Raw genomic sequence first — 115,343 nt, 5'->3', positions numbered from 1 at the left:
TGACCGAACGCTATACCATTTTGACGCGCAACCGCGCCGAAGTGCGTCAGGCGCTCTACTCCGGCAACCTGCTGTCGGAACTTCAGCGCAATTCCATCGTGCCGATCCTGTTGTCGCGCGATCCGGTTTTGGTCGGTGCGCTCAATTCCAACGATTTCGCCCAGACCTCGCAACATCTGATCTCCTACATTCAGGAAATTGGCGCGGCGGGGATCACGCTTTTGGACGAAAGCGGGCGGGTTGTGGCGGCCACGGATCGCTCGCTGTTGGGGACCAACAATCGCCAATCGTCCTATTTCGTCGATGCGCTGCGCTCCAATGATACGATTTTCAAAACCACCCAGCTGAACAACGGGGCTTATGAATTCACTTACAGCCGCCGGATTGATGTCAATGGCGCGCTGGCCGGGGTGATCGTGGTGCTGGTCGATCTGGCGCGATTTGAGAAAACATGGGCCGGGATTTCGGACGCGGTGGTGGTGGCCAATTCGGAAGGCCAGATCATCCTGTCGACCGAGCCGCGTTGGCGTTCGAAAACCGAAACCGAGGCCTTGGCGGTCACCGACGCGCCAACCGCGATTGAGCGCGCGTTTCAGATCACCACCGATTGGTCGCCGGACCCCGCCGAAGTCTATTTGGGCGGCGAGGCCTTGATGCGTTTGGAAAGCCGTATTCCGTTTCGCGGCTGGCGGATGACCTCATTCACCGCCTATTCTTCTGTGCGCGAACGGGTGAACGGGTTCTTGGCGCTTGAGATCATGGGTTTTGCCGTGTTGCTGTCTGGTGTGTTTTACCTGACCTCGCGGCGCGCCGTATCGCGTGCGGGCCTGTTTCAGCGCGAAAGTGCCGAATTGCGGCTGTTGAACGCGGCCCTTGAACGGGAGATTCAAGAACGCAAGCGGGCGGAGAAAAGCCTTGAGGTTGCCGAGCAAACCTTGGCACAATCGTCGAAATTGGCCGTGCTGGGCGAAATGTCGGCGGCGGTCAGCCACGAATTGAACCAACCTTTGGCGGCGATGAAGACCTATTTGGCCGGCGCGCGGCTGTTGATCAAACGCAAACGATCCGAGGAGGCTCTGGCCTCGTTTGGGCGGATTGACGATCTGATCAACCGCATGGCCGCGATCACCAAACAGCTGAAATCCTACGCTCGCAAAGGCTCCGATCAGCTTCAGCCAATTGATTTGCGCGAGTGCGTGTCCTCGGCGCTCTCGATGATGGAACCCCAGCTCAAACAGCGCTCGGTCGAGATCATTCGCACCCTGCCGCCCGAGCCGGTGATCGTCGATGGCGACCGGGTGCGGTTGGAACAGGTCTTGGTCAATCTGCTCAGAAATGCCTTTGATGCTTGTAAAACCGCATCGGAACCCCAAATCGAAATATTGGTCACAGGCGGCACCCAAGCCGCAGTGACCGTGCGAGACAATGGCACCGGGATCGAGGATCTCGATACGCTGTTTGAACCGTTTTATACCACCAAGGCGCCGGGGGATGGCGTCGGGCTTGGGTTGGCGATCTCGTCGGGGATTGTCGCCGAACTGGGGGGGAGATTGATGGCGCGCAACCGTCCGGTGGGCGGTGCGGCCTTTGAAATGGTGCTGCCCCTGTCGCGCGAAAGCAGACACGCGGCGCAGTAACGCCGCATCTTAAGAGTGGCCCAGATTAAATAGGCCCAGAGTTTGGGCCGAAAAAGAAGAGGAAAGACCATGGCGACGGCAATGAAAATCGCGATCGTCGATGACGAACAAGACATGCGCCAATCCATCAGCCAATGGCTTGCGCTGTCCGGATTTGACACGGAAACCTTTGCCACGGCGGAGGAGGCGGTGAAAGCGCTTGGGTCGGATTACCCCGGCGTTGTCATCACCGATATCAAAATGCCGGGCATGGACGGGATGCAGTTTCTCAAGAAACTGATGAGCGTTGATAGCGGCCTGCCGGTGATCATGATCACCGGGCACGGCGATGTGCCGATGGCAGTCGAAGCGATGCGCATCGGCGCGTTTGATTTTCTGGAGAAACCTTTCAACCCGGACCGGATGACGGAACTGGCGAAAAAGGCCACCAACGCGCGGCGGCTGACGCTTGATAACCGGGCGCTGCGGCGCGAGTTGTCCGATGGCACCGGGATTATGAATAAGCTGATCGGCGCAAGCCCGGTGATGGAGCGTCTGCGCGAGGATATTCTGGATCTGGGCCAAGCCGACGGTCATGTGTTGATCGACGGCGAAACCGGCACCGGCAAAACACTGATCGCCCATGCTTTGCACGCGGTTGGCGCGCGGGCCTCGAAAAAATTCATCACCTTTGCCTGCGCTGGCCGGGATGAGTATGATCTGTCGAAACGGTTGTTCGGTCCCGACCCGGATGGGCAGATTCAACCGCTGTTCGAAGAGGCGCGTGGCGGCACCTTGGTGCTGGAAGACATTGAGGCCATGCCAATGCCGCTTCAGGCGCGTTTGCTGACCCTGATCAACGAACAGGGCACGCCGCCGGAAACCCGGATCATCGCGATTTGCAACCTGCAAGAACAAGGCCGGACCTGCGAGTCCGCGATGCGCCCGGACCTGTTTTACCGCTTGGCGGCGATGAAAATCACCACGCCGCCCCTGCGCGCGCGCGGCGAAGACATCCTGTCGCTGTTCACTCAGTTGAGCCAACAATTTGCCGAGGAATACGGCTGCGACGCGCCGGAAGTGTCGGCCCAGGAGGCGGCGCAATTGTTGCAAGCACCATGGCCCGGCAACATCCGGCAATTGATCAATGTGGCGGAGCGTTCGGTGCTGCAAAGCCGGCGTGGGTCGGGGTCGATCACCTCGCTGCTCTTGTCAGAATCGGACGCGCCGGAACAGCAGACCATGACCACAGAGGGCAAGCCGTTGAAGGAATATGTCGAAGCGTTCGAGCGGATGCTGATCGACAACACGATGCGCCGTCACAAAGGCTCTATCGTCGCGGTGATGGATGAACTTTGCCTGCCACGTCGGACGTTGAACGAGAAAATGGCCAAATACAGCCTGCAACGCGCCGATTACCTGTAACCGCCTCTGGCCCCGCCCGTGATCTGCCAATCATCGGGCGGGGCTTAGTCACAGACCTGAAAGTCAACCACACCTTCGCCGGGGCCAAACCGCGCCATGGTATTGACCTCGATGTCGACCAAATAGCCGTCACCGCCGAGGTTTTTGGTGCAACAGCCGTCACAATCCGCATCTGAACAAATGTCGATGGCCTGAGCGGTGATCTCATGCCCGCCTTGGCGCAGGCGCAGTGTCTTCATCCCCAGCCAGCCCCAATCCTTTTCATGCACCGCCACGATGTTATGCGCGGCGACCCATGCCTCGGTCTGAGCGTCCTCCAGGCCGTAAAACTGGCCCGCCCAGGTACAGCCATTATAGGCCAGGCATTCCTCGCTGTCGGGGGCGGGGTAGGAGGTGTAGTTGGTCAGATTGGCCCGATGCCATTCAGGCGCACAGGTAAGCGATTTGGCCTGACAGAATGTTGGGAGAAGGGCGATGATGAGGGAAAAGGTGGCTGTGATAAGCAGGGGGCGGGACATTGCGGGTTCCTTTGGGCACAGCGAGATTGGCGCGTGAGATTGGGACGGTGAGATCAGCAAAGCGCAGATGCCTGAGGTGTGCAAGAGCGGAGGCAGAGAGCCGGGATCAGGTGAGTATTTATTAAGCTCTGGCGGGTAAAAGGTGAAAATTATAGGGTTCCGCCGGGCGGCTTGGATGTATAGACACACGGATGGGCACATGTTTTCCGCGATTTTCAACGTGAAATGTCACTTTGCAAATTTGCGTGTTGTCATAGAGGTGCGGGATCACTACTGATAGGAGGACGCAGGTCTGGCTTGGTGTCCCTTTGAGGTCCATTGGGTCCTTTGGGAAAACGCCGCCCCGGAAACCGCGTGAGACTCATTCGCTGCATGCGAGAGCTGGAGCCGCCTGTGAGGTCCTTGATCCATCTGAGATCAGTGAACCCCATCGACGCCGCCCGCCCGTAGTGCAGACCGATGCCGCCGCTGGGCAGACAAGGTCAGGCATGACAAAGCCAGACGTGATACATCCAGCGGCATGAAACGCCCCTGACGTCCAAGCCGGACAGGGGGATTTGTATGGGGACTAGGGCAGGGCCGAAGGGCGCGCCTGATGTGCCGGAGAAGAACCGCGATGCAACGCGACGAGGCAAGATTAGAGCACAGACGGGACGCTTGCGTCCCCGCGCCCTTGCCCGCACGATCGCTCGCCTCAAAACATCACCCGCAAACCCGCGCGTCGCTCCGAAGGGGAGGCGCGTCTGTTGTGGGTGCCGAAAGACAACAATGGCTAAAAAGATGCTTATCGATGCCACCCACGCGGAAGAGACCCGCGTTGTGGTGGTGGACGGAAACAAGGTCGAGGAATTCGATTTTGAGTCTGAAAACAAACGCCAGCTTGCTGGCAACATTTACCTTGCAAAAGTAACGCGCGTCGAACCGTCGCTTCAGGCGGCTTTTGTCGATTACGGCGGAAACCGTCACGGTTTCCTGGCCTTTTCGGAAATCCACCCGGATTATTATCAAATCCCGGTTGCGGATCGCGAAGCCTTGATGGCCGAAGAATTGGCCTATGCGAAAGCGCAGGAAGAGGAAGAGGACAAGCCGAAGCGCCCCCGTCGCCGCTCCCGTTCGCGCACGCGCTCCAAGGCCGAAGAGGTGACATCCTCTGATGCGGTCGAGACCCAGGAGGTCGTGGGCGAGGATGCGGATCAAGACAGCGCCACAGAAAACGGCGCTCCCCAAAGCATTTCCGGCATGGATGTGATCGAACCGGAGGCTTCCGAGGCCGACGACATGATCGCGGACCCCTCCGGGCACAGCCCGGTCGAAGAGGGCACATCGCCCGCCTTTGCCGTACAGGACACGCCGGTGGAAGAGCCTGCGGAGGAGGACGACACCACCTCTGATGACGTGGCAGACGACAGTGCTGACGATCAAGGCGATGACAGTGACGATCATGGCGACGATGATGGCGACGAAGACGACGCCGAAACCGCCGCCGACAAAGACGACAGCATCGAAAGCGTGGCCGACGATGACACGTCGGATGATTTCCGCCCGGTGCGCAAACCGCGCCCGCGCAAATATAAAATCCAGGAGGTCGTCAAAGTCCGCCAGGTGATGTTGGTGCAGGTCGTCAAAGAAGAGCGCGGCAACAAGGGCGCGGCTCTGACCACCTATCTCTCGCTGGCCGGTCGCTATTGCGTTTTGATGCCGAACACCGCGCGTGGCGGTGGTATTTCACGTAAAATCACCAATATCGCAGATCGTAAGAAACTCAAAGAGATCGCAGGCGAACTTGAAGTACCGCAGGGCGCCGGTCTGATCGTGCGCACCGCAGGGGCGCAACGCACCAAGACCGAGATCAAACGCGACTATGACTACCTCAAACGGATGTGGGAACAGATCCGCGCACTGACGCTGAAATCGACAGCGCCTGCGAAAATCTATGAGGAGGGCGACCTGATCAAACGCTCGATCCGCGACCTCTATAACAAAGACATCGACGAGGTGTTTGTGGAGGGCGAGGCGGGGTTCCGTGAAGCGAAGGCTTTCATGGAAATGATCATGCCGACCCATGCCGAGAATGTGAAACATTACGCCGACAGCCTGCCGTTGTTCGCGCGCTTTCAGGTCGAAAGCTACCTGAGTTCGATGTTCAACCCGACCGTGCAACTCAAATCCGGCGGCTATATCGTCATTGATTTGACCGAAGCTCTGGTCGCGGTGGACGTCAACTCCGGTCGTGCCACCAAAGAAGGCTCGATCGAGGAAACCGCGCTTAAAACCAACCTTGAGGCCGCCGAAGAGGTGGCCCGCCAAGCGCGTCTGCGCGATTTGGCCGGTCTGATCGTGATCGACTTTATCGACATGGAGGAGCGGCGCAACAATGCCGCCGTCGAAAAGCGTCTGAAAGACAAGCTCAAAACCGACCGCGCCCGCATTCAAGTGGGACGCATTTCGGGCTTTGGCCTGTTGGAAATGTCGCGCCAACGTCTGCGTCCCGGCATGTTGGAAGCCACGACCCAGCCGTGCCCGCATTGTCACGGCACGGGTCTGATCCGTTCGGACGATAACATGGCGCTGACGATCCTGCGTCAACTCGAAGAGGAGGGCACCCGCAAGCGCTCCCGCGAGGTTTTGGTCAAAGCGCCGGTGGCGGTGATCAACTATCTGGTCAACATCAAACGCGAACGTGTGGCTCAAATCGAGGCGCGCTACGGCATGGCCGTGCGTCTTGAGGCCGATCCGTTCATGATCTCGCCGGATTTCACCATCGAACGGTTCAAAACCGCAACCCGGGTGATTGTCGCCGAACAGAGCAACGTGATTTCGGCCTCCGCCGATTTGATGGCCGACTATGTCGAGCCTGAGGAGGATCAGGTCGACGCCGTGGGTGAGGAGGCTGAGGCTGTCGAGGTGTCAGAGCCGCGCAGCGTGGATGCCACCGAGGACACGGGCGAAGAAGAGAAGCCGAAGAAACGCCGTCGCCGCCGTCGTCGTCGTCGCAAACCCGGCGATGCGCCTGAAGGGCAAGAGGGCGAAAACGGGTCGGATGAGGACAGTGAGTCCAATGACGACACCGGGTCTGATGAGGGCGAAACTGCGCCGGCTGAGGCCACTTCGGAGGCGCCTGAGACGGCTGAGGACGCTCCGGCTGAAAAGCCGAAGCGCACCCGCACCCGCTCGCGCAGCACCAAAACAACGCCGGTGAGCGAAGAGGTCACAGAGACGAAAGAAGAGACCAAAGACGAGGTCGCACCGGAGGCTGAGGCTGCCGCTGAGGAAGCCCCCGCTGAAAAGCCCAAGCGCACACGGACAAGCCGGGCGCGCAAACCCGCTGTTGTTGCGGAAGAGGGTGCGGAAGCTGCGGCAGAGGCTGAGACTAAGACTAAGACAGCGGCAAAGCCTAAAACCACACGTTCGCGGGCCAAAAAGCCTGTGACCGAGGGGGAAGGTGAAGCTGCGGTTGCCAAACCGAAGCCCGCACCGCGCAAACGCAAGACCAAAGCCGAACGCGAGGCCGAAGAGGCCGCCAAAGCGGCGGAGGCGGCAGCGGTTCAAGCGGAGGCTCCTGCGGCGGAAACGCCAGTTGAGGCTGTGCAGGTTGAGGCCGCGCAAGTTGAGGCTTTGCCTGAGGTTACTGCGGAGGTCGTGCCAGAGATCGTCGCCGAGGTTGCTGTGGAAGCCCCCGTTGCCGAACCTGTGGCCGAAGCTGCGCCAGAAACGGCACCGGAGCCCGCCCCGGAGATGGTTGAGGCCACCAGCGCGCCCGAGACCGCATCCGAGCCAGAGGATGAAGGTCCGAAACGCCGCGGTTGGTGGAGCATTGGACGCTAAATCCACCTAATATAGATCAAAACGGCCGGGTCAGTCCTGGCCGTTTTTGTATGCCTGCGCACCGCACCAACGCAAAAGTGAGGGGGCGCGACATAGCGGACGCTTTCCAGATGCGCCCGGACATGGCATGAGCAGGATATGTTTGGAATCGATCTCTTTGACGCAACCCTCTTGCCCTCCATGCTCGTGGCCTTGGCCGCTGGCATGGTGTCGTTTTTGAGCCCCTGCGTGTTGCCCATCGTGCCGCCTTATCTGGCCTATATGTCTGGCATTTCGATGAATGAACTCACCGGTGGCGGACGCGGATCACGCAAGGCGATCGTGCCCGCGATCATGTTCGTTCTGGGCCTGTCCACCGTGTTCTTGTTCATGGGCTTCACGGCCTCGGCGTTCGGCATGTTTTTTCTGAAAAACCAGGAGGTTTTCGCCAAAATTTCCGGCGTTGTGATCCTGGTTTTGGGCCTGCATTTCCTGTCGGTGTTTCGCATTCCGATCTTGGACCGCGAAGCGCGCCTTGATGCCGGCGACAAGGGCGGCACGGCATTCGGTGCCTATATCCTTGGTCTGGCCTTCGCCTTTGGTTGGACGCCCTGTATCGGCCCGCAATTGGGGGCGATTCTGTCCATGGCCGCCTCCGAAGGCTCGGTCTCGCGCGGCACCATGCTCTTGGCCACCTATGCCTTTGGTCTGGGCTTGCCGTTCCTGTTGTCGGCGATTTTCATCACCCGCGCCGTGGGTCTGATGAACCGGCTCAAACGCCATATGGGGGTGATCGAAAAACTCATGGGTGGGTTGTTGGTCTTGGTCGGACTGATGATGCTGACGGGAGCATTTTCGCGTCTGTCCTATTGGCTGCTTGAAACCTTCCCGGCGCTGAGCCAGCTTGGTTAACTCCGCCGTTTTCGGGCTTATTTTCATCATATTTACCCGCTAAGATGCTTGAAAACCAAAGGGTTCGGGCATGACGGTTCAAGTCAGTGAGTTGGGAGACCAAGAGGTCAGGCGGCGGCGGGTGTTTTACATCCCCGGCTATGACCCGATCCCGCCGCGCCGCTACCGCGAACTCTATCGTAAGGAAAGCCGCGCGCAGGCGGAGATTTCCGGTTATAAGATCGACCTGTCTGCCAAAAAAGGCAGGCGATTTGGCTGGTCGGTGTGCAGCCTTATCAAGGGTGCGCAGACCGAGAGCGAGATCGACGTGCTGGTCTGGTCGGACATTGTCCAAGACAGTATGGACGCCGGGATTTTGCGCACTTATCTGATCCTTGCCCGCACGGCCTGGACCTATATTGGCTCTGGCGCGTTGTTTCGATTGATGAAATTGCGTCGCGGCCCCGTGTTGGCGGCGCTCTATCCGATTGGCGTCTTGCTGTTGCAACTCGGTGTTGCGCTTGGCCTGTTTTGGGGCGTGAGTGCGGTGGCGGGGCGGTTTGGGACGTTCATACAGGGGCTTGGGATCGCGGCGGGGCTTGGCCTCGCCTATGCGCTTTTGACCTGGTTCAAACGTCAGGATGGCAAGTTTTTCGCCTATTATCTGATGCATGATTACGGGTTTTCGGCGCGTTGGCGCGGCGCGGATCCGCCCGCGCTGGTCACTCGAATGGCGGAATTTCGCGCCGATATTGCCGAGGCCTTGCGTCAGGACTGGGACGAGGTTTTGATCGTCGGTCATTCATCGGGCGCGCATGTGGGCGTGTCGATTTTGGCGGAGCTTATCCGCAGGGGTGATGTGCCGGACAATGGTCCGGAATTGTCGTTCGTCTCGCTGGGGCAGGTGGTGCCAATGGTGTCCTACCTGCCCGAGGCCAAGGCCCTGCGCCGGGATTTGGCCTACCTGTCTGCGCGCGAGGAGTTGTTTTGGCTCGATGTCACGGCGCCGGGGGATCCCTGTTCCTTTGCACTGTGCGATCCGGTGAAAGTCTCCGGTGTCGCACCCAAAGATCAAAAATATCCGCTGGTGATCTCTGCCGCTTTCAAGAATACGCTCTCGCCCGCGCGGTGGAACGCGCTCAAGCGGCGATTTTTTCGCCTGCATTTTCAATATCTTTGCGCCTTTGATCGGCCCGGCCCCTACGATTATTTTCAAATCACCGCAGGAGGGCACACCCTTCGCACCCGCTTTGCCACGCACATGCCCAGCCCCAGCCGGATCGACATCCCGGCCAACAGATATACGGACATGGCCCCATAATGCCCCCAGATCTAAAGCCTGATATGATCCCGCCGAAACCGACCCCGCGCCCGGAAAAAACGACCCTGCGCCAGTATGTGAAACTGTTTCGCAAAGACATCCTGTCGGCCCAGCCCGCCAAGCTTTATCGCGCATGGATGGCCGAATATAAAACGCCGTTTTTCCGCTCTTTTCTGGTCAATCAACCCGCGCTGGTCAAACGCGTGCTCAATGAAGAACCGATGAATTTTCCAAAGTCGTCACGCATCGCCGAAGGGCTGCGACCGCTTTTGGGCCATTCGGTGTTTTTGACCAATGGTGAGACCTGGCTGCGGCAGCGCCGGATCATTGACCCGGCCTTTGAAGGCGGGCGGCTCAAAGACACGTTTCCGGCGATGTTGGCGGCGGGGCGGGGCATGGTCGAGCGCCTGAGCACGGAGCACGGCGCGTTTGACATCGAACCCCATGCCTCGCATGCCGCGGCGGATGTGATTTTTCGCACCTTGTTTTCCATCCCGATCACCCACCATGTCGCGCGCGACGTGTTTGACGAATTCCAAGCCTACCAACGCGCCCAACCGATCCTCAACATCGCGGCCTTCGTACCGTTGCCGAAATGGATGCCGCGGTTTCATCGCAAACACACCCGGCAAGGGGCCAGGGCGATCCGCCGGTTGATCACCGATCTGACCGTCGCGCGACAGGCCGAGATCGCAGCGGGGCAGGCGCCTGATGATTTGGCGACCAAGATCATGACCACCAAAGACCCGGTTACGGGGCAGGGGTTTGATACCGCTGAGATGGTCGATCAGGTGGCGATTTTCTTTCTTGCGGGCCATGAGACCTCGGCGTCTGCACTGGCATGGGCGCTTTGGCTTTTGGCCGCCAACCCTCAGGTGCAGGACCGGGTCGCGGCAGAGGGCGCGGCATTTGGCGATCAACCGACGTTCTCGGATCTCTCCAAATTGCGCTTTACCAAGGATGTGTTCCGCGAAACGCTGCGGCTCTACCCGCCCGTGCCGATGATGGTGCGGGAGGCCAAATGCCCGGTGCGGTTCCGCGAACGCGACGTGCCCAAAGGCGCGCAGATCGTGTTGTCGCCCTGGCATTTGGGGCGGCACGAACGGTTTTGGGACCGCCCCGACGTCTTTGACCCGGATCGGTTCAAAACCGAGAACGGCAAGCAATGTCTGCGCGATGCGTTTATCCCGTTTTCCTCCGGCCCGCGGGTCTGTACCGGGGCGGGGTTTGCCATGGTCGAGGGACCCTTGCTTTTGGCCATGATGGCCCGCGCTTACCGCATCACGGTGGTGACGGATAAAACGCCGATGCCCGTGGCGCATTTGACCGTGCGCTCGAAAGACGGGATTTGGCTGCGACTGGAACCGCGCCTTTCGACCTGATCGCGGATGTGAGCGTTTGGGGGATGGCCCGAGGTGAGAAACGTGCGTTCTGAAGGAGTGGCAAAAGCGCGAACAGGCTCCCTGACTGATGGCGCGAGGCTTGAGTTCGGGGAATGCGCGTTCTACACATTCAGGGACTGCTATAGTCTTTCGCGCAAATCTGTGTCGCAGGTTTTTCGCGAAACACTTGAGATAAAAGGACGAAACACATGTCTGCGCCTTCCCCGATCAAACGCGATCTGATTGAGACCATTGGCAACACGCCGTTGATCCGCCTGAATGGCCCGTCAGAGGCCACGGGCTGTGAGATTTATGGCAAGGCCGAGTTCATGAATCCGGGGCAATCGGTCAAGGACCGCGCGGCGCTTTACATCATCCAGGATGCGGTGGCGAAGGGTCTGTTGAAACCCGGCGGCACGATTGTCGAGGGCACGGCGGGCAACACCGGCATCGGTTTGGCGCTTGTCGGCTCGGCGCTTGGGTTCAAAACCGTGATCGTGATCCCGGAAACCCAGTCGCAGGAAAAGAAAGACATGCTGCGGCTCGCAGGCGCTGAATTGGTTCAGGTGCCCGCCGCGCCCTACAAGAATCCGAACAATTATGTGCGTTATTCCGGTCGCTTGGCCGAAGAGCTTGCTATCAGCGAACCCAATGGTGCGATTTGGGCCAATCAGTTCGACAATGTGGCCAATCGTCAGGCCCATATTGAAACCACCGGACCGGAAATTTGGGAACAAACGGGCGGTCAGGTCGACGGCTTTATCTGTGCGGTTGGATCGGGCGGCACTTTGGCGGGCGTGGGCTTGGCTTTGCAGCCCAAGGGCGTCAAAATCGGCATCGCTGATCCCATGGGGGCCGCGCTTTATAGTTTCTACAAAACCGGAGAACTGACCTCTGAGGGCAGCTCGATCACCGAGGGCATCGGCCAAGGCCGTATCACCGCCAATCTCGATGGCTTCACCCCGGATTACGCCTATCAGGTGCCGGACGAAGAGGCGCTGCCGGTCGTGTTTGATCTGTTGGAGAAAGAGGGGCTTTGCCTTGGCGGCTCCTCCGGTGTGAACGTCGCGGGGGCCATGCAGATGGCGCGGGAGATGGGGCCGGGGCATACGATCGTCACGGTGCTGTGCGATTATGGTACGCGCTATCAGTCGAAACTGTTCAACCCGGAGTTTTTGAAGGAAAAAAATCTTCCGGTACCGCAGTGGCTGGACCGTGGACCGCGCGATCTGCCTGACGTATATGAAGGTGTATGATCACACGCATATTTGCCCGCCTTCTTTTGATCCTCTCCCTCGCGCTGCCGCTCGCCGTCAGCGCGCAGGAGGCTGCAGCCCCAGATTATAAAGCCTGGGCGAGCCAGGCCAGTGCCGCCGAAAAGCAATTGGCCGATACAGGCACAGCCAATGCCACATTGGAAAATCTGCGCAATGAGTTGGTGGTGTGGCGCACGCAATTCTCGGAGGCCCAAAGCACCAACAGTGCGCGGATCGACACGCTCAAGGCCCAGATCGCGGCCTTGGGGGCGGCACCCGCCGAGGGCGAAACCGAAGCACCCGAGATCGCCAAACGGCGCAAAGACCTCACGTCGCAATTGGAGGCGGCACAGGCTCCGGTCAAATCCGCCGAAGAGGCCTATACCCGTGCCAACGGTTTGATTTCAGAGATCGATTCCGAACTGACCTCACGCCAAACCGACGCCCTGATGAAACTGGGCAGCTCTCCGATCAATCCCACATTATGGCCCGAAGCACTGGCCGCGATTACCCAAACGGGCGTGACCGCATGGACCACGATCTTGGACAATGCCCGCTCCGAAACCGGGATTGCCAAACTCAAAGCCAATGCCGCCACGCTGTTGCTTTATCTGGTGATCGCGTTGGTTTTGGTGGCGCGCGGACGCTATTGGTCGGAACAATTCACCCGCTTTGTCCGGTCCCGCTTTGTCGGGGCCGCCGGGCAGGGCGTGACCGGGTTTATTGCCTCGCTGTCACAAATCATCGCCCCCGTTCTGGGGCTCGTGGCCATTTCTGCCGGGGCTCAGGCGTCCGGGCTTTTGGGGCCGCGTGGCGTCCTTTTGTTCAATGCGGTGACCGCTGTTGGCCTGTCCTATTTCATTTCGCGCTGGGTTGTCGGGCGTACGTTGTATGCGGGCGGGCATGATCGGCCTATTTTTGATCTGACAAACGGTCAGCGCGCCGAGATGGCCGGGCATGCCGCCTTGATGGCGGTGATGATTGCGGTGCAAGTCACCTTGACCCAATTGGCCGATCTGGATGGCTATAGCGACGACACCCGAGCGGTTCTGTCCTATCCTTTGGTGGTGCTGACCGCGATTTCCCTTTATCGGTTTTCGTTGATTTTACGCAAAGCCTCGCAAGCCCCGACCCCCTCTGAGGGTGGCGAGACCGAAGACGAGGCGGGGCCGCAAAGGTTCACCGCGCTTCTGTCCAATCTGGTTGCACGTCTGGTGCGGCTCGTGGCTGTGGCGGCGGTACTTTTGGGGGCTGTTGGCTATATGTCGGCGGCGGTATCTGCGGTCTATCCGACCGTGATGTCCCTGGCGCTTTTGGCGCTTTTGACCGTGCTGTCGCGTTTGGCCTCTGATGTCTATGCGCTGATCACCCGCCAAAAGGATGATGAGGGCGACGGTTTGGTCCCGGTGCTTTTGACCTTCGCACTCAGCCTCGCGGCCCTGCCGGTTCTGGCGTTGATTTGGGGCATGCGCAAAGAACGGCTTTGGGACATTTGGGCCCGGATGCGCGAAGGTGTGCCGGTTGGCGGGGTCGATCTGTCCGTGTCGGTGTTTTTGACGCTGATCCTGGTCTTTGCCTTTGGCCTTGGGGCAACGCGGCTGTTGAAAACCGCGCTGTCCACCGCCGTCCTACCCAAGACCCAGCTCGACAAGGGCGGCCAGAACGCCATCGTCGCGGGGGTCGGCTATATCGGTGTGTTCCTATCTGCGATTTTTGCCATCACCTCCGCCGGGATCGACCTGTCGGCGCTGGCGATTGTCGCCGGTGCGCTCTCCGTCGGGATCGGGTTCGGCCTCCAGAACATTGTGCAGAACTTTGTGTCCGGCATCATTTTGTTGATTGAACGGCCGATTTCGGAGGGCGATTGGATCGAAGTTGGCGGCCAGATGGGATATGTCCGCGACATCTCCGTGCGCTCGACACGGGTCGAGACGTTTGATCGCACCGATGTCATCGTCCCCAACGCTGATTTGATTTCCAATCAGGTCACCAACTACACCCGCGGCAATATGATTGGCCGGGTCATCGTCCCCGTTGGCGTGGCCTATGGCACCGACACGCGCAAGGTCGAAACGATCCTCAAAGAAATTGCCAACGCCCAACCGATGGTCTCGGTCAACCCGCCGCCACAGGTGTTGTTTCTGAATTTCGGTGCCGATGCGTTGGAGTTTGAAATCCGTGCGATCTTGCGCGATGTGACCTTTATCGTGGCAGTGAAAAACGACATCAACCATGAAATCGCCCGCCGTTTTGGCGAAGAAGGCATTGAAATTCCCTTTGCCCAACGCGACATTTGGCTGCGCAATCCCGAGGCACTGACCCCGCGCAGCCGGGCCGGGGCCGTGGCCGCCACAGAGGCTGAGATTACGGCGATTGAGCCCAGCGACTTTGAGGCGGGCGACGGGGCCGGCGAGGCAGACGGAGACAGCACATGACGCAACCGCTTTTTCGCGAAGATGCCTATCTTCAGGATATCGAAGGCGTGGTCACCGGGCATACGCCCGAGGGCGGGGTGATTTTGGATCAGACGATCTTTTACCCCACCGGCGGTGGACAGCCGGGCGACAGCGGGCGATTGATCTGGGGCGACACTGGGCTTGCGATTGCCACGACCGTGAAGGGGGAGGGGGCCGAGATCGTTCTTGTGCCCGCCGAACCCGCGCCGATGCCGGAGGTTGGCACCAAAGTGATCCAACGGCTCGATTGGGTCCGCCGCCATCGCCACATGCGCATCCACAGCGCGCTGCACCTGTTGTCGGTTGTCATTCCTCTGCCGGTTACGGGGGGCTCGATCGGGGCCGAGAAAGGCCGTCTGGATTTTGCCCTGGACGCGCCGCCCGCCGACAAACAGGCATTGGAAGACGCGCTCAATGCCTTGATCGAACGTGATTTGGTGGTCACGGATGACTGGATCTCCGATGAGGCGCTTTTGGCCGACCCGTCGATTGTCAAAACCATGTCGGTGATGCCGCCGACCGGGCAGGGCCGGGTGCGCTTGGTGCGGATCGGGCAGGGGGCGGATCAGGTCGATCTTCAACCTTGCGGCGGCACCCATGTGGCGCGGACTTCCGAGATTGGGCGCATTCGCTTTGGCAAGATTGAGAAAAAAGGCCGGATGAACCGGCGGGTTACGATTATTCTTGATTGATCACGCAGTTCGGCGCGCTTTTAAACCGTTGTTTTCGCAAAAATGGCCTGCCTGCGTGGTTTCTTTTCCTTCGCTGCATTTTTCTTTGAGAAAATAGAGCAACAGGTCTTGCATAGGTCGCGCGCTTCGCGCTATTGAGCGCTCCACGGACAGGTGGCCGAGTGGTCGAAGGCGCACGCCTGGAAAGTGTGTAGGCGGGGAACCGTCTCCAGGGTTCGAATCCCTGTCTGTCCGCCACAATCCCCCTTAAATCTCTGTTATTCATAAAAATTTAAGGGATGATTGTTGCTTTGATTCGACTTAAGCGCGGAACGTTTTAGGCGCGGATGATACGCCGCAGAGGCGTCGCGAACGTGTCTCGAACTCCTTTAATACATCTCAATACATCAAAGACTTCTATAACCCGCATCGCCGACACTCAGCCTTAACTCATGGCTTTCGCGTGTAAGTTTGAGTAAACACGCAGTGGGTTCGGCCCTAAAGGCGATAGATCCAAAAGGATCAGGCGAGCAAGGGTGGGGCGCGGATCGGCCCGCCGGACAACAGCCGCAGCACGACGATGGCAGCGGGCGCGTCAATGGACGGGAGATCATGGACCGCAGCAAAGGGCAGGGCAAGCGAGACCGTCAGTTCCGGGGTGTCAAATCCGCATACGCTGGCAGAGACGCAAACCGCGCAGCTTGAGGATGAGGACCCGGACGTGTGGTTTTGACCCTGTGCAGGACCCGTGGTGGACGAAGGGACAGAGCCCACCGGGATCAAGACGATACCTTCTCCGGTACAGATTTCGAGAAAGCCGATTTTCTCTCCCGGTGCCGCATGTCCCATGGCGCGCACGGCGCTTGCTCCGGCATGTTCGGCGAAAAACAGCACTTGAAGCAGCATGGCAAACATCGCGACCGTCCGGGCGAGATGGCCCGGTTTGACGGCGGTGGACATGTGCCGAAATGCGCTCATGGGTCTCTGCGGTTTTGGACGCAGCATCTGGGCCACGTCGATGGGAAAGAGAAATCGTACGTACAGCGTCGCGGAATGAATGGACAAGATCAACTGGCCAACTGGTCGCATCTCACCGATGCTTGGCGGGACCGTGACCGGCGTTTTAGAACGTCGATATCAGGTCTTGAGAGGGCTGATCTTTGCTCTTGTGCGTTGCGTAGAGTGCGTTGGCTGCCTCGGCGCTCATCGGGCGGGCGTAGAGAAAGCCCTGATGCAGATGCAGCCCGAGATCAAGCAACATATCGCGTTGGGCTTCGGTTTCGACGCCCTCGGCAATGACCTCGAATTCTAACGCCTCTGCGAGCCGGGCGATTGACCGCAACGCCTCGCGTGAGCGACGGTCGATGACGATCCGGTCGATGAGAGATTTGTCGATTTTGACGATGTCGATCGGCAAATGGGTGAGGCGGTTGAGGTTTGAGCCCTCTTTGCCAAAATCATCCAAGGCGACACGAATGCCGCGCGCTCGCAGGATGGCGATTTCCACCATCACCTGATCCATATCGATCCGGTCGGTGATGGCCTGTTCGCCGATTTCCAAAACGATACTATGCGACAGCTCGCAGAGCGGTTCGAATTCGCGCAAAATTGCCTGCGCCGCACCTTGAAAGCCCAACGATTCCAATCGCGTGTTAAAACAGATATAGGTGCCGGGGCAGGCCATGAGAGTGTTCAACAGGCTGCGCCGGATGCGTGATGGAATATGGGCATATTCTTCCGCGAGCACCACATTTTGCAACTGAGGCAGGAATTGACGCGGCAGCACCACCTCGCCCGAGGCCCGTTGCCAGCGCATCAAAGCCTCAAACCCCACGATTTCTGCGCGCGTGACATCCCAAATCGGTTGCACATATTTGTTGATTTCGCCCGCTTCGAGGGCGCTGATGATGTCGCGGTGGGTGGTCAGTTTACCATCGTCACGCAGCTTTTGCGAAAAGCCCTCGTCGGCGATCACAATGCGGTTGCGTCCGCCTTCTTTGGCCTCGCGCAAGGCCCAATCGGCCCAATTCATCCCGTCCTCCAACCGCATGTCTTGTGTCAACCGAGCCACGCCGATCGACACGGTGCGCGTGACCGGACCAGAGGCCGTGGTCACGGCTGTCTCAGAGATGGCGCGGGCGAGATCTTCGGCAAATTTACGGTTGGGGCAGCCCTGTGTGGCCGTGCGGATGATGGCAAATTCTTCGCCACCAATCCGTGAAGCGCAGCCATGAGCGCGGGTTTTGTCTTTGAGAACCCCGGCCACTTTGCGCAACAATTCGTCGCCGGTTTCGTGGCCATAAGCGTCATTGACGCTTTTGAAATGATCGACGTCGATTAAAAACACGTCGACATCCTGCCTGCGCTTGCGGTCGGCAAACCGACTGTTAAAGCCACGCCTGGAATAGAGCCCGGTCAATTCGTCATGGTCGACCAAATGCTCCAGTTTTTGCCGCGCCACCGAGATGTCGGTGATATCGATCACCATGATGATGTTGAGCCAGCGATCTTCGTTTTCTTCAATCACGCTGCGCAGCTCAACGATCCGGGGTTCTCCTGATTTTGTAAGCAAAGTCAGGGTATTGGATATGGTTTCCTTGTTGCGGGTATTGGCCAGAAGATGGCGCCTAAAGGATTTGGACAACGCTTGATCCTCCACCGGCATAAAGTCGATCAAATCGCGCCCGAGGGTTTCTTCGCGTGTGTAGCCAAAATGCGCGCTCCATGCATCGGAGACGGAAAGCAGACGCCAATCGCGGTCCTGTGACAGAACAATGGCAGCGTTCCGGTTGAGCAAGGTTTCGGTCAGGCTGCGCTGTGCTTCGAGTTCGGTCACATCGGTCAACAGGATCACATATTTGGGCTGATCGCCCTGCGCATTCGGGTCGATGATCCGTCGTTGCGCCGTCATTTTACGAACTTTGCCGGATTTGGTGGTCAGTTCCAGAACCTTATTGCCTGGCGGTGTGACTCCATCGCCAAACGCGCGCATCTGATCGACAAAACTGCGGGTGTTGGGGGAGGTCAAATCGGCAATGTCGTGACCTATCAAGTCCGCTCGGTCATAGCCCAGACTGTCACACAGGGCGGGGGCGACGTTTAGGGTCAAACGGCGGGCGTCCTGAACCAAAAGCAAGGCAGGGCCTTCTTCGAGGGTCATTTTATAGAGCCGACTGTTGCGGTTCATCTCGGTGATGTCGGTGAGTTGCACCAGATAGGCATAGGGTAGCCCTGGGTTGGTGTTTTTGCGCACAGCAGCCAATACCATGCGCAGGGCCCCGGAGCGCTGTCGGATTTCAAGTTCGAGGGTGAAATCGGTCTCGGGCGTGTGTCGCATAAAGGCGCGCATATTGGTCTGAGATGTGTCGGGCAGGCTCAAAAATCCGTTTTCAGAGGCAAACAGCCCAATAAGCTCGCGGCGCTTGACTCCCAGGTAGCGACAGACCTGATCAGAGGCGGAGGTGATGCGAAACTGACTGTCCAGAGTGACGATCATCGTTGGGCTGTTTTCCAAAAGCGCGGTGCGATACAGCCGGTCACGCTGACGCAGCTGTTTATAAGCACCGGCAATGAAGACGAGGCTGGAGGTGAGCAGCACGAGAAAAGCGGCTTCGACATAGGTGCGATGGTCCACAAGACCGGCCCCGATCAGCAGGGCGGTGGAGACGACGGCATGGGCCGCGCCGATCTGAAGTATGGAGGGCAGGGCGACGGTGGCGATCAAGAGCGTCATGCTGACGGCGACAGACAGAGAATGCGAAATGCCGAAATATTCGACCGGGAAATAGGCACAGACAAAGGCCAAAAAGGCGAGCATCAGGGTCATCAACAGGCCCGGCAGAGCGGCCATTTCAAGCCGGGTCATGCCAAAATGCATCTGCCAGATCAATCCCGCCGCGATGGGCGCGACTTGAACGAAGCCCAACACGTTACTGAGCCAGCGGGCGCGCACAGTTGGACCCAGATTTTGCCGGGCAAGAGTGTGCAATGTGGCCCCCGCCAGCAGTGACACGGTGAGTACGGTAAAGAGGATGGCGACAATCAGGCTGGCCACGGCCAAAGGATTTACATCGCAAGATTGAAAGGTCCGCCCTGACAGTTTGATGTCGAACACGAGCCGCGCGATTCCAGCGATCAAGGCCGCTTCGATCCCGTCGAACCCCATATTGATCACCGTAAAATCGAAGGGGTGCCCCATGGAAATCCGCGCCAATCCCATGGCACAAACCCCGGTTAAGAGGACGAGTGGCCAGCGCTTGAGCGGATGCAAAACCAGAGCATAGGCCAAAACGGCATTGCCCCACCACAGTTCAGGAAACCAGTGCAAAAACAGCGAAAATCTGGTTTCGGATACCATCGACAGCGCAAAGAGCACACAGGCGAGGGGCCACAGTCTTTGGGCGGTGTCGGCCTGAAATGTAAACCATTGGTTTGGACGCAAAAGACGCGGCAGGGGGGCGAAGGAGAGAGGGGCGTGAGCCTTTTGTGATGCAGTGTCGTTGTTTTGAATCGCCGATCCGGCACTTTGGAGGGAGGGTGTCAACCCGGCGGCGATGACTTGACGTTCGAGCGGTCTGAAGCCCTTTTCGCAGACAAAGCACAGGAGCAGAGAGGAGACGACGAAAAACGGCATCTGGAAGGTGGAGAGGGTCAGGGAAGTTAGGTCAAGCACCAAGAGCAGACAGATTGTCACAAACAGCCCCCACATCAGCAGATTGGTGCGCGGGGTTTTGGGATGATACAGCAGCGGGCGGGCCGCAGACACGTTGAGCGCCAGTGCAGTGAGGCACAAAAGCACGAGGCTTTCGCTGAGGTTGAGTGCCAGAAAAACCTGGTTTTTGAGGGGTATGCTCTGTTGTGCCAATTGGCTAAAAGCCATGCCGAAAACCGTGATGCACAGGGCTAAAACGGCCCAGGCTCTGAACCAGGATGCGGGTTTTAAAAGCGGGACGACGAAAAGTGCGCCAGAGCCGATCAAAGAGACCAGACTGACATGGCGTGGGTCCGTCAAACTGCCGATCAAAGGCAGGGTTCCGGCGATGGGGCGGCCTTGCAGGTCCGCTAGACGCAAGATCAAAAGGACCAAAAGCGCTGCGGCGCCATAGAGGACCCGAGAATTGGCGGGCTGGTCGCGGTCCCAGCTTAGGTTTTGCATGATCAAAGAGCCACCGAGGACATAAGATATGACAAGGGTGGTGGGGTGCATGGTTCCCCATCCGGGCAGAACCGTTTGTGGCATATGCGCCAAGAGGATCACGGTTTCGCTGATCAAGATGGCACCCAGGACGGCCGCGAGACACAGCACGAACGGTGACAGGCTGATCCTCCACCTCTGTTTTGTCCGGGCCAATTGAGCCTCATACACGTCACTATATTTCTTCACGGGGACTTCTTTTTGAGAGGACGGTTTTGCGATGGAAACCCTATGTATTTGGGGGGTGGGACCAGTCCTGTTGAGTGATGCGTGCGAGGTTCGTGGCTGAGTATCTGTGCTAAATTTTCTACGAATACCTTTATCAAAAGGTTAATGAAGCAGAGGTTTTGGAACTCAGCGGAAAACTTTTGTACGCCGATCTCCGAAAAAGCCGGCTATATCGGCCAGGGTTCGGTCGCGCACGCCTTGGCATTGAACTGTAAAGGTTTTTACGATTTTGGCCCGCGCTCATACCCGTGACCCCATAAAATTCTATGGATTGTGTGACGCAAACCAGGGCGACTTAAACGAATCTTCATTTCTTCGAGGCATCCATCAACGGGTGTAGGGCAACTGTGCCCGTTTCACGACCGTAATCTGCTCAAGACCACCGCCATTGAATAAGGGCGTGAAGACGATGCCAGGAGAAATGAAATGAAGTATATTATGCGGATCAAGCTGGCGAAAAAACTCCCGGCGATCATGATCGGACTGACTATTGTCACCATCGCGGTCGCAAATATGGTGGCCTATCGCAACGCATCAAGCTCGTTGCTCATTGAGGCCGAAGAGGCCCTTGTGACCGTGGCTGAAGCGCGCACACTCGAACTTGAAGCATGGTTGAATGGTGTCGACATTGACCTGAGCAGTCAGACCGAAAACCCAACCGTGATTTCGGCCCTTCGCGGTTTTGGAGAAGCATGGGAGACACTAGGCGGCGATCAAACCGAACATTTGAAAAAATGGTATATTGAGGACAATCCGAATGAAATCGGTCAAAAACAAGCCCTCGGTTACGCCGAAGATGGGTCAGCCTACAGTCAGGTTCATAAGCTCTATCACAGCTACTTCCGAAAGTTGGTGGAGGAAAAAGGCTATTCCGATGTCTTCGTGTTCTCGCTGACAGGCGATTTGATTTACTCTGTTTTAAAAGAACAGGATTTTGCAACCAATTTTGTCGATGGCGAATACGCCGATACCGGCCTTGGAAACGTTGTCAAAGCCGCGCTGGATGCCACCGGCCCTCAGGTCTATTTTTCAGATTTTTCTGCATATGCTCCGTCTCATGACGCGCCTGCCGCTTTCATTGCCGCGCCTGTCCTCGACCGGCGTGGCGTCAAACGCGGTGTCATCGCGTTTCAAATGCCCGCCAAGAGCATTGATAAAATCACGACCCGTTTGACCGGTCTTGGTCGTACGGGGGATTCTTATCTTGTCGGCTCCGATTACCTTTTGCGCACAGATACTATTCACGGCTCGGGCGATGAGACTTTAAAGGTGAAAATCACGTCTCAATCCGCGAAGAATGCTCTTTTGGGACAGCATGGATATCTGCGCGAACCTGACGCTTTCACAGACTACGGCACCAGCCGCGATCAAATTTCGGCCTATTTTCCTGTGACTTACCATGGCGTAAAATGGGGGCTGATTGCAGAGCAAACAATCGAAGAAATCCTTGAACCGGCTGCGGCATTGGCAAAAACAATGGCATGGCAGGGGGCCATGATGACCGCGATCGTGGCGCTCATTGCCTATTTCATCGCTCGTACAATCGCGCGACCTCTCACCCGCGTAGAAATGGCAATGCGCACCGTATCCGAGGGCGATTATAGCGTGACGGTACCCGGCACCGAACGAGGCGACGAGATCGGCATGATTGCGACCGCTCTCGATGAATTCCGTCACTCTTTGGGGCGTGCAGAACAGGCCACGCGTGACGGCCTCTTTAAAGGTGCTGCATTCGAAGGCTCTTCTGCTGCACTGATGATGATTGATACCGATTTCAACATCACCTACATGAACGGTGCCGCCCGTACATTGATGAAGGAAAATGAAGACAACTTCCGAGTCATGTTTGGAGACTTCGATGCCGATACAATTGTTGGATCGAATATCGATATTTTCCACAGAGAGCCTGGCCGCATTCGTGCCGTCCTGTCTGATACCTCAAAGATGCCCTTTTCAACCGATATGCGGGTGGGTGATGTTCACTTCTCCTTGGTCGTAAACTCAGTTGTCAGTCTTGAAGGGGAACAGATAGGGTGTGTTATGGAGTGGCAAGATGCCACGGACATTCGCACCAACCAAGCGGTGATTTCCGCCTTGGACAGTATCCAAGTCAAAGCGGAGTTTAGCGTTGATGGCCAATTCACCAAGGTCAACGAAAATTTTGCCCGCATGGTTGGTATGGAGGTTGATGATTTGGTCGGTGTCGGCCAAGATTCAATCTTCAACTTTGATGCATCGCTTGCAGAAAAAAATGGAGCGGTTTGGGGTCGTTTGATCCGAGGTGAAAATGTCCAAGGGCGTTTCAAACTCTTGGATCAAGAAGGCCATACCTCCATTCTCGACGGTACCTTTAGCCCGGTCACCGACGCCTCAGGCCGCCCGTTTCGAATTATTCTCCTCGGCACAGATATCACTGAGAGCCAAGCTACGATCATCGCCGCCGAAGCCGAACGTGAACGGATGCAGGCAGAGCAGGATCGCGTTGTTGAAGGATTGCGCGTCGGTCTCAAAAAGCTGGCCAGTGGTGATCTGACATCTCGCATTGACGATAAATTTGCCCCTGAATATGAAACGCTTCGCTTCGATTTTAATGAAGCCATTGAAAACCTTCTGACTGCGATGCGCAGTGTTGTTGAAAATGCCGACATGATCCGCGGCGAAGCCTCCGAAATATCTAATGCCGCTGATGATTTGTCGCGTCGAACAGAAAAACAAGCTGCAACCCTTGAGGAGACGGCGACAGCATTGGACCAATTGACGTCCTCGGTTCGTTCGGCGGCTGAAGGGGCCAATCAAGCCAGTGACATGGTGGAGACGGCGAAAGCAAATGCTGAAGCTTCAGGTGTGGTCGTGCAAGAAGCCGTTGAAGCGATGAGCCAAATCGAAAGTTCTTCCAATCAGATTTCCAAAATCACATCTGTGATTGATGATATTGCCTTCCAAACCAACCTTCTGGCTCTGAATGCGGGGGTTGAAGCCGCAAGAGCCGGAGAGGCGGGGCGTGGGTTTGCCGTGGTTGCTTCGGAAGTCCGAGCGCTCGCGCAGCGATCTTCTGACGCGGCGCGGGAAATCAATGATTTGATTTCTAAGTCGGGTACTTTGGTGAAACGAGGTGTTGGTCTCGTTGGTGAAACAGGTGAAGCTTTGCGTGGCATTGTGAGTTCGGTTTCCGAAATTTCACTAAACGTCTCCGAAATCGCAGTTTCTTCCCGAGAGCAATCTTCCGGGCTCGCCGAAATTAACGTTGCGGTCAATCAACTGGACCAAGTGACGCAACAAAACGCTGCCATGTTTGAACAAACAACGGCTGCGAGCCATTCGCTGACACGCGAAGCCGAAAACCTCATTGTGACAACATCTCGTTTCTCGATTGGAGCGAGCTTAAATACAAAAAAAACTGTCCGCGCACAAAGTGTGGATCAGAGAAAAGAGGCAGTTCCGACCCCAATCGCAAAACCAAGGCCACATGACGTCCCCGTGAAGCAGGTAGTGAATGCCGCACCGCGTCCAAGTCAGCCTGTGGTCGAGGACGACTGGGAAGATTTTTAAGCAAGCAGATTGGCCTCAGGCCTTAGAACGCGCCAATGCATTCAACAATTGGTTCAACGGGAGTTATGTGTGAAACCGCTACGTGTCTTGATTGTCGATGACTCAGTGACCATGCGTCGCCTCATTCGGTCTATCCTCGAAGCCGACCCCCGCCTTGAAGTCATCGCGGAAGCCGGAACCGCGCGTGAAGCGCGGGATGCTGTAAACACCTATAGACCAGATGTAATGACGCTTGATATCGAAATGCCCAACATGAGCGGGCTTGAGTTTTTGGATCGGCTGATGCGGCATCGACCGATGCCAGTCATAATGGTGTCCACCTTGACCCGCAAAGGAAGTGATGTTGCGGTTGAAGCAATGTCTTTGGGAGCAATCGATTGTGTTGAAAAACCGAAAGTTGGGGCCAGTGAGGATACGTTTTCAAAGTTGGCTGATACTGTTGTCCTCGCTGCAAGAGCAAGAGTGTCCGGACCACGTCCTAAAAACCAGACGATAACGCCGCGCCAAAATCGAACATTTCAACGTATTTGTTTGATAGGGGGATCGACTGGGGCTGTCGATGCAATTGAACGCACTTTGCAGAGCTTTCCCTCTGATTGCCCCCCTACGCTTATCACTCAACATATGCCGGAGCCGTTTTTGGTAAGCTTTGCCGCACGCCTCAATCCCTTGGTCGCACCAGAAGTCAGACTCGCGGTCGATGGAATGCCCTTGATCCCGGGACAAGTTCTGATTGCGCCAGGGGGGGCGTATCATCTCAATATTGAGGGAACTACCACTTTGCGCGTCAGTCTTTTTGAGGGACCCCTTGTGTCAGGACACCGACCTTCCGTGGATTCCATGTTTCTGTCTGCCCGTCACATGGCTCACAAAGTTGTCGCGGGTATTTTAACTGGCATGGGCCGGGATGGGGCCGAAGGGATGCGCGCACTACGAGAGGCAGGCGCGAAAACCATTGGTCAGAGCAAAGAGACATGCGTTGTCTTTGGAATGCCTCGCGTTGCCGGAGAATTGGGCGGGGTCGAAAAATGGGCCGACCTTGACAAGTTTGGACAAGAGATCTTGCAACTTGCCGAAACTCCTATTGGCGTGAGGGCAGAATGACTACAATTTCTCAAAAAAAGACCTTAGAGAAATCCACATATATTGCTCAAGGCGAATACGCGATTGGCGATACGGAAGACACTGTCATTTCGACGATTCTTGGTTCGTGCGTTGCCACCTGCCTCTGGGATCCAGTCGCAGGTGTTGGTGGTATGAATCATTTTCTACTTCCTGATGGTCCGTCATCGCGCAATGACATCAGCTCATTTGGTGCAAATGCTATGGAGCTTTTGATAAATGCTCTTACGCGAGCCGGCGCAGTCCGTGGCCGTATTCGCGCCAAAGTTTTTGGCGGTGCCGAGATGTATAAGGGGTTGACCAATGCGGGGAATGAAAATGGAGTTTTTGTGCTTTCTTACCTACAGCGCGAGGGCATTCCATGTGACAGTCAAAGCCTTGGAGGTGTGCAAGCCCGTAGGATTGAATTTATGCCGGCCCTAGGTAAGGCGAGGCAAAAGCTCGTCGCCGATTCTCGCGTGATTGAAGCGGTTCCAAAACCTGAAAAAACGAATGATATTGAATTGTTTTAGGTGTCAGACATCCACGCCCATGGGAGTCATTCGAGGCATTGAGCAACAGAGGATGTCTGGTTCATCTGATCGCTTCTGAGACCGAGATGATGAAGAATCCCAAAACTTCGAAGGAAGTGGCAGACAAGCTGTGACCTGCCACTGGATTTTTCCTCCACCGTTGATTGTTGATGAGAGTCCGGCGCAACTGAATGGATCTGGACATACAACAACCAGCGACCCAACATGGGGATCGGCGGCATGACCCTCGCCAGAAAACTGAAAACAGCCGCATGAGCTCTACGGCTGGACCCCATTCAAAATGGGGGGATTACCGGACAATGAAGTGACCGCGATTCACCGACGAGCAGATTATCGGCATCCTGGCTGACCACGAGGCGGGCGCGAAGTGCGCGAATTCGTGTCGCACGCATGGCATGTTGGAAGGCGCTTTCTACTACTGGAAGGCCAAGTTTGGCGGCATGACGGTATCGAAGGCCAAGCGGCTGAAGGCGTTGGACGATGATCGTCCGAGACTACGGCACGGAACTGACCAGTAACGCAATCTTGACCTTCGGCGCCGCGCAGCGGATCGAGTGGCACTACATTGCGCTGGGAAAGCCGATGTAACGAGCCTTTGTCCGCCATTGGGTCGAGGACAATGGTGAGTGGCGTCATCGAGAGTGGATGCGTGACGCATTGTTCAATCTGCGCCGATCAGCGTAAATACCAACCGGGCTCCGGTCGCGGCGGCTTGACGAAAGTTCGGTGGTAGGTCACTTAGCGTAGCATTCTGCCCTCTCCGGCATCGGCCCCCTCCACTCCCGACAGGTCTGGTTTTACTCCGCCGCTGTGGCCAATTTTGCTCCACGGTTGACATGCTGTGCGGGCGTCAGGAGCGGAGGTCTCGGTGGAGCATCTCCGTCACAAGGGTTGTAAGCTTTCACATGTATGATGATAACTTTTAGTTGTATGGTATAATCTTTATATTATATTTTTATATTGTGCCGAAACTCGATCATGCCCCGTCAAGAGGGGTAAGAGTTTCGCCCTGTACCAAGTGATCGTCTTTTCCTCTTTTATCGTTTCGGCGGCGTATTTCGCGAAGGCACCTGCAAATTCGGCGTCAGGTGCAGCGGTGTGAAAAACGCCAAAGCAGTATGTGTCGCGCCGACGGCACACCGGCGATGCATCTCGCAGGGTAGGTGGAGCGTCATATGCACAAAGTATTCCCCACAAATCTGCGTCGGCTCGTGCACCATTATCCGAGTACCTCGCGTGCAGCCGAAGCCCTCGGCATCAACCGCCAACAACTGAGCAAATACCTAAGCGGGCTCAGCATGCCGTCACTGGCGACGTTGCGGAACATCGCCGCGCATTTTGAGCTGGAGCCAGACGACCTGCTGCTGCCAGCAGAGCGGTTTGCGGCGCGCTGGCGCCCGCCGATGCGGATCAAGGGCCTTCCGACCCAGATGCAGCAGGTGATCACGGCCTTGCTGCAAAACACAGTGCAGACCCGCAGCATCCTCGCGCGGTTCTGTGGCTGCTATCACGTCTGCACCCCGCTGCGCAGCAACCCCGACAGGATCGGGCGCGCCTATACCGTGATTTCGCAGGAAGGCGATCTCACCCTGATCAAGACGATCATGTATGCGACTTCGCAGGGCGCGCTTGTGCGAAGCCGGCACCCCATCAAGGTCAATGGTATCGCGCAATGGCTGTGGGAGCGCATCTATATCACCGATGTGCAGAACGTCGGCCACCCCAATGCGCGACTGCAGTCGATCGCGCTTTATCCTCCCGCGCTGCCCTCCACGCCCTTCCTCACCGGCATGCTGATGACGTCGAACAATGCTCTCACGCGCCCGATCTATTCGATGCCGATCGTGTTCAAGCGGCTGCCCGGAAGAATCCCGCAGAAGGCGGACCTCGCGGCCTGTGGCGTCTTTTCCAGGGATGATCCGCGACTGGACCCTGAGATGATGGCTCTGCTCGACGCCGATGCTTCGCCGCGCTAGGGCCGCTTCTGCCGGGCCTGCGACCGCCCGCCGGGCCACCAGCCGGGCATCAACCGGGGCTTCGGCGCTTTCCCGACACCTGATATTGTTTTGGCTGCGGTGCTCGCAGATGGCGCGACATGGCTTCACCCATGACGCTCAGAAGAGAAATGGACCGAATCGCAGGGCTGGTGCTTTCGTCAAAGCTTGTTCAGGCCTGCTTAATGGTCCCGAGATGCAGGCAGTCGCATGGGGTCTGTCCATTCTCTGGGCAGACTTGTTTAGGGTGTTTTGGTTATAAGGAAGAGTACGAATGGCTGACATCAACGGCACCAACGGCAACGACAGCTGGACCAATGACGATACCAACGATCGGTATTTTGGTCATGATGGCGACGATACGATGCGCGGTGGCAACGGCACGCAGGTGCTGTACCCGGGTACGAATCCCACTGCCAATGGCGACTGGATCTATGGCGGCAACGGCAACGACCTTTACTACGGTAACGGCGGCAATGATAACCTGATCGAATACGAAAACACCACCGGTCGCGACACGATGTTCGGTGGTAACGGCAACGACACGCTGAATGGCGGTGCCGATAATGACAGGCTGTTTGGTGATGCCGGGAATGATGCCGTCGTTGGTGGCAGCGGGAATGACCATATCGAAGGCGACAACGCCAGCATGACCACCAGCGGCGGGAATGACACCCTGTCAGGCGGCTCGGGTGATGACTCAATATATGGCCAGCTTGGTTCCGACATAATTAGCGGCGGAACGGGGAATGATCTGCTCTATGGCGATCGGGCTGACGGGCTGGGTGTCGGCGGCAATGATTCCATCACCGGAGGCGACGGCAACGACACGATTTGGGGTGGCGGTGGCAACGACGTGCTGGAGGGCGGTGTCGGTGACGACGTGCTGCAGGGGGAGGCTGGCGCAGATTCCCTTGAAGGCAACGATGGACACGACACGCTTTGGGGCGGCGACGACAACGATACCCTGATTGGCGGGGCGGGCAATGACGCGCTGCTCGGTGACGCTGGCGATGATTCGCTGAGCGGTGGTGACGACAACGACTCGCTCTGGGGCGGCGACGGCGACGACGTGCTGGAGGGGGGCACGGGCGATGATGTGCTGCAAGGCGAGCAGGGCGCGGACACGCTGTTGGGCGACGAGGGCAACGACGTCCTTTGGGGCGGCGATGACAACGACCTGCTTGACGGCGGCGATGACAACGACTGGCTTGAAGGGGAGGCGGGCGACGACACGCTGACCGGCGGGCTTGGCGACGACATCTTCGTGTGGGATGAGGCCAGCAACGACATCATCACCGATTTCGGCACCGACAGCGGCGGGCCCTATACCGATGCGGATCAGTCGAACAATGATTTCGTCGATCTGAGCGGCATCTTCAATGACGCGACACTGGCGGCCTACAACGCCGCAAACGGTACGAGCTTTGTCCATCCGATCGCGGCGATGAACGACGACCTCGCCGATGGTGTGATCAGCTTCAATGGCACCGACATGACCGGTCCGACGCTGACCATGACAGGCGTCACCGGCGGGCTGACCTGGGACCAGACCAATGTCATGTGTTTTGGCCCCGATACCCGGATCGTCACCCTGCAGGGCGAGTTGCGCGCCGCCGATCTGGCGGTGGGTGACAAGGTGCTGACGCTCGACAGCGGCTATCAGCCGATCCGCTGGATCGGTCGGCGCACATTGTCGGCGCGTGACCTCACGCTCTCGCCGAAGCTGCGTCCGATCCGGATTCGGGCAGGGGCCCTGGGCAAGGGCATGCCGGAAAGCGACCTGATCGTTTCGCCGCAGCACCGCGTTCTGGTGCGCGGCCCGGTGCCCGAGCGCATGTTTGGCGCACGTGAAATTCTTGTGGCGGCGAAACAGCTTCTCGAACTGGACGGGATCGAGGTAGCGCAGGATCTGCCGCAGATCGACTATATCCACTTTCTCTTTGATAAGCACGAGATCGTCTGGTCGAACGGCACACCGACGGAATCGCTGTTCACCGGCCCTGAGGCGCTGAAGGCGATCCACCCGGACCAGATCGCCGAGATCTTCGCGATTTTCCCTGAACTGCGCACTGCAGATGTCGAGCGCGATGAGCGCTTTGAACCTGCGCGACTGCTTGCCCCTGGGCGGCGCGCGCGCTCAATGGCGGGCCGGCTGTCGCGCAATGGGCAGCTTCCTCTTCAGCAGTATTCGGGGGCGCAGGTCAATGAGTCTGCGAAGATCAGCGCATGATAAAATGAGAGAGATTCATGGCGGGGCAGAGCTGACTCCGCCTTACGCCTGTTTCAGGAAACGGACAAAATCCATGCCCTCAAACCGCCCCTGCCGCCTGCGTTAGGGGCGGTTTGAGGCGTGTGGCGCATCGCGAGTGTGCGGACATCTCGAGGATGGAGCAGAGACCGCAGAGTGGCTGCCGCCATGAAATAGTCCACCTTCGACGCTGCATTTGGAACTGTCTTTAAAAGTTTGGCGGCCCTGGAGCATTCCGTGTTGAGTTTTAGTCAAGGAATTGAATTTGAAACTTGAATCCGCATGAGAAAGATAGAGATCACCTATGCGACAGCTGCCTTTGAACAAGATCAGACCTTTAGAAATTCTTTTTGTTCATCAGAACTTTCCCGGTCAGTTTCTATATCTGGCACCTGAACTTGCGCGGCGTGGCCATGTTTGCCGCGCATTGACCGATGTAAAGAATAAGCGCACAAGCTCAATCCCCACCTGGTACTATAAACATGATTGTCAACCTGTCGATCCGCGTGCCGCCCGGCTTGGGCGCAGCTACGCCATTCACTCTGATCGTGGAGCAACCGTGGCCCGGGCCGCGCTGAAGCTGCGCGATCAAGAAAACTATGTACCCGATGTCATCATCGGGCATTCCGGATGGGGCGAAACTCTGTTTCTTAAGGAAATTTGGCCAGAGGCACGATTGCTTTCTTATGCCGAGTTTTACTACCGTGGTGAAGGGGCGGATGTTGGTTTTGACTTGGAGTTCCGATCCCCGAAATTTGATGATCTCATAATAGCGCAGGCTCGCGCAGCCTATCTGGCTCAAGCGCTCTTGCATGCCGATGTGGGGCTGTCTCCAACGGAATGGCAAGCTTCAACTTTCCCCCCCTCTTTGCGCTCTATGATCAAGGTCGTCTACGATGGAGTGGATTGCACCAAGCTTGCGCCTAACGCCGAGGCCAGCCTGACATTGCCGAACGGAAAAGTTCTGAGACCCGGTGACGAGGTGCTGACTTTTGTGAACCGCAACCTCGAGCCGTACCGAGGCTATCATATCTTTATGCGAGCGCTGCCAGATGTCATGGCCGCTCGGCCACAAGCACAGGTGGTGATTGTCGGCGGTGATGAGGTCAGCTACGGCTCCCCCCCCAAACAAGGTGGAACCTGGAAAGACATTTTTTTGTCGGAAGTCAGCGATAAAATCGACCTGAACCGTGTGCATTTTCTTGGAAAAGTTCCCTATTCGACTTTCACTAATCTCCTTCACGTAAGCCGGGTCCATGCCTATTTGACCTACCCTTTCGTACTATCCTGGTCGCTGGTTGAGGCGCTCGCTGCCGGTGCGATCGTCGTAGGCTCGCGCACACGTCCGGTGGAGGAAGTGATCGAACATGGCGAAAATGGTTTGCTTGTCGATTTCTTTGACGTTTCAGGATGGAGTCGACAGTTGATCGAATGCCTCGCAGAACCGGAACATTTCTTAGCGTTGCGGCAGGAAGCCCGGCGCCGAGCCATTGCTCATTATGATCTGCACAGCGTGTGCTTGCCTAGGCTGGTGAGGCTTGTGGAAGGGGGGTGATGAATCCCCGGGCTCCTGTGAAATTCCAAAGAGGCGGGCGCCCGCTGTGTAACCGCTGTCTCGGCTCCACGTTGTCGGCGGGGTCCGCGACGGCGAGGTGATACCCGTCTTATGATGGGGAGTAGTGCATTTCGCAATATGCGCGAGGCATTCGTTTCTTAAATCTCTGGGCGGCGAGTCTCCGCATCGGGTCACCGACGCTGGCTGGCCGATGCGAAGGTCGGGGGCTACGTTCCCGCCGATCTCTTCGGATAGGGTGTTTTGAACGCAAGAGGTTCTGATGAAATCGTCACCATCACAGTTCAATTCAACCAGGTCAGGATGGCCGAGCATACGACCGCGCTGAGCGGCAGATAGGGTGCATTCAAGGCGGTGTAATAGAACGGCTTGGGAAAGTTGGGATTTATCGCGATCATCATGCACATCGGCAGCAGGAAGCCGTGATATCAATGGCGTGGTTACGCTGGACTGAGAGATGTTGTAGGATATTCTCCGCCGAAAGCTCTGAGGTCAGTTTGGAAAACTGAGTACGCCATCGGTAAAGAATCTCGCGGCATTCGATAGCCTGGCTGTTCTGGCGTTCGGTTGAACAACGCAAGGAGAGTCCTCGACCATGGCCTCTTGGCCCCTGATCAGGCCTATGACAGCAAAACAAAACCGATGAGACTTGCAGCCTGAACTGAAACCATGATCCACCTTAATCAGGCTGCAAACGGGTCGAAAATCTAGGGCCATCTCTCTGAAATGCCTTCAAAACCAAGCAATCTCGCCAGAGTCATCCTCGGAGAGAGCGAAGGGGGCATCAATGTTATCGAAAAGTTTATGCGCAAGGTGACGGAGGCGTATAACGTCGCTTAACGGCTCTATTTTTACGGCTTGGTCGCCATTCGCAGATGCGAGATGTCCCATGACTCTCTGGAGATCATCCAGCGTTTGGTGAAGACGATCGATTGCCTGGAGGCTGCGCTGGACAGCCGGCGAGAGCGTTTTTGCTTCTGCCAATGTGGGGCCAAGTGCGATCTGGACCTCGGCGGCGAGAATAACCAAGGCGACCATTTCATCTTGGATGCGTTTGTTGAGAGTCGCCATTGGAATGGCCGCCGCCTCTTCGACGGTTTGAGTGATGCCAGCGATTGTTTGGACTGCTTTCATCACAGTTTCCCCACAATCGCTTCCATTGCCGCTCTTAGACCGGCTGGATCGAAGGGCTTTTTGAGGAAATTGTTCATTCCCAAACGTTTGCCCATGTCAATGATCTCTCGATCTGCGCGCCCAGTTATAAGGAGGAAACCAACACCTCTCGTCGCGCTATTGGAACGAAGCGCGTGCAGCAATTGTAGCCCATCCATTCCTGGCATGTTGTAGTCGGAAATGACAAGATGTACTGGAGCTACGGCCAGTTTTTGCAAAGCAGAAGGCCCGTCAGCGGCACTTGCGACATTTCGAATGCCAAATGAGTCAAGCGCATTGGCGATAAGGCCTCTACTTGTGGACATGTCATCCACGACAATGACACGAAGTTGATCTCGAAGTGCCATTAGTTGGATCCTTTGCTATTTCTACCCTCAACTGGGCTGGATGGGGTCTCGGTACGAACAGTTTGATAAGTTGTTACACCGGCATTCTTGAACAGAGAGGTGACGCTATCGTTAATGCGTTCAGAATGTCCGAGCATCAGCCAACCGCCTTCTTCAAGCGCTTGTGCATATCGACGATAAAGACGGACTTGAGTTTCCTCATCGAAATAGATCACAACATTTCGGCAAAAGATTGCGTCAAACCTTCCTTTCATTGGCCATTCGGCATGTAGGTTCAGTTGACGAAATGAAATCATATCTTGGACATCTGAATTCACAGTTAAAACAACTTCACCGTCTTGTTCGGATTTTCTGAAATGTTTCGCGATGATTTCGTCCGTCAGTCCCGTGGTCAGGGAGCCTTTGTACTGTGCCGATTTTGCCAAAGTTAAAACTTCGGGATCAATATCGGTTGCAAGGATTTTAAGGTTCTTCCGTGCTAAGCTTGGGTCCGCATTCAACAATGTCATGGCAATTGAATATGGCTCTTGACCGTTTGAACACCCGGCTGACCAAAGACGGACTTTCCCCCCATTCGCGAGTTTTTGTTGAAGCGATGGTAGGATGACTTTTGCCAAGAAATCGAAGTGATGGTTTTCCCGGAAAAAATGGGAAACGTTCGTCGTTAACGCTGAAACGAAGTTGCCCATCTCTGACTGATCGGTTCCGGCCTCGACAATGTCTAGATATGAATCAAAACTGGACATGCCAAGAGCGCGCAAACGTCGTGTTAAACGAGACTTAACCATAGAAATTTTCGAGGGCGCGAGCACAATGCCTGCTTCTCGCAGAGCAATTTTAGCAATTCGAGCAAATGCTTGGTCCGAAATTGTGCTTTCGATCGCCGGGCGGCCTTTTATGATGGATAGCTCGCTCAAGCGACCTCCTCTCCTTGGGGCGGCATCACTGCCTCCAAGTCAAGAATGCGGATCATCCGGCCATCAACGATCGTAAGAGCAGAAACAAATGTGCGCGCGTCATCTGCCGCCAAATCTGGCGGCGGTTGCATTTCTTCTGACGGGATCGCAAGGATGTCCGAGACGGCATCGACCATCAAGCCCGCGGTGCGACCTCCGAGGTCAACCACGATGATCACGTTGCGCTCTGTATCTTCACCGGTTTGCAACCCAAGTCTTGCAGCGAGGTCTATGATCGGAAGAACTGTGCCGCGTAAGTTTATGACACCTTTAACAAAAAAGGGCGCATGCGGTAGGGAGGTTGCTCTGGCAGATCCTCGAATTTCGCGAACCGACATGATGTCGACAGAGTAATCTTGGCCGCCAACGCGGAAGGACAACAGTTCGATCGAGGTTGCGTCAGTCTGTTTTTCGTTGTCAGTCATTGTCTTATCCTACAAGTGAATGCTGGGGCTGGCGGATTTTGGTTCGACCGGAAGCTTGGCTAACAAGATCCATGGGATCGAGGATCAACGCGATTTGTCCATCGCCGAGAATTGTGGCGGCGGCGATGCCAGGGACGCGCCCATAGCTTCCCTCTAAACCTTTGATGACGACTTGCCTCTGATCTTCGATTGCATCGACAGCGAGCGCTGCCCGGTTTCCGTCTTCTTGACCGATCAACAAGACAATTCCTCCGACATAGCTGTCCAATGGGGAGCGATAGCCAAGTTCTGCACCAAGGTCGAGAAGAGGGACAAAGCCGCCACGGATTTGGACAACATGGGTTTCTGGGCCGAGCGCTTTTAGATCTCCATCGGTCAGGGTGAGCGTTTCGAGAATGGCATTTAGGGGAACGACAAGTGTTTCATCGGCCACGCGCACCACCATACCATCGAGAACGGCGAGAGTGAGAGGGAGGGAGATTGAAAATGTTGTGCCCTTTCCCTCCTGAGAGGTGATGTTGATGCGGCCGCCCAGAGACTGGATTGAGCTTCTGACGACATCCATGCCGACGCCGCGACCGGACAGGTTGGAAATGGCTGAGGCCGTCGAGAAGCCGGGCAAGAACAGCAGGTTGTCAATGTCGGACTCTGAGAGCTGTGCATCGGCAGGAATGAGTCCTTTTTCGATCGCTTTTTCTTTCACGCGCTCACGGTTGATGCCGGCACCATCGTCGGCCACCTCAATGACAATGCGACCCGAGCGATGCTGCGCGGTGAGGGTCACGTGGCCTTCACGAGGTTTGCCTGCTGCGAGGCGCGTTTCCGGGCTTTCCAAGCCATGATCGACGGCATTGCGGATCATGTGGGTCAGCGGATCCGCCAGACGTTCGATAACGGTTTTGTCGACTTCTGTGTTTTCACCATCGGTGTGAAGTCTGACCTCTTTACCGACAGAGGCAGAAGATTCACGCACGATACGCCCCATGCGTTGAAAGAGCGATTTAATCGGTTGAGCGCGGATCATCATGACGGATTCTTGGATGTCGCGCGTCAGTTGAAGAAATTCTTCCAACCCCGTTGAAACTGGAGAGTTCGGAGGCAGGCCCGCTTCTGCGACAGATTGGCTGAGCATCGCCTGATTGATGACCAATTCGCCGACCAGATTGACAAGGCGATCAATTCTTTCGAGATCGACACGAACAGTGGCGCGCGGTTGTGTGGGCGTGCCGGTTGTTTTCGTTGAGCCGCTCGTCGCGTTGGGGGATGAGAGCGAAAATTCATCCTCGGCGTCGTCGGACACCGAAGCGATTGGTGCTGATTTTACGACGGGGGCCGCAGGTGCGTTGGGCATTTCGATGTCGGGGATGATTGGAGGCGACGGGACCAAGGGCGTAGGAGCGGCCTGTTCCGGCTTGGGGGGAGTGGCCGGCGCGGATATCGCCGGAGGCAGGTCTGGAAGTGCTGCTGGCGCGCGCCCAGAGAGCGGCGATATTTCGAGGAGGCACAGGCCGTCGACAAATTCGAAGACTTCGCGCACAGAGAGTTCCGCTTCCTCAGTGTGAACCGTTACCACCCACGACAGATACCCAGTGTCCGGGTTGAGGTGATCGAGATCGGGAAGAGCGCTACATTTACAGACGACAGAGATGTCACCCAAGTCACGCAGGGCGCGGAACAGGTAGAGAGGTTCGTTGCCAGAGGCGTAAAGGGAATCCTCAGGTTTGAAAATCACCTGAAACCCTTTTGCGCCGCCAACAGGAGAGAACTCCGTGATCTCATCTTCTGTCTCAGACGCGGTTGGGAATGTGCTTAGATCAGGGAGGTCCGGCAGGTTGGGCAACCCGCCCAGATCGCCACCTATATCCAGATCAAAAGAGAGGGTGGCCGGGGTGAAGTCGAGCTCTTCCTCCTCTTCTTCCTCTAATCCGACCAGCACGTCGATTTTTTCGAGCGCGGGTCCGGTGATATCCTCTGAGACGGTTTCCTCATCGCGTGCGGCGCGCACCAGGTCGCCCAGAATATCGGCACAGGCAAAAAAGAGACGGATGGCTTCGGCATCGGGGACGAAACGTCCTGTGCGCACCTCATCCATGGCTGTTTCAAACCGGTGTGCGAACCGCACGAGGTCATCGAGCCCAAAGGCACCCGCACCGCCTTTGATGGAATGTACGGCGCGGAAAACGACGTTGATCGTCTCCGAGTCTGTATCGCCGTCATCCATCATTTGAAGGCCATCCTGAAGACTTTCCAGGAGTTCTTCACATTCGATGAAGAATGAGGCGCGGATTTCTGCCATTGGGTCGGACATGAGGAACCTCTTAACCAGCAACCATTTGAAGGGCCTTGACGAGCTTGGCGGGATCAAATGGTTTTACAATCCAACCGGTCGCCCCTGCGGCGCGGGCTTTTGCTTTGAGCTCATCGGCGCTTTCGGTCGTCAGCACGAGAATGGGGATGCGGCTCCATTTTTCCTCGGAGCGCACGGCGTCGATGAAGCCAAACCCATCCATGCGGGGCATATTGATGTCGGTGATGATGACATCCGGTTCGATGTCTTCGAGAACTTCGAGGCCATGCACGCCATCTTCGGCGAGATGGGCGGTAAAGCCGGCAGAGGAGAGGGCGAGATTTAGCATATCTCGCATGGTGCGGCTGTCATCGACAGCGAGGACTTCAAGGCTCATGTCCAGGCCTCCGGTTGGGTCAGGGTTTCAGGAGAGAAGCCAAAAAGGCTCAAAATATCGACGCAACCGTCGGAGGCATTGGCCAAACGCGTGGTTTTGCCCTCGGCGGCACGGGATTTGACGCAGGACAAGATCACCTGAAGGGGCAGACTGCCAAGATGGCGCACATTGCTTGCGTCAATCACCAACTCAGCGTCGGTGATGGATTTCAATTCGCTCAAAAGCGGAGCCACGGATTGATAGTCGAGCCGGTCGTGGAGTTGAACATGCGTGGTCATGCAGGCGCTCCTAATTTTCGGCAGTGGAAAGACATCTAAAAATTCCCTTACATCTGCGGTCACATCGACTGGTGTAAGGGCAAGGGAGTTAAAACGAAGTTACGTTGTTCCATTTTTATCAGATCACGCAAAAAGGCTCCGAACTTTGACGTTCGGAGCCTTTTTATAAATTTTAACAGGTATTTACGGGTAGATATTGTGCACATGAGAGGCGCATCCGGTCAAGGCGGCATAGTCGTCTTCAATCACGGAAACCGAAAAGTTTTTCATGAAACCGGCAAAGCGCCCCTTGTCGCGGAAGGCGTCCGAGAAACCGAATGGCTCAAGATAGGGCGCGATGTGACGGGCCACACCACCGACAAGATAGACGCCGCCAAAGGGCAATTGGATCAGTGACAGGTTGCCCACCACAGTGCCGAGAATTTTGACAAAGAGCCGCGCGGCCTCAATGGCACGGGGATCAGAGCCATCTTCGACACCGGCCATAATTTCGGCAGCAGATTTTTCATGCGCGTCCCCCGCCTGCGTGCCCAAAAACAGATAGACCCGTTCAAGTCCGCGTCCGGACAAAACGTCCTCAACGGCCGGGAATCCATGCGCGGTTTCGACGAATTGGCACAGTTCAAGCTCATGTTCATTGCGGATCGGCAGGTTGGCATGACCGCATTCAGAGGGGGCGACAAACCGGCCTGTATCGGTTTCAAACACCGGCGCGGCGTTGAACCCGGTGCCGACCCCCACCACAAGGCGCACCGCCTGAGGCGCAGCAGGGGCGGCGGCAATCACCGGGCGGATATTGGCCTCATCGACAAAGCCCAAAGCGTGACCCTGCGCTTGCAGGTCATTGAGAATGGCGACATGTTCCGCCCCGGTGGCGCGGTGCAACGTGTCGCTGTCAATGGTCCAGTCCAGATTGGTCATCGTGCCAACGCCGTCACGCACAGGGCCCGCCACAGCCACACAGGCGCCTTTGCAATCCACACCGTCTTCTTCGCCGATATATTGCCGCAATACTGTTTCCAGACCGGGGAATTTGCGGTTGGAATAGCGCCGGATCGTGTCTGGCAAAAGATCGACCCCATCGGCCAGTGCCACACGCGTGTTGGTGCCGCCAATATCGGCCACAAGGGTTAGGGTGTCGGCAGGATGTCGGCTCATGGGTCAGCTCCGCGTCAGGATGTCTTTGAACATGTGATAAGAGGCTTTGGGGGTGCGCTGCAATGTCTCAAAGTCCACATGGACGATACCAAAGCGTTTTTCATAGCCAAACGCCCATTCATAATTGTCCAAAAGCGACCAATAGAAAAAGCCTTTGAGATTTGTGCCGTCCTCAATCGCCTGTTTCATCATGGCAAGGTGGTCTTGGATAAAGTCACAGCGCTCTGGGTCATTCACCACACCGTTTCGGACATGATCCTCCCAAGCCATGCCATTTTCCGTCACATAGATCGGCAAATCTCCGACATAGCGCTCCGAGAGCCATGTCAGGAAAAGGTGCAATCCCTCCGGGTAAATTTCCCAGCCCATCTGGGTGGTGGCGCGGTGTCCGGCGACCTCTTTGGTGTGCGGCCAGGCGGCGGCCTCGGGATCATGGGCGTGGATGTGGCGGGTGTAATAATTGACGCCAAGCCAGTCGAGCGGCTGATGGATCAGGGTCTTGAGATCGTCTTCCCAGCCGGTTGGCATATGCGGGGCGAAGCCTTCGAGTGCCTCGGCGGGGTAGGTGCCTTTGGTGATCGCTTCGATGAACCAGCGGTTGTAGATCGCGTCCTGAACGGCTGCCGCTTTGATGTCCTCGGGGGCGTCTGAGGCCGGGGTCGGGTATTCGAAATTCAACACGATGCCCAAATTGTCCCGGCCCTTGGCACGCAGCCGGGTCATCGCCTCACCGTGGGCTTTGAGAATATGATGCATGGCGCGGGAGGTGGCGCGGATGTCGCGTTTTCCGGGCGCATGGGCGCCGATGAAATGCGACAGGTAGGCGACGCACCACGGTTCGTTGATCGTGGCGATGGAGGCCATGCGGTCGCCGATTTTGGCGTCGATGATCTCAACATAATCGCCGAACCAATTGTGCACATCCGGGTGGGTCCAGCCGCCCAGATCGGCCAAAGCCGAGGGCATTTCCCAATGATAGAGCGTCTGATGCGGCTGCAACCCACGCTCTAAAATGGCGTCGGTGAGGCGGTCGTAATAATCCAAGCCCTCTTGGTTGACCTGCCCACGCCCCTCGGGCAGCACCCGTGCCCAGCTTGTCGAAAACCGGTAAGCGTCGAAATGCCCGGCCTGCAACAGGTCCATATCCTCACCATAACGGTGATATTGATCACAGGCTTTCGCGCCGTCTTCGGCGTTGATCACATTGCCGGGAGTGGCGGCAAACGTGTCCCAATGGGTCGAGCCCGCGCCGCCGAATTGATGGCCTTCGACCTGATAGGCGGCCGTGGCGGCCCCAAATATAAAGTCGTCCGGGAAATCTTTTCGGGTCAAAAGCTGCCGTGTTTTTGTGCGGCCCATCATGGGGAGTCCTTTCGGGGGTCGTGTTTGGTTTCGGCCTGCCTGACACCGGGTCGCCTCAAATTTAAAGGAATCTGAGGTGAGGTGAGTGGCCATTTCAATGAGTCTATAACGTTTTAGGTGGAGTTCACGGGATGTCAAAGCGCTTTGATGATTTGTTTTAAAGATTCTTTGTCTGGATCAGGGCGTTTGGCGAAAGGCGCGGTTGTGTGGAGGCTCAGCCCTGCGGTGCGGGACCGGTGGTGTGGCCGATAATCAACTCCGCATCCAAAAGCACATGCTGCGCCGGACGGTTGGGATTGACGATCATATCCATCAAGATTTCGGCGCAAATCCGTCCGGCTTGCCGCACAGAAGACCGGGTGGCGGTATAAATCGGTTCGCTGTTGCCGTTGCGCAGGTAGGAGAGATCGTCATCATGGATGATCAGCGAAACGTCTTTTCCAATTTTCAAATCCGCCGCATCAAGCGCGCGGCGCACGCCAAAGCCGACGATGATCGACGAGGCCAGCAAAGCAGTGGGTGGGCTCTCCAAGGCGAGCATTTTCGTCGTCGCTGAAAATCCATATTCCTCTGTCATTTCAGAGGAGTAGCAGAGGGCGTCGTCTTCGGGCACACCAGCCTGTTCAAGCGCCGCGCGATAGCCGAGGCGTCGTTTGGCGGCGAAATCCATCGTTTCCAAGCCGTTCAAAAGGCCGATGCGCCGATGGCCGAGATCGAGCAAAAACTGGGTGGCCCGTTCAAAGGCGCGGGTGTTGTTCATGTCGACCCAGGAATATTGCTGCTCGTCCGTCGAGCCAGATCGGCCATGCACGACAAAAGGCATCCCGATCTCGCGCAACAACTTGATGCGCGGGTCGTCGTCTTTCGGGCCATGCACGATGACGCCATCGACCGAGCCTTTGGCGGCGATTTTGCGATAGGCATCTGATTCAGAGGCATCGGGCACAACCGTCAAATGCATGTCATAGTTTTCGCGCGAATAGACCTCTGAGGCCCCGGCGATAAAGTCGGTGAAGACCGGATTCACCACCTCATGTTCGGTGGAGAGGGGAATCACATGCCCCACCGCATGGTTGCGCCCGGTGGCTAGGCCACGGGCCCGCGTATTGGGCGTGTAATTGTGCTGTTTGGCTGCGGCTTCGACCTTTTTTCGGGTTTTCTCTGACACCTCGGGGTAGCCGTTCAGGGCGCGTGACACGGTTGTCTGAGACAGGCCAAGCAGTTCTGAAAGCTCTTTGAGATTCATGGGGCATCCATTTATTCGTAGTATTTTATTCGTAGTGTTTGGTTGGCTGACTGCCACGCTAGAGGGTTCTTTGGCCACAGGTAAAGCGGCTTTGGGCAGTATTCCGATATGCCATTGGTCGTTTTTATGTCGTCACATCAGAGATCTGCCGTAAGGGAAACCTTATACGGGGTATTTTCGCACAGTGAACCCCGAAAGGTTGATCGTTGTCATTGACTCTTAGGATAACTTGAGGGAATCTACGGTGTGTCAAAGCGCTTTGGGTGTTTGGAAACTGTTTGATTTCTCACCTGATAGCGCTAGGCTTAGTGTGCCCATGTCGGGGTATGAAAACTGGGAGGTTTACATGAAAAAGACACTTCTTACGGGGGCGGCCACTCTGGCTTTGCTCGCGGGTGCGGCGCAGGCACAAGACCTTGCTGGCCAACAATTGACGATTGCAGGCCCTTGGATCGGTGCTGACCAGGAAATGGTCGAAAAAGTGCTCGCCATTTTTGAAGAAAAGACCGGCGCGGATGTGCGTTACGTTGGGTCTGACAGTTTTGAACAACAAATTATGATCGACGCCGAAGCCGGTTCTGCCCCGAACGTCGCTGTGTTCCCACAGCCGGGTCTTGCGGCAGATATGGCCAAACGCGGCTTCCTCACACCGCTGCCTGCAGGCACCGAAGAGTGGGTGAAAGAAAATTATGCGGCGGGTCAATCCTGGATTGATCTGGGCACTTACGCAGGCCCTGACGGCAACGACGCGCTTTATGGCTTTTTCTACAAGGTCGATTTGAAATCTCTGGTCTGGTATGTGCCGGAAAACTTTGAAGATGCCGGATATGACATCCCGACCTCGATGGAAGAGCTCAAAGCCCTGACCGACCAAATCGTCGCCGATGGCGAAACGCCGTGGTGTATTGGTTTGGGATCCGGCGGTGCGACCGGCTGGCCGGCGACTGACTGGGTCGAAGACCTGTTGCTGCGCACCCAAACCCCGGATGTCTATGACGGTTGGGTCGACAACTCGATCCCGTTCAACGATCCGCGCATCGTTGAGGCGATCAAAGAATTCGGCTGGTTCGCCCGCAATGACGCTTATGTGTCTGGTGGAGCAGGGGCCGTGGCCTCGACCGATTTCCGCGACAGTCCGAAAGGTCTCTTCACCTCGCCGCCGCAGTGCTACATGCACCGTATGGCGTCCTTCATTCCGGCCTTCTTCCCGGAAGGCACGGTTGTCGGCGAAGACGCGGATTTCTTCTACTTCCCATCCTATGCTGAAAAAGACCTCGGCAATCCGGTTTTGGGTGCTGGCACCTTGTGGGCCATCACCAATGACAGCCCGGCGGCACAGGAGTTCATCAAGTTCCTTGAGACTCCTGAAGCCCACGAAGCCTGGATGTCCCAAAGTGGTTTCCTGACGCCGCACAAAGGCGTGGACGCGTCGAAATTCGGCGATGCGCCGACGGCGGCGATGAACGAGATTTTGCTCAACGCGACAACATTCCGCTTTGACGGGTCTGACCTGATGCCGGGTGGCGTGGGCGCAGGCTCGTTCTGGACGGAAATGGTCAACTACGCCGGCGGTAAATCGGCCGAAGACGTGGCGGACGATATTCAGGCCTCTTGGGATGCCCTGAAATAATCAGACAATGTCGGGCGATCCGGGGAGATTGGTTCTCGGGTCGCCTTTGCTCTTGCGTATTTCTCTTTGCTGCCTGTGTGTTCAGGCCAAGGGCAGGGGAGACCACAGTCTGTTTTCATGGCCCCGGAAACAGATTTCACATCGCAAGACGCAGAACTCCTGTTACGGTTGAAAACACCGCAGCAGATGGAGCGCGGCAGTTGCGCGAAATCGCCTTTTCGTGTTCGATGGATGTAGAGAACCATCGACCCCGAGACGGAACATAAGCGAAGCTCAGTGCACCACGATGTGCTGAGAAACGACGGATTTGGAGCTCAAAGAGGCTCTCAAAGCAAAAGGAGGGGCACATGCATCCAGCAGTCCAAGGTCTTTTGACCATTGCTATCGGCGTCAGCGCCTGCATCGGCTATTTCTATTTCTCCAATATTCTCTTGGACAAGGTGATTTTTCCGGCCCGTGGCACACACGCAGGCCGAAACATCAACCGCGCCAATTTGATCCGACCTTGGTTGTTTCTGTTCCCCGCACTTGCGGCGTTGGGCCTCTATCTGGCCTATCCGGTGGTTGAGACGCTGCGCCTCTCGCTCACAGATCGCGACATGGGCGGGGCGTTTATTGGGCTTGAAAACTACCGAAAAATGTCGATCGACCCGAAATTCTGGGAGGCGATGCGCAACAACGCCTTGTGGCTTTTGGTCGTGCCTGCCGCCTCCACTGCCATGGGGCTTTTGGTGGCGCAATTGACCGACCGCATCCGCTGGGGTGCGATTGCCAAGTCTTTGATTTTCATGCCCATGGCGATCTCCTTTGTCGGCGCGGCGGTGATTTGGAAACTGGTCTATGACGCGCGCCCGTTGGGCACCGAACAGATCGGCATTCTCAACGCGATCCTCGTCGCTTTGGGCGGTGAGCCGCATACGTTTTTGACCCTGCCGTTTTGGAACAATTTTTTCCTGATGGTGGTGCTGATCTGGATTCAAACCGGTTTTGCCATGGTGATCTTGTCCGCCGCCTTGCGCGGTGTGCCCGAAGAAACGATTGAGGCCGCGATTGTCGATGGCGCCAACCCGTTTCAGATCTTTTTCAAAATCAAAATCCCGCAAATCATGGGCACGATTGTGGTGGTCTGGACGACGATCACCATCACTGTGCTCAAGGTCTTTGACATCGTCTTTGCGATGACCAACGGCCAATGGGAAACCCAGGTTTTGGCCAATTACATGTATGACAAATTGTTCCGTGCCAATGACTGGGGCGTGGGCTCCGCCGCCGCGATGGTGATCATGCTTTTGGTCACGCCGATCTTGGTGTGGAACGTCTACAACGCCCGCAAAGAAATGAAATAAAGGACAGGACCTATGGACAATATTGCCGGCAAAAAGTCCTCCTTGACCTGGGCCGTCCACATTTCGGTGGCCGTTCTGGTCTTTCTTTGGATGTTCCCGACCGTGGGGCTTTTGGTCTCCTCATTCCGCTCGGCGGATCAAATCTCCGGCTCCGGCTGGTGGAAAGCCCTGTTCCCGCAAGAGCAGAATGTGATGATCCGCACCGCCGATCCGGCGCTTCAGCAACAGATCGACGGCGCCTATGTGATCGAAGGCAACCTGTTTGAACAGGATGGCCTGCCGATTGGCACCGTTTCCGTCTGGGGCACCTCCTCGCGCGACATCAATGCTTACAAGCCCGGCGACACTGCCGATCTGGGTGAGGACGGGCAATTGACCGTCACGGAAAATGGCGATTACACCCTGCTTAAAACCACGGAATTTAGCGGATCGCGCGGCGAACGGGTGTTTTTGACCGCCAAAACGCCGCCAACCTTCACCTTGCAAAACTACAAAACCGTGCTGTTTTCTGGTCAGGCCACCGACAAGATGGGCAAGGCCTTTCTCAACACGTTCACGGTGACCATCCCGGCCACGATCATCCCGATCCTGATCGCGGCCTTTGCCGCCTATGCTTTGGCGTGGATGGATTTCCCAGGACGCGCGCTGTTGATTGCGGCTGTGGTGGCGTTGCTGGTCGTGCCTTTGCAACTGGCGCTCATTCCCTTGCTCAGTTTCCACGGCGCGGTGGTGGAGGCGACGATTGCCTTTTTGGGCACCCCAGACCCTGACAACCTACGCCGCTTTGCCACCGTCAACGGCCTTGGACGGCTGTTGGGGTTTGAACCGGGTGAGGCGGTGTCCTCCAAGGGCTATCTTGGCGTTTGGATGGCGCATACGGGCTTTGGTCTGCCGCTGGCGATCTACCTGTTGCGCAACTATATGGTCGGTCTGCCGAAAGACATCATCGAGAACGCCCGTGTGGACGGCGCGACGGATTTTCAGATTTTCACCAAAATCATCCTGCCGCTGTCCTTCCCGGCGCTGGCGTCTTTCGCGATCTTCCAATTCCTATGGACATGGAACGACCTTTTGGTCGCCCTCGTGTTCCTGATCGACAGTTCCGGCGACACCACGGTGATGACCCGCCAGATCGTCGAACTTCTGGGCACACGCGGCGGCAATTGGGAAATCCTGGCCACGGCGGCCTTCGTGTCGATCGCGGTGCCGCTGACCGTCTTCTTCTTTATGCAAAAATACCTCGTCCGCGGCCTGCTGGCCGGGTCTGTTAAATAATCAGCGAAAAATCAAAGAGCATCTTGCATGAACGTAATCTCCTCCTCCCCCATGAAACCCTTTACGCGCGAAAAAGATTGGTGGCGCGGCGCGGTGATCTATCAGATCTATCCGCGCTCATACCAAGACAGCAATGGCGACGGTATTGGCGACCTGTTGGGCATCGTCCAACGCTTACCCTATATCGCCTCGCTGGGCGTTGACGCGATCTGGATTTCGCCATTCTTCACCTCGCCGATGAAGGATTTCGGCTATGACGTCTCGGATTACTGCGACGTGGACCCGATGTTCGGCCATCTGTCCGATTTCGACGCGCTGATCGACACGGCGCATCAATATGGTGTCAAGGTTCTGATCGACCTCGTCCTGTCGCACACCTCGGATCAACACCCGTGGTTCAAGGAAAGCCGCAGCTCACATGACAATGACAAGGCCAATTGGTACGTCTGGGCCGATGCCAAACCGGATGGCACGCCGCCGAACAACTGGCTGTCGATCTTTGGCGGCTCTGCCTGGCAATGGGACGCGGGCCGGATGCAGTATTTCCTGCACAACTTCCTGACCTCGCAGCCGGATTTGAATTTCCACGAACCGCAAGTGCAAGCCGCGCTTTTGGACGTGGCCGAATTCTGGTTGCAGCGTGGGGTGGATGGGTTCCGTTTGGACACGATCAACTTTTACACCCATGACGCCGAGTTGCGCGACAATCCTCCTTTGGCTCCCGAACGGCGCACGGCAAAAACTGCGCCAGCGGTCAATCCGTACAACTGGCAAGAGCATATCTATGACAAATCCCGGCCTGAGAACCTTGTGTTCCTGCGCAAGCTGCGCGCGGTGATGGAGCCGCACAATGCGGCGGCGGTTGGCGAAGTCGGGGATGAACAGCGCGGGTTGGAGATCCTCGGCGAATACACCAAGGGCAATGATCTCATGCATATGTGCTATGCGTTCGAGCTGTTGTCTGGGGACACACCGTCGCCGGAATACATCAAAGAGGTGATGGACAACGTCGCCGAGGCCGCCCCGGATGGTTGGGCCTGTTGGGCTTATTCCAATCATGATGTGGTGCGCCACATGACGCGCTGGAATCTCAGCCCGGCGGGCGCGCGCGCCTTTACTACCTTGATGATGTGCCTGCGCGGATCGGCCTGTATCTATCAGGGCGAAGAGCTGGGTCTGCCGGAGGCCGAACTGGCCTTTGAAGACCTGCAAGACCCCTATGGCATCCAATTCTGGCCGGATTTCAAAGGCCGCGATGGCTGTCGCACGCCGATGGTGTGGGAACGCTCGAACCATCACGGTGGTTTCTCCAACTCTGGACAAACATGGTTGCCGGTGAGCGCCGATCATTTGCCGCTGGCGGTGGCGCAATCGGAAGAAGAACCGGGTGCCTTGCTGCATCACTACCGTCGCGCGATTGCCTTTCGCCATGCGCATCAGGCGCTCAAAACCGGTGAGATGGTGGATATGCGGGTCGAAGATACCTGTTTGATCTTCACCCGCAAGAATGACGAAGAAGAGCTGTTTTGTGCCTTCAACCTGTCGGATCAACCGGCCACGTTGGAGACGCCAAAGGGCGATTGGTATCAGGTCGGCAGCGAATTGAATTCCGCCTCGCCGATGGAGGACGGAAAACTGCATCTTGGACCGTGGCAACCGGCAATCATGCTGCGCGAAAACATCTAAGAGGCGAGGGGAGAGAGACTATGGCAGATCTGAAACTGGAGAATGTCGCCAAGACCTATGGCGGCAAAGTCGAAGTCCTCAAGGACATCAATCTCGACATCAAAACCGGCGAATTGATCGTGTTCGTCGGCCCGTCGGGCTGCGGCAAATCCACGCTTTTACGGATGATTGCGGGCCTAGAAAAAATCTCTGGCGGCACGTTCGAGATTGATGGCGAGCGAATGAACGATGTGCCGCCCGCCCAACGCGGCATCGCCATGGTGTTTCAATCCTATGCGCTTTACCCGCACATGACGGTCTATGATAACATGGCATTTTCGTTGAAAATTGCCAAGAAATCCAAAGAAGAGATCGACGCGGCGGTGACCAAAGCCGCAAAGATTTTGCAGCTTGACGACTATCTGGACCGCCTGCCAAAAGCGCTCTCGGGCGGGCAACGTCAACGGGTCGCCATCGGTCGCGCCATCGTGCGTGACCCGAAAGTCTATCTGTTTGACGAACCGCTTTCCAACCTGGACGCCGCCCTGCGTGTCGCCACCCGGTTGGAGATTGCCCAGCTCAAAGAGTCGATGCCAGACAGCACCATGGTTTATGTCACCCACGATCAGGTTGAGGCCATGACACTGGCCGACCGCATTGTGGTTTTGGCCAACAAAGGCATCGCACAGGTCGGCAGCCCGCTTGATCTTTATGAACGTCCTGACAATGAATTCGTGGCCCAATTTATCGGCTCTCCGGCGATGAATCTCTTGCCCGGCGAAATCATCGAGACGGGGGCGCAGACCAAGGTCAAACTCGACGGCGAAGGCATTGCCATTTCCGCGATCCCAACCCAAGCCTCGGACATGGGGCGGCGCGTCAATGTCGGCGTGCGCCCGGAAGACATGGTGCTGACGGATGAATTGGCAATCCTGAACGGCACGGTGGATATTATTGAGGCCTTGGGCGAGGTGACGTTGTTGTATTTCGTGCCCGAGCGGGGTCAAGAACCGCTGATCGCCAAACTCCCCGGCATCCACAACAATCTGCGCGGCACTGAGGTCAAACTCACCGCCGATCCCGCAAAGGTCCATCTTTTTGCCAATGGGTTGAGCATGCGGCCAAAAGACTAAGCCATCGAACATGAGGTAAGGGCAGTTCCTCGGGGGCTGTCCTTAACCTCATATTTAGCCCGCGACAACACGGCGCTGCGCAATAGCTTCCTCTGAGCCGGGCAGGGTGGTATTCATCCCCTGCAATATCTGCGCGAAAGGCCCGAACATGTCGCACACTCCGCCCCGCATCATGCCCAAACCGTTCAACACGGCCCCAAAAGGCATTTGGCGCGCCACGCCGCCGGCGATTTTCCCGCCGATCATGGGGCTCTTGGGCCTTGGTCTTGCCTGGCGCAACGCGGCCAAAGTCATGGCTGGGCCCGCGTGGATCGGGGAAATGATCTTGGGGGCGGTGTCGCTTTTGTATGTTTTCGCGCTCGTGGCCTATTTCGCGAAAGTCGTGCGCCGTCCGGGCGTTGTTGCCGATGATCTGCGTATCTTACCGGGTCGGGCTGGGCTGTCCGCCGGGGCGGCGAGCGGGTTTTTGTTTGCCGCCGTGCTTGTGCCCTATTCGGTCGCATTCGCCAAAACCGTCCTGGTCTTGGCTCTCGCGGCCCAAGTCATCGTAGCGATCTTGACCATTCGCTCCTTTGCGCTGGGTCCAGTCGAACAACGCCGGGTCACGCCGGTGTGGCATCTGACTTTCGTCGGCTTCATCATCGCACCCTTGGCCGCCGTGCCCTTGGGCTGGATCGGCCTGTCGCAGTTCATCTTTGCCACCACCTTGCCGATAGCCGCCGCGATCTATGTGATCTCCGCCGTGCAATTCGCCAAATCCGATGTGCCGCCGCCGTTGCGCCCGCTCTTGGCCATTCACCTGTCGCCGCTCTCGCTCTTTGGCATCGTGGCGACGTTTTTGGGCTATACCACGCTGGCCGTGGCCTTTGCCTGGGTGGGTCTCTCCGTTTTCATCGTGGCGCTTTTGGCGATCCGATATTTGACCAAAGGTGACTTCTCGGCGCTCTGGGGAGCTTTCACGTTTCCCCTGGTGGCCTTTGTCAATCTGATGTTTGCCGCCGCCACAGTCTCGCCCACACCGTTTCGCGTGATTGGCGGTCTGGTCCTGGTCGCGGCCTCCTTGGTGATCGTCTACATTGCCGCCAAAATCATGCAGATTTGGACCAAGGGCAAACTGTCCAAAGCCACCAACGCCGCCTCTGTCTGAGGTCTTAACAGCTTTGAAATCGACGCTATAGGGCCGTTTCCAACTGGAGTGCGGCCCTAAATATTGCGTGGTGCGTCACGAAAAACGGCAAAACGCCCTTTCCATAGAGGGGCATCCATGTAATAGGGACGTGCCAAACCGTATCCCCCATGGAGAGACCCGATGGAGATTCGCGAGGCCCTTACCTTTGATGATGTTTTGCTGGTTCCTGCGGCCAGTTCTGTCCTGCCCTCAACGGCAGACACAGGGACATTTGTCACCAAATCAATCCGGTTGAACATCCCTTTGATGTCCTCAGCCATGGACACGGTCACCGAAGGCCGCATGGCCATCGCCATGGCGCAGATGGGCGGGATCGGTGTCATTCACCGCAATCTCGACATCAAACGGCAATCCGACGAGGTGCGCCGGGTCAAACGCTTTGAAAGCGGGATCGTGTATAACCCGATCACCCTGACCGCCGATCAAACCATCGCGGATGCCAAAGAGCTGTGCGCCCAGTATAATTTCACCGGCTTCCCGGTGGTGGATGCGGATCGCCGCGTGGTCGGTATCGTCACCAACCGGGACATGCGCTTTGCCACCTCCGACAACACGCCTGTCTCGCAGGTGATGAGCTCGGACAATCTCGCGATCCTGCACGAGCCTGCGGATCGAGATGAGGCGATTTCGCTGATGAAAGCGCGCCGGATCGAGAAACTTTTGGTCACCGATGCCAATGGCCATCTGACCGGGCTGTTGACCCTCAAAGACACCGAACAAGCCGTGCTGCACCCGTCGGCCTGCAAAGACGACCTTGGTCGGTTGCGCGTCGGTGCTGCCACCACCGTGGGCAACGAAGGCTTTGAGCGCTCCGTGGCGCTGATTGATGCGGGCTGTGACCTCATCGTCATCGACACGGCGCATGGTCACTCTGAAGGTGTTGCCATGGCGGTCGAGCGCTTGAAAAACTACCGTGAAGACGTTCAGGTCATCGCCGGCAACGTCGCCACAGCCGCAGCCACCAAGGCGCTGATTTCGGCGGGGGCGGATGCGGTCAAGGTCGGCATCGGTCCGGGGTCGATCTGTACCACGCGCATGGTCGCGGGGGTGGGTGTGCCACAACTGACCGCCATCATGGATTGCGCCAAGGCGGCGGGCGATGTGCCCGTGATCGCGGATGGCGGCATCAAATTCTCCGGCGATTTCGCCAAAGCCATCGCGGCAGGGGCTTCGGTGGCCATGGTCGGGTCGATGATTGCAGGCACGGACGAGTCTCCGGGCGAAGTGATCTTGTATCAAGGCCGCTCTTACAAAGCCTACCGTGGCATGGGGTCCTTGGGGGCCATGGCGCGCGGCTCGGCGGATCGATATTTCCAAAAAGACGCGGCCTCTGACAAACTCGTGCCCGAAGGCATCGAAGGCCAAGTCGCCTATAAAGGCCCGGCGGGCGCTGTGATCCACCAAATGGTTGGCGGTTTGCGCGCGGCCATGGGGTATACCGGCTGTGCCACTGTGGCTGAGATGCGCAAAAACTGTGGTTTTGTCAAAATCACCGGTGCGGGCCTGAAAGAAAGCCATGTCCATGACGTGCAAATCACCCGCGAAAGCCCGAACTACCGCGTCGGCTGAGGTGGGTTTGACCAAATACAAACGGGGGCTTGGCGCAGATCGCGGTAAGTCCCCGTTGCTTTTTCATATGGAACCTGTTTTCGCTACATCATGACACCAGCCGCTCGCCTTTCCGCCGCAATCGAAATTCTGGATGATGTTCTCGTCGGCGAAAATGCCGAACGGGTGCTGACAACATGGGCGCGCGGCCACCGCTATGCCGGGTCGAAAGACCGCGCCGCGATCCGCGATCTCGTGTTTGATGCAATCCGTTGCATGCGCTCTTATGCCTGGCTCGGTGGGGCGGGCGAGCGCCCCTCCGGTCGGCAATTGATCCTGGGGGCGTTGCGTGCGGCGGGCACCGATCCCGACACGCTTTTTTGCACCGACCGCTTTGCGCCGCGCCCCTTGCATGAGGGCGAACGCGCGCTACCCGCGCCGCTTTCGAGCGCGCCGCGCGGTGTGCGATTGGATTGCCCGGACTGGCTTTTGCCGCTGTATGATGCGACTTTGGGCGCCGATGCGGATGCTGCCCTTGAGCTGTTGCGCCATCGCTCCGAGGTGTTTTTACGGGTGAATCCGCGCAAGGCAACTTTGGACACCGCCCGTGAGGCTTTGCACAAAGACGACATTGACGCCGTGCCGCATCCTCTGTGCGACACCGCGCTCAAAGTCACCCGCAATGCTCGTGCTGTGGCCCGGTCTCAGGCCTATCTCACCGGACTGGTTGAAATTCAGGATGTTGGATCTCAGGCGATCCTTGATGTTTTGCCGCTGGAACCCGGCCAATCGGTTTTGGATTATTGCGCTGGCGGCGGGGGCAAAGCCTTGGCCATCGGTGCGCGCATGGATGTGAAATTGACCGCCCATGACATTGATCCCGCCCGGATGCAGGACATCGCCCCACGCGCATCCCGCGCCGGGATTGACATTGCTTTGGCCCGCACATCCGAATTGGCCAAGGCCTATGATCTGATCCTCTGTGATGTGCCCTGTAGCGGGTCTGGTGCGTTTTCACGCAGCCCACAGGGCAAATGGGCGCTAACCGAAAACCGGCTGTCGCATTTGGTGCAAATTCAGGCGGATATTCTGGACGAAGTTGCGCCGCGTGTACGACCCGGTGGCCATCTGGCCTATGCCACCTGTTCGCTTTTCAAAGTCGAAAACGACGATCAAGTGGCCAAATTCGCCGCGCGCCACCCCGAGTTCTCCCTGCGCATGAGCCGCCACGTCAGCCCGCTTGAGGGCGGTGACGGATTTTTCATCGCGGTGTTTCAGCGCGCTGTTGTGCTCTGAGATGACCTTTAAAACCCTTTTCAGGGGCAATAAAGGTTAACAATACAACTTTACCGATAGTTCTTCGACGTTTATCCTCATCCCAACCTCCGCTCTTAAAGCGTCATTAACCAAATTATCGCACAAGAGAGGAACGGATCGGGATGACACGATCCACCGGACAGCCTGGGGCATTCTGCCCCAAAAGTCGCGTGTTAAGCGCGTTTAGAATGGCGTGCACTGCACGTTTAGAATGGCGTGCACTGCACGACGAGGGGGGATTTGTGACGAGCGTCAGCATGACAGCGGGCCCATTGTCTAAACAAGCCGAGCGCCTTGCTCCTTATAGTATGACCATTGCCATTGGTGGGCTTTTGCTTTGTGGCGCGGCTCTGGTGTTGCCGCTGCCGCGGTTTGGTCTTTTGGCTTTTGGTACGGGGGCCGTTCTGCTTTGGGCCGCCATTCTGGTGCGTGTGCTGACCCATCTGCGCAAAATCGCGCGTAAACGTGTGCACAACGCTCTGGCCCAATTTGTGGCCAATGATGCGGCGCCTTGTTTCACCACAGATCTTGATGGTGTGATCGGCTATGAAAACCGGGCCGCCATCAAGCGGTTTGGCGGGCGGGGCGGAGAGACGCTTTTGGCGGCCCTTGAGGATCTTTTTGCCGCTCCAGCCACCACTTTGGCGCGGCTGCAATCGCGGGCTTTGGCCAAGGGCGGCGCGCGCGAAGATGTGGTGATGCGCCACGGTCATGTGCGCCTGGGTGTGCATATGATCGGGGAGGACGGGTTTTTATGGCGCCTGGATGATATGGTCGAAAAGGGCAGCTCCCTGGACGGCGAGGCTTTGGCTCTGCCGATGATGACCCTGAGCAAAAACAACGCGGTGCTGTTTATGAATGAGGCCATGCGCCGCTTGATCGGTCATCGCGAAAAGACCTTGGATCGGGTGGTGACCGACCTGCCGCTCCGCCATGGTGATGTGCATGTTTTGTCGGGTGCCGAAGGGCGCGTCTATGCCCGTGTGGCCCAGTTTGAAACGGGTGGCTCTGGGCGCAAGGAAGTGTATTTCTTGCCGGAAAAAACCCCCTCTGTGGGCGAATGGGACGCCTTTGATGCGCTGCCTGTGGCGCTTTTGAAAGTCTCTGTTGATGGTCGGATTTTACAATCCAACCGACCCGCGCGCGAACTTTTGTCGATCATGGCCCATGATCAACTCAGACTCGGCGATTTGGTCGAAGGGCTGGGACGGCCTGTGCAGGATTGGGTGACGGATGTGGCCATGGCGCGGGCGCGCAAGCCGGAATTTGTCCGCGCGGCGCGGCCGCAAAACGATACATTCCTGCAAATCACCCTGAGCCGGGTCGAAGGCAAGGGAGATGAGATCGAATTGATCGCGGTGCTCTCAGATGCAACCGAGCTGAAATCGCTTGAGGCGCAATTTGTTCAAAGCCAGAAAATGCAGGCCATCGGTCAGTTGGCTGGTGGCGTAGCACATGATTTCAACAACCTTTTGACGGCCATTTCCGGCCATTGTGACCTGTTGCTGCTGCGTCACGACAAGTCCGACCCGGATTATGGCGATCTCGTCCAAATTCACCAAAACGCCAACCGTGCCGCGTCTCTTGTTGGTCAATTGTTGGCCTTTTCACGCAAACAGACCCTCAAGCCCGAGGTCATTGACCTGCGCGATACCCTGTCTGATCTGACCCATTTGCTGAACAGGCTGGTTGGGGAGAAAGTGACCCTCACCCTCAGTCACGACGCGGGCCTGTTGCCGATCCGGGTCGACAAACGTCAGCTTGAACAAGTGATCATGAACCTTGTGGTGAACGCCCGTGACGCCATGCCGACGGGCGGGGAGATCAAGGTCGAAACCCGTAACGAAGTGTTGCGCCAGGCCCTGACCCGAGATCGAGCCACGGTGCCCGCAGGCGAATATGTCGTGGTCAGCGTCTCAGATCAGGGGATCGGCATTCCGCCCGAGCGGTTGCAAAAAGTGTTTGAGCCGTTTTTCACCACCAAACGGACGGGCGAGGGCACGGGCCTGGGTCTATCCACGGCATACGGGATCATCAAACAGACCGGGGGTTTTATATTTTTGGACTCCGTGGTCGGGTCTGGTACCGCCTTTACCATCTTTTTGCCTGCGCATACCGCGCGGGCTGAGGCGGTGGTCGAGGCGGCAAACAAACCGATTCCTGACGCATCTGTGCCCGCCGAACGCGGCTCCGGGGTGATTCTGTTGGTCGAAGACGAGGCACCGGTGCGTGCCTTTGCCTCGCGCGCCTTGCGGTTGCGGGGCTATACGGTGATCGAGGCGGAAAATGCCGAAGAGGCGTTGGAAACGCTCGAAGACAGCAGCCTGCATATTGATGTGTTTGTCTCTGACGTGATCATGCCGGGGATGGATGGGCCAAGCTGGGTCTCGGAAGCCCTGAAAACCCGGCCGGATGTGAAAGTGGTGTTTGTCTCGGGCTATGCCGAAGACCATTTCACCGAACAACAGGCGCGCATCCCCAATTCGGTGTTCCTGCCCAAACCGTTTTCCCTGTCGGAACTGACGGCCACGGTTCAGGCGCAGTTCTACTAAAGATGAGACGGCGTCTTTTTTGGTTATCTGGAGGATTTCCTTTCATAAACAAAGGCATATTTGTCTATAGAATTATTTTTCAGCAGTTCTTTCACGGTAAACGATTTGTTAAATATTAGCAGTGCAATTTGTCTTTAAATTGGAATGTTAAGAATTGAGTTGAAATGTTCTCTTTTTGTCCTCATAAAGATCCGTGAGAACAAGAGGCGAACAAGAACAGTCCCAGACCGCCGCATGAGGTGACTTATTTGCACCCGTTGCCGTGCGAGATTTGGTGTGAAATAAGGAAGTGAACAATGGCTACGGCGGCGAACATGACCAAAAAAGATGGCGAAAAGCAAAAGGCGCTCGACAGTGCGCTGGCGCAAATTGAGCGGCAATTTGGCAAGGGGTCGATCATGCGCCTTGGCGCGGACAACCCGGTGCAAGAGATTGAATCCACCTCGACGGGCTCGCTTGGTCTGGACATCGCGCTTGGCATTGGCGGCATTCCGAAAGGCCGGATCGTTGAGATCTACGGCCCGGAAAGCTCCGGTAAAACCACCCTGACGTTGCATTGCGTCGCTGAAGAGCAAAAGAAAAACGGCGTTTGCGCTTTTGTCGACGCCGAACATGCGCTTGATCCGATCTATGCCCGCAAACTGGGCGTGAATCTGGATGAGCTGCTGATCTCCCAACCTGACACCGGCGAACAAGCACTTGAAATCGTGGACACTTTGGTGCGCTCCGGCGCGGTGAGCCTTGTGGTTGTCGACTCGGTTGCGGCCTTGACGCCGAAATCCGAACTTGAAGGCGATATGGGCGACAGCTCGGTCGGTGTACATGCGCGTTTGATGTCGCAGGCGATGCGCAAACTTACCGGCTCGATTTCACGCTCCAAATGCACCGTGATCTTCATCAACCAAATTCGGATGAAAATCGGCGTCATGTTCGGCTCGCCCGAAACCACGACCGGTGGCAACGCGCTGAAATTCTACTCTTCTGTGCGTCTGGACATTCGCCGCATTGGCGCGATCAAGGACCGCGACGAGGTGGTCGGTTCCGAAACCCGCGTCAAAGTCGTCAAAAACAAAGTCGCTCCGCCGTTCAAACAGGTGGAATTCGACATCATGTATGGCGAAGGCATCTCCAAAACCGGCGAGCTTTTGGACCTTGGCGTCAAGGCGGGCGTGGTCGATAAATCCGGCGCGTGGTTCTCCTACGGCGATGAGCGCGTGGGGCAGGGGCGTGAAAACGCCAAACGGTACCTGAAAGAAAACCCGCAAATTGCGCTTGAGATCGAAGATAAAATCCGTGCGGCGCATGGGTTGGATTTCGATCTGGGTGCGGAATTCTCCCATGACGACATCGTCGATGACGAGGCTGACGAGGTATAAGAGTGCGGGATCGGGCTTAGACCGCCGAAGAACCCAAAGGTTTTCAAGGGAAGAGGGGCCGGAACCATCGCGTTTCGGCCCTTTTCCTATGCGCGGTTATGGACAGGATCGCACAGGGGCGGTAAACCGTCCTGAACGCCAGATCTGGCGGCCCCAAAACGCCTGTAAGGATGAGCCCAACATGCCCAGCGTGAACGATATCCGCTCCACCTTTCTCAACTATTTCGAACGCAACGGTCATAAGGTTGTGGACAGTTCGCCGCTTGTGCCGCGCAACGATCCGACGTTGATGTTCACCAACTCCGGCATGGTGCAGTTCAAAAACTGTTTCACCGGGGTGGAGAAACGCGATTATGTCCGCGCAACCACGGCACAAAAATGTGTGCGCGCCGGCGGCAAACACAACGATCTCGACAACGTCGGCTACACCGCGCGCCACCACACATTCTTTGAGATGCTGGGCAATTTTTCCTTTGGCGATTACTTCAAAAATGAAGCAATCCCCTTTGCCTGGGAGTTGATCACCAAGGATTTCGACATCCCGAAGGACAAACTCTACACCACGGTCTACCACACCGATGACGAGGCGTTTGAGATTTGGAAAAAGGTCGGCGTGCCGGAAGAGCGGATCATCCGCATCGCCACCTCCGACAACTTTTGGCAGATGGGTGACACGGGACCGTGCGGGCCGTGTACAGAGATTTTCTACGACCACGGCGATCATATTTGGGGCGGTCCTCCGGGCAGTCCTGAGGAAGATGGCGACCGGTTCATCGAGATCTGGAACGTTGTGTTCATGCAAAACGAGAAGTTCGCCGATGGCACGATGACCGAACTGGACATGCAGTCAATCGACACCGGTATGGGGCTTGAGCGCATTGCGGCGCTGTTGCAAGGCAGCCATGACAACTACGATACCGATCTGATGAAGGCGCTGATCGAGGCTTCGGCCCATGCGACTTCGGTCGATCCCTATGGCGATAAAAATGTCCATCACCGGGTGATTGCCGACCATTTGCGTTCGACCTCTTTCCTGATCGCAGATGGCGTGATGCCGTCCAATGAGGGCCGCGGTTATGTACTGCGCCGGATCATGCGCCGCGCCATGCGCCATGCGCATCTGTTGGGTGCGAAAGACCCGATCATGTACAAGCTGGTGCCCGAACTGGTGCGCCAGATGGGCGAGGCCTACCCGGAATTGCGTCAAGGTCAGTCGATGATCGAAGAGACTTTGAAACTCGAAGAAACGCGCTTTATCAATACGTTGGATCGCGGCCTGAAACTTTTGGACGAAGAATTGTCCGGCCTTGAAGAGGGTGCCAACCTTCCGGGCGAAGCGGCGTTCAAACTCTATGACACCTATGGTTTCCCACTCGATTTGACCCAAGACGCGCTGCGTGAACAGGGCCGTGCGGTCGACACCGCAGGCTTTGACGCCGCCATGGCCGAACAAAAAGCCAAGGCCCGCGCGGCCTGGTCCGGGTCGGGTGAAACGGCCGATGCGACCGTGTGGTACGATATTGCCGAAGAGCATGGCGTCACCGAGTTTTTGGGCTACGACACCGAGAGCGCCGAAGGTCAGGTGTTGGCACTGGTCAAAGGGGGAGGCTCTGTCGGGTCTGCGACAGCGGGCGACGAGGTCATGGTCGTGGTCAACCAGACGCCGTTTTATGGCGAAAGTGGTGGCCAAGTCGGTGACATGGGGCTGATCCGCGTCGAGGGCGGCACTGTAAATGTGACCGACACGAAAAAGGTCGCTGGCGTGTTCATTCACATCGGCAAAGTCACCACGGGTGAGATCAAAACCGGACAGGCGGCTGAGCTGATCGTCGATCATGCTCGCCGGACCGCGATCCGCGCCAACCACTCTGCCACGCATCTGTTGCATGAGGCGCTGCGCGAAACGCTGGGCGCGCATGTGGCGCAGCGCGGGTCACTGAATGCGCCGGATCGGTTGCGGTTTGACTTTAGCCACACCAAAGGCCTGAGCGCGGAAGAACTGCGTAAGGTTGAAGAGGATGTGAACGGCTACATCCGCCAAAACACCCCGGTCGAAACCCGGATCATGACGCCCGATGACGCCCGCGCACTTGGGGCGCAGGCTTTGTTTGGCGAGAAATACGGCGACGAAGTGCGCGTGGTCTCCATGGGCCGCGCTGACACCGGCAAAGGCGCGGATGGAATGACCTATTCGCTCGAACTGTGTGGCGGCACCCATGTCAAACGCACTGGCGACATCGGCCTGTGTGTGATCTTGGGCGACAGTGCCTCCTCAGCCGGTGTGCGCCGGATCGAAGCCCTGACGGGCCAAGCCGCACTTGACCATCTGGCCGAGGCCGCGAACCGGGCGGAGGTGATCGCAGCCGCGCTCAAAACGCCGGTGAGCGAAGTCGTTGAGCGGGTCAAAACGCTGGCCGAGGAACGCAAGAGATTGGAACAAGAGGTGGCCAATCTCAAACGCGAATTGGCCATGGGCGGCGGCGCCAAAGGCGCGGTCGAGGCCAAGATGATCAACGGCATCCCCTTCCTTGCGCAAGCGCTTGAAGGTGTGTCGGGCAAAGACCTGCGGGCTCTGATTGACGCCCATAAAACCAACCTCGGCTCGGGCGTGATCTTGTTGATCACCGAAGAGGACGGAAAGGTCGCTGTGGCCTGTGGCGTCACCGATGATCTGACCGCGACAGTCTCTGCGGTCGACGTGCTCAAGGCCGCCGTGCCTGCCGTCGGCGGCAAAGGTGGCGGTGGTCGACCGGATATGGCGCAGGGCGGGGGCAAGGATTTCTCCGGTGCTGAGGCTGCCATTGCCGCCGCTGAAACTCTGTTGAAAGGATAAGATATGCCAGCCCTTTGGATCGCCCATGTGACCGTCACGGATGAGGAAGCCTATGGCAAATATGCCAAGCTTGCCGGTCCTGCCATTGCCAAACACGGCGGCAAATTCATTGCCCGTGCGGCGCGCTATGTGCAGCTTGAGGGCAAAGATCGCCCACGCAATGTTGTGGCGAAATTTGACACGGTTGAAGCGGCGGTCGCCTGTTACCATTCGCCCGAATACCAAGAGGCGCTGAGCCATGCCAAAGGCGCGTCCGAGCGCGAGCTTTTGGTGGTTGAGACCGAAGAGTAATCGGATCAAAGTTTATGAAGCGGCGCGGGAGAGATTCCGCGCCGTTTTATGTGGAATACGGGTTTTTCGGCCCGCGATCCTCAGAAAGCGTGTTTGTGCGCTCGGTGACCAAGGCCTCAATCGCATCGGCCAGATGTTCGGTGTCGATGTGATCGTCTCCCGCCGCCACGCGGATCAGATGGGCGCGGTGCAACACGTCGGTATGGGTGAACCCCAATGGCGGCTCAAAGCGGTAGCTGGCCAATTCCACCAACATGCCATTCGGGTCGCGGAAATAAATGCTGTCCATAAAGCCGCGATCTTTCGGGCCTGAATGGGTGATCCCGCGCGCATTGAGCCGCGCCACGATGTGATCGAAACTGACTTTTGAAACATTGAACGCCAAGTGATGCAAGGAGCCGGGGCCTTGATCAATCCGGTGCCGACCTGGTGTGCGGTCCTCTGAGGTGAAGACGGTGATCAACCGTCCGTCGCCGGGATCGAAATACAGATGGCCTTGTTTTGCATCATCCAGATTGGGCTGTTCAAAGACAAAGGGCATGCCCAACACACCTTCCCAAAAGTCGATGGAGCTTTGCCGGTCCGCGCCGGTGATGGTGATGTGATGCACGCCTTGGGTTTGGATTTTTTTCATGAGATGATCCTCCGTTTGATCACCATATAGGAAGTTTCGCGCTTTGGCGCAGTCCCCGTGGCCGCACAGAGTCTGCGCGCCAAAGCAAAAGGCCCGCGTTTTCACACGGGCCTTTGTCATCAGTCTGAAACGTCTGAGCTGTTTAGGCTTTGGACGATTTCGCGTGGCGCTTGCGCTCGTTCGGATCGAGGTAGCGCTTGCGCAAACGGATCGCTTTCGGCGTCACTTCGACCAGTTCGTCGTCGTCGATATAGGCAATCGCCTGTTCCAAGGTCAGTGTCACCGGGGTGGTGAGGCGCACGGCCTCATCGGTGCCCGACGCACGGACGTTGGTCAACTGTTTGCCCTTGAGCGGGTTCACTTCGAGGTCATTGTCACGGCTATGTTCGCCAATGATCATGCCCTGATAGACATCGGCCTGAGCGCCGATAAAGAAGTGACCGCGATCTTCGAGTTTCCACAAAGCGTAGGACACGGCCTGACCGCTATCCATGGAGATCAAAACGCCTTGGCGACGGCCCGGAATGTGGCCTTTATAAGGGGCCCAATCGTGGAACACGCGGTTCAAAACGCCCGTGCCACGGGTATCGGTGAGGAATTCGCCGTGATAGCCGATGAGACCGCGCGACGGCACATGCGCGATGATGCGCGTTTTGCCGTTTTGCTGTTTCATCTCGGTCAGCTCGCCTTTGCGGGCGCCGGTCAGCTTTTCAATCACAGCACCCGAGTATTCGTCATCGACGTCGATGGTGACTTCTTCGATCGGCTCAACTTTGACGCCGTCCAATTCGCGCATCAAAACCTGCGGGCGAGAGATCGACAGTTCGAACCCTTCGCGACGCATGTTTTCGATCAAAACGCCCATCTGAAGCTCGCCGCGACCGGCAACCTCAAAGGCTTCGCCGCCGGGGGTGTCGGTGACTTTGATCGCCACGTTGACTTCGGCTTCTTTCATCAAACGGTCACGGATGACGCGCGATTGCACCTTTTTGCCATCGCGGCCGGCAAGCGGGCTGTCGTTGATGCCAAAGGTGACGGTGATGGTCGGCGGGTCAATCGGCTGGGCTTCGAGCGGGGCGTCCACTTCGAGGGCGCAGAGCGTGTCGGACACGGTGGCTTTCGACATGCCCGCGATGGAGACGATGTCGCCGGCGATGGCTTCCGGGATTTCCTGCATGCCAAGGCCACGGAAGGCCTGAATTTTCTTGACCTGGAATTGTTCGATTTTTTGACCGTTGCGGGTCAGCGCCTGAATGGTCGCGCCGGTTTTGAGCGTGCCGCTTTCCACACGACCGGTCAGGATGCGGCCCAGGAACGGGTCGGCGCCCAAGGTGGTTGCAAGCATTTTGAACGGCTCGTGCTGATGCTTGAGCTGACGCGGGGCAGGGACGTGGTTGAGCACGAGGTTGAACAGCGCGTCCAGATTTTTGCGCGGCCCGTCGAGTTCGGCGTCACACCAGCCAGAGCGGCCAGACGCATACAGATGCGGGAAGTCGAGCTGATCGTCATCGGCATCAAGCGAGGCGAAGAGATCGAAACACTCATCAAGCGCGCGATCCGGCTCTGCATCCGGTTTGTCGACCTTGTTGAGAACCACGATCGGACGCAGGCCAAGAGCCAGCGCTTTCGAGGTCACGAATTTGGTTTGCGGCATCGGGCCTTCGGCGGCATCGACCAACAACACAACCCCGTCCACCATGGACAGGATGCGTTCGACTTCGCCGCCAAAGTCGGCGTGGCCGGGCGTGTCGACGATGTTGATGCGATGGCCTTTCCACTCGACCGAGGTGGCTTTGGCGAGAATGGTGATCCCGCGCTCGCGCTCGAGGTCGTTGCTGTCCATGGCGCGTTCAGTGGTGGCCTGATTTTCGCGGTAGGTGCCCGACTGTTTCAGGAGCTCATCGACGAGTGTCGTTTTGCCGTGGTCAACGTGGGCGATGATGGCGATATTGCGAAGATCCATAGGGTGCGGTTTCCGTGTGAGGTATGTCTTGCGCGGGGGCCTACCCGGCCCGGCGGCAAAACACCAGCTTTAAAGCACCAGAGCGGCGAAAAACCCGCATTTGGCGCGTAAAATGCTCATGGGGTGGGAGGGGTCAGTGGGTCACGGTTTTTGAGAACACATTGATCACGAGAACCCCGGCGAGGATGAGAGCCATGCCAAGGAGGGCGGGGAGGTCGATTTTTTGACCAAAGGCGACAAGGCCGATGAGGGTGATGAGAACGATGCCCAGCCCGGACCAGATGGCGTAGACGATGCCGACGGGCATGACTTTGAGCGTGTGCGACAGGAAATAGAACGACAGGCCATAGCCGATGACCACGATGACCGAGGGCACGAGTTTGGTAAACTGATGCGAGGCATTGAGTGCGGTTGTGCCGATGACTTCGGAGACGATGGCCGCCAGAAGGAAGAGATAATGTTTGGGCATCTTGGTTCCCCCTTACATTGCAATATAGCGGTCGCGGCGATGGTTGATCGCGATCACAAGGTTGACGACGACCGCGCCGAGCAAGGAGTAGAGCACCTGCGGTAACGGCAAGATGAAGGCGGCAACGGCAAAGAGGCAGGCGTCAAAGGCCAGTTGCACATAGCCCGCTTTGAATTTGGTCGCGTCTTGCAGATAGAGCGCCAAAATGCCGATCCCGCCCAGCGAGCCGCCATGCCGGAAAATCGCCATCAGCCCCGCGCCGGTCATGAATCCCAACATGATCGCGCCGAACACCGGATTGAGCGTTTCAAAGGAGACGAAATGCGGGAAGACCTCGGAAAAGACCGAGATCAGCGCCACGCAGGCAAAGGTTTTCAGAACGAATTTCAGCCCCATGCGTTTGTAGCCAAACCAATAGAACGGCAGGTTCACCGCAAAGAACACCCAGCCGAAGGGCAGTTTGAACATATAGGAGATCAACAGCGCCAGACCGGCGGTCTGCCCGGTCACCAACCCCAGATCGCGCAGCATCACAAGGGCAAAGGCGCACATGGCGGTGCCGAAAATAAACCCCTGCGCATCTTCGAGCAGGCTGTGGGTGTCGGCTTTTGGGTCTGCGGTTTGCATGCGTGTCCTCGGGGCTTTTGACGGCCCTGATGCGGACCTCAACTGGCGATATATCTGTCGCGGCGGTGATTAAAGGCGATCACACCATTGAGGATCACCGCGCCCAAGAGGGAATAGAGCACGCGGGACGGTTCGAAAAGGAAGAAAGCCACGGTGAACAGCACAGCATCAAAACAAAGTTGCACAATCCCGGCGCGGATGCCGTATTTGTCCTGAGCATAGAGCGCAACCACGCCCAATCCGCCCAGCGAGCCTTTGTGACGAAACGTGCCCAAAAGCCCGTATCCGGTGAGGATGCCAAAGGCGACGGTGCCGAACACCGGATTGAGCGTGTCAAACGACATCCATTTCGGAATCACCGCGACAAGGATCGACAGCGCCGTGACGCAAAGCGCCGATTTGATGGTGAATTCCTTGCCCATGCGAAACCACGCGAGGGCATAAAACGGGATATTGATCAGCCAAAACACCCAAGAGAAGGAATAGCCGGTGAGATAAGAGATCACCAAAGCCAAGCCCGCCGTCTGGCCGGTGATGAACCCGAGCTGGGCGATGATGGTCAACCCGATGGCGGTGGTGATCAGCGCGATGGAGAACCCTTGGAGGTCCTCGAACAGCGTGTGTTTCGCCGGGTTTTGCGGAATGGGAAAGGGTGCGGGCATAGCGGGTATGTAGGACAGGAATGCTGACCTGTCTAGCGTAAAATGCAGAGCCGCCTTGTCCCAACGAGACGGGGCAGGGAGGCTGCCCTAAAAAGCGGCAGTTCAGCCAGACTGCGCCATAAAGCCAAGCAGAGATTGCGCCAAAGCGGGCGTCGGCGCGGCGCGGGACGGCACAGCCTGTGCCTTGGCCCGATCCGCTTGGGCTTGCGCGTGGATCTCCTCAAGCCGATCCAGGCTCTTTTGGGCAAATTCGGTCGGATCTCCGGCGCGCCGCGACATTTCGATCTGGAATGTGAACGAGGCAATGACATCGCTTTTCTGCGCACCGTCGAAAGAGCGGCTGTTGGTGATCCCAGCCTCATAAAGGCAATCGCACAGATGTTGTTGAAACCGTGTGCCACGGGTTTCGAGCATCATCATGTCGCTAAATTCATAGGCTCCGGCCTCGCGCAGCCGGTCGGCCATGTCGTCGATCTCATCGGGCGAAATATTGGTGAAATCGTAGTCTGCATAGATCGCCTCAGCCGTGGGCGCAGACGTTTGAGCGGTGAACCCGCGGCGCTCCGTTGTGTGTGTGACTGGGGCCTGCGGCCCTGACGTGGCGCTGGCTGTTTGTGTGGTGAGGCTGGTTTGGGGGATATTGGGGGCGATCAGCATGGGCTGCCTTTCTTCTACAGGGATCCGTCAAGAGGGGTCATTCAATCCAAAGTCGCTGGGCCTGAAACAACACAAGGGTTTCGGCCATTTGCGCCGAAGGCCCGGCCGGGGCTGCGGCAGAGGGGCGATTCATATGCGCCGCCTCCAATTTGGCCAACTGGCTGTCGAGCCGTTCGGTGGTTTGGCCATAGCGATGGGCCAAATCGCGTTCGGAGCGGGTTTGGGCCAAAAGGTCCATTGGCGCAGCCGCGTCGAAACCGCTGTTCGTCTCATAGCCCGGCACCGTGGCGCGGGTTTCCATCTCGGTTCGGTAGGTCGCGCCCTGCCGTTCCAGGCTCATAAGAAAGCCAAGATCGTCAAACCCCGCCGATTTCAGTTCGGAGGTCATCTGATCAATCTCGGTCGCCGAAATCTGGGTCAGGTCATAGCGGGCAAACACCGCATTCGCGCCCGCGGTTTTGGATTTCACGGCGCTTTTGGCCGTCTCCGCCGCGTTTTCAGCCGTGCTTTGTGTGATCGCAGGTGAGCCAGTTTGGGATGGCTTCCCACGGGTCTTTTGATGTTGTGTTGGGGCCGCGGTTTGGGCCGTGCTGTCACGCGCGCCAGTGGCCCCGTTCCCTTCCGGTGAGACGGAAGGCGAACGGAGCGCCTGTTGCTCTTGCGTGCGACCGGTGAGGGCCGCAGATGTATAGGCAGATGCCAACTGCATGTCGGAAACCTTCTGTTCTCCGTTTGAGACAGGGTTTAGACACACAGGCTTAAGGGGGCGCTAACATCTAAAATTGTGCAGAAATTTAGGGCCTTACCCGAAGACGAGCGACAGGCCCAGAAGCGCGGATGCCGTCCCCAAAGCGCGGGGCGCAAAAGGATGAGCGCGGGCCATATATTGGGCCAAAATGACACCAGAGCCATGCAGCGCGGCCGTCACAAGGATAAAGCCTGCGCCAAAGGACCATGCTGTGGCGGCCCCCAGTTCGGCACCATGGGCATGGCCATGAAACAGGCCAAAAAACGCCGCCACTGCCACGCCGCCCCAAAGGCCCGGACGCAAAGCCAGCATCACAAGGACGCCAAAGAGGATCGAGGAGGCGAGGATCATCGGTTCGACAAAGGGCAAAGCCATCCCCAACCGCGCGCCAATATAGCCCAGTGTCATCGCGCCGACAAAGCCCGCAGGCACAGCCCAGATCGCCCGCCCGCCGATCTGAAGCGCCCAAACACCGACCGCCAGCATCGCCAAGACATGATCAAGGCCAAACAGCGGATGCGAGGCCCCGGCCAGAAACGAGCCATGCTCTTCGGGCGGCAAATGCGCGAAGGCGGGGGAGGCGGTGAGGGCGATCAGGGCCGCGGCGAAAAGAGATTTTGTGAGGTCTTTCATAACTGTTCCTTTTGAGGTCAACATCGGCACCCCGGTTTGGGTCGCGCCGTGGTGCAGTCTGTCAAAGGGTGTGGCGAGGTGCAAGGCCGTGTCGAGGCAACCACAGACATAAAAGGCCGGAGCATTGCGGCTCCGGCCCTGTTGTCATCGCGAAAGTGCAGTTTAGCCGCCCAAAGCCTTATTCAGGTTTTCGTCGATTTTCTCCAAGAACCCCATGGTGGTCAGCCAGCCTTGATCCGGGCCGACCAAAAGCGCGAGGTCTTTGGTCATAAAGCCGCTTTCGACCGTATCGACGATGACCTTTTCCAAGGTGGTGGCAAAGCGCATCAATTGATCGTTGTCGTCCAGTTTGGCGCGGTGTTTGAGCCCCCCGGTCCAAGCGAAAATCGAGGCGATAGAGTTGGTCGAGGTGGCCTCTCCCGCTTGGTGTTGACGGTAGTGGCGGGTGACAGTGCCGTGGGCGGCTTCGGCTTCGACGATCTTGCCATCGGGCGTCATCAATTGCGAGGTCATCAGGCCCAGCGAGCCAAAGCCCTGTGCCACGGTGTCCGATTGCACGTCACCATCGTAGTTTTTACAGGCCCAGACGAATTTGCCCGACCATTTCATCGCACAGGCAACCATGTCGTCGATCAGGCGGTGTTCGTACCAGATGCCAGCCTTTTTGAAGTCTTCGGCAAACTCGGCTTCATAGACCTCTTCGAAAATATCTTTGAAGCGGCCATCATAGGCTTTGAGGATGGTGTTTTTGGTCGACAGATAGACCGGCCAGCCGAGATTGAGGCCGTAGTTCAACGAGGCGCGGGCAAAGTCGCGGATGCTGTCGTCCAGATTGTACATCGCCTGATATACACCGGCGGAGGGGGCGTCGTAGACGACTTTCTCGATCACAGTGCCATCGTCGCCAACGAATTTCATCGTCAACTGGCCTTTGCCGGGGAACCGGAAATCGGTGGCTTTATATTGATCGCCAAAAGCGTGACGCCCGACCACGATCGGCGAGGTCCAACCGGGCACGAGGCGCGGCACGTTTTTACAAATGATCGGCTGGCGAAAGATTGTGCCGCCAAGGATGTTGCGGATCGTGCCGTTGGGCGATTTCCACATTTGTTTGAGGCCGAATTCTTCGACGCGCTGCTCGTCAGGGGTGATGGTGGCGCATTTGACCGCGACACCAACCTCGCGGGTTTTCATCGCGGCGTCGATGGTGATCTGATCTTCGGTCCGATCGCGTTCTTCGATCCCGAGGTCATAATAAAGCAGATCAATGTCGAGATAGGGCAGGATCAATTTTTTCTTGATGAAGTCCCAAATGATGCGGGTCATTTCATCGCCGTCCATCTCAACGATGGGGTTGTCTACCTTGATCTTGGTCATAGGAATGTCCTTGGAACGGAGGAGGGTGGGGAGTCGCGGATTTCATAGCGCATTGGGCAGAAAAAGGGAAGTGGGGTATACCAATGTATACCGAAAATGAGATCTATACCTCGGTGAGGGGGGATTTGAGTGACAGTGCTGGAAAACATATGGAAAGGTCGAGGGATGCAGGCAAAGAGACGTTTTGGGCTTCCAAAAGCAGAAAAATGTGGGGTAAAATAATACCTATTTTTTAACGTGCTGAATTTGCTACATAAAATAAGATTTGTGGCGCTTGACGTGGCGCGCGAAACCGTTAGAACTCGCCCATCCGAATTCCCACCCTAAAGGGCAAGACAAATGAAAACTTTTTCCGCAACACCGGCGGACATCGACAAGAAATGGATCCTGATCGACGCTGAGGGCGTTGTTCTGGGCCGTCTTGCTTCGATCGTCGCTATGCGCCTTCGTGGCAAACACAAAGCCACCTTCACCCCGTCCATGGACATGGGTGACAATGTCATCATCATCAATGCTGACAAAATCCAGTTGACCGGCAAAAAACGCACCGACGAGCGTTTCTACTGGCACACGGGCCATCCGGGCGGCATCAAATCCCGCACCATCGGTCAGATCCTTGAGGGCAAATTCCCCGAGCGCGTCGTGACCAAAGCGGTTCAGCGTATGTTGCCGGGCGGCAAACTGTCTCGTCAGCAAATGACCAACCTGCGCGTTTACGCAGGGGCAGAGCACCCGCACGAAGCTCAGAATCCCGAAGTTCTGGACGTTAAGTCCATGAACAAGAAAAACACTCGGAGCGCATAATCATGGTTGAAGAAATCAAATCCTTGGACGCGCTGAACGCTGCTGTTGGTGAAACCGCTGTTGTTGCCGCTCCTGTTGAACCGATGCGTGACGCGTTGGGTCGTGCCTATGCAACCGGCAAACGTAAAGACGCGGTCGCTCGCGTTTGGATCAAACCGGGCTCCGGTAAGGTCACCGTGAACGGCAAAGAACAGAACGTCTATTTCGCACGTCCCGTGCTTCAGATGATCCTGCGTCAGCCGTTTACTGTTGCTGGCCGTGAAGGCGAGTTCGACGTTGTCGCAACCGTCAAAGGCGGTGGTCTTTCGGGTCAGGCCGGTGCTGTGAAGCACGGCATTTCCAAAGCCCTCCAGCTTTACGATCCCTCCTTGCGCGCCGCTTTGAAAGCCGCAGGCTTCCTGACCCGCGACTCGCGCGTTGTGGAGCGTAAGAAGTTCGGTAAAGCCAAAGCCCGTAAGAGCTTCCAGTTCTCCAAGCGTTAATTTCGCTGGATATATATCGCAAAAGGTCGCCGCAGAGGGTTCTGTTGGCGGCCTTTTTTATGGTCTTATCGTGCCCTTTTCTGGGACTGTGGCACTTGCTCTTGGCCGCTCCAAACGCCTGGGCCATATGGCCGATCGAGCCCTATATCATGAAGCGCCTGTGACCCATCTTGACGCGGATACGCCCCCTCACGGTTTTTGGCGCAGGGGGTGGTTGCGGCGGTGCGCGACCAAGGGGCCGATTATATCATTCGAAGGTTCAAATCCCCGTAGTACCGCTCTCGCCGCTGCCGTAAGCTGTTTCGCCAACGCATCCGCCAGTTTTATGATGCTTTGTGCCGCAGTATGAAAAAGAAGATGCGCGTCATGCAAACGCGAATATACCTGTTTGATGCTAGACAAAGTGGCAAATGCATTGAAATTGTCGGTCATGGAACAGGCCTGAAATAAAACTTCTTGCAAATTTGATCAAATTTGCGGAGCGTAAGGGCAATACCACGCACGAAGGGGAAATATGATGACAGCTGGGGAAAAATTGCGACGATTTTTCAGAACGGATCAAGGAGTCGGGCTTTTGCTCGTCTCGCCCACGGCACTTTACGCGCTGTTGCTTTTGGCGGTGCCTTTGATTGCGATTGTTGTCATTTCGTTCCTGACCCAGACAGGGGTACGAGATTTTGCTCCCGGCCTGTCATTGGTCAATTACAAAGAGGCGCTGTCAGATCCACTCTATCGTGAATTGATGCTGCGCTCTTTGATGGTGTCGGGGTCGGTGACGGTGGTCACCGTTCTCTTGGCCTTTCCCATTGCCTATTTCGTCTCTTTCGGGGTCAAGCCAGAGCAAAAATCGCTGTGGATTTTCCTCATCACCATCCCGTTTTGGACCTCCTACCTGATCCGCGTGTTCCTGTGGAAAGTGATCTTGGGCTACAATGGCGTGTTGAACTCCGGGCTGAAACTCGTCGGTATCATCGACGAACCGCTGACTTTCATCCTTTATAATGTCAACGCCGTGATCATCACATTGGCCCATGCCTATGCGCCTTTTGCGATCCTGCCGATCTTTGTGGCACTTGAAAAAATCGACCGCTCTTATCTTGAGGCGTCGCGCGATTTGGGGGAAAGCCGCACCATGACCTTTCTGCGCGTAACCCTGCCTTTGGCCGCCCCGGGCGTGGTCGCCGCTGTACTGATCGTCTTTATCCCCACAATTGGGGATTACGTCACCCCGAAACTTGTGGGCGGTCCGGGCGGGACCATGATTGCCAATATGATCCAAACCCAATTCCTGCGCCTCAACAACGCCCCTTTGGGAGCCACTTTGGCGGTCTTGGCGATGTTGATCGTCGCCGTGATCGCGATTGTGTTCCTGATCGTAGGCTACCGGGCCGCAGGCGGCGGTAAAAAAGGAGGGCGCGGCTGATGAAAACGCTCAAAACCTATGCCATTCTCTATCTGGTGTTTCTTTACGCGCCGATCTTTCTGTTGCCGCTGTTTGCGTTCAACACCTCGACGATCATCGCCTTTCCGCTGACCGGGTTCACCACCGAATGGTTCACGGCGCTGTTGGACATCACGGAAATGCACAGCGCTTTGTTCAACTCTCTCAAGATCGCAGTGACGTCAGCCGTGTTGGCGACGATTTTTGGCATCTTTGGTGCCATGGCCTCGACCCGCTATCACTTCCCGGGCCAAAAGGGCATCATGGGTTTTATCATGCTGCCCTTGGTGCTGCCCGAAATCATCGTCGCGGTGTCGCTTTTGGTCGTGATCCTGAAACTGGGCCTGTCCACCGGTTCCTGGTCGGTGATCGCCGGGCATACGCTGATCTGTACGCCCTTCGCCATCGCCATTCTCAATTCCGCCTTTGCCGCCCTTGATCCGTCACTGGAAGAGGCCGCTTATGATCTGGGCGAAACCCGCGCCTCGACCTTTCGCCGTGTGACCTTGCCTTTGGTCATGCCGGGGATCGTGTCGGCGCTGTTGATCTCTTTCACCATTTCGATGGATGAATTCATCATCGCGTTCTTTCTGACCGGCGCCGATCCGACGCTGCCGGTCTATCTCTTCTCCATGCTGCGGTTCCCAAAACTGCTGCCCGCCGTGATGGCGCTTGGGACGATCCTTGTGGTTCTTTCGATCCTGCTCATCACTATTGCTGAAATTTTCCGTCGCCGTGGCGCCAAGCGCGCAGGCCTCAAAGACACCGGGGGCTTCCTCTAATGACGATCAAAGCAAAACCTGAGCGTAAACCACTTATTTCGCTTCAGAATATCCAAAAACACTATGGTGAGTATCACGCGCTGCGTGGGATCAACCTTGAGATCGGCGAGGGCGAATTCTTTTCCCTTTTAGGTCCGTCGGGCTGTGGCAAGACCACGCTTTTGCGCACCATCGCAGGGTTCGAAGACATTGATTCCGGCTCTGTCATGCTGGCGGGCAAGGATATGATGGGGGTTCCGGCCAACAAGCGCCCGACCAATATGGTGTTCCAATCCTACGCGATTTTCCCGCATCTGACCGTGGCCGAAAACGTCGCCTTCGGTCTGCGCAAATCGCCACTGTCAAAGGTGGAAAAGGCCGAAGCCGCAGAGGCTGCGCTCAACATGGTGGGGCTCTCAGGATATGGCAACCGCGCCGCTCATGCGCTGTCTGGGGGGCAACGGCAACGGGTCGCCCTGGCGCGCGCCTTGGTGCTCAAACCGAAAGTGCTGTTGCTCGATGAGCCGCTTTCGGCCCTTGATCGCAAGATGCGCGAACAAATGCAGGTGGAGCTGATCAAGCTGCAACGTGAGGTTGGCATCACCTTTATCCTCGTCACCCATGACCAAGAAGAGGCGCTGGTCATGTCCGACCGGATCGCCGTGATGTTTGAGGGGGAGATTGCACAATGCGATGATCCCGAAGTGCTTTACCGCCGCCCCAAAACCAAGCGCGTGGCGGATTTTATCGGCGTGATGAACTTTCTGCCCGCGACCTGTCGCCACGAGGGCGGTAAGAAAATCGTCAATATCGTCGGGCTGGGCGAGACCGAAATCACCGAGGAGCAATGCCCGGAAGGCTTCCCCGAAGGCGCGGCCACGGTCGGGTTCCGCCCGGAAACCCTGACCATCCTTTATGAGGGTCAAACGCCGACCCACCGCGAAGCACCCGCGATGATCGAAGAGGTCGTCTATTACGGTGACATGACCTATTACGACGTGAAATTCGATGGGGTGGACACGCCAGTGCGCCTGTCGATGCGCAACTTGTTTGGCCGTGACGTGCTTGAGGTCGGCACCCGCGCCCGCATCAGCTGGTCCCCCGGCGCTTTGGTTGTGTTTGGCTAAACCCCATCGAACAAGCGCTTTGATCGTGCTCAGCTCAAACAAGAAAACGGGCTTTGGTCAGTGTCTCCAAAGCCCGTTTTGTGTCTCACGTTTTTATGTCTCAAAGTGAACAGATCTACCTATTTGTCCTGAGGGATCAGCCCTAGCCCCCGCAGGTAAATCCCGATGCCGGTTTCCAACAGATCTTCGGGCGGAAACGGGCTTTTGGTGCCAGGGGAGCCACGGGCAAACAACTCAACCACGCCATGCGACATCGCCCAGATATGGGCCGAAACCATTTGCGGCGGCGGGCGGTTCTCGGCCGGGATATGTTCGGACAGGTTGACGGCGGCCTGTTCCATCACGCCCAACGCGCGCGTGGCGACCTGATACAGATCGGGCGTGCGTTGCACCGAGATGCCGCTCTCGAACATCGCCACATAATGCCCCGGATATTTGCGCGCAAAGGCCAGATAGGCCCGGCCCACGGCCTCGAAACTCGCTAAGGCGGAGGGCTGTCCGGTCTCATAGGCGTAATCCAACAGATCGGCGAAGACCTCGTAGCCTTGTCGGGCAATCTCGGCGATCAGGTCCTCGCGGCCCTCGAAATGACGATAGACGGCGGCGGGGGTCACACCCGCCGTCTTGGCCGCCTCGGACAAGGAAAACCCGGTCGGGCCTTTTTCCTCAATCAGGCTCAGAGCCGCGTCAACCAAGGCCTGACGCAGATTGCCGTGATGATAGCCGCGCTTTTTGGTCATACGATGCCGCTCATTCGTCCACGTCACCCGTGATCAACAGGGCCGGACCATCGACGATCTTATCGTCGATCTCGCCCAAGCCTTTTTCGTCTTTGCCTTTATACTCAATCTGACTGAGCACAGCACGGATCGCATTGAGGCGCGCGCGGTATTTGTCATCCGACCGGATCACCGTCCAAGGCGCGGTTTCACTGTGGCAGCGTTCCATAGTCTCGGCAATCGCCATAGTATATTCATCCCAGCGTTTGAGCCCCTCGACATCAATCGAGGACAGTTTCCACTGTTTCAACAGATCGCCTTCGCGAGCCAAAAAGCGGCGCAATTGTTCGGCGCGCCCGACATTGAGCCAGATTTTGAAAAGCTGAATGCCTTCCGAGATCAACATGTCCTCGAATTCGGGAAGTTGGTGAAAAAATTTGTCACGCTGATCATCGGTGCAAAACCCAAACACCTTTTCCACCACGGCGCGGTTGTACCACGAGCGGTCAAACAGCACCAATTCACCCTTGGTTGGCAGGTGATCGACATAGCGTTGGAAATACCATTGCCCGGCTTCGTGTTCGGTCGGTTTCGAGAGCGCGACAACGCGCGCTGACCGCGGGTTGAGGTTTTCGCGAAAGCGTTTGATCGTCCCGCCTTTTCCCGCCGCATCACGGCCCTCAAACACGATAACAATCCGCTTTCCGGTCGCACGAATATCGGCCAGCAGCTTGGCCAATTCGCGCTGCAACGCGTCCATCTCGTCTTGGTAGTCGGATTTTTTCATCCAAGATGAATAGGGGTAAGTGTCGGACAGGATGTCCTTTTTACTGCCTTCCGCGATGGCTTTGCGGATGCTTTTGGGGGCTTCGTCTGAATAGTAGCGAGAAATCGCGCCATCAAAGGGCAGGTCGGTCATGTCACGGCTTTCGTGTTAATACTCTTAACAATATGGGGCTTTTGGCATGCGAGTGCAATGCAACTGCGCGGGTCAGCGGCCCGCAAGACGTGCGGTCAGTCGGTCGACGGCGGCCACAACATCCTGTGTTGCCACCTGATGCGGCATATGGCCCAGCCCCTCAAGCCGCACCAGATGATCGGAGGCGACGTCGCGGTCCAATCGAGTGGCGTGTATGTCAAGGCCCACGGTGGTATCCGCCGTACCATGCACAGCTTCGATCGGCAGCGTGAGGGAGGGGTAATCTGGCGTCATGTCGCGCAGTTGCGCCTTGAGCGTCACGCGTTGCCGGGCGTTTAAGGTCTGGGTCGTGGGGCGCAGGGACAGGCGCGGTTGGAACGAGGCGGTATAGCCCTCAGGCGCATGTTGCGGCGCAAACACCGCGTCTATTTCAGAGGTCAAGACGGGGGAGGGCACATAGGCCATGAGCATCCAGGCAAAGATGTCGCCGATCACCGGGGTCGCGAGCGTGCGGTAAAACAACGACGGGTCCCCCTCCCATTCATGCGACGCGGCGGAGACCAGCACCAGACCGAGGACATTATCCTGATCCTGCAAAGCCCATTCGAGGGCCGCCGCGCCGCCGTAAGAGTGACCCAAAACCATCACTTTGCGTGGCTCGACCGTGGCTATCGCATCGCGCAGGGTTTGCACCTGGGCCGCCAGGCTTTCGTCACTGAGAGCGGGCGAATAGCCAAAGCCGGGCCGATCCACGACATAGACGCGGTAGCGATCCGCAAGCGCCGGGGCGAGGCGGAATGTCATGTCATAGGTTGAGCCGGAGGCGCCGTGGATCAACACGATGGGCGGCGCATCCTCGGGGCCGTAGCGTTCGACATGGACGATTTGCCCACTCAAAGTGGTGACCATCTCACCCGTTTGCGGTGCCTTTCGCATCGCAACCTGACCGCGTTTTTGGGCGATTAAAACCGTTGCCGCAATCAGCGTAAGGAAAAGGGCGACAATGATCAGGGCTTTACTCACCGATCTTTGCCAAGTCGTAGGGGGTGGTTTGATAAATCTCGTTGATCCAGTTGCCGTAGAGCAAATGCGCATGTGAGCGCCAGCGGTTCACCGGACGCAAGGACGGGTTGTCATTCTGAAAGTAATGCAGCGGCGGCACAATCGGTTTTCCGGCATCGACATCGCGGCGGTATTCTTCGTTCAACGTGCCGGTGTCATATTCGAAATGGTTGAAGATATAGAGCGCGCGATGATCCGGGTCTTGTACCAGACACGGTCCGGTTTCATCCGAGCCCAACAACGGGATCAGCGCCGGAACCGCGTCAATTTCCGCTTGGCGCATTTCGGTCCAGCGGCTCACAGGGATGTAACATTCGTCCGAGAATCCGCGCAGGTAGGGCGAGGCCGGGGCAAGGTTGTTTTGACGGAACAGACCAAAGGCCTTTTCTTCCAAAACGTGTTTTTTCACCCCGTGGAAATAATTGATCATCGCCATGCCGCCCCAACAGACGCCAAAGGTCGAATGCACATGGGTTTGGGTCCACTCAAACACCTCTTTGAGCTCGTCCCAATAGGTCACCTCTTCAAACGGTAAATGTTCAATCGGCGCGCCGGTGATGATCAGACCGTCGAATTTCTCGCCCGAGGCTTTGACCTCGTTAAAGGGGCGATAAAACTCTTCCATATGTTCGGCGGCGGTGTTTTTGGTCTGATGTTCGCTCATCCGGATCAGTTTGAAATCAATCTGCAACGGCGTTGCGCCGATCAAACGGGCAAACTGATTTTCGGTCTGAATTTTCTTCGGCATCAGGTTCAAAAGCGCGATGCGGATGGGGCGGATTTCCTGTGACGCGGCCCGGCCTTCGCCCATGACCATCACCCCCTCAGCCGAGAGCACGTCATAGGCAGGTAGGTTTTCGGGCAAGGTGATGGGCATCTGTCAGGTCCTTCGTGGTGGGAAAGTCATTTAGGTTTACGAGGCTCGAAAATCAAGCGCCTCACCGATCAGCGTGTCAAAGCCTTCGGGCGTTTTGGCCGCCGCCACGTCTTCGGCGCTCACGGTCACGCCCCAGTTTTCGGCCATGGCGGCATAGCGCGGCTGACGGTGGGCGAGGGCGCGGGCATAGGTGTAGCGGATGAAATCGTCAGGGTTGACCTCGGCTTCGCTGACGCGCTTCTCGCTAAGATATTCGTCCCAGATTGCTGCCAAAAATTCCGGCTGATAGGCCATCGGTTTGGGCGCGCGGTCAAAGCGGCGGATCAACTCTTCGGTATGGGCCTCCGACCCCTTGATCCAGACCAAAAGCGCGTCTTTTGAGAGCGCTTTCAGGATCGGATCGCTTGGGTCTTTGGCATCGACCCATTCACAGATCGACCCGCCGGTGTCGCAGACGAAATGCGGATAGCCGTAGAGGTCTTGGGCGCGGCTGATGAAATGGCCCGTGTCCATCAATGCGGCCTCTTCGGCGGTGCGAAACAGTGCCTGACGGCGTTGAAATTCGACCATCGGAATGCCGCCCAACTCCGGCGCGCCGGGTTTGCCGAGAAAATAGGAGACCGGGGCCAGATTGTTAAAGGTGATGTTGGATTTGATATAGATGCTGTCAGACAGGAATTGATCGCGCAAGAACGGATCGCGCATGGCGACCTTTTTGAGGTTGTCGTCAATCGCCTCGCCCAGGTAGCGCGTGCCGATCCGGTAATCGACCGAGTAATGATACCAGGCTTTGGTGTCCCGCAACATATTGGAAATATGAGTTTTTCCAAGACCTGACATGCCAAAGAGAATAACTCTTTTGGCGGCGCAGCCGTGCCAGTCTTTGCCCGAGGTGTAACGCATCTCGCATCCTTTGTTGATCCACCCTTGGGTGCCATGTGGGCGCGGCTGGAGCAAGGGGTTTTGGCCAGGGCTGTGTTATGTTTGCACCGGGTTGATGCGCTTGAGCCGCGCCAAAATCCGACCGTCAATGACCAAAAGCCCAAACGCGATCAGGCCAAACCCGGCATAGGCCGAGGGGGAGAGGCTTTCGCCCAAGACCACGGCACCGAGCGCGATCGACACCGGTGCGACGATCAACGTGGTCAGCGAGGTGTTGCCCGCACCCGCCGATTTGAGCACACGGTAGTAGATCAAATAGGTCACACCTGTGGCCATCACCGAGAGGTACAAAAGCGCGCCCCATGTGGACGGCATCAGCGACATCGGCGGCGGACCGGAGGTGACAATCGCCACGGGCAGGGCAAACACGGCGGCACCCGACAGCATCCCGGCGGCGGCAACTTGCGGTTTGAGATCGGCCAAAAGCCTGCGGCCAATGACATTGGATAGGCCATAGGAAATTGTTGCCGCGATCATCGCCAATTGGCTCAGAGAGGTCAGATCAAAGGCATGAAGCGCGTCCGGGCCGATCACGGTGACAATGCCCAAAACGCCCAAAATCACCCCCGCACCTTTGCGCAGACCGAGCTTTTCATCGGCAAAAAACAGCGCTGCAAAGAGCACGCCGAAAATCGCGGTGGAGGCGTTGAGAATTCCCGCAAGTCCCGAGGGAATGCGGTGTTGCGCCCAGGTGATCAACAGAAACGGCAGGGCGGAGGTCAGGCAGCCGACGACGATGAAACGCCATAGATAGTGGCGCATTGGCGGGACCGGCAGGCCTTTGATCAGCACATAGGACCATAACACCAGCGCTGCGATGGTGACGCGTCCGGCGACGACCCAATAGATTGGCAACTCGCGGATCAACAGCGCGACAGACAGGAAAGACCCGCCCCAGAGCAAACCCATGGCGGCCAGGCCAAGCCATGCTGCGGCGGAAATGGTTTTTTGCGGGGCCATGAGATGTGTCCTGTGGATGTCCCGTCGGGACGGTGTCGATCTGTGCGGACCATGGCGGAGGGCAGGTGCGCAGGCAAACCGGAATTTGTGTAAAAGAGGATCACGAAATGTGATCAGAAGCATTAGATACATGTGAAAAGGCCCCGCGGAGGGGCGGGGCCTTTGAAACATCCATCTTTACAGGTTGTTTGACCTGCAGATTAGAACGAGTGCGAAATTTTGATGCCAAACGCGGTGGCGTCATTGCCTGTGAACTCACCAAATGTGGTGCCCGGTGCCGTTGGGTTTTCGGTTTCGGCATCGCCGATCCAAACGTAGCGCACGCCCCCCGAAATCGCGGTTTGCTCGGTGATCTGATATTTCAGGCCAAGACCCAGCGAGGCGTAGCCATCGGTTGGGCCGAGGTTGCCAGAATAGCCGCCGGTGGATTTTTCATAGCCGACCATGATGGAACCGCTCAGTTTGTCATTGAACCGGCGCCCGACACCCAAGCTGTAGGAGATCGTGTCATCGTCGTAATCGACAAGCGCATCGCCCGCACTGGCGACATAGCCGGTTGGCGAAATGTCGAACGCGGTCCATTCGGCCCAACGCACAGAGGCCATCAACAGCGTATCTGCGGCAATCCCGGTTTGAAAATCGAGATTGACCGACTGCGGCAGGCGGGTTTCCATCGGGCTGTCAAAACCGCCGTTCTCGGTCGTGGTGAAATCATGGGTGATTTCAGAGTTATAGGTCAGAGCCGCGCGCAGGGCGATGTCGGGGATCTCGTAGGCCGCACCAATCACATAGCCCCAATCGGTTTCTGTGGTGGTGTTCATCGTATAGCCGTTGGACAGCGCAACTTTGCCCTTAGAGGTCACTTCACGCACACCACCAAGAACCGAGATGCGGTCGTTGATTTTGTAGCGCAGCACTGCAGTCAGGCTGTTGGAATCGATCGAAGCTGTGGAACCAGTATAGGCGTAGGGCGCGGGGGAGTCCGCGAAGGAATAATTGACGTCAGCTCCGAAAGGCTGGTCAAAAATCAACGCAACGCTGAATTTGTCATTTAGGTCGGTTTTATAGGCGGCACCGACGGATGTGTATGACTCGACCATGTTGCCAGAGGACTGACCCAAGCCCGGAACGACCGTCGTGCCATCATTATAGGTGCCGGTCTGAACGCCCGATACCGTTGGGCTCACGCTCCCAAACGAGAATTCCAAATAGCTGCCATCTTCAAAGATCGGCGCTATGGATTGACCGGACCTGTCGATCCCGCCTGCAAATGCGCCTGTCGCGGTGACCGCACAGGCCAATGCCAAAATTGATGTGTTTTTCATAGTCTCCATCCCTAAACGAGCCCTGGGCGCGTTTCCTTTATGTAGTGGTGCCGACACGGTTTTATTTTGTCGATCTGGTGGTTCTGTGGTGGTTCAGTGGTGTTGTCACTGTTTTGTGAAGTCGTTGCGCGATTTGCCGCACATGTTGTGATTTCAGCCTAAGCCTGTGCGAAATTTCAAGCAATTCTGACGCCGCGTCATAGTTTTAAAATGACCCCTTGCGGCGCTGCAACAGCGTGATCACGCGAGCCATGTCGCTGTGCGACGGGACTCGGAGAGGATGTTGATGTAATTGGCGACAAAAATGATGCCTGCGCCGATAAAAACAAAAATATCAAGGCTTTCCCCATAGAGCAGCATCCCGACCACGCCGATCACAGGCAGGCGCAGAAAGTCTATTGGCGTGACGATGGAGGCGGGGGCGAGGCTGAGCGCTTTGGTCAGGCAAAAATGCGCGCCAAGCCCGGCCAGAGCGATCCAGATGACCCAAGGCAGGTCTGTGAGCGTGAGCCAAGCGGCGGAGCCGTCCATCATGGCGCAGACAAATCCAAACAAAAGTTGCAGCGTCACCATCCAGAACATGATGGCAAGAATCGACACGTTTGCGGTGCGGGTGAGTTGTTTGGTGAACAGGGCCGAGGTGGCAAATCCAAGGGCACAGGCCATGGCGGCGAACAGGCCGATGGACAGACCGTCCGCGCCAAATGGACGGGCCACGATCAGGATGCCGGCAAAGCCCATCAGTGCTGCCAAGGCGCGGGTCGGGGTCATTTTTTCGCCCAAAAACACGGTGGCACCTAAGCCCACGAGAATGGGATAGGAGAATTCCAGCGCGAAAAGCTGCGCCAATGGGATCAATGTCAGGGCAAAGAGCCAAAGGTTTTGACCGGCAAAATGGCCCAGATTTCGACCGATGTGGAGCGGCAAAGACCGCGGTCTGAGTTCGGACAGGCGGCCCTGAAATATCGCGACGGGCAGTACGATCATCAGGCCGAACAGAGAGCGATAGCCCAGAATTTCAAAGGTATCGAGGTTGGCCGACACCATGCGCCCGGCCACGGCCATGGAGGAAAACCCGAACACCGCGCCCATCATCCAAAAGGCGGCGCGGATCGGGTGCGTTTGCGCGTTGGTCATAGCACTCTCTTATTGAAATCTCGGGTCATATGTTGGGTGACGCGGCCCCAATCTGAGCTGTGGGTGCGGTCTTGGTGGGCGGCAAAATCGGCCTCGCTGCGAAACACTTCGCTGACATGAAAACAACACGGGTCCAATTCGTCCTGCCAAAGCTCAAAGGACAAACACCCCGGTTCGGCCTCGCTCAGACGGTGGTGCCGGGGCAAAAGCGCCACGACACTGTCGACCTCATGCGGCTTACAGCGCATCGTTCCTGTCAGCATGACTTTTGCCAAAATCGTCCCCTCCCAGTTGATCCCCAGTGCAATACCCGCCCTTGAGGCGGCTTGGCAAAAGAAAAGGCGCCCCAAAGAGCGCCTTTGTGATTTTATCGCGTGCCTGCGGGGGCTTATTCCAATTCGATCGTGCCCGGCGGCTTCGAGGTGCAGTCATAAAACACGCGGTTGATGCCTTTGACTTCGTTGATGATCCGGGTCGAGGTTTCGCCCAGGAAATCATGGCTGAACGGATAGTAATCCGCCGTCATGCCATCGACCGAGGTCACGGCGCGCAAGGCGAGCGCGAAATCATAGGTCCGCCCGTCGCCCATCACGCCGACGGTGCGCATCGGCAAGATTGCGGCGAAAGCCTGCCAAATCTCGTCATAGAGCCCGTGTTTGCGGATCTGGTCGATGTAAACCGCATCGGCTTTTTGCAGAATTGCCAGTTTTTCGCGGGTGATTTCACCGGGGCAGCGGATCGCAAGGCCCGGACCGGGGAAGGGATGGCGACCGATGAAGGAGGCCGGAAGGCCCAGCTCATGCCCCAGCGCGCGCACCTCGTCTTTGAACAAGGCACGCAGCGGTTCGACCAGTTTCAGCCCCATTTTTTCCGGCAGACCGCCGACATTGTGGTGCGATTTGATCGTCACAGAGGGGCCGCCCGAGAAGGACACAGATTCGATCACATCGGGGTAAAGCGTGCCCTGGGCCAAGAATTTCGCGTCCTTGATCTCATTGGCGTATTTTTGGAACACGTCGATGAACAGCTTGCCGATGATCTTGCGCTTGGTTTCAGGGTCGGAAACGCCCTCCAGCTCGCCCAAGAACAGGTCAGACTCATCGGCATGGATCAGTTTGATATTGTAATTGTCGCGGAACATTTTGACGACTTGCTCGGCCTCGTTGAGGCGTAGCAACCCGTGATCGACGAATACACAGGTCAGTTGCTCGCCAATGGCTTCGTGCAACAGAATCGCGGTGACCGAACTGTCAACACCACCGGACAGACCGCAAATCACATGATTGTCGCCCACCTGTTCACGGATTTTCGCAATCATTTCCTCACGGTAGGCGCCCATGGTCCAGTCGCCGGTAAAGCCCGCAAGCCGCACGAAATTCTCATAAATCGTCGCGCCATTCGGCGTGTGATGCACTTCGGGATGGAACTGCACCGCGTAGAAGTTTCGCTCAAGATCGGCGGTGATCGCAAAAGGCGCGCCGGGGGAGGTGCCGAAGACTTCAAAGCCGGGGGCTATTTCGGCGACGTGATCGCCATGCGACATCCAGACTTGTTCTTTGCCCGTGCCATCCATGAACCAGCCGTTCAAAAACTCCGGGCGGGTCTCGGTCGGCGTCACATAGGCGCGGCCAAATTCGGCGGTCGCATGTTCGCCCGCTTCGACCCGGCCGCCCAGGTCATGCATCATCACCTGCTGGCCATAGCAAATGCCCAAAATCGGTACACCCAGATCATAGGCCGCTTTCGGCGGCCGCGGGCTGCCCTCGCGCATCACCGAATCCGGGCCGCCGGAAAAGATGATCGCTTTCGGCGCAATCTCTTTCAGCAACGCCTCGGTGACGTTTTGATAGGGGTGAATTTCGCAAAAGACATTCAACTCACGCAGACGACGCGCAATGAGCTGCGTCACCTGAGAGCCAAAGTCGATGATGAGGAGGCGGTCATGGATCACTTGAGTCATGACATGCCTTTACCCGCAGCTCCGCCTCTGTGGCAAGATGGATTCCCGCCATATGTGCCCAATCGACATGGAATGCGTGTGGATTTTGCAGCTTGCGGAACTTTGCTGTGGTGCGCGGATCATTTTACACAAAAGAGCCCCCCGTTTCGGCCCCTGTGAATTTTAAAACAGAGATGGCGGAAACGGGGGGCATTGGCGCCCGGGCGGGGCGCTCAAATCAGGTTCAGGCGGCGGTTTGTTCGCGCGGCAAAAGCCGGGCCTCGCCCAAGAGCGCGATCAACACTTCGACATGGCGTGTCACATTATAGGCGGCGTCGCCCGAGCGGCGGGTCTCTTCGATCTTGGCCTCTTCCTCGATCAAAGAGGACACGGCGCGCGCTGGCGACGGGGCATTGGCGGTGCGCATGACCCGTTTCAGGTCGCGGTTTCGGTTGTAATCATTGAGACCAAAGCGGGCGGCGCGGATCAAAAGGCGAGGGCGGCGCAGCGTGTTGAGCAGGGTTGTGACATCGTTCATGATCATGGTCTCCTGTTGCATGAATGCCCGCGCTTTTGAGGGATGTCTGTGTTGGACATGCGGCCCCGGCATCACGGTTCTTCCTCACTCTGGCACAACCTAAACGTGTGTTGCGCATTGTTTCCGCAATGCGAACGGTCCTTTGCTCGGTTGTTTATGAGTTGGAAACGATAATATCAAAACAGGAAACAATTAACGTTTAGGTAACCAATGCAACTCATGGTTGTGGTCAGATTCGGGGTAATTTGTGGGATAATCTGTGCAAAGCCAGTGGATATCCTGTGGATTGGTGAAGGCTCCCAATCTGACTGTGTCTAAAATAGAAACAATGCTGAAGAGTGAACTTGGGGGAACAATGTTGGACAACGGGAAATATCCATCTGCACAGGGGCGACCCTTACCGAAATGGGTGCCTCAGGAGGCGCAACGATATCTTGCGCATACAGAGACGGGCGACACCATTCGTGAATTGGCCCGAAAGGGCGGCTGTGCCCCCTCAACCGTGATGCGTCAGGTGCGCAAAGTGGAACAAAAACGCGACGACCCGTTGATCGATGAAGCCTTGACCACCCTCAGCCGTCTCACTCCGAAAGACACAGTTCCGTTTCATGGCGCAGGTTGCCCTAAGCCCCCAGCGAAGGACATGGACACGATGACAGACCAAACGCCGTTCGATCACGCAGACGGGCAGACCCCGCCAGATGACGCCACCATTGCCCGCGAAGCGCGGCGCATCCTGCGGCGCTTGTCCGAGCCGGGGGCTTGTCTGGCTGTGGCGAAAGATATGGAAAAGGCCGTGGTGGTGCGCGACCTGCCGGATGGGCGCACCACACGCACCGCGGTCCTGGATCGACCGATTGCTCAGGCAATGGCGCTCAAGGATTGGATCACGGCGCAGGCCAAGGGTAAAATCACCCGCTACACGATCACCGCCGCGGGCCGCGCCGCGTTGCGCCGGTTTTTGGCCGAAGACGAAAGCGCGCGGGCCGGTTTTGCCGAAGCGCCGATGAAATTTGGCGATCAACACCGCGATTGGGCGTTTCGCGATGAGCCGACGCTCGCGGACGACAGGCCCAAACGCATTCGCTATAACGCGGCTGAAAGCCCGGTGATGGTCTTGTCGCGGCGGCGCGACAAGGGCGGCGAAGCGTTTTTACCGCCTGATCTGGTGGCGGCCGCTGAGCGGTTGCGCGAGGATTTTGAGCTTGCGCAAATGGGGCCGCGTGTGGCGCAGAATTGGGATCGCTTCCTTACGGGGGGCGGGCGCGGAGAATTTTCCGGCGATTCCAAGGGCTTTGGCCCCGAGTCCGCCAAGGCTCGCGTGGCCGCAGCTTTGGCCGATCTTGGGCCGGGGCTTGGCGATGTTGCGCTACGTTGTTGTTGTTATCTGGAAGGGATGGAGCAGGCCGAAAAGCGCATGGGCTGGTCGGCGCGTTCGGGCAAAATCGTGCTGCGTATCGCACTTCAGCGGCTCAAAAAGCACTATGACGATGCGGGCTATTCAAATCTGATTGGGTGATTGGCGTTAAAATCGCTCCAGTGGAGCGATTTAGCCAATCACGCGAAAACACAGAAACGCGCCAATGGCGCGTTTCTTTTGATGCCCAATGTTTTAGGTGACAGGCGCAGAGGTCACACTGGCGGCAAAAGCCCGCGCTTCGGCGCGTTGGTCGGGGCCAAAAAGCTTGATTTCGATTTTGGGAAACAGCGGCTGTATCATCCCGACCCAAGTGCCAACCCAGTTGCGGTCGGTGACGATGGACATATGATGAAACTCGTTCCAGCGACGGATCAAGGACATCTCATAGCGAAAATCTTCAAATAAAGCGCCCGCCGTGAAATCGGAAAATCCCGTCAAATCCACCATCAACCCATAGGGCGCAGGCCGTTGCAACATGGGTTCAAGCGCGGTCTCGACGACCTTGATATCGTCACTGGTGATGTTGCCCTCAAGGGTCACAGCGAGGGCAGTGTCGTTCAGCGTGTCTATGCGGATCATGGTACTGTCCTTTTCTGGTCAGTCTGTCCTGTTCATTCCTTTTAGATGGGCATCTTTTCGCAAAAATAAAGGGCCGGACTCTGTCCGACCCTTTCAAGCTTCATGTCAGGCCTGTGCGGCGGTTCAGGCGTCGAGCCTGGCCAATTCCGCCCGAACGCCTGCCTCATACTCCGGGTGAACCCGGCCCAAAACCGCCAGCCACCGCTCGCGCACAGGCATTGAGCAAGGCGCCATCGCGCCCGCCATATTGGCGTGCAACCGAGCGCGCTCATCCGCCTGCATCACATCGGCATAAAGGGCGCGGGGCTGGACGTAATCGGCATCCGCATCCTCTTGCACATATTTATCCGCATCGCCTGAGATTTTCAGCGGCGGTTCGGCCACGCTCACATCCGGCTTGGCACTCTCGGCGTATTGGTTCGGCTCGTAATAGGCATCAACATGCCCGGTGCTTGGCCCCATGAAATTCATCGCACCGTCTTTGTGATAGTGATGCACCGGGCATTTCGGCGCATTGGCGGGCAGGGCCTCGTAATGGGTGCCAAGGCGATAGCGGTGCGCGTCGGCATAGGCAAAAACGCGCGCTTGCAACATTTTGTCGGGGCTAAAACCGATGCCCGGAACCTTGTTGGACGGAGAATAGGCCGCGTTTTCAACAATTTGGAAATAGTTGTCGGGGTTCTTGTTGAACTCCAACATGCCCACGGGGATCAACGGGAATTGATCATGCGGCCAGACTTTGGTCAGATCGAACGGGTTGAACTCCACCGTTTCGGCCTTTGCTTCGGGCATGACCTGAATGTTGAGTTCCCATTTCGGGAAATTTCGGGCCTCAATTGCGGCAAACAAATCCTCCTGATAGCTCTCGCGGGTCTTGCCGATCAGGGTTTCGGCCGCTTCAGAGCTGTGGTTTTTGATCCCTTGCTGGGTACGGAAATGGAATTTGACCCAGACCCGCTCGCCATTTTTATTCCACATTGAATAGGTGTGCGAGCCGTAGCCGTGCATGTGCATCGGGTTCACCGGGATGCCGCGATCGGACATCAGGATGGTGACTTGGTGCACCGACTCGGGCTGCGCGGCCCAGAAATCAAACATCGCCTCGGGAGAACGCAGGTTGGTTTTCGGGTGGCGTTTTTGGGTGCGGATGAAGTCGGGGAATTTGAACCCGTCGCGGATGAAAAACACCGGAGTGTTGTTGCCAACGACGTCCCAATTGCCCTCATCCGTGTAGAATTTCACCGAGAACCCGCGCACATCGCGTTCGGCATCCGCCGCGCCCAATTCGCCCGCCACGGTGGACCAGCGCGAAAGGATGTCACAGCTGTTGCCAACCTTGGAAAAGATGTCGGCGCAGGTATATTGCGTGATGTCATGGGTGACGGTGAAAGTGCCCTGCGCGCCCCAGCCCTTGGCATGAACCACGCGCTCGGGGATGCGTTCGCGGTTTTGATGCGCCAGTTTTTCGATCAATTGGTAATCGTCAAGCATCACGGGCCCGCGCGGACCCGCGGTTTTGGACGTGTCATTATGCGACACCGGCGCGCCGGCGGAGGTGGTCAAACGGGTGGTCATGCTTGTCTTTTCCTTCATGTGGGTCTGTCTCTTGCGGCGAGTGTGTCACGAGATATGAATTAAATGAAATTGTACTTTTTATGATTGAGTATTAGTTTAAATTATAGAAAGGCTTGCCATGCTGACGCTCAGACAAATGACCTATTTCGTTGCCTTGGCCGACACCCGCAGCTTTTCCGCCGCGGCCGAGCGCGTGCATGTCACGCAACCGGCCTTGTCCCAGCAAATCAAAGAGATGGAGCTGAATCTGGGTGCGCAGTTGGTCGAGCGGCTGCCACGCGACATTCGTTTGACGCGGGCGGGACAGGTGGTGTTGGAGCGGGCACAGAAGATTTTGGCGATGACCCGCGATCTGGAAGCCGAGATTCGCCAGTCCAAAGGGCTGAACGGGCGGCTGAGCCTTGGGGTGATCCCGACGATTGCGCCCTATCTTTTGCCGCGCGCGCTGACCCGGATCAAAGCCGCCGCGCTTGATCTCGATCTGCGGGTGCGCGAGGCCCAGACTGCCGATCTTTTGACGGCGGTGATCAACGGCCAGTTGGATGCGGCGGTGATCGCGTTGCCATATGATGTGGCGGGGGTGATGGCGGAGCCGCTGTTTACCGATTATTTCCTTTTGGCGGGGTCAAAGTCGCGGATTGACGCGCTCAGCGCGCCGGTTGCCCCGCCGCGCCCAACCGATCTGCCGCCGGATGCGCTTTTGCTGTTGGACGAGGGTCATTGTTTGGCGGATCAGGCCTTGGATGTCTGCGGCCTGACGCGTGCGCGCCAAACCGTTGATTTGGGCGCGTCTTCTTTATCGACGCTGTGCGGATTGGTGGCGCAGGGGTTCGGCCTGACCTTCGTGCCCGAAATCGCCCTGTGTTCCGAACAGGCGGCCAGCCCCGACATGACGGTCTTGCGCTTTCCCGAACCGCAACCTCAACGCACCATCGCTTTGGTGCGGCGGCATTCGACGGAGGCCAAAACATGGTTCACGGATCTGGCCGCCCTTTTGTCTGAGGCGGGCAGCGAGTTGATGGAGGAGGCGCGGCGGCGCGGTTAACCGGCTGCCGCCAGGCATTGCATGTAGCTGTCTGGTGCAAACATTGCCCAGCCCGCCGCTTTGACGCGCTCAGAGTGCGGGGCTGTGACGATGATATAGGTCCAGGCGCCGATGTCATCGTGCCGGGTGCGATACCAATCGCCGGGTTCAAGCGCGCTTATGACACCACTGTTCGACTCTGGTCCGGCCAAAAGCGACACCCCATAGCCAGTATAGCCCATGCAAAGGAAGCCTTCGCCCTCTGGAAAGAGCGTCGGTTGCTCGACCAAAAGCCTGCGGAATTGGATGTCATCAAGGGCGAGATAGGTGCTTTGCGTGTTGAGTGTACAGCCTTGATATTGTTCGATTTCCCGCAGTTCCGCCACGCGCTCTGCGTCCCGAGATGTCAGCGACACGTTTTTGCCAGTGCAATCGGAATTGTCAAAATAGGTCTGGCCCAGTGGCGTACCAAAGCAATAGCCCGCCCGGTCCATGATCCAATTTCGACTATACCACAAATCCTCACAGGTCCCGGCATGGGCGGGCCCAGAGGGCAGGGCGAAGGGCAAGAAAGTGAGACAGAAAAGCAAAAGGGCGCGCATGGGGAGCCTTCAATGGGAGGTCTTAAATCATCAGATGTCGGCAGTTTAGAGGCTTTTTCTAAACAAGTCGTGATCAAAGCCCAAAACCCGATATTCGCCATGCGTCTCGCGAAGTCCCGCTATGCAAATGTTTCGCCATCTGTCGTTATGCTGCACATGCAAAAGGCCCGCAGGAGGATGTCCCACGGGCCTTTCCAAGACGTGTTCGACGGTCTTATGCGACGGCTTCGGCTTTCGCTTCTTTGAGGTAGGACAGCACGGTTTCAGGAGAGGAGACGCCGTAGGGGTCTTCGCCGTGGTTGTCGCACAGGCCGGGCTCTTCGAACCAGGCTTCGATGACGCCGTCGTTGACGACAGCGGCATAGCGCCAGGAGCGCAGGCCAAAGCCCAAGTTGTCTTTGCGCACCAACATGCCCATGCGGCGGGTGAATTCGCCGGAGCCATCGGGGATGACTTTGACATTTTTAAGCTCTTGAGATTGCGCCCATTTGTTCATGACAAAGCTGTCATTGACGGACATGCAGTAGATCGCGTCGATGCCTTCGGCCTGGAAATCGGCAAAGCCATTCTCGAACCCCGGCAACTGGTAGGTCGAGCAGGTCGGGGTGAAGGCGCCCGGCAGGGAGAACAACACAACGCGTTTGCCCGCAAAGTAATCGGCGGTGGTTTTGTCTTCCCATTTGAACGGGTTGTCGCCACCAATGCTGTCGTCGCGCACGCGGGTGTGAAAGGTTACTTCGGGCAGTTTATATCCGGCTTTCATCGGTCAACTCCTGTTTGGGTGTCCCGTGAAAGCGGGACGCAGTCTTCTATCGCAGCCCTTTTAGAGCGATTCTAAAGCACGCTTCAATGCGGGTGCGGCGAAAAATGCTGCAGAAGCAAATGGCGTGGTTTTCGCGAGACATTTGCGGGCAGACTGCCTATATCATGGTCCAAACGGAGAAAGGCCCTGCCATGCGTGATCTCAAGATTCCCGACCAACGCCACCCTGAAAAGGCGCATCGGGCTGACAATGCCCAGCCGAAAAAGCCGGATTGGATTCGGGTCAAGGCACCGACCTCGGCGGGCTATAAAGAAACGCATCGCATCATGCGCGAGCATAAGCTGGTGACGGTCTGCGAAGAGGCGGGCTGTCCGAACGCTGGCGAATGCTGGTCGCAAGGCCACGCCACGATGATGATCATGGGCGAAATTTGCACCCGCGGCTGTACCTTTTGTAACGTCGCCACGGGCCGCCCGGACGCGCTTGATGTGTTTGAACCGGGCCGTGTCGCCGATGCGGTACAAAAACTCGGCCTCAAACATGTGGTGATCACCTCGGTGGACCGCGATGATTTGGAAGACGGCGGGGCAGAGCATTTCGCCCAAACCATCCGCGCCATCCGTCACCGTGCGCCTGACACTACGATCGAAATTCTCACGCCGGACTTTTTGAAATGTTCCGATGCGGTGTTGGAAACCGTCGTGGCCGCCAAGCCCGACGTGTTCAACCACAATCTTGAGACGGTGCCGGGCCTCTACCCAACCGTGCGTCCGGGCGCGCGCTATTTCCACTCGCTGCGCCTGCTTCAGCGGGTCAAAGAGCTCGATCCGACGATGTTCACCAAATCCGGCATCATGGTGGGTCTGGGCGAGGATCGCCAATCGGTGCATCAGGTGATGGACGACATGCGCGCCGCCGACATCGACTTTTTGACCATCGGCCAATACCTTCAGCCGACGCCAAAACACCATGCCGTCGATCGGTTTGTCACCCCGGACGAATTCAAAGCCTATGAAAAGACCGCTTATGGCAAAGGGTTCTTGATGGTTTCGGCCACGCCGCTGACGCGCTCGTCCTATCATGCGGGCGACGATTTTGCCCGCCTGCGCGACAACCGTTTGCAAAAGCTCGGCCGGGCCTGACGTGACCGACCCGACATTTGAGATTTTCCTCACCGCCCCGCCGGGGCTGGAGCCGATGCTTATGGCTGAGGTGCAGCAGGCGGGGTTTGACGCGCCCGTGCTCTCGCCGGGCGGGGTGACGATCCGTGGCACGTGGGAGGATGTCTGGCGCGCCAACCTGTGCTTGCGCGGTGCGTCGAAAGTCTTGGCGCGGTTTGGCGAATTTCGCGCCTTTCATTTGGCGCAACTTGACAAACGTGCGCGCAAATTCCCGTGGGACGAGATTTTGGGGCAGGGCGTGTTGACCGGGGGGCTCTCCCTCAAGGTCGAAGTCAGCACCAACAAAAAGTCGAAAATCTATCACGCTGGGGCGGCGGTCGAGCGGTTTGAACGCGCCATTGCCGAGGAATTTGGCGTCAAGATTGCCGAAGGCTTGGACGACGCCGATCTGGTGATCAAAGCCCGGTTCGACGACAACAATATTCAGCTTTCCGTTGATACCTCCGGCGAGGGTCTGCACAAACGCGGCCACAAACAGGCCATGGGCAAAGCGCCAATGCGCGAAACCATGGCGGCGCTGTGTTTGCGCGCCTGTGGCTATGATGGCACGGAGCCGGTGCTTGACCCGATGTGTGGGTCCGGCACTTTTGTGATTGAGGCGGCGGAAATCGCGCGGCACATGATGGCCGGACGTGCCCGCCACTTTGCCTTTGAACACCTCGCCACCTATGATCCGGCGCGGGTGCAAAACATCAAAGCGGATTGGCAAAATCATGAGAGCGCTTTGCAGTTTTACGGTTCTGATCGCAATGTGAATGTTGTGCGCATGGCGAACGAGAATGCCGAGCGCGCGGGCGTGGCCGATATGTGTACATTTCAGCCTGTGCCTGTGTCCGAGATCACCCGCCCCGAGGGCGCGCCGGGCCTTGTCATCGTCAACCCGCCCTACGGCGCGCGGATCGGCAAGAAAAAGGACCTGTTCGCGCTCTATTCTGCCTTTGGCGAGGTGATGAAGGACCGGTTTTCCGGCTGGCGCGTCGGCATGATCACCTCTGATGATCAGTTGGCACAGGCCACCACGCTCCCTTGGTTGCCGCCCCAAGCCCCCATCGCCCATGGTGGTCTCAAAGTCCGGTTGTATCAAAGCGCCGCATTGGGGTGATCTGGATGCGAGATCAGGGCACGAGATCAGGGCATGGGGCGTTTGCCTTGTGCAAAATGTGCGTTTTGTGATTTCCCTCAAAGCACCCCTGCACGCACCCATGTTAAAATAAAGCATCACAGGGAGAGAAGGTGTCAGATGATGCAAAGGCCAAATTGGGATGATTTTCGCTTTGTTTTGGCCGTCGCGCGCACTGGCTCCGTTTCAGGCGCGGCGCGGCATTTAGGTGTCAATCACGCCACAGTGTTGCGCCGGGTCGCCGCGATTGAAGCGCGTCTTGGCGTTGAATTGTTTGAAAAATCCGTGCGCGGATATGACATCTCGCCGGAAAATCTGCGCCTGATTGAAGCCGCGCGCGAGGTCGAAACTGCGGTCAACGCGGTCGAACGCTTGGCGCGCGCGGGCGAAGCGCCTTTGGCGGGGGTGATCCGCGTCACCTCGACCGACTCGTTTTGCCACAAAATCCTGCCGCCGCTTTTGGCACGTCTGTCGCAGCGCGAAAGGGATTTGTCCTTTGAGCTTTTGTCGAACAACGCCCACCTTGATCTGTCGCGGCTTCATGCCGATGTCACCGTGCGCCCGACCTATAAATTGCCTGACGATCTGGTTGGCGATATGGCCGCGCAAATGGCCTTTGGCTTTTATGCCGCCTCACCCGATGTGCCTGCCGATCACTGGTTGGGGTTGACCGGGGCCATCGGACGTTCGCCCGTCGCGCAAAAGCTGCGCGAGGCGTTGGAGCGGCGCAAAACCACCTTTACCGCCGCCGCCGACAGTTTCCTGTCGCTGCAATCTTTGGCTGAGGCCGGATTGGGGCGGGTGATGTTGCCTGCGTTTTTGGGCAATGGGTCGGCGGGTCTGGTGCAGGTGGAGCCGGTGCTTGAGGTGCCGCCAGTGCCGATTTATGTCGCCTCGCACGCCGATCTGGCCGATGCGCCCCGGCTGCGCTTGGCCCGTGCGCGGATTTCAACAGCGCTTGAGGCCGAGCAGGAGCAGCTTTTGGGAGGCCGTTGATCCATGTTCAGGGTGGGGGGATCTGGGTGCGCGCGGCTCAGGGCACGGGCCGGACTTTGATCTTGCTCGCGCCATTGACCTGCATCCAGTCGGGCAGTCCAACCAGTTTCTCAACGCCGTAAAGCGCAACACAGACCGCGATGATCGCGAACACAAACTTTACCCGCGACTTTGACGGCGGGTTCTGCGCCCAGCGTTTGGCGCGCAGCAGCCAGCGCAATTGGCTCACGCGGATGCCTCCGCAGTGCCCTCATCGTCAAACACAACCGTGCCGATATAGGGCAGGTTACGGTTGGCTTGGGCGAAGTCAATGCCGTAGCCGACGACAAAGGCATCGGGGATTTCAAACCCGGTCCATGTCGCTTTCAGCGGCACTTCGCGCCGCGCCGGTTTGTCCAAAAGGGCAATGGTTTCCAACTTGCGCGGATGGCGCGAGCGCAACAGCTCCAACACCGCCGTCAGCGTGTGGCCGGTGTCGACGATGTCCTCAACCACCAACACGTCACGCCCTTCAATCGCCCCGCGCAAATCCTTTAAGATTTTGACTTCGCGGGAACTTTCGGTCGCATTGCCATAGGAGGAGGCTTCGAGAAAATCGACCTCCACATTCATCTCCAATTCGCGCACCAGATCGGCGATGAACACAAATGAGCCGCGCAACAAGCCGACAACCACCAATTTGTCAGTGTCCTTATACTCGTCGCGAATGAGGCGGGCGAGTTCTTCGATCCGCGCGGCAATGGCCTTGGCCGAAATCATGACGTCGATGTGATATGGCCGTTGCGACATGCTAACCCCTTGCATTTTGTGCCTCAGGCATAGACATACCGAGGGACGACACAGAAAACCAGTGACCATGCCGACGCACCAAGAAACAAAACATCTCCCCTATAGCGCCGATCAAATGTATGCGCTTGTCGCAGACGTTGAAAGCTATCCCAAGTTTTTGCCGTGGAACGCCGCCGCGCGCATCCGTTCGCGCACGAGTGTGGGCGATCACGAGGTCATGCTGGCCGATCTGGTGATTTCGTTCAAAGTGTTCCGCGAAAAATTTGGCTCCCGCGTCACGCTCTTCCCCGCTCAGAAAAAGATCGACACCGAATATCTCGACGGGCCGTTTCGGTATATGAAAAGCTGGTGGAGCTTTCAGGACAGTCCTGACGGCGGTTGTGACATTGAATTTTTCGTCGATTTCGAGTTCAAAAATGCGATTCTGCAGGGGATCATTGGCATGGTGTTCAATGATGCGATGCAACGGATCGTGCGGGCCTTTGAACGCCGTGCGGCAGAGCTCTATAAATAAGTTTTTCAGCTTTGAGAGGTGAAAAAGGCGGGAGAAACCCCGCCTTTGCTGTTTTATACCGTGTCCCTCACGAATTGTGGTCGTAGGCGCTTTCCCCATGTTGCGCGAGGTCAAGCCCGGCGTGTTCCGTCTCCGCATCGACCCGAAAGCCAACCAAAACCTTGGTGACATAGACCAATGTCACGGTCACAATAGTGGTGAACAGGCCGACAATCACCAAGGCACCAAGCTGCGCCATCCAAGTGCCCGCACCAAAGGCGGCGATCATGATCGTGCCAAAAATCCCGCCAACGCCATGGACCGCGAACACATCCAGCGTGTCGTCGATCCGCAATTTGCCTCGGATCAGATTGACCATCTCCTGACAGAGAATGCCCGCGATTGCGCCAATCAACAGTGCTTCAACCGGGGTGACATGGCCCGAGGCCGGGGTGATCGAGGCCAGTCCGGCAATGGTGCCGGTGACGATGCCGACAAGCGAGGCTTTGCCATATTTGATCCGCTCCCAAAACGCCCAGGTCATCGACGCGGCGGCCGCTGAAATATGCGTCACGGTGATCGCCATTGCAGCCCCGCCATCGGCGGCCAATTGCGACCCGCCGTTGAACCCAAACCATCCGACCCAAAGCATCGCCGCCCCGATCATCACATATCCTGGGTTGTGCGGCGGCTTATTGTCCACCTTGCGACGACCCAGCATCACCGCGATGATCAGCGCCGCCAACCCCGCGGTTTCATGCACCACGATCCCACCGGCAAAATCGCGCGTGCCCGTCGCACCGAAAATCCCGCCATCGGACATAAAGCCACCGCCCCAAATCCAATGGGCCACCGGCGCGTAGCACAACAGCATCCAAAGCCCGGAAAAGGTCAGCACGAAGCCAAAGGAAATCCGTTCGACATAAGCCCCGACAATCAACGCCGGGGTGATGATGGCAAAGGTCATTTGAAAGGCGAAAAACAACACCTCGGGCAGGGTGCCTTTTACGGTGTTGGCGTCAATGCCGAAGAGGAAGATTTTGCCCAAACCGCCCCAATAGCCATTGCCCTCGCCAAAGGCGATGGAATAGCCGACCGCGAGCCAGAGCAGGCTCATCAAACAGGCGATGGCATAGACATGCATGAACACGCTCAACACATTGCGCGCCCGCACCAGCCCGCCGTAGAACAGTGCCAACCCCGGCAATGACATGAATAAGACAAGTGCCGTGGCGACAAGAATCCACGCTGTATCCGCTCCGACCATATTCCCCTCCTAAGGCCAAAATTTACGCTTAGTGGCGCGTAAAGCGTCTTTGGTGGAGGTTAAAAAAGGGCAATTGTGGATTTTTAGGGATTAAAAATAGAGCAAAATACAAAAAGTCTAAAAAACATTCTTAAAAATAAGCGTGAGCATAAAAAATAATCGAAAAAGGAATATCAGCCCTGAGTGGGGTGCCCCAAAGCCGTTTTGAGCAGGTTCAGCGCATGGATCACCGTCTGCGCGCGCACATTGGAGCGCCCCAAAGCACCAAATTCGACTGTTTCAACGCGGCACGCCCGGCCCGTTTGCGCCAGTCCAAAACACACCCGGCCTTCGGGTTTGTGCTCCGATCCGCCCGGTCCGGCGATGCCCGTCACCGACACCGCAAGCCCCACGCCCCCACGGGTCAAAGCGCCCTCGGCCATCTCGCGCGCGATCTGTTCGGACACCGCGCCATGGGCGTCCAATGTGGCGGGGAGGATGCCCAGCATTTCGATCTTGGCGGCGTTGGAATAGGTGATGAACCCACGGTCCACCACGTCGGAAGATCCGGCGATCTCGGTCAGCGCGCCGATGATCAACCCGCCGGTGCAGCTTTCGGCGGTGGCGATGGTCACACCTTGCGCCCGCGCCAAAGCCAAGACCTCTGTCGCGAGTTCGACTGTCATCACATGATGATCCCGTGATAGACGCCAGCAAAGGCCACAACCACAATCGCGGCAAAGACGCCGGCGATCACATCGTCCAACATCACACCCAAAGCATCGCCACGGCGGTCCGCCTTGCCAATGATCCAGGGTTTCCAAATATCGAACAGGCGAAAGGCCAAAAACGCCGTGGGCCAGGCGGGCCAAAGCGCGGTTGAAGGCGCGCCTGCCATGGCCGAGCCAATCGCGACTGGCAACAGGGCAATCCATTGGCCGACCAGCTCGTCGATGACGATTTCGGAGGGGTCGTGGTTTTCCGCCCCCTTGGTCATCACGCCGGTGGCCCACAGCCCGGCGACAAAGGCGACGACGATGCCGATGATCACGCCGGGCACGCCAAGCGCCAGATCCAGCGCCCAAAACAGTGGCACAGCCGCGGCAGAACCCCAAGTTCCGGGGGCAGGGGTCATATACCCAACACGGGCGAGGGTGGCGATCAGTTCTGCAATGGGTTTCATCTCAACGATCCTTGATCAGCGCTGTGTCATCAATGCGGCTGTTGCCAATGCGGCAATGCCTTCTTCGCGCCCGGTGAACCCGAGCCGCTCCGAGGTGGTGGCTTTGACAGACACTTTATCCATCGCGATGTCCATAATCTCGGCCAAGGCCCGCCGCATCGCTTGCGCATGTGGCCCAACCTTAGGGCGCTCACAGACCAAAGTGACATCGCAATTCATCATCTCATAGCCCTTGTCGCGCGCAAGTTTGATTGCATGGCGCAGGAAAATATGGCTCTCGGCGCCTTTCCATTGCGGATCAGTTGGCGGAAAATGTTGACCAATGTCGCCCTCCGCCAATGCACCGTAAATCGCATCCGTCAGGGCGTGCATCCCCACATCGGCGTCCGAATGGCCCTGAAGGCTCCTACCATGCGGCACTTTCACACCGCAGAGCCACACATGGTCGCCCTCGCCAAACCTGTGCACATCATAGCCATTGCCAAGCCGAAATTCCATGCCCTGCGTCTCCTTCTGTCCCGCCCGATGTGCCGCCTCGCGCGCGGCCAAAAGCCGTTCTGCGCGGGCGAAATCTTCGGGATGGGTGATTTTAAAATTGTCTTCGGAGCCTTGCGTGATCGTCACGTCCATCCCGGCCTTGCGCGCCACTTCGACATCGTCGGCGGCCTCGCCACTGTGCGCCTGATGCGCGTGCAGGATGGCGTCAAAGGCAAAGCCTTGCGGCGTTTGGGCGCGAAACAATCCGGTGCGATCCTGTGTGCCTTCGACAATCGTGCCGCTCTCATTCTTTGCGCCGAGCCAAAGCGCGTCGGTGACTGCCAAGGCCGGCGCCGCGCCCGATCCGCTGTCGAGCGCCGCGATCACCGCTTGGATCACCTCACGGGGCACCAGCGCGCGCGCTGCGTCATGGATCAACACCTGATCCACGCCCTGACCGTTCAGCGCCGTCAGCCCGGCCTTGACCGAGTCGGATCGGCGGGCGGCCCCCGGCACAAGGTCCACCTTTTCAAGGGTTTGTGCCAGGACCAGATCGTCCGGGTGATGCACCACCATGATCACATCGACCAGATCGCGAAACGCCGCCACGGCATGATCAATCACCCGAACTTGGCCGAGCGGTTGCCATTGTTTGGGCAAAGCTCCGCCCGCGCGGGTGCCACGTCCGGCCGCGACGATCAAAGCGGCGCGTTTTGGAAGTCCTTTTGTCATGCGGATGGGATAATCGGTGACGCGCAGCCTTGCAATGGCGCTGTTTTCACCGTCAGATCGATTAAATTTTGTGCGTCGGCCTGTTTTCGCACCTTTTTTGCCCTCATTCCTTTGCGACTCGCATAAGTGAGCGCTACCCCTGTTTGAAATGCACAAGGATTAATCGCTTGCCCGTTCGTTTGGCGCACCTCACCCTCGATCCGCCGGTGTTTCTGGCCCCAATGGCCGGAATCACCGACCTGCCGTTCCGCGCGCTTGTCGCCTCCTTTGGGGCGGGGCTTGTGGTGTCTGAAATGGTGGCCTCTCACGATATGGTCAACGCCCGCGCCGGGTCGCGCGAAAAGGCCGAGTTGGGTTTTGGCGTCGACAACTCCGCCGTGCAATTGGCCGGGCGTGAGGCGCATTGGATGTCTGAGGCCGCCAAAATGGTCGAAGCCAACGGCGCGAGACTCATCGACATCAACATGGGCTGCCCGGCGAAACGCGTGGTCTCGGGCTATTCCGGCTCGGCCCTGATGCGCGATCTGGACCATGCTTTGAGCTTGATCGAGGCGGTCGTGGCGGCCGTGTCGATCCCGGTGACGTTGAAAACCCGGCTGGGTTGGGATGACGCGCTGCGCAACGCCCCCGAACTGGCGCGCCGCGCCGAGGCGGCGGGCATCGCGATGATCACCATTCATGGCCGCACCCGCTGTCAGCTCTACAAAGGTCAGGCCGATTGGGCCGCGATCCGCTCGGTCAAAGACGCGGTCAGCATCCCGGTGATCGCCAACGGCGACATCATTTCGACCGATGCCGCGCGCCGCGCGCTTGTGGCCTCGGGGGCCGACGGCGTGATGATTGGACGCGGTGCGCAGGGGCGGCCTTGGCTTTTGGCGCAAGTCGCCGCCAATCTGACCGGCGCCCCCGCACCCATCGCACCTGCGGGCGGTGATTTGGCCGATCTGGTGGCGGGACATTACGAGGCGGGTCTGGGCTTTTACGGCACCGAGCTGGGTGGCCGGGTGATGCGCAAACATTTGGGATGGTACATGGATGAGGCGGGCACGATGGATAAGTTGCGGCGGCGGATCTTGACCGCAAAAGCGCCCAAGGCCGTGTTGGACCTTTTGCCTGACGCGTTTTGCACAGAAGGACTTGCCGCATGAGTGATGCGCGTTTTGACACGCTCTGGCCCTCGCTGCCCGTACCGGCGCTGATGATCAACGAGGCCGATCAGATTGTTGAGATCAATTCGAGCGCCGAGTTGTTCCTCAACGCCTCGGCCAAATCGCTCAAAAACGTGCCGGTGTTTGATAAATTGGCCATTGATGCGCCGCTGGAAGAAGCCTTTTCGCGTGTTCGTCGCGACAGCTCGCCGATGTTCATCAACAATGTCGATGTCTCGGGGGGCAACGCCGCCCCGGTGCAATGCAATATCCAAATCGCGCCACTACAAGGCGTCGAGAACTGGCTCATCCTGTTGATGGAGCCGCGCCAGATCGCCGATCGTCTGGGGCGATCGCATCAGGTCAAAACCTCGGCGCGCTCTGCCATTGGCATGGCGGAAATGTTGGCGCATGAGATCAAGAACCCGTTGGCGGGGATCACCGGCGCGGCCCAGCTTTTGTCGATGAGCCTGAGCCCCGAAGATTTGGAACTCACCGATTTGATCGTCGCCGAAAGCCGTCGGATCGTCGCCTTGTTGGAGCAGGTCGAACAATTCGGCAATCTGCGCCCACCCGAAAAGCGTCCGATCAACATCCATGACCTGTTGGACCGTGCCCGTAAATCCGCCGAGCTGTCCTACGCCGCCTCGATGAAATTCGTCGAGGAATTCGATCCCTCGCTGCCGCCGACCTATGTCGATGGCGATCAATTGTTGCAGATTTTCCTGAATCTGTTCAAAAATGCATCAGAAGCTGCGGGAAAATCCGGTGGGACGATCCGTTTGCGCACCTTCTATGACCTGTCGCTGCGGCTGCGTCGCAAGGATGGCTCGGGGGCGGCCCTGCCGCTTCAGGTCGAGATTATTGATGATGGCCCCGGCCTGCCGCCGGAGATTGCCGCCGATATTTTTGAACCTTTCGTCTCGGGACGTGAAAATGGCACCGGGCTTGGCCTTGCATTGGTCTCAAAGATTATTTCCGACCATGAAGGTTGGATTTCCGTGGACTCCGTGCCCGGCAAAACAGTGTTTCGGATTTCTCTCCCCGTCGCGCCGCGTGATGAACGCGCCGATGGATAAGGAGGGACGTCATATAAGTGTGAAAATCCCCGTTCAAAAGGGGCAGAGCGCGGATCGGGACGTTACTGACCTGATCCCAACGCGAGACGGACAAGGAGAACGATAATGGATGGTACGATCCTCGTCGCGGATGACGACCGCACAATCCGCACGGTTTTGACCCAGGCGCTGACCCGCGCCGGGTGTAAAGTCCATGCGACCTCATCATTGGTGACGCTGATGCGCTGGGTGGAAGAGGGCAAAGGCGATCTGGTGATTTCCGATGTGATCATGCCCGATGGCAATGGGCTTGAGGCCCTGCCGCGCATCGCGGAACTGCGTCCCGGCCTGCCGGTGATCGTGATTTCGGCGCAAAACACCATCATGACCGCAATTCAGGCCGCCGAAGCGGAGGCCTTTGATTACCTGCCCAAACCGTTTGATTTGCCGGATTTGATGAAACGGGCGGCAAAAGCGTTGGAGGTCAAACGCCGCGCCAATCCGGCGCCCTCGACCGCCAAAGCGCCTTCGGAAACGGTGCAGGAAGACCTACCGTTGGTGGGGCGCACGCCCGCGATGCAGACGCTCTATCGCTTGGTCGCGCGGGTGATGAATACCGATCTTCCGGTGCTGATCACCGGCGAAAGCGGGACGGGCAAATCCCTGATCGCACGCGCCATTCATGATTTTTCCGATCGTCGCAGCCTGCCGTTTGTGGTGGTCTCTGCCTCTGATCTGGCGACGATGGAAGGCCCGGCGACGGTGATTTCGCGCGCCAAAAACGGGTCTATCCTGTTTGATGAGGTCGGCGATCTGGACGAGGACGCGCAAGCGCGGATCGTGCGGATGCTCGACAGTTTCACCGACAATGCGCCGCGGATCATGGCCACGTCTCAGGCCGATCTGGGCGCGAAAATGGAAAACGGCGCCTTCCGTCAGGATCTGTTTTACCGTTTGGGCGGGGTGACGATTTCGGTGCCCTCGCTGCGCGAACGGGTCGACGATATTCCGCTTTTGGCCGATTTCTTTTTGGGCAAGGCCGAGCGCGATGGCATGGCGGCGCGCCGTTTTACCAATGAGGCGCTCGAACTTGTGCGCGCCTACAGTTGGCCCGGCAACGTGCGTCAGTTGGAAAACACCATTCGGCGGCTGATCGTGACCGCCCCCGAAGAGGAAATCACCCGCACCGAAGTCGAATTGGTGCTGGGCAATCAGCCCGCGATGGAGCCATTGCAGGGCGGGGGCGAGGGCGAAAAGCTGTCGTCGTCTGTGGCCAAGCATTTGCGCCGCTACTTCGACCTGCATGGCGGGGTTTTGCCCTCACCGGGTCTGTATCAGCGCATTTTGAAGGAGGTCGAAGGGCCTTTGATCGAAATTGCGCTCGATTCCGTCGGCGGAAATCAGGCCAAATGTGCCGACTTGCTTGGCATCAACCGCAATACCTTGAGAAAAAAGATCAACGACCTCGATATTCAGGTGACACGCCGCCGCAAACTGATGTAAATAGGCCACATCCGTGGTGATTTGGGCGCAGTGACAGGAATATCACGCTGCTGCGTCCTTGGTGCCACGGTGTGAGGGGGCGTTTTCGGCACCGGATCACCGGGCCAAGGCGCTCCGGTGGACCAGTACGAGGTGGGCTTTGGCACAGACAATCGGCAAGCAAAGCTGGAACAGGCTCATGCGCCTGCGACGCCTGCGTCGGTTGCAAAACGCCGCGACTGTCGCGGTGTTTGTGTTGGGGCCGATCCTGGCAATCTCGACCTTTTTGGTGCTTGGCCCGTTGGATCACGGCCCCGCATCGGGGTCGCTGCGCGTCGTGCTTTTGGCCGATGTGGTCTATGTCCTTGTGGTGGCGGGGCTTGTTGCCCAACGCATCGCTCGGGTCATTGCCGCACGCCGCGCCCATTCCGAAGGCTCGCGGCTGCACCTGCGCCTCTCTGGCGTCTTTGTTCTCCTTGCCCTGATCCCGACCATCACCGTGGCGATTTTTGCCGTGGTGACGGTGAATTTCGGCCTTGAGGGCTGGTTTTCGGATCGGGTGCGCAATGTGGTCGGCTCCTCGTTGGAGGCCGCCAAAGCCTATGAGGCAGAGCATCACGACGGCCTGGCCGAAGACACGCGGGCGCTGGCCAATTTCATCATCGAGCGCCGTCGGTCCATGACAATCCTGCCCGATGGCGCGCTGCGTCAGGTGCTCAATCAGGGCCAGGGGCTGATCCAACGCGGCTTGCGTGAGGCCTATGTGATTGATCGCGCGGGCGACATCCGGGCGCGCGGCGAACGCTCCTATCTGTTTGATTATGAACAGCCCTCAGAGGCGGATTTGCGCCGGGCTGAAACCGGCGAACTGGTGCTTATTGACGATTGGGACCGCAACGAAAGCCGCGCCTTGCAGCGCCTTGCGGGCTTTTCGGATCGCTATCTTTATGTCACCCGCGATGTCGATGGCAAAATCCTCAACCTGCTTGATGATACCCAGGATTCCATCGCGCTCTACAATCAGTTGGAAAGCGAGCGCGGGCGGCTTTTGTTTGAATTTGGCCTTTTATATCTGGGGTTTGCGATCATTTTGATCTTGGCCGCCACTTGGCTTGGCCTGTGGTTTGCCGAACGTCTGGCGCGCCCGATCGGACGGCTGGCCGGGGCGGCGAAACAGGTCGGCGAGGGCGATTTGTCGGTGCGGGTTCTGGTCGAGGATGGCGATGATGAAATCGCCACGCTGGGTCAGGTGTTCAACCAAATGACCGGCCAGCTCAACATCCAGCGCAACGAACTTTTGGACCGCAACGAACAGATTGACCGCCGCCGCCGCCTGTTTGACTCGGTGCTCTCATCGGTGACGGCGGGGGTGATGGGGCTGGACGCCGAGGGGCGGGTGACCCTGTCCAACCGGTCGGCGCACGCACTTCTGTCCGTGGGGGAGCGCGATGTGACGGGCGAGGCCCTTGCGGTCGTGGTGCCGGAATTTGGCCCGCTGTTTGACGCGCTGCGCAGTCAGGCCCGCGAAGTGGTGCAAGAGGAAATTCGGTTGATCCGTTCCGGCGCACAAGAAAGCCTGTTGGTGCGTATCGCCACGCGGCGCGATGTGAACGGATTGCTGGAAGGCTATGTGGTGGTGTTTGACGATGTGACCGACCTTGTCTCAGCACAGCGTTTGGCCGCTTGGGGCGATGTGGCGCGCCGGATCGCGCATGAAATCAAAAACCCGCTGACGCCGATCCAATTGTCGGCCGAACGCATTTTGCGCAAATTTGGCAAGGGATTGTCCGAAGAGGGCCGCGCCGATTTGGAGCAATACACCTCGGTGATCGTGCGCCAGACCGGGGATTTGCGTCGCATCGTTGATGAGTTTTCAAAATTCGCCCGGATGCCGACGCCTGAGCGGCGTGATCATGATTTGGTTGAACTGGTCAAAGGCGCCGTGTTGTTGCAACAAAATGCCCAGCCCGATGTGACCATCACCGCCGAGATCACGCCCCGGTCTGCTTGGGCAGAGGTGGATGCGACGATGATTGGTCAAGCGTTGACAAACCTGATTAAAAATGCCGGGGAAGCCATTGAAAGTCTTTACGAAAATGGCATACCAGAAGGCCACACTCCGCATATCCATGTGGCCTTGACGCGCGACGGCACAGAGGCGGTGGTGACCATCACCGACAATGGGATCGGCCTGCCCGAAGATCGCTCCCGCCTGTTTGAACCCTATGTGACGACACGCGAAAAGGGTACCGGGTTGGGCTTGCCGATTGTGAAAAAAATCATCGAGGAACATGGCGGCACCCTGACATTGACGGACGGTGTGCCACTTGATCCCTCGGGGCAGATCGGGGCGCAGGCGACATTACGCCTGTCCTTGATCGAAGAGGTGGAAGTAGATGAAAAACAAAAGCTTGCAGTATAACGTTGAGGTAAAGGGTGTGACACATGGCTGACATTTTGATTGTCGATGACGAACGCGATATCCGGGAGTTGATCGGAGATATTCTGCGCGACGAAGGCTATGAAACGCGCTTGGCGTCGAACTCTGAGGACTGTCTCAAAGAGATCAATGATCAGGTGCCCTCGCTGATGGTGCTCGACATTTGGCTAAAAGACAGCGGCATGGACGGGATCGACATTCTCAAACATGTCAAACGCGAACATCCCGATGTGCCGATCATCATCATTTCCGGTCATGGCAATATCGAAATCGCCGTGGCGGCGATCAAACAGGGCGCTTACGATTTCATCGAGAAGCCGTTCAATATTGATCAGTTGATGGTCGTTGTCGGCCGCGCCATGGAGACCTCGCGACTGCGGCGTGAAAACGCCTCGCTCAAACGCTCCGGGGGTGCCGAGGTTGAAATGATCGGCGTGTCTTCGGCCTTCAAACAGCTCAAAATCAACCTCGACAAGGTGACCAAATCCAATGGGCGGGTGATGTTGACCGGGCCTGCGGGCGTTGGCAAAGAGGTGGCCGCGCGGTTCATTCATACCCATTCCGACCGCAAGGATGCGCCGTTTGTGACCGTGTCCTCGGCCACGGTCGAACCCGACCGGATGGAAGAGGTGTTGTTTGGCCGCGAAAGCCCGGACCGTGGGATTGAGAAAGGCTTGTTGGAACAGGCTCATGGCGGGGTGATCTATTTCGACGAGGTGGCGGATATGCCGCTTGGCACCCAATCGAAAATCCTGCGCGTGCTGGTCGATCAACGATTTACCCGCGTCGGCGGCACGGCGAAGGTCTCCGTCGATCTGCGGGTGATTTCGTCCACCGCGCGCGATCTGGCGGTTGAGATTGCGGCGGGGACGTTCCGCGAAGAGCTCTATCACCGGCTGAACGTGGTGCCGATCGAGGTGCCCGCGCTGGAAAAACGCCGCGAAGACATCCCGGAATTGGCCAATCATTTCATTGAGATGCTCAACCGCACCCAGGGTCTGCCGCTGCGCGCCCTCTCCGAAGATGCCGCCGCGATGCTGCAAACGATGACCTGGCCGGGCAATGTGCGGCAGTTGAAAAACGTGATCGAACGGGTGTTGATCCTGGGCGAGTCATCGGGCGACATCGAGGCCGAAGAATTGCCGGCGCAAGATGTCAGCAGCGAGGATGACTCCCGCGCCATCCTGTCGCCCGCCATTGCGACTCTGCCTTTGCGAGAGGCCCGCGAATTGTTTGAGCGCGAATACCTGTTGACGCAAATCAACCGGTTTGGCGGCAATATCTCCCGCACCTCGACCTTTGTCGGCATGGAGCGCTCCGCACTGCACCGCAAACTCAAATCCTTGGGCGTGATGACCGGCAACAAACAAGGCGGGCGGGTCGCCTATGTCTCGGAAGACGCCGAGTGAGACGAGTTGACCAAAAGGTTCAGACATGACAAGCCTCTTAGCTGAAACGACGATGTCAAAACAGTCAGGGATGATGCGATGAAAGTCATCATTTGCGGCGCGGGGCAGGTGGGTTGGCAAATCGCCAAACAGCTCTCGGGCGAGAAAAACGACGTGACCGTCGTCGACAACAACCCCGCCTTGGTGCGGCGCGCGACCGATACATTGGACGTGCAGGGGATCGAAGGCTTTGCTTCCTACCCGGATGTGTTGGAAAAAGCGGGCGCACGCGATGCCGATATGATCATCGCCGCGACCTATTCCGATGAGGTCAATATGGTCACCTGTCAGGTGGCGCATTCGGTCTTTGCCGTGCCGCGTAAAATCGCGCGGCTGCGGGCGCAAAGCTATCTGACCGCGATTTATTCCGATCTTTACCGTCGCGATCACATGCCGATTGACGTGGTGATCAGCCCGGAGAAAGAGGTGGCCGAGGCCGCGCTGCGCCGTCTGGCTGCGCCTGCCGCCTTTGACACCCAAGCGTTTTTGGCGGGTCGTGTGCATCTTATGGGCATCTCCTTGGTCGAAGATTGCCCAGTGCTCAACACCTCGCTGCGCGAATTGTCCGATCTGTTTTCCACCCTGCGCGCCATCGTTGTCGGCGTGCGCCGCGACGGGCGTTTGTTTGCGCCCGAACCCAACGATCAACTCTATGCGGGGGATGCGATTTATGTGTTCACCCACTCGGATGACATCACCCGAACCCTTGAAATCTTTGGCAAAAAGCAAGGCAAGCAAGACCGCGTCGTGATCCTTGGCGGCGGCAATGTCGGATTGGCTGTGGCACAGGCTTTAGAGGCACGCACCGACCGGGTGCGGGCCAAGATCATCGAGAAAAACCGTAAGGTCGCCGAACGCGCCGCCGACAGTTTGGAGCGCACCATTGTGTTGAATGGCGATGCGTTGGATCAGGAACTGCTCTCTGAGGCGGGCATCAGCCGCACCGACGCCGTGCTTTGCGTCACTGACGACGATAAGGTCAATATGCTTTCCGCCGTGCGGGCCAAACAGGCGGGCTGTTCGATGGCGATCTGTCTGGTCAATGACCCGACCTTGGTGCCGATCCTCACCGCGCTCGACATCGACGCCTATATCAACCCGCGCGCCACCACCGTCTCGTCGATCCTGCGCCACATCCGTCATGGTCGGGTGCGCAATGTCTATTCGGTCGGTGATGGCGAGGCCGAGGTGATCGAGGCGCAAGTGCTTTCCACCTCACCAATTTCCGGCAAGCGCATCAAAGACATAGCCTTCCCCGAAGGCGTCTTGATCGGGGCGATTGTCAAAGGCGATAAATACGTCAAACCCACGGGCGACACCCGCGTTGATGAGGGCGATGTGATCACCATCTTCTCGCTCGCCGCCGACGTGCCTGAGGTCGAACGCCTGTTGCAAGTGTCGATCGACTTTTTCTAATGAACCGCTTTGCGCGCATGCCATTTTTTGTCCAGCTGATGCTGGTCTCGGGGACGGCGATGATGATCCCTGCGGCCTATGCCATTGGTCTGCGCGAATGGGACGATGCCCGGGCTTTCGTCTATGCGGCGGTGTTGTTTTCCTCGCTGGCGATGTTCATTGCCATTGCCCGGTTTCGTCCCGAGCGCACCGAAGACCGCGACAGCGCGGGCGACCGTGACCGTGAGGGGCGCAATCAACTTTTGACGCTTTTGGCGACCTATACGCTGCTGCCGCTGATCCTCGCCGTGCCCTTTGACGAGGCGACCAAAACCACCACTTATTTCAACTCGTATTTCGAAATGGTCTCGGCGCTGACCACCACGGGAGCGACGCTGTTTGACGATCCGACGCGGTTGTCCCGCCCGGTGCATCTGTGGACGGCGTTGGTCGGTTGGCTGGGCGGTTTGTTTGCGTGGGTGACGGCCGTGGCCGTGTTGGCACCGCTGAATCTGGGCGGGTTCGAGGTGATTTCTTCGCGCGAACCGGGCCAAAGCGAGACCCGCGCCTCACAAATCACCCGCATCGCCGCCGCCCCCGAACGCCTGGCGCGCTTCACCGCCAAATTGTTCCCGATCTATCTGGGCCTGACCTTGGCGCTGTGGTTCGCACTCTCGATGGTCGGCTCCTCGGCCTATGTCGCGCTCTGCCATGCGATGTCGGTCATGGCCACCTCTGGTATCTCGCCCGTGGGCGGGTTGGAGAGTGGCGGCGCCGGGTTTATGGGCGAGCTTTTGGTCTTTGCCTTCTTGTTTTTGGCGCTGTCGCGCAAAACCTTCACCGCCGATCATCCGCGCCCCGATGCGCCGCCGCTGTGGCGCGACCCGGAAATGAAAATCGCACTGGCCCTGATGATCACCGTGCCGATTTTCCTGTTTCTGCGCCATTGGGTCAGCGTTTTGGAGGTGTCCGGCGATTGGACGTTCTGGCGCGCTCTGTCCTCGCTCTGGGGCAGCTTGTTCATGGTGCTGTCCTTTCTCTCAACCGCAGGATTCGAAAGCTCGGGCTGGGCCGAGGCACGGCTGTGGTCCGGCTTGCAAGCGCCGGGCGTGTTGTTGATGGGGTTGGCGATCTTTGGCGGCGGCGTGGCGACCACGGCGGGCGGGGTGAAGCTGATCCGGCTTTACGCTTTGGTGCGCCACGGCGAACGCGAGATCGAAAAACTGATCTCGCCGCATTCGGTCGGCGGCGCGGGGGCCAATGCGCGGCGCATCCGCCGCGAAGGTGCCTATGTCGCATGGGTCTATTTCATGGTTTTCGCCTTTACCATCGCCTTCGTGATGATGTTGCTGGCGCTGTTTGGCGTGGAATTCGAAGAGGCGGCGGTGTTTACCATTTCGGCGCTGACCACCACCGGACCTTTGATCAAGGTCGCAGGCGAAGCCTCGATGAGCTACGCCTCATTGTCAGACCCGCAAAAGGTGATCCTGGCCGGAACCATGGTTTTGGGACGGCTTGAGATGTTGGCGATTATTGCCCTGTTGAACCCGGAATTCTGGCGGCGTTAGTGGCCGCAGTGACGCAAAATTGTGCCGCCTTTCCCGGCATCTGGCCAAAAATCATGCCGTTATCTTGACATTCCTTAAGAACTCCTGCGAACGTGTCGCCAAGTGCTGTCGCCCGAGGGACAGCTCGCATCATAAGCGCAAGAATAAAGGCAAAGTATCATGGCCGGTGACAAACAGAATCTCCAGGACGCATTTCTCAATCATGTCCGCAAAACCAAAGTTCCCGTAACGATTTTTTTGATCAACGGCGTCAAGCTTCAGGGCGTGATCACATGGTTTGACAATTTCTGCGTCCTTCTGCGTCGCGATGGTCAAAGCCAGCTTGTGTATAAACATGCGATCTCGACCATAATGCCGGCGCAACCGATCAATCTCTACGACGGCGAAGAGTAAGCGGCACGGGGGTGCGGCCCTGCGTCTCGCCCCTGTCCTGTCTTGTGAAGGCGCAATGAGCCGATGACATCTCGGCTTTGGCACGGGTCGTTTGGCTCTGTGCCTTTTTGCGTGCCCTTGTAAATTGGCGTGCAAATCGCTACCTGCGGCAGAGTAGAGATTGGGTGAAATCAGCGGCGAAAATCGCCTGAGATCACCCGCAACCCTAAGGAATACGATTGTCCGAACTGCACGAACATGAGGTGTTGAAGACCCGCGCATGGGTCATCCACCCGGATATTACATCAGATCGCAACCGCCGCGATCCGGTCGCGGGGCTTGAAGAGGCCGTGGCCTTGGCCGATGCTTTGCCCGAACTTGAGGTGGTTGGCTCAGAGATCGTGCGCCTGCCGAAAATGCAGCCGGGGCAACTGTTTGGCTCGGGCAAAATCGCCGAACTCAAAGAGCGGTTGAACGCGGCCGAGGTCGATTTGGTGTTGATCGACGGGCGTGTCAGCCCGGTGCAACAGCGCAATCTTGAGAAAGAGTGGAAGGTCAAACTTCTCGACCGCACGGGGCTTATTTTAGAGATTTTTTCCGATCGCGCCCGCACCCGCGAGGGGGTGTTGCAGGTCGAAATGGCAGCCCTCACCTATCAACGCACCCGCCTGGTGCGGGCCTGGACCCACCTTGAGCGGCAACGCGGTGGTTTGGGCTTTGTCGGCGGTCCCGGCGAGACCCAGATCGAGGCCGACCGTCGCGCCATTGACGACCACCTGTTGCGGCTCAAACGCCAGCTTGAGAAAGTCGTCAAAACCCGCGAATTGCACCGCGCCGCGCGCGCCAAGGTGCCGTTCCCAATCGTGGCGCTGGTGGGCTACACCAACGCCGGGAAATCGACGTTTTTCAACAAGGTGACCGGTGCCGATGTGTTCGTCAAAGACATGTTGTTCGCCACGCTCGATCCGACCATGCGCTCCGTGGTCTTGGAAGCGCCGCAGGGTGGCACCGACCGCGAGATCATTCTCTCGGATACGGTGGGTTTTATCTCCAGCCTGCCGACCCAACTTGTCGCCGCCTTCCGCGCGACGTTGGAGGAGGTGCTGGACGCCGATCTGATTTTGCATGTGCGCGATATTTCCCATGAGAAAAGCGACGAACAAGCGGCGGATGTGCGTAAAATCCTCTCTGATCTGGGCATCAAAGAAGATGCGCCGATGTTTGAGGTCTGGAACAAAATTGATTTGTTGGATGATGAGGCGCGTCAGGCCCGGCTTGAGCGCGCGCAATCTGAGGATGATAAATTCGCCATTTCCGCAGTGACCGGCGAAGGCGTGGCCGATCTTTTGGCCGCCATTTCGAAATATTTCGAAGAGGAAAAAATCAGTCGCGACCTCCTGTTGCCCTATGCACAGGGCAAACAACGCGCTTGGTTGTTCGCCGAGGGTGTGGTGGAACAGGAAACGGCGACCGAGGAGGGGTATCAGATGACGGTGCTCTGGACCCCGCGGCAAGAAAAGCAATTTCGGGAGATGTAAGATGGCGGAAAAACGGACGGCAAAACTCTATATGCTGTTGCTGGAAGCGACGGCAGGACCGAAGATCGCCAAACGCCCCGGCCTGCGCAGACCGATCATCGGCTTTGTTGTCGCCCCGGCGCATGGCGTCGCTTTGGAACACGCCGTGTTCAACCTGCGTGCGCAAGGTTGGGACAAAGTGCATGTCAAAAATTGCAAAGCCGTCTCCGCCAACCCCGCCTTGCTGAAAGACCCCGATCAAAAGGCTGCGGCTGAGAAGGCGCTGAAAAATGGTGCGGCGTTCATCGTCTTTGCGGGCAAGGTCAAGCCGGGCAAGATGGACGCCTGACCTAAAGCGTTTCGGATTTAAGGTGAGATACGACTTAAATCCGAAACGCGCGGAGCCTAACTTAGGATGCGGGCGTTTCGGGACAAACTCGTTATTCAAGTTAATCCCGAAACGCTTTAAGTCAGCTTTCTCTGGACGGCGTCACCACCCGCGCCGGATTGCCGACCACGGTCACGCCGGGGGCCACATCTTTGGTCACCACGCTGCCCGCGCCGACAATCGCGCCATCGCCAATCGTCACGCCGGGCAAAATGATCGCGCCGCCACCGATCCAGACATCTTGTCCAATGCGGACGGGCAGGGCGCGTTCGATCAATTCACTCCGCAGCTTTGGGTCGCGGTGATGATCGGCACAGTAGATTTGCACATGCGGACCCAACATCGACCGCGCGCCAATCTCCACTCGGCCACTGTCCAAAATCACGCATCCGACGTTCAAAAACGCCGCATCGCCCAGATGGATGTTGACGCCATAGACGCAACGAAACTGGCCTTCGATCCGGGCCGTGTCCGGGGCTGTGCCTAAAACCGCGCGCAGCTCAGGCGCGATGTTGCCGCGCGCGCTGGGACGCGTGGCGTTATGGGCGTGGACCGCGTCAAAGACCCGCAAACGCCGCGTATCCAGCGCCGGATCAAGGCAACAATACCACTCCCCGGCCTGCATCTTTTCAAACTCGTCCATTGCCACTCACCGGATGAAATCACCGCGGGCTGCGCGGCTCAATGTGAGAGTTTCATGGTCACAATCCCGGCCAAAATCAAGCCCGCCGCGATCAAACGCGGCAGGGTGGCGGCCTCGCCCAGCACCACAATGCCCACAATAAACGCCCCGACTGCGCCGATCCCGGTCCAGATCATATAGGCCGTTCCCAAAGGCAGGCTGCGCATCGCCATGGCCAAAAGGGCAAAGGAACTGAGCGCAAAGACGGCCGTCAGCGCGGTGTCCAACGGGCGGGTGAAGCCGTCGGATTGTTTCATGGTGAAGGCCCAGGCCACTTCGAGCAGCCCAGCGATGGTCAGATAGACCCAAGCCATATGATGATCCTTTGTGCGCGTGTGTTTCGGCAAGGATGCGGCAGCGCGGCGCCTCTGGCAAGGTGTTGGTTAAAAATATTTCCGGTTGAGAAATAAATGCGGACTACGCCACAGGATCAGCCCAGGTGTCGGGCTGATCCTCTTTGCAGCTCTCATTGATCTTGCGCATCCGCCGGGGTCAAATGCGTCACGCCCACACCTGCCGCGCGCGCCAGATCCGGGTCCAAACTCATCGGCACATATTCACCGCGCCGCCACAGCTCGCCCAGATCATCGTAATGGCGCGACAGCGGATGGCCCGATTGCCCGGTGGCGGTGATGAACACCGAACTGTCGGGATCGGCAAAGTCATAGACGCCGCGATAGGCCGCGCCATGGACATTGGCAAAGGGATCGTCAGCCTCGCCAGAGGTCACGCCGCGCATCAAGGTATTGTCGCCGCCCGAAGTCGATTGCCGGATGTTCACCACCCATTTGAGGAACGGGACATTGCCCAAAACCGGGTGGTTGTGCTGGGCTATATGCGCATCCCCCCAGCGCAGGCTTTCGAGATTGGTCGAATATTGCTCGCCAATCCATAAAAGTGCATCGTCCAAGGCAAGCCGGGCAATGTCGGTACAGGTCTCGACCGGGGCGGATTGCAATACGTCACACCACACGGAGGCCCCGCCGATGTTGCGGTAGACCCGTTCGATAAACAGCGGCTCGACATGGGTGAACTCATGCGACAAGGGGCCGATTTCGTCGCGGATCAGGCGATCTTGCAGCGCCCGCATCCAGGCGTAATAGATCAAAGGTTCGGGCAGATGTTCGTTCATCTCGCCGTTCCATTCCGCCAAAAGGGCAAGCGCACGTTGGCGTTGACGCTCAACCGTGCCCTCAGGGGCGGCCTCGCCGGTGAACCAAAGATCGGCACCAACGAGCGGTAACAAAGCCCGCGCAGAGGGCGACACCACATCGTTTTGCACCTCGATAAAGCTCTCGCGGGTGTGGACCTCACGCGATTGCATCAGCCGTTGCCACCGCTGAATGCGTTGACTGTCCCCCCAGTGATAAGACAGGTGATCGGGGAAGGGCGCATCGACGGTTTTGTTGTTGGTGTTGCCGATGATCTCATCCGGCCCCGCGTCGAACTCTGGCAGATCGTCATAGCTGCGCCAGCCCTGCCAACGGTTGGTTGCGATCCAGCCCGGAGAGGGAATGCGGCCCCTGGATTGATGCGCGGCGTCCCGCAAAGGCGCGCGCCCTATGACTTTCATCGCCACCCGATCCGGGTCACTGAGCGCCAGATTGAGCGCGGGGGCGGCAAAATCGCGCCCGGCCACCAAAGCGGAGGTCATCGTATGGGCGTGGTTCAGCGCCACCACCGCCGACATCGAGCGATCATCGGACACCAGCGCGGTCCAGGCCACCGACATGACATGACCCGGCGGCGTGATCGTGCCGACGTCAAAGGCGCTTTTTGGCAAGATCGGCCCGTTTTCGGACCATTGCAGCGTCAAGGTCACCGGGGCCGCATCTTTGATCTGAAGGATCGAGGCCCGTGTGCGCAGCGGTTTGAACCCAGCCGGGGTCAGAACTTCGTCCGCTTTGTCCGGGTTGAGCTTTTCCACATAAAGATCGGCGTCATCCAGATAGGCGGCGGTGATGCCCCAGCCAAAATCCTCGCCGCGCCCCGACACAACACCCGGAACCCCTGGTACAGTCGCGCCAATCACGCCGCCCGTGCCCAGTTCCAGCCGCGCCAAATACCACGCCCCCGGAGCGGAAAACCCCAGATGCGGATCATTGGCCAAAAGCGTCGCACCCGAGGCGGAGCGCCGGGGGGAGGCGGCCCAAACATTGGACGCGCCCGCAAGCCCGGCTTTGGGGAAGGGCGCGAGCGCATAGTCGATGCCGGAGTTGGCGGTGAACGGCGCGACATCGGGGAAAAGCGCGGCATATTTGGGCAAAACTGCGGTGCCCTGACCCGGCGCATCGGGCATCAGATCGGCCAGCCGTTCGGGCGAGATCAACAAAGAGGTGCGCGCGCGTAAAACCTCGTTGGGGATTTGATCGGAGAGCTGCACCGCGACGAGTTTGAGAATGGCGATGGAATCAGCAGGCCGCCAATAGGCAATCTCTGTCGGGAACAAAAAGAACTCTGGCGCACCGCGCCCCAACGAGCCTTTGTTGACCTCTTCGATCCAGGCATTCACGCCGCGCGCATAGGCTTCGAGCGCCGCCGTGGTTTCGGGCGTTTGCGCCGCCACCGAGGCCTCCGCCGCGGCATAAAGCCCAAGACGGCGCATCAATTCGTCGGTGGCAAAGGTGCGCTGGCCATAAACCTCAGAGAGCTTGCCCTGCGCCGTGCGCCTGAGCAACATCATCTGAAACAACCGATCCTGAGCATGCGCAAAGCCGAGGCCATAATAGACATCGGCATCCGTGGCGCCAAAAATATGCGGCACATTGGCATTGTCTCGGGCGATCTCGACCGGGGCGGAAATCCCCGCCACCGTATGATCCGCATTATAATCGGGCAGGGAACGCGAGGCCAACCAATAGGTCAACCAAATGCCCAGGACCGTGATGATCACAAGCGCGGACACGAGTTTGAGCAGCAATGAAAAAATGCGGGGCATGGTGGGCATGGAGAGGGGCATGGGATCAGTCGTGTTGGGTCGGACCCGAGGGGCCGCTGTGCGGATATGGGTGTTGACGCGCCGCCCCGATGGGCTAGGCTTCTGGCCTCGCGTTAAAGCACATAGATCGCAAAGGGGAAAGCCATGGCGAAAGTCGGATTTTTGGGTTTGGGCGTCATGGGATACCCGATGGCCGGGCATTTGGCCGCCAAGGACCATGAGGTCACCGTCTATAACCGCACCAGCGCCAAGGCACAGGCCTGGGCCGAGGCGCATCAGGGCGGATATGCCGCCACCCCGCGTGAGGCGTCTGAGGGGTGTGATTTCGTCATGAGCTGTGTCGGTAATGATGATGATCTGCGCTCGGTCTGCCTTGGCCCGGATGGGGCCTTTGCGGGGATGAAAAAAGGCGCGATTTTTGTCGATCACACCACGGTCTCCGCCAAGGTCACCCGCGAACTGGCCGAAGCCGCCGCCGCCTTTGGCATCGGTTATGTCGACGCCCCGGTGTCGGGCGGTCAAGCGGGCGCGGAAAACGGCGTGCTCTCGGTGATGTGTGGCGGGACTGAGGCGGATTTCGCGGCGGCGGAGCCGGTGATGGCCGCTTACGGCAAGATTGTGAAACTCTTGGGCGCGGTCGGCATGGGCCAGACCGCCAAGATGTGCAATCAAATCTGTATCGCGGGCCTGATGCAAGGCCTGTCCGAAGCGCTGCATCTGGCGGAAAAATCCGGGCTGGACGGTGAGGCCTTGGTCGAAGTGATCTCAGGCGGGGCCGCCGGGTCATGGCAAATGATCAACCGCCACAAAACCATGCTGGCGGACGAATACAACCACGGTTTTGCCGTCGATTGGATGCGCAAAGACTTGGCAATCTGCCTTGCCACGGCGGATGAAGTCGGCGCGTCGCTGCCGGTCACCGCGCTAGTCGATCAGTTCTACAAAGACGTGCAGAAGATGGGCGGCGGACGGTGGGACACCTCGAGCCTGATGAAGCGGCTGAAGGCGTTTGAGTGAGGGGGTAACACCCCCCTTTCCCCCATCCCCATCCCCCTGCTATAAGGCCCTTGATCAAAGGACCCAAAACACATGACCGAAAAGAAAAGCTCAGGACGCGGTGCGCGCGAACTGCGGGTGAAAGTGAAATCGGCGCGGGGGCGGAAACTCTCGTCGACGCTTTGGCTTGAGCGCCAACTGAACGACCCCTATGTCAAGCGGGCCCATGATGAGGGCTACCGCGGGCGGGCGGCGTTTAAGATTTTGGAACTCGACGACAAATTCCGCTTTCTTGTGCCCGGCGCGCGGGTGGTTGATCTGGGCTGTGCGCCGGGCGGGTGGTGTCAGGTGGCGGTCAAGCGGGTCAATGCTTTGGGCGAAAAATCCGGCAAGAAAATCGGAACTATTCTGGGCGTCGATTTGCAACAGGTCGATCCGATCGCGGGCACCGAAATTCATCAGCTCGATTTCATGGAAGACGATGCCGATCAAAAGGTCAAAGACTGGCTGGGCGGCAATGCCGATGTGGTGATGTCGGACATGGCGGCGGCCTCGTCGGGTCACAAACAGACCGACCACCTACGCATCATGGCGCTCTGTGAAGCGGCGGCTTATTTTGCCTTTGACGTCTTGGAGCCGGGGGGCACGTTCGTGGCCAAGGTGCTGGCGGGCGGCGCGGAGGGCGATTTGCAAAAGCTGCTCAAACAGAAGTTTGAAAAGGTCGTGCATGTCAAACCGCCCGCGTCGCGTTCGGACAGTTCGGAAAAATTCGTTGTGGCCACTGGATTTAGGGGCTGATCTTGGAGCGCTGGCTGAGGATTCAAGCCGGGCCTGCGGACCTGGCCTTTGATCCTGAGGTCGGCAATATTCGCCGCTTTTCTCTGGGCGGTCATGACATCTTGCACACCGCCCATTGGGTCGGTACGCCCTCGGCGCAGGCCGCCGACAGTGTGATCGACGCCCATCTGGCGGGGGATTTTCTGGCGGCTCCCTTTGGCACCTCCGATCTTGTGCCCGGCCCACCGCATGGCTGGAGCGCCAATTCGCGCTGGCATCTGATCAGCCGCTATCAAGGCGCGGGATGTGCGGGGATGAAACTGATGTTGGATCACGACATCATGGGCGCGCGGGTGACGAAAGACATCCGGCTCTGCGAAGACCACCCCGTGCTCTATCAAACCCATGTGATCGAAGGCGGCCCGCATGAGGCAACCGCACCGGGCGGGCTGACCTTTGCTCATCACCCGATGATCCGCGTCTCTCCCGGCGATGCCATTGCCACTTCGCCCAAACGTGCCGCTCTGACGCCAGAGGCCCCTTTGGAACCGGCGCATCTCTTGGCCTATCCGGGGCGCAGCAC

The 115,343-nt window shown here is 57.7% G+C and carries 98 protein-coding genes, 1 tRNA gene and 1 pseudogene (2 of these 100 only partly in view); 53 read left to right on the top strand and 47 right to left on the bottom strand.

What is annotated here, in order from left to right; translation table 11 throughout:
- Window positions 1–1,637: the 3' portion of a sensor histidine kinase gene (locus B30_RS06925; RefSeq protein WP_193217665.1), read on the top strand. Its footprint begins 121 nt before the window's first position; the window shows 1,637 of its 1,758 coding nt (coding positions 122–1,758); its start codon lies off the left edge, out of view; the stop codon is at window positions 1,635–1,637.
- Window positions 1,638–1,706: 69 nt separating this feature from the next.
- On the top strand, window positions 1,707–3,041 hold the full coding sequence (locus B30_RS06920) for a sigma-54-dependent transcriptional regulator (RefSeq protein WP_009571327.1): 1,335 nt from the start codon (window positions 1,707–1,709) through the stop codon (window positions 3,039–3,041).
- Window positions 3,042–3,085: 44 nt separating this feature from the next.
- Here B30_RS06920 and B30_RS06915 read toward each other — a convergent pair whose 3' ends face one another.
- Window positions 3,086–3,559, bottom strand: a complete 474-nt coding sequence (locus B30_RS06915; protein WP_009571326.1) for a hypothetical protein — start codon at window positions 3,557–3,559, stop codon at window positions 3,086–3,088.
- Window positions 3,560–4,327: 768 nt separating this feature from the next.
- Between B30_RS06915 and B30_RS06910 the strand changes: the two genes are divergently transcribed.
- From B30_RS06910 to B30_RS06875, 8 genes are all read left to right on the top strand, one after another.
- Window positions 4,328–7,384 carry an Rne/Rng family ribonuclease gene (locus tag B30_RS06910; protein ID WP_009571325.1) on the top strand — a complete coding sequence of 1,019 codons (3,057 nt, stop codon included), beginning with the start codon at window positions 4,328–4,330 and terminating at the stop codon, window positions 7,382–7,384.
- Window positions 7,385–7,522: 138 nt separating this feature from the next.
- Window positions 7,523–8,275, top strand: a complete 753-nt coding sequence (locus tag B30_RS06905; protein ID WP_009571324.1) for a cytochrome c biogenesis CcdA family protein — start codon at window positions 7,523–7,525, stop codon at window positions 8,273–8,275.
- A 70-nt stretch (window positions 8,276–8,345) separates the two neighbouring features.
- The gene (locus B30_RS06900; protein WP_009571323.1) at window positions 8,346–9,575 is read left to right on the top strand and encodes a hypothetical protein; all 1,230 of its coding nucleotides are present in this window, start codon (window positions 8,346–8,348) and stop codon (window positions 9,573–9,575) included.
- 23 nt (window positions 9,576–9,598) lie between these two features.
- Window positions 9,599–10,957, top strand: a complete 1,359-nt coding sequence (locus B30_RS06895; protein WP_009571322.1) for a cytochrome P450 — start codon at window positions 9,599–9,601, stop codon at window positions 10,955–10,957.
- A 209-nt stretch (window positions 10,958–11,166) separates the two neighbouring features.
- Window positions 11,167–12,213, top strand: coding sequence for a cysteine synthase A (locus B30_RS06890; protein WP_009571321.1), 1,047 nt, complete (start codon window positions 11,167–11,169; stop codon window positions 12,211–12,213).
- A complete protein-coding gene (locus B30_RS06885; protein ID WP_009571320.1) occupies window positions 12,210–14,648 on the top strand; it encodes a DUF3772 domain-containing protein in 2,439 nt (812 codons plus the stop codon). Before B30_RS06890 ends, B30_RS06885 begins: the two co-directional genes overlap by 4 nt.
- A complete protein-coding gene (locus tag B30_RS06880; RefSeq protein WP_009571319.1) occupies window positions 14,645–15,361 on the top strand; it encodes an alanyl-tRNA editing protein in 717 nt (238 codons plus the stop codon). The genes B30_RS06885 and B30_RS06880 overlap by 4 nt, the downstream gene beginning before the upstream one ends.
- 147 nt (window positions 15,362–15,508) lie before the next feature.
- Window positions 15,509–15,598: transfer RNA gene (locus B30_RS06875), tRNA-Ser, on the top strand.
- A 264-nt stretch (window positions 15,599–15,862) separates the two neighbouring features.
- Here B30_RS06875 and B30_RS06870 read toward each other — a convergent pair.
- Together B30_RS06870 and B30_RS06865 are read right to left on the bottom strand one after the other, a co-directional pair.
- The gene (locus tag B30_RS06870) at window positions 15,863–16,318 is read right to left on the bottom strand and encodes a DUF2946 family protein (protein ID WP_157789794.1); all 456 of its coding nucleotides are present in this window, start codon (window positions 16,316–16,318) and stop codon (window positions 15,863–15,865) included.
- Window positions 16,319–16,463: 145 nt separating this feature from the next.
- Window positions 16,464–20,723: a bifunctional diguanylate cyclase/phosphodiesterase gene (locus B30_RS06865; RefSeq protein ID WP_040401995.1), complete on the bottom strand. Its 4,260-nt coding sequence runs from the start codon at window positions 20,721–20,723 to the stop codon at window positions 16,464–16,466.
- 465 nt (window positions 20,724–21,188) lie between these two features.
- Between B30_RS06865 and B30_RS22690 the strand changes: the two genes are divergently transcribed.
- From B30_RS22690 to B30_RS06835, 7 genes and pseudogenes are all read left to right on the top strand, one after another.
- Complete coding sequence (locus tag B30_RS22690; RefSeq protein ID WP_081583676.1) at window positions 21,189–24,311, top strand: methyl-accepting chemotaxis protein; 3,123 nt, start codon at window positions 21,189–21,191, stop codon at window positions 24,309–24,311.
- Between the two features lie 69 nt (window positions 24,312–24,380).
- A complete protein-coding gene (locus tag B30_RS06855; protein ID WP_040401993.1) occupies window positions 24,381–25,415 on the top strand; it encodes a protein-glutamate methylesterase/protein-glutamine glutaminase in 1,035 nt (344 codons plus the stop codon).
- The gene (locus tag B30_RS06850) at window positions 25,412–25,945 is read left to right on the top strand and encodes a chemotaxis protein CheD (protein WP_009571314.1); all 534 of its coding nucleotides are present in this window, start codon (window positions 25,412–25,414) and stop codon (window positions 25,943–25,945) included. Before B30_RS06855 ends, B30_RS06850 begins: the two co-directional genes overlap by 4 nt.
- 350 nt (window positions 25,946–26,295) lie before the next feature.
- A pseudogene (locus B30_RS21690) lies at window positions 26,296–26,466 on the top strand (transposase); the annotation flags it as partial.
- 675 nt (window positions 26,467–27,141) lie between these two features.
- Window positions 27,142–27,942, top strand: coding sequence for a helix-turn-helix transcriptional regulator (locus tag B30_RS06845; RefSeq protein ID WP_009571312.1), 801 nt, complete (start codon window positions 27,142–27,144; stop codon window positions 27,940–27,942).
- Between the two features lie 292 nt (window positions 27,943–28,234).
- Window positions 28,235–30,193, top strand: a complete 1,959-nt coding sequence (locus B30_RS22485; protein ID WP_009571311.1) for a Hint domain-containing protein — start codon at window positions 28,235–28,237, stop codon at window positions 30,191–30,193.
- A gap of 322 nt (window positions 30,194–30,515) precedes the next feature.
- A complete protein-coding gene (locus tag B30_RS06835) occupies window positions 30,516–31,766 on the top strand; it encodes a glycosyltransferase family 4 protein (RefSeq protein WP_009571310.1) in 1,251 nt (416 codons plus the stop codon).
- A 750-nt stretch (window positions 31,767–32,516) separates the two neighbouring features.
- On the opposite strand, the gene B30_RS06830 is transcribed toward B30_RS06835, so the two are convergent.
- The 10 genes from B30_RS06830 to B30_RS06785 form a co-directional block, all read right to left on the bottom strand.
- On the bottom strand, window positions 32,517–32,918 hold the full coding sequence (locus B30_RS06830; protein WP_009571309.1) for a hypothetical protein: 402 nt from the start codon (window positions 32,916–32,918) through the stop codon (window positions 32,517–32,519).
- On the bottom strand, window positions 32,918–33,304 hold the full coding sequence (locus tag B30_RS06825; RefSeq protein ID WP_009571308.1) for a response regulator: 387 nt from the start codon (window positions 33,302–33,304) through the stop codon (window positions 32,918–32,920). The genes B30_RS06830 and B30_RS06825 overlap by 1 nt, the downstream gene beginning before the upstream one ends.
- Entirely contained in the window at window positions 33,304–34,221 is a 918-nt protein-coding gene (locus B30_RS06820; RefSeq protein WP_009571307.1) for a CheR family methyltransferase, read from the bottom strand. Before B30_RS06820 ends, B30_RS06825 begins: the two co-directional genes overlap by 1 nt.
- Entirely contained in the window at window positions 34,218–34,685 is a 468-nt protein-coding gene (locus B30_RS06815; protein ID WP_009571306.1) for a chemotaxis protein CheW, read from the bottom strand. Before B30_RS06815 ends, B30_RS06820 begins: the two co-directional genes overlap by 4 nt.
- Window positions 34,686–34,689: 4 nt before the next feature.
- Window positions 34,690–36,993, bottom strand: a complete 2,304-nt coding sequence (locus B30_RS06810) for a chemotaxis protein CheA (protein ID WP_009571305.1) — start codon at window positions 36,991–36,993, stop codon at window positions 34,690–34,692.
- A 10-nt stretch (window positions 36,994–37,003) separates the two neighbouring features.
- On the bottom strand, window positions 37,004–37,369 hold the full coding sequence (locus B30_RS06805; RefSeq protein ID WP_009571304.1) for a response regulator: 366 nt from the start codon (window positions 37,367–37,369) through the stop codon (window positions 37,004–37,006).
- Complete coding sequence (locus B30_RS06800) at window positions 37,366–37,647, bottom strand: STAS domain-containing protein (protein WP_009571303.1); 282 nt, start codon at window positions 37,645–37,647, stop codon at window positions 37,366–37,368. The genes B30_RS06805 and B30_RS06800 overlap by 4 nt, the downstream gene beginning before the upstream one ends.
- A gap of 183 nt (window positions 37,648–37,830) precedes the next feature.
- Window positions 37,831–38,805: a glucokinase gene (locus B30_RS06795; protein ID WP_009571302.1), complete on the bottom strand. Its 975-nt coding sequence runs from the start codon at window positions 38,803–38,805 to the stop codon at window positions 37,831–37,833.
- A 3-nt stretch (window positions 38,806–38,808) separates the two neighbouring features.
- Window positions 38,809–40,167 carry a GH1 family beta-glucosidase gene (locus B30_RS06790; protein WP_009571301.1) on the bottom strand — a complete coding sequence of 453 codons (1,359 nt, stop codon included), beginning with the start codon at window positions 40,165–40,167 and terminating at the stop codon, window positions 38,809–38,811.
- A gap of 214 nt (window positions 40,168–40,381) precedes the next feature.
- A complete protein-coding gene (locus B30_RS06785; RefSeq protein WP_009571300.1) occupies window positions 40,382–41,413 on the bottom strand; it encodes a LacI family DNA-binding transcriptional regulator in 1,032 nt (343 codons plus the stop codon).
- A 346-nt stretch (window positions 41,414–41,759) separates the two neighbouring features.
- On the opposite strand from B30_RS06785, the gene B30_RS06780 reads away from it, so the two are divergent.
- The 12 genes from B30_RS06780 to B30_RS06725 all read left to right on the top strand — a co-directional run bounded on the left by B30_RS06780 (window position 41,760) and on the right by B30_RS06725 (window position 59,568).
- Entirely contained in the window at window positions 41,760–43,043 is a 1,284-nt protein-coding gene (locus B30_RS06780) for an ABC transporter substrate-binding protein (RefSeq protein WP_009571299.1), read from the top strand.
- Window positions 43,044–43,390: 347 nt separating this feature from the next.
- On the top strand, window positions 43,391–44,389 hold the full coding sequence (locus B30_RS06775) for a carbohydrate ABC transporter permease (RefSeq protein ID WP_009571298.1): 999 nt from the start codon (window positions 43,391–43,393) through the stop codon (window positions 44,387–44,389).
- Between the two features lie 12 nt (window positions 44,390–44,401).
- Entirely contained in the window at window positions 44,402–45,664 is a 1,263-nt protein-coding gene (locus B30_RS06770; protein ID WP_009571297.1) for a carbohydrate ABC transporter permease, read from the top strand.
- A gap of 27 nt (window positions 45,665–45,691) precedes the next feature.
- Window positions 45,692–47,350, top strand: coding sequence for an alpha-glucosidase (locus B30_RS06765; RefSeq protein WP_009571296.1), 1,659 nt, complete (start codon window positions 45,692–45,694; stop codon window positions 47,348–47,350).
- 20 nt (window positions 47,351–47,370) lie between these two features.
- A complete protein-coding gene (locus B30_RS06760; RefSeq protein ID WP_009571295.1) occupies window positions 47,371–48,462 on the top strand; it encodes an ABC transporter ATP-binding protein in 1,092 nt (363 codons plus the stop codon).
- A 148-nt stretch (window positions 48,463–48,610) separates the two neighbouring features.
- On the top strand, window positions 48,611–49,609 hold the full coding sequence (locus tag B30_RS06755; RefSeq protein WP_009571294.1) for a tellurium resistance protein: 999 nt from the start codon (window positions 48,611–48,613) through the stop codon (window positions 49,607–49,609).
- A gap of 162 nt (window positions 49,610–49,771) precedes the next feature.
- Window positions 49,772–51,220 carry an IMP dehydrogenase gene (gene guaB / locus B30_RS06750; protein ID WP_009571293.1) on the top strand — a complete coding sequence of 483 codons (1,449 nt, stop codon included), beginning with the start codon at window positions 49,772–49,774 and terminating at the stop codon, window positions 51,218–51,220.
- Between the two features lie 90 nt (window positions 51,221–51,310).
- Window positions 51,311–52,495, top strand: a complete 1,185-nt coding sequence (locus B30_RS06745) for an RsmB/NOP family class I SAM-dependent RNA methyltransferase (protein ID WP_009571292.1) — start codon at window positions 51,311–51,313, stop codon at window positions 52,493–52,495.
- 278 nt (window positions 52,496–52,773) lie between these two features.
- A complete protein-coding gene (locus tag B30_RS06740; RefSeq protein ID WP_009571291.1) occupies window positions 52,774–55,068 on the top strand; it encodes a hybrid sensor histidine kinase/response regulator in 2,295 nt (764 codons plus the stop codon).
- A 296-nt stretch (window positions 55,069–55,364) separates the two neighbouring features.
- Window positions 55,365–56,444: a recombinase RecA gene (recA, locus tag B30_RS06735; protein ID WP_009571290.1), complete on the top strand. Its 1,080-nt coding sequence runs from the start codon at window positions 55,365–55,367 to the stop codon at window positions 56,442–56,444.
- Between the two features lie 181 nt (window positions 56,445–56,625).
- Window positions 56,626–59,277 carry an alanine--tRNA ligase gene (gene alaS, locus B30_RS06730; protein WP_009571289.1) on the top strand — a complete coding sequence of 884 codons (2,652 nt, stop codon included), beginning with the start codon at window positions 56,626–56,628 and terminating at the stop codon, window positions 59,275–59,277.
- Between the two features lie 3 nt (window positions 59,278–59,280).
- Window positions 59,281–59,568: a DUF1330 domain-containing protein gene (locus tag B30_RS06725; protein ID WP_009571288.1), complete on the top strand. Its 288-nt coding sequence runs from the start codon at window positions 59,281–59,283 to the stop codon at window positions 59,566–59,568.
- Window positions 59,569–59,614: 46 nt separating this feature from the next.
- Here the strand turns inward: B30_RS06725 and B30_RS06720 are convergent, their stop codons facing one another.
- The 9 genes from B30_RS06720 to B30_RS06680 form a co-directional block, all read right to left on the bottom strand.
- Window positions 59,615–60,202 carry a VOC family protein gene (locus tag B30_RS06720; RefSeq protein ID WP_009571287.1) on the bottom strand — a complete coding sequence of 196 codons (588 nt, stop codon included), beginning with the start codon at window positions 60,200–60,202 and terminating at the stop codon, window positions 59,615–59,617.
- A 142-nt stretch (window positions 60,203–60,344) separates the two neighbouring features.
- Window positions 60,345–62,165 carry a translational GTPase TypA gene (typA, locus tag B30_RS06715; protein ID WP_009571286.1) on the bottom strand — a complete coding sequence of 607 codons (1,821 nt, stop codon included), beginning with the start codon at window positions 62,163–62,165 and terminating at the stop codon, window positions 60,345–60,347.
- A 133-nt stretch (window positions 62,166–62,298) separates the two neighbouring features.
- On the bottom strand, window positions 62,299–62,634 hold the full coding sequence (locus tag B30_RS06710) for a DMT family transporter (protein ID WP_009571285.1): 336 nt from the start codon (window positions 62,632–62,634) through the stop codon (window positions 62,299–62,301).
- Window positions 62,635–62,646: 12 nt separating this feature from the next.
- Window positions 62,647–63,261: a YitT family protein gene (locus tag B30_RS06705; RefSeq protein ID WP_009571284.1), complete on the bottom strand. Its 615-nt coding sequence runs from the start codon at window positions 63,259–63,261 to the stop codon at window positions 62,647–62,649.
- A 38-nt stretch (window positions 63,262–63,299) separates the two neighbouring features.
- On the bottom strand, window positions 63,300–63,923 hold the full coding sequence (locus tag B30_RS06700; RefSeq protein ID WP_009571283.1) for a YitT family protein: 624 nt from the start codon (window positions 63,921–63,923) through the stop codon (window positions 63,300–63,302).
- Between the two features lie 102 nt (window positions 63,924–64,025).
- Window positions 64,026–64,580, bottom strand: a complete 555-nt coding sequence (locus tag B30_RS06695; protein WP_009571282.1) for a hypothetical protein — start codon at window positions 64,578–64,580, stop codon at window positions 64,026–64,028.
- A 37-nt stretch (window positions 64,581–64,617) separates the two neighbouring features.
- Complete coding sequence (locus tag B30_RS06690) at window positions 64,618–65,289, bottom strand: hypothetical protein (RefSeq protein ID WP_009571281.1); 672 nt, start codon at window positions 65,287–65,289, stop codon at window positions 64,618–64,620.
- Window positions 65,290–65,382: 93 nt separating this feature from the next.
- Complete coding sequence (locus tag B30_RS06685) at window positions 65,383–65,961, bottom strand: HupE/UreJ family protein (RefSeq protein WP_009571280.1); 579 nt, start codon at window positions 65,959–65,961, stop codon at window positions 65,383–65,385.
- Between the two features lie 162 nt (window positions 65,962–66,123).
- Window positions 66,124–67,338 carry an NADP-dependent isocitrate dehydrogenase gene (locus B30_RS06680; protein WP_009571279.1) on the bottom strand — a complete coding sequence of 405 codons (1,215 nt, stop codon included), beginning with the start codon at window positions 67,336–67,338 and terminating at the stop codon, window positions 66,124–66,126.
- 339 nt (window positions 67,339–67,677) lie between these two features.
- Between B30_RS06680 and rplM the strand changes: the two genes are divergently transcribed.
- Window positions 67,678–68,142, top strand: coding sequence for a 50S ribosomal protein L13 (gene rplM, locus B30_RS06675; protein ID WP_009571278.1), 465 nt, complete (start codon window positions 67,678–67,680; stop codon window positions 68,140–68,142).
- 2 nt (window positions 68,143–68,144) lie between these two features.
- Window positions 68,145–68,624 (top strand): 30S ribosomal protein S9, encoded by a 480-nt coding sequence (rpsI, locus tag B30_RS06670; protein ID WP_009571277.1) that lies wholly within the window; start codon window positions 68,145–68,147, stop codon window positions 68,622–68,624.
- Between the two features lie 189 nt (window positions 68,625–68,813).
- Here rpsI and B30_RS06665 read toward each other — a convergent pair whose 3' ends face one another.
- Complete coding sequence (locus B30_RS06665) at window positions 68,814–69,056, bottom strand: hypothetical protein (protein ID WP_009571276.1); 243 nt, start codon at window positions 69,054–69,056, stop codon at window positions 68,814–68,816.
- Window positions 69,057–69,141: 85 nt separating this feature from the next.
- On the opposite strand from B30_RS06665, the gene B30_RS06660 reads away from it, so the two are divergent.
- From B30_RS06660 to B30_RS06650, 3 genes are read left to right on the top strand one after another with little or no spacing between them, the layout of a single operon-like run.
- Window positions 69,142–70,047: an ABC transporter permease gene (locus B30_RS06660; RefSeq protein WP_009571275.1), complete on the top strand. Its 906-nt coding sequence runs from the start codon at window positions 69,142–69,144 to the stop codon at window positions 70,045–70,047.
- Window positions 70,047–70,847 (top strand): ABC transporter permease, encoded by an 801-nt coding sequence (locus B30_RS06655; protein WP_009571274.1) that lies wholly within the window; start codon window positions 70,047–70,049, stop codon window positions 70,845–70,847. The genes B30_RS06660 and B30_RS06655 overlap by 1 nt, the downstream gene beginning before the upstream one ends.
- A complete protein-coding gene (locus tag B30_RS06650; RefSeq protein ID WP_009571273.1) occupies window positions 70,847–71,953 on the top strand; it encodes an ABC transporter ATP-binding protein in 1,107 nt (368 codons plus the stop codon). Before B30_RS06655 ends, B30_RS06650 begins: the two co-directional genes overlap by 1 nt.
- Window positions 71,954–72,072: 119 nt before the next feature.
- On the opposite strand, the gene B30_RS06645 is transcribed toward B30_RS06650, so the two are convergent.
- From B30_RS06645 to B30_RS06595, 11 genes are all read right to left on the bottom strand, one after another.
- Entirely contained in the window at window positions 72,073–72,693 is a 621-nt protein-coding gene (locus B30_RS06645) for a TetR/AcrR family transcriptional regulator (protein ID WP_009571272.1), read from the bottom strand.
- A gap of 10 nt (window positions 72,694–72,703) precedes the next feature.
- Window positions 72,704–73,591, bottom strand: coding sequence for a polyphosphate kinase 2 (ppk2, locus tag B30_RS06640; RefSeq protein ID WP_009571271.1), 888 nt, complete (start codon window positions 73,589–73,591; stop codon window positions 72,704–72,706).
- A 72-nt stretch (window positions 73,592–73,663) separates the two neighbouring features.
- Window positions 73,664–74,614: an alpha/beta fold hydrolase gene (locus tag B30_RS06635; RefSeq protein WP_009571270.1), complete on the bottom strand. Its 951-nt coding sequence runs from the start codon at window positions 74,612–74,614 to the stop codon at window positions 73,664–73,666.
- A complete protein-coding gene (locus B30_RS06630) occupies window positions 74,607–75,530 on the bottom strand; it encodes a homoserine O-succinyltransferase (RefSeq protein ID WP_009571269.1) in 924 nt (307 codons plus the stop codon). Before B30_RS06630 ends, B30_RS06635 begins: the two co-directional genes overlap by 8 nt.
- A 36-nt stretch (window positions 75,531–75,566) precedes the next feature.
- Window positions 75,567–76,433, bottom strand: a complete 867-nt coding sequence (locus B30_RS06625; protein WP_009571268.1) for a hypothetical protein — start codon at window positions 76,431–76,433, stop codon at window positions 75,567–75,569.
- Window positions 76,434–76,508: 75 nt separating this feature from the next.
- A complete protein-coding gene (locus B30_RS06620; protein WP_009571267.1) occupies window positions 76,509–77,432 on the bottom strand; it encodes a DMT family transporter in 924 nt (307 codons plus the stop codon).
- A 200-nt stretch (window positions 77,433–77,632) separates the two neighbouring features.
- Window positions 77,633–78,757 (bottom strand): OmpP1/FadL family transporter, encoded by a 1,125-nt coding sequence (locus tag B30_RS06615; protein ID WP_009571266.1) that lies wholly within the window; start codon window positions 78,755–78,757, stop codon window positions 77,633–77,635.
- 240 nt (window positions 78,758–78,997) lie between these two features.
- Window positions 78,998–79,894, bottom strand: coding sequence for a DMT family transporter (locus tag B30_RS06610; protein WP_009571265.1), 897 nt, complete (start codon window positions 79,892–79,894; stop codon window positions 78,998–79,000).
- Window positions 79,891–80,169: a putative quinol monooxygenase gene (locus B30_RS06605; protein WP_040402042.1), complete on the bottom strand. Its 279-nt coding sequence runs from the start codon at window positions 80,167–80,169 to the stop codon at window positions 79,891–79,893. Before B30_RS06605 ends, B30_RS06610 begins: the two co-directional genes overlap by 4 nt.
- Window positions 80,170–80,282: 113 nt before the next feature.
- A complete protein-coding gene (guaA, locus tag B30_RS06600; protein WP_009571263.1) occupies window positions 80,283–81,854 on the bottom strand; it encodes a glutamine-hydrolyzing GMP synthase in 1,572 nt (523 codons plus the stop codon).
- Between the two features lie 223 nt (window positions 81,855–82,077).
- Window positions 82,078–82,371 carry a DUF6477 family protein gene (locus B30_RS06595; protein ID WP_040402041.1) on the bottom strand — a complete coding sequence of 98 codons (294 nt, stop codon included), beginning with the start codon at window positions 82,369–82,371 and terminating at the stop codon, window positions 82,078–82,080.
- Window positions 82,372–82,726: 355 nt separating this feature from the next.
- Between B30_RS06595 and B30_RS06590 the strand changes: the two genes are divergently transcribed.
- Complete coding sequence (locus B30_RS06590) at window positions 82,727–83,890, top strand: DUF6456 domain-containing protein (RefSeq protein WP_009571261.1); 1,164 nt, start codon at window positions 82,727–82,729, stop codon at window positions 83,888–83,890.
- Window positions 83,891–83,983: 93 nt separating this feature from the next.
- Here B30_RS06590 and B30_RS06585 read toward each other — a convergent pair whose 3' ends face one another.
- Window positions 83,984–84,370 (bottom strand): STAS/SEC14 domain-containing protein, encoded by a 387-nt coding sequence (locus tag B30_RS06585; RefSeq protein WP_009571260.1) that lies wholly within the window; start codon window positions 84,368–84,370, stop codon window positions 83,984–83,986.
- A 123-nt stretch (window positions 84,371–84,493) separates the two neighbouring features.
- Window positions 84,494–85,945, bottom strand: coding sequence for a catalase (locus B30_RS06580; protein ID WP_009571259.1), 1,452 nt, complete (start codon window positions 85,943–85,945; stop codon window positions 84,494–84,496).
- Window positions 85,946–86,063: 118 nt separating this feature from the next.
- Between B30_RS06580 and B30_RS06575 the strand changes: the two genes are divergently transcribed.
- Window positions 86,064–86,990 (top strand): hydrogen peroxide-inducible genes activator, encoded by a 927-nt coding sequence (locus B30_RS06575; RefSeq protein ID WP_009571258.1) that lies wholly within the window; start codon window positions 86,064–86,066, stop codon window positions 86,988–86,990.
- On the opposite strand, the gene B30_RS06570 is transcribed toward B30_RS06575, so the two are convergent.
- Window positions 86,987–87,571: a YARHG domain-containing protein gene (locus tag B30_RS06570; RefSeq protein ID WP_009571257.1), complete on the bottom strand. Its 585-nt coding sequence runs from the start codon at window positions 87,569–87,571 to the stop codon at window positions 86,987–86,989. The two genes, B30_RS06575 and B30_RS06570, sit on opposite strands and share 4 nt — an antisense overlap.
- A 214-nt stretch (window positions 87,572–87,785) precedes the next feature.
- Entirely contained in the window at window positions 87,786–88,334 is a 549-nt protein-coding gene (locus B30_RS06565; RefSeq protein WP_009571256.1) for a peroxiredoxin, read from the bottom strand.
- A gap of 86 nt (window positions 88,335–88,420) precedes the next feature.
- Here B30_RS06565 and lipA point away from each other — a divergent pair, with 86 nt between their 5' ends.
- The 3 genes from lipA (at window position 88,421) to B30_RS21310 (ending at window position 91,631) form a co-directional block, all read left to right on the top strand.
- Entirely contained in the window at window positions 88,421–89,476 is a 1,056-nt protein-coding gene (gene lipA / locus B30_RS06560) for a lipoyl synthase (RefSeq protein ID WP_009571255.1), read from the top strand.
- Window positions 89,415–90,617: a THUMP domain-containing class I SAM-dependent RNA methyltransferase gene (locus tag B30_RS06555; RefSeq protein ID WP_009571254.1), complete on the top strand. Its 1,203-nt coding sequence runs from the start codon at window positions 89,415–89,417 to the stop codon at window positions 90,615–90,617. Before lipA ends, B30_RS06555 begins: the two co-directional genes overlap by 62 nt.
- Before the next feature lie 138 nt (window positions 90,618–90,755).
- Window positions 90,756–91,631: a LysR family transcriptional regulator gene (locus B30_RS21310; protein WP_009571253.1), complete on the top strand. Its 876-nt coding sequence runs from the start codon at window positions 90,756–90,758 to the stop codon at window positions 91,629–91,631.
- 37 nt (window positions 91,632–91,668) lie between these two features.
- On the opposite strand, the gene B30_RS06545 is transcribed toward B30_RS21310, so the two are convergent.
- Window positions 91,669–91,860 (bottom strand): hypothetical protein, encoded by a 192-nt coding sequence (locus B30_RS06545; RefSeq protein WP_009571252.1) that lies wholly within the window; start codon window positions 91,858–91,860, stop codon window positions 91,669–91,671.
- Complete coding sequence (hpt, locus tag B30_RS06540) at window positions 91,857–92,420, bottom strand: hypoxanthine phosphoribosyltransferase (RefSeq protein WP_009571251.1); 564 nt, start codon at window positions 92,418–92,420, stop codon at window positions 91,857–91,859. Before hpt ends, B30_RS06545 begins: the two co-directional genes overlap by 4 nt.
- A gap of 67 nt (window positions 92,421–92,487) precedes the next feature.
- Between hpt and B30_RS06535 the strand changes: the two genes are divergently transcribed.
- Window positions 92,488–92,934, top strand: a complete 447-nt coding sequence (locus tag B30_RS06535) for a type II toxin-antitoxin system RatA family toxin (protein ID WP_009571250.1) — start codon at window positions 92,488–92,490, stop codon at window positions 92,932–92,934.
- Window positions 92,935–93,001: 67 nt separating this feature from the next.
- Here B30_RS06535 and B30_RS06530 read toward each other — a convergent pair whose 3' ends face one another.
- From B30_RS06530 to B30_RS06515, 4 genes are all read right to left on the bottom strand, one after another.
- Entirely contained in the window at window positions 93,002–94,180 is a 1,179-nt protein-coding gene (locus B30_RS06530; protein ID WP_009571249.1) for an ammonium transporter, read from the bottom strand.
- A gap of 173 nt (window positions 94,181–94,353) precedes the next feature.
- Window positions 94,354–94,845, bottom strand: a complete 492-nt coding sequence (locus B30_RS06525) for a CinA family protein (RefSeq protein WP_009571248.1) — start codon at window positions 94,843–94,845, stop codon at window positions 94,354–94,356.
- The gene (locus B30_RS06520; protein ID WP_009571247.1) at window positions 94,845–95,342 is read right to left on the bottom strand and encodes a phosphatidylglycerophosphatase A family protein; all 498 of its coding nucleotides are present in this window, start codon (window positions 95,340–95,342) and stop codon (window positions 94,845–94,847) included. The genes B30_RS06525 and B30_RS06520 overlap by 1 nt, the downstream gene beginning before the upstream one ends.
- A gap of 15 nt (window positions 95,343–95,357) precedes the next feature.
- A complete protein-coding gene (locus tag B30_RS06515) occupies window positions 95,358–96,551 on the bottom strand; it encodes a bifunctional 2-C-methyl-D-erythritol 4-phosphate cytidylyltransferase/2-C-methyl-D-erythritol 2,4-cyclodiphosphate synthase (RefSeq protein WP_040401988.1) in 1,194 nt (397 codons plus the stop codon).
- Between the two features lie 167 nt (window positions 96,552–96,718).
- Between B30_RS06515 and dusB the strand changes: the two genes are divergently transcribed.
- The 10 genes from dusB to B30_RS06465 all read left to right on the top strand — a co-directional run bounded on the left by dusB (window position 96,719) and on the right by B30_RS06465 (window position 109,328).
- Entirely contained in the window at window positions 96,719–97,699 is a 981-nt protein-coding gene (gene dusB, locus B30_RS06510) for a tRNA dihydrouridine synthase DusB (RefSeq protein ID WP_009571245.1), read from the top strand.
- Complete coding sequence (locus B30_RS06505; protein WP_009571244.1) at window positions 97,696–98,778, top strand: two-component system sensor histidine kinase NtrB; 1,083 nt, start codon at window positions 97,696–97,698, stop codon at window positions 98,776–98,778. The genes dusB and B30_RS06505 overlap by 4 nt, the downstream gene beginning before the upstream one ends.
- A gap of 105 nt (window positions 98,779–98,883) precedes the next feature.
- Window positions 98,884–100,260 carry a response regulator gene (locus B30_RS06500; RefSeq protein WP_009571243.1) on the top strand — a complete coding sequence of 459 codons (1,377 nt, stop codon included), beginning with the start codon at window positions 98,884–98,886 and terminating at the stop codon, window positions 100,258–100,260.
- A gap of 178 nt (window positions 100,261–100,438) precedes the next feature.
- Window positions 100,439–102,661: a sensor histidine kinase NtrY-like gene (locus B30_RS06495; RefSeq protein WP_009571242.1), complete on the top strand. Its 2,223-nt coding sequence runs from the start codon at window positions 100,439–100,441 to the stop codon at window positions 102,659–102,661.
- A gap of 23 nt (window positions 102,662–102,684) precedes the next feature.
- Window positions 102,685–104,088, top strand: a complete 1,404-nt coding sequence (gene ntrX / locus B30_RS06490; RefSeq protein WP_009571241.1) for a nitrogen assimilation response regulator NtrX — start codon at window positions 102,685–102,687, stop codon at window positions 104,086–104,088.
- 78 nt (window positions 104,089–104,166) lie between these two features.
- Window positions 104,167–105,543, top strand: a complete 1,377-nt coding sequence (gene trkA, locus B30_RS06485; RefSeq protein ID WP_009571240.1) for a Trk system potassium transporter TrkA — start codon at window positions 104,167–104,169, stop codon at window positions 105,541–105,543.
- Window positions 105,543–107,090, top strand: coding sequence for a TrkH family potassium uptake protein (locus B30_RS06480; RefSeq protein ID WP_009571239.1), 1,548 nt, complete (start codon window positions 105,543–105,545; stop codon window positions 107,088–107,090). Before trkA ends, B30_RS06480 begins: the two co-directional genes overlap by 1 nt.
- Window positions 107,091–107,249: 159 nt before the next feature.
- Window positions 107,250–107,483 carry an RNA chaperone Hfq gene (hfq, locus tag B30_RS06475; RefSeq protein WP_009571238.1) on the top strand — a complete coding sequence of 78 codons (234 nt, stop codon included), beginning with the start codon at window positions 107,250–107,252 and terminating at the stop codon, window positions 107,481–107,483.
- Between the two features lie 218 nt (window positions 107,484–107,701).
- Window positions 107,702–109,000, top strand: coding sequence for a GTPase HflX (gene hflX / locus B30_RS06470; RefSeq protein WP_009571237.1), 1,299 nt, complete (start codon window positions 107,702–107,704; stop codon window positions 108,998–109,000).
- Between the two features lies 1 nt (window position 109,001).
- Window positions 109,002–109,328: a hypothetical protein gene (locus B30_RS06465; RefSeq protein WP_009571236.1), complete on the top strand. Its 327-nt coding sequence runs from the start codon at window positions 109,002–109,004 to the stop codon at window positions 109,326–109,328.
- Window positions 109,329–109,449: 121 nt separating this feature from the next.
- Here the strand turns inward: B30_RS06465 and B30_RS06460 are convergent, their stop codons facing one another.
- From B30_RS06460 to B30_RS06450, 3 genes are all read right to left on the bottom strand, one after another.
- On the bottom strand, window positions 109,450–110,010 hold the full coding sequence (locus B30_RS06460) for a sugar O-acetyltransferase (RefSeq protein ID WP_009571235.1): 561 nt from the start codon (window positions 110,008–110,010) through the stop codon (window positions 109,450–109,452).
- Window positions 110,011–110,048: 38 nt separating this feature from the next.
- On the bottom strand, window positions 110,049–110,363 hold the full coding sequence (locus B30_RS06455) for a DMT family transporter (protein ID WP_009571234.1): 315 nt from the start codon (window positions 110,361–110,363) through the stop codon (window positions 110,049–110,051).
- A 152-nt stretch (window positions 110,364–110,515) separates the two neighbouring features.
- Window positions 110,516–112,987 carry a penicillin acylase family protein gene (locus B30_RS06450; RefSeq protein WP_040402034.1) on the bottom strand — a complete coding sequence of 824 codons (2,472 nt, stop codon included), beginning with the start codon at window positions 112,985–112,987 and terminating at the stop codon, window positions 110,516–110,518.
- 144 nt (window positions 112,988–113,131) lie between these two features.
- Between B30_RS06450 and B30_RS06445 the strand changes: the two genes are divergently transcribed.
- The 3 genes from B30_RS06445 to B30_RS06435 all read left to right on the top strand — a co-directional run.
- Entirely contained in the window at window positions 113,132–114,004 is an 873-nt protein-coding gene (locus B30_RS06445) for an NAD(P)-dependent oxidoreductase (RefSeq protein ID WP_009571232.1), read from the top strand.
- 72 nt (window positions 114,005–114,076) lie between these two features.
- Window positions 114,077–114,781, top strand: coding sequence for an RlmE family RNA methyltransferase (locus B30_RS06440; RefSeq protein ID WP_009571231.1), 705 nt, complete (start codon window positions 114,077–114,079; stop codon window positions 114,779–114,781).
- A gap of 2 nt (window positions 114,782–114,783) precedes the next feature.
- Window positions 114,784–115,343, top strand: the 5' portion of a protein-coding gene (locus tag B30_RS06435; protein WP_009571230.1) for a hypothetical protein. It continues 523 nt past the right edge of the window; 560 of the gene's 1,083 nt are visible here — the first part of the coding sequence; it begins with the start codon at window positions 114,784–114,786; its stop codon lies beyond the right edge, outside the window.

It is taken from the genome of Celeribacter baekdonensis B30 (assembly GCF_000299875.1).
In the GTDB taxonomy this organism is placed as follows: Bacteria; Pseudomonadota; Alphaproteobacteria; order Rhodobacterales; family Rhodobacteraceae; genus Celeribacter; species Celeribacter baekdonensis_A.
The sequence above is the reverse complement of the archived record's forward strand: the minus strand, read 5'-3'. Positions and strand labels throughout refer to the sequence as shown.

Coding starts and splice junctions, on each gene's coding strand:
- B30_RS06920 (WP_009571327.1), top strand. CDS start 1,707: ATGGCGACGGCAATGAAAATCGCGATCGTCGATGACGAACAAGACATG.
- B30_RS06915 (WP_009571326.1), bottom strand. CDS start 3,559: ATGTCCCGCCCCCTGCTTATCACAGCCACCTTTTCCCTCATCATCGCC.
- B30_RS06910 (WP_009571325.1), top strand. CDS start 4,328: ATGGCTAAAAAGATGCTTATCGATGCCACCCACGCGGAAGAGACCCGC.
- B30_RS06905 (WP_009571324.1), top strand. CDS start 7,523: ATGTTTGGAATCGATCTCTTTGACGCAACCCTCTTGCCCTCCATGCTC.
- B30_RS06900 (WP_009571323.1), top strand. CDS start 8,346: ATGACGGTTCAAGTCAGTGAGTTGGGAGACCAAGAGGTCAGGCGGCGG.
- B30_RS06895 (WP_009571322.1), top strand. CDS start 9,599: ATGATCCCGCCGAAACCGACCCCGCGCCCGGAAAAAACGACCCTGCGC.
- B30_RS06890 (WP_009571321.1), top strand. CDS start 11,167: ATGTCTGCGCCTTCCCCGATCAAACGCGATCTGATTGAGACCATTGGC.
- B30_RS06885 (WP_009571320.1), top strand. CDS start 12,210: ATGATCACACGCATATTTGCCCGCCTTCTTTTGATCCTCTCCCTCGCG.
- B30_RS06880 (WP_009571319.1), top strand. CDS start 14,645: ATGACGCAACCGCTTTTTCGCGAAGATGCCTATCTTCAGGATATCGAA.
- B30_RS06870 (WP_157789794.1), bottom strand. CDS start 16,318: ATGAGCGCATTTCGGCACATGTCCACCGCCGTCAAACCGGGCCATCTC.
- B30_RS22690 (WP_081583676.1), top strand. CDS start 21,189: ATGAAGTATATTATGCGGATCAAGCTGGCGAAAAAACTCCCGGCGATC.
- B30_RS06850 (WP_009571314.1), top strand. CDS start 25,412: ATGACTACAATTTCTCAAAAAAAGACCTTAGAGAAATCCACATATATT.
- B30_RS06845 (WP_009571312.1), top strand. CDS start 27,142: ATGCACAAAGTATTCCCCACAAATCTGCGTCGGCTCGTGCACCATTAT.
- B30_RS22485 (WP_009571311.1), top strand. CDS start 28,235: ATGGCTGACATCAACGGCACCAACGGCAACGACAGCTGGACCAATGAC.
- B30_RS06835 (WP_009571310.1), top strand. CDS start 30,516: ATGCGACAGCTGCCTTTGAACAAGATCAGACCTTTAGAAATTCTTTTT.
- B30_RS06830 (WP_009571309.1), bottom strand. CDS start 32,918: ATGAAAGCAGTCCAAACAATCGCTGGCATCACTCAAACCGTCGAAGAG.
- B30_RS06825 (WP_009571308.1), bottom strand. CDS start 33,304: ATGGCACTTCGAGATCAACTTCGTGTCATTGTCGTGGATGACATGTCC.
- B30_RS06815 (WP_009571306.1), bottom strand. CDS start 34,685: ATGACTGACAACGAAAAACAGACTGACGCAACCTCGATCGAACTGTTG.
- B30_RS06810 (WP_009571305.1), bottom strand. CDS start 36,993: ATGTCCGACCCAATGGCAGAAATCCGCGCCTCATTCTTCATCGAATGT.
- B30_RS06805 (WP_009571304.1), bottom strand. CDS start 37,369: ATGAGCCTTGAAGTCCTCGCTGTCGATGACAGCCGCACCATGCGAGAT.
- B30_RS06800 (WP_009571303.1), bottom strand. CDS start 37,647: ATGACCACGCATGTTCAACTCCACGACCGGCTCGACTATCAATCCGTG.
- B30_RS06795 (WP_009571302.1), bottom strand. CDS start 38,805: ATGAGCCGACATCCTGCCGACACCCTAACCCTTGTGGCCGATATTGGC.
- B30_RS06790 (WP_009571301.1), bottom strand. CDS start 40,167: ATGATGGGCCGCACAAAAACACGGCAGCTTTTGACCCGAAAAGATTTC.
- B30_RS06785 (WP_009571300.1), bottom strand. CDS start 41,413: ATGAATCTCAAAGAGCTTTCAGAACTGCTTGGCCTGTCTCAGACAACC.
- B30_RS06780 (WP_009571299.1), top strand. CDS start 41,760: ATGAAAAAGACACTTCTTACGGGGGCGGCCACTCTGGCTTTGCTCGCG.
- B30_RS06775 (WP_009571298.1), top strand. CDS start 43,391: ATGCATCCAGCAGTCCAAGGTCTTTTGACCATTGCTATCGGCGTCAGC.
- B30_RS06770 (WP_009571297.1), top strand. CDS start 44,402: ATGGACAATATTGCCGGCAAAAAGTCCTCCTTGACCTGGGCCGTCCAC.
- B30_RS06765 (WP_009571296.1), top strand. CDS start 45,692: ATGAACGTAATCTCCTCCTCCCCCATGAAACCCTTTACGCGCGAAAAA.
- B30_RS06760 (WP_009571295.1), top strand. CDS start 47,371: ATGGCAGATCTGAAACTGGAGAATGTCGCCAAGACCTATGGCGGCAAA.
- B30_RS06755 (WP_009571294.1), top strand. CDS start 48,611: ATGTCGCACACTCCGCCCCGCATCATGCCCAAACCGTTCAACACGGCC.
- guaB (WP_009571293.1), top strand. CDS start 49,772: ATGGAGATTCGCGAGGCCCTTACCTTTGATGATGTTTTGCTGGTTCCT.
- B30_RS06745 (WP_009571292.1), top strand. CDS start 51,311: ATGACACCAGCCGCTCGCCTTTCCGCCGCAATCGAAATTCTGGATGAT.
- B30_RS06740 (WP_009571291.1), top strand. CDS start 52,774: ATGACAGCGGGCCCATTGTCTAAACAAGCCGAGCGCCTTGCTCCTTAT.
- recA (WP_009571290.1), top strand. CDS start 55,365: ATGGCTACGGCGGCGAACATGACCAAAAAAGATGGCGAAAAGCAAAAG.
- alaS (WP_009571289.1), top strand. CDS start 56,626: ATGCCCAGCGTGAACGATATCCGCTCCACCTTTCTCAACTATTTCGAA.
- B30_RS06725 (WP_009571288.1), top strand. CDS start 59,281: ATGCCAGCCCTTTGGATCGCCCATGTGACCGTCACGGATGAGGAAGCC.
- B30_RS06720 (WP_009571287.1), bottom strand. CDS start 60,202: ATGAAAAAAATCCAAACCCAAGGCGTGCATCACATCACCATCACCGGC.
- typA (WP_009571286.1), bottom strand. CDS start 62,165: ATGGATCTTCGCAATATCGCCATCATCGCCCACGTTGACCACGGCAAA.
- B30_RS06710 (WP_009571285.1), bottom strand. CDS start 62,634: ATGCCCAAACATTATCTCTTCCTTCTGGCGGCCATCGTCTCCGAAGTC.
- B30_RS06705 (WP_009571284.1), bottom strand. CDS start 63,261: ATGCAAACCGCAGACCCAAAAGCCGACACCCACAGCCTGCTCGAAGAT.
- B30_RS06700 (WP_009571283.1), bottom strand. CDS start 63,923: ATGCCCGCACCCTTTCCCATTCCGCAAAACCCGGCGAAACACACGCTG.
- B30_RS06695 (WP_009571282.1), bottom strand. CDS start 64,580: ATGCTGATCGCCCCCAATATCCCCCAAACCAGCCTCACCACACAAACA.
- B30_RS06690 (WP_009571281.1), bottom strand. CDS start 65,289: ATGCAGTTGGCATCTGCCTATACATCTGCGGCCCTCACCGGTCGCACG.
- B30_RS06685 (WP_009571280.1), bottom strand. CDS start 65,961: ATGAAAGACCTCACAAAATCTCTTTTCGCCGCGGCCCTGATCGCCCTC.
- B30_RS06680 (WP_009571279.1), bottom strand. CDS start 67,338: ATGACCAAGATCAAGGTAGACAACCCCATCGTTGAGATGGACGGCGAT.
- rplM (WP_009571278.1), top strand. CDS start 67,678: ATGAAAACTTTTTCCGCAACACCGGCGGACATCGACAAGAAATGGATC.
- rpsI (WP_009571277.1), top strand. CDS start 68,145: ATGGTTGAAGAAATCAAATCCTTGGACGCGCTGAACGCTGCTGTTGGT.
- B30_RS06665 (WP_009571276.1), bottom strand. CDS start 69,056: ATGACCGACAATTTCAATGCATTTGCCACTTTGTCTAGCATCAAACAG.
- B30_RS06660 (WP_009571275.1), top strand. CDS start 69,142: ATGACAGCTGGGGAAAAATTGCGACGATTTTTCAGAACGGATCAAGGA.
- B30_RS06655 (WP_009571274.1), top strand. CDS start 70,047: ATGAAAACGCTCAAAACCTATGCCATTCTCTATCTGGTGTTTCTTTAC.
- B30_RS06650 (WP_009571273.1), top strand. CDS start 70,847: ATGACGATCAAAGCAAAACCTGAGCGTAAACCACTTATTTCGCTTCAG.
- B30_RS06645 (WP_009571272.1), bottom strand. CDS start 72,693: ATGACCAAAAAGCGCGGCTATCATCACGGCAATCTGCGTCAGGCCTTG.
- ppk2 (WP_009571271.1), bottom strand. CDS start 73,591: ATGACCGACCTGCCCTTTGATGGCGCGATTTCTCGCTACTATTCAGAC.
- B30_RS06630 (WP_009571269.1), bottom strand. CDS start 75,530: ATGCCCATCACCTTGCCCGAAAACCTACCTGCCTATGACGTGCTCTCG.
- B30_RS06625 (WP_009571268.1), bottom strand. CDS start 76,433: ATGCGTTACACCTCGGGCAAAGACTGGCACGGCTGCGCCGCCAAAAGA.
- B30_RS06620 (WP_009571267.1), bottom strand. CDS start 77,432: ATGGCCCCGCAAAAAACCATTTCCGCCGCAGCATGGCTTGGCCTGGCC.
- B30_RS06615 (WP_009571266.1), bottom strand. CDS start 78,757: ATGAAAAACACATCAATTTTGGCATTGGCCTGTGCGGTCACCGCGACA.
- B30_RS06610 (WP_009571265.1), bottom strand. CDS start 79,894: ATGACCAACGCGCAAACGCACCCGATCCGCGCCGCCTTTTGGATGATG.
- guaA (WP_009571263.1), bottom strand. CDS start 81,854: ATGACTCAAGTGATCCATGACCGCCTCCTCATCATCGACTTTGGCTCT.
- B30_RS06595 (WP_040402041.1), bottom strand. CDS start 82,371: ATGAACGATGTCACAACCCTGCTCAACACGCTGCGCCGCCCTCGCCTT.
- B30_RS06590 (WP_009571261.1), top strand. CDS start 82,727: ATGTTGGACAACGGGAAATATCCATCTGCACAGGGGCGACCCTTACCG.
- B30_RS06585 (WP_009571260.1), bottom strand. CDS start 84,370: ATGATCCGCATAGACACGCTGAACGACACTGCCCTCGCTGTGACCCTT.
- B30_RS06580 (WP_009571259.1), bottom strand. CDS start 85,945: ATGACCACCCGTTTGACCACCTCCGCCGGCGCGCCGGTGTCGCATAAT.
- B30_RS06575 (WP_009571258.1), top strand. CDS start 86,064: ATGCTGACGCTCAGACAAATGACCTATTTCGTTGCCTTGGCCGACACC.
- B30_RS06570 (WP_009571257.1), bottom strand. CDS start 87,571: ATGCGCGCCCTTTTGCTTTTCTGTCTCACTTTCTTGCCCTTCGCCCTG.
- B30_RS06565 (WP_009571256.1), bottom strand. CDS start 88,334: ATGAAAGCCGGATATAAACTGCCCGAAGTAACCTTTCACACCCGCGTG.
- lipA (WP_009571255.1), top strand. CDS start 88,421: ATGCGGGTGCGGCGAAAAATGCTGCAGAAGCAAATGGCGTGGTTTTCG.
- B30_RS06555 (WP_009571254.1), top strand. CDS start 89,415: ATGCGGGCGACGATTTTGCCCGCCTGCGCGACAACCGTTTGCAAAAGC.
- B30_RS21310 (WP_009571253.1), top strand. CDS start 90,756: ATGATGCAAAGGCCAAATTGGGATGATTTTCGCTTTGTTTTGGCCGTC.
- hpt (WP_009571251.1), bottom strand. CDS start 92,420: ATGTCGCAACGGCCATATCACATCGACGTCATGATTTCGGCCAAGGCC.
- B30_RS06535 (WP_009571250.1), top strand. CDS start 92,488: ATGCCGACGCACCAAGAAACAAAACATCTCCCCTATAGCGCCGATCAA.
- B30_RS06530 (WP_009571249.1), bottom strand. CDS start 94,180: ATGGTCGGAGCGGATACAGCGTGGATTCTTGTCGCCACGGCACTTGTC.
- B30_RS06525 (WP_009571248.1), bottom strand. CDS start 94,845: ATGACAGTCGAACTCGCGACAGAGGTCTTGGCTTTGGCGCGGGCGCAA.
- B30_RS06520 (WP_009571247.1), bottom strand. CDS start 95,342: ATGAAACCCATTGCAGAACTGATCGCCACCCTCGCCCGTGTTGGGTAT.
- B30_RS06515 (WP_040401988.1), bottom strand. CDS start 96,551: ATGACAAAAGGACTTCCAAAACGCGCCGCTTTGATCGTCGCGGCCGGA.
- B30_RS06505 (WP_009571244.1), top strand. CDS start 97,696: ATGAGTGATGCGCGTTTTGACACGCTCTGGCCCTCGCTGCCCGTACCG.
- B30_RS06500 (WP_009571243.1), top strand. CDS start 98,884: ATGGATGGTACGATCCTCGTCGCGGATGACGACCGCACAATCCGCACG.
- B30_RS06495 (WP_009571242.1), top strand. CDS start 100,439: ATGCGCCTGCGACGCCTGCGTCGGTTGCAAAACGCCGCGACTGTCGCG.
- ntrX (WP_009571241.1), top strand. CDS start 102,685: ATGGCTGACATTTTGATTGTCGATGACGAACGCGATATCCGGGAGTTG.
- trkA (WP_009571240.1), top strand. CDS start 104,167: ATGAAAGTCATCATTTGCGGCGCGGGGCAGGTGGGTTGGCAAATCGCC.
- B30_RS06480 (WP_009571239.1), top strand. CDS start 105,543: ATGAACCGCTTTGCGCGCATGCCATTTTTTGTCCAGCTGATGCTGGTC.
- hfq (WP_009571238.1), top strand. CDS start 107,250: ATGGCCGGTGACAAACAGAATCTCCAGGACGCATTTCTCAATCATGTC.
- B30_RS06465 (WP_009571236.1), top strand. CDS start 109,002: ATGGCGGAAAAACGGACGGCAAAACTCTATATGCTGTTGCTGGAAGCG.
- B30_RS06460 (WP_009571235.1), bottom strand. CDS start 110,010: ATGGACGAGTTTGAAAAGATGCAGGCCGGGGAGTGGTATTGTTGCCTT.
- B30_RS06455 (WP_009571234.1), bottom strand. CDS start 110,363: ATGGCTTGGGTCTATCTGACCATCGCTGGGCTGCTCGAAGTGGCCTGG.
- B30_RS06450 (WP_040402034.1), bottom strand. CDS start 112,987: ATGCCCCGCATTTTTTCATTGCTGCTCAAACTCGTGTCCGCGCTTGTG.
- B30_RS06445 (WP_009571232.1), top strand. CDS start 113,132: ATGGCGAAAGTCGGATTTTTGGGTTTGGGCGTCATGGGATACCCGATG.
- B30_RS06440 (WP_009571231.1), top strand. CDS start 114,077: ATGACCGAAAAGAAAAGCTCAGGACGCGGTGCGCGCGAACTGCGGGTG.